The sequence below is a fragment of the Granulicella rosea genome, assembly GCF_900188085.1.
GTDB lineage: Bacteria > Acidobacteriota > Terriglobia > Terriglobales > Acidobacteriaceae > Edaphobacter > Edaphobacter rosea.
This window is the reverse complement of record NZ_FZOU01000004.1, coordinates 285,411-400,753: the sequence shown is the minus strand read 5'-3', so window position 1 is coordinate 400,753 and position 115,343 is coordinate 285,411. Positions and strand designations below refer to the sequence as shown.

The window sequence follows — 115,343 nt, the reverse complement described above, 5'->3', positions numbered from 1 at the left end:
GTTCCTTCGGTGTCCGTCTTCTTCTCGCGGTCCCGGAACTGGCACCCCGGACACGAGAGCTCCTGCGGAACGAACGAATGTCCTGGATCGAACGAGATACAGGCGTCTGTCACATCGTTGCTCCTGGACTGTATATCGACACGCGGGTTAGTGGAAGCGCCGCTCGCCTTCCAAGTCCTACTCCAACCCGGCTTAGAGACCGCACCGGCCTTGTGGCCGAGGCCTTGTTGCAGGCATCCCCTCGCCATACGATCCGGTTGTCGGCGATCTCGAAGAACGCGAATGTCTCCGCAGCGCTTGTCAGCCGCGTGTTTCAAAGACTGACCGCTCTTGGGTTGCTCCAAGAACATGGGGCGGGTCCGCGTCGCTTCTGGTCGCTTACTGACTTTGGCGGTCTGCTCGAACTGTGGAGCAAGGAAGAAAGAGAACCGGAGACCGTGACCAGCCTGTACGTCTGGAGTCGCTCCGTGAACGCGCTTTATGAGAAGCTGCCGAAGATCCACGATCTTAGGGCGCGTTGGGCTGTCGCCGGCACGGCCGCCGCGTATCTTTACGCGCCCGTCCTGACGGCGGCGCCATCTCCGATCGTCTACCTCGACGCTGCCGTTCCAGCCCAGGATCTCGCAAAGGTCCTGGGCGGGGAAGTCGTCGACAAGGGAGGAAATATCCAGGTCTGGCAGAGCAAAGGGAATCCAGCCCTTTATCGCATCCAAGCGTATGAACCGGCAGCGGGAGCGATTGTAACCGTGGGAGCGGGACGTGGCTCCCTGGAGCTCGTGTCGAAGCCAAGGGCCTATATTGAAACCATCCGAGCCGCGGGGCGCAGTCCCGAGGTAGCGAATGCTTTACGAGAACAGATGCTGAGGGATGGACATGACTGAACACGAACCGCGAAACCCCTACACTCCGGAAACGCTGCAGGCATGCGAAAAGGCCTTGCGTACGGTGCTCGCGCGCATTGGCGTGTGGGGTGGACGAGTCTATCTGATTGGAGGTCTCGTCCCGCAGTATCTGATCGGGAAGGCGCCCTCGGACATGAAAGAACACGTTGGGACAACCGACCTCGACATCGTCGTGGGCATAGCGCTTGAGAGCCAGGAGACGGAGTTCTACCGGACGCTGCAACGCCACCTCAAGGATGCCGGCTTCGAACCCACGAAGAATCCAGAGACCGGCCAGGAGCAGAGCTTCCAATGGGGTCGCAAGGTCGACGGCATCGATGTTCTCCTCGAGTTCTTCTGTCCGGTCGGAGACGGGACCCCTGGGAGCATTCTGCGAAATCCCGGGGAAGGGGTTGGGTCTAGGATCGGAGCGATCCGCACCACAGGCGCGGAGTTGGTGGCACTCGATTCCTTTCCCGTTAGCCTAAGCGGGGAAACGCTGGACGGTGGCGGCATTCGGGAGAATGTCGTCGCCCATGTCGCAAATCTCTTGCCTTTCATTGTGCTCAAAGCATTCGCGCTGGCGGGCCGCGTGAAGGACAAAGACAGCTACGACATTGTCTGGACTTTGAATGCATTCGCAGGTGGAATCGAGGGTGCAGCTCATGCCATGAAGACTAGCCCAGTTTGCGACCATGCCGACACGGTGCGTGCGATCGAGATTCTTCGCGAGCACTTCCGCACCCTTGGTCACAGCGGGCCGTCGCAGTATGCCAATTTCGAGTCATCTAGCAATTCAGAGGATGAACGCTTCGGACTCATGCGTTTCGCCCTTGGCACCGTCCAGGAGTTTTTGCGTTATTGGGATGCATGACGACAAGCTCTCCATTTCGAGCATGTCATGCTCGGCAAGAAGCATATGCCGCCAGGCTCTATGAACCTTCGTCCTCGCAGCAACCGTTCGCTTTACCCCACCTGGATTGATCATATCCCGGCAAGAGGCTGCAACAAGGGCACCTGCCCTTTGAGGATGCGCCTTTCAGCCTCGTCTATCGCGAACCAGCCAACACGATCTACTTCCGGGAATGCGATCTGACGACCCGAATCTGAGGGCCATTTCATTTGGCAAAGATTGCTTATGGCAGTCGACGGCTCGCAGTCTCCCTTAAATGCCCAAGCGGACACGATCTTACGTCCGCCCTGCTTGATCGAGCCAAGCTCAAGAAATGGCCCCATGGGCTCGAAGCCGGTCTCTTCTCTAAACTCGCGAATGGCAGCGTCGAGAGGCTGCTCCGACTCGTCTACCTTGCGACAGAGTTTCAATCCACGCTCCCGCAGGGGAGCGACACGAGACTGTTCATCACGTAGCTGTTCAGAGGCGGTTTCAATCCACGCTCCCGCAGGGGGAGCGACCGATGCAGCGATGCAGCAGGTCGCAGCCAGCTATGGTTTCAATCCACGCTCCCGCAGGGGGAGCGACCAGACTGTGCAGCCGCAGCCCCTGCGCGTCTCGAGTTTCAATCCACGCTCCCGCAGGGGGAGCGACTCCGGTGGTTTGCGCGGTGGAGTTCCATGTTCCGGCGTTTCAATCCACGCTCCCGCAGGGGGAGCGACGCGAGCTGATCGCTGATCGAGAAGACAAGGCGCTCGTTTCAATCCACGCTCCCGCAGGGGGAGCGACGTTCTTCGCGTATGGTGGATATCTGAAAGTCACTGTTTCAATCCACGCTCCCGCAGGGGGAGCGACGGGGTTACTTCGGGATCGTGCGCCTCTGAGAAGCCGTTTCAATCCACGCTCCCGCAGGGGGAGCGACCACCAGTCAACACCGGTCAACCCATACAGAAGCAGTTTCAATCCACGCTCCCGCAGGGGGAGCGACCACGAACCCCGGCGTAACCAGCCTGACCGCTGCGGAGTTTCAATCCACGCTCCCGCAGGGGGAGCGACAGACCGCGTTTCGTCCGCTTCGTACGGTATTCAGGTTTCAATCCACGCTCCCGCAGGGGGAGCGACATGTTGCCGCCCGAGACCATCGTCCCGCCGCCCTTGGGTTTCAATCCACGCTCCCGCAGGGGGAGCGACGATCGATCGCCTGTACGGCGGCGGCCAATACCCCGGTTTCAATCCACGCTCCCGCAGGGGGAGCGACGGCACGCAGCGCGCGAATGCGAAAGTTATAGGTCGTTTCAATCCACGCTCCCGCAGGGGGAGCGACCGCCATCGCCCGCGGACAGCGCATCATACGCCGCGCCGTTTCAATCCACGCTCCCGCAGGGGGAGCGACGGCATGTAATCACGCTCGGCCTTACTTGTCTAGGGTTTCAATCCACGCTCCCGCAGGGGGAGCGACCCCAGACCTCGTACAAGTTCATCGAGGACAAGGCGTTTCAATCCACGCTCCCGCAGGGGGAGCGACCTACCTGCGACACCTCAATAGCGTAACGCTTTTCGTTTCAATCCACGCTCCCGCAGGGGGAGCGACAGTCGCCGACGTCGACCAGGTCGCCCTTCTCGTAGTTTCAATCCACGCTCCCGCAGGGGGAGCGACCCACGCCGCTGTTGCTGCGGGTGGCGCCGGGAAGTTTCAATCCACGCTCCCGCAGGGGGAGCGACGTCCTTTGTTTGCAATGCCTACGTGCCGATTTCATGGTTTCAATCCACGCTCCCGCAGGGGGAGCGACACCGGCCTCACCGGCATTCTGCGCATGCCGCGCCAGTTTCAATCCACGCTCCCGCAGGGGGAGCGACGATCCATGCGCATGCCCAGGCACGCTGCTGTTGACGTTTCAATCCACGCTCCCGCAGGGGGAGCGACCGGCCTGACCTTCTACTTCTGGATCGAGCCGGCTGTTTCAATCCACGCTCCCGCAGGGGGAGCGACTCGGTCCCTCGGTCACGCGGCCGGGGAGCATCTCGTTTCAATCCACGCTCCCGCAGGGGGAGCGACGCGATCATCGTCGACGGACCCGACCAGGGCAAGACGTTTCAATCCACGCTCCCGCAGGGGGAGCGACGAAGCTCGTACAACTTCGTGAACCGCATGATTCAGTTTCAATCCACGCTCCCGCAGGGGGAGCGACTGAGCGTGGACATCGCCAATGCGGTGATGTTCAAGTTTCAATCCACGCTCCCGCAGGGGGAGCGACACCTACGTCGAGCGCGTAGTCCCGAGCAAGTAGGTTTCAATCCACGCTCCCGCAGGGGGAGCGACGAGTCTTGATTTACCGCTGCCGGGTAGTCCACAGATGTTTCAATCCACGCTCCCGCAGGGGGAGCGACAGCGACATACGCGGAGATTGAAATAACCAGGAAGAGTTTCAATCCACGCTCCCGCAGGGGGAGCGACGGGGGCCGCGCCCGCCCCACGGAGCGGGAGGCGGGTTTCAATCCACGCTCCCGCAGGGGGAGCGACGTAAGCTGTGGTCATGGGGTCCAAAAAGATGAAGTTTCAATCCACGCTCCCGCAGGGGGAGCGACGACCCTGCCGTAAACGGAGCGCGCTGTTGTATCGTAGTTTCAATCCACGCTCCCGCAGGGGGAGCGACTCGTAGGGCTGAAAGACAGCGTGGCCGACCTTGCGTTTCAATCCACGCTCCCGCAGGGGGAGCGACTCGATCTTTCGACCGGAGACGCCGGTCCTCATAGTTTCAATCCACGCTCCCGCAGGGGGAGCGACGGCTTATAGTATATGCCCTTGAAAGCAAAGGCATATACCGTAACTGAAACGCGGATAGTGGATGAATCTTTGCGTTCGGCGGATTTTTTCTGTCAATGGTGGGCCTAGGTCCTTCGCTGGCAGCGATTTACCCTTCGCGCGGATCTTCCAGCAGATACGTGTATGCTTTAGGTCCGCGCTTGGTCCGCTCAGAGGATGAGCGTTCCTTCAGGATCGTAGGCCGTCTTGGTTCCGATATGTTCGACCCGGCGTTTCCACTCCGCACCTAGAAAGTAAAAGCGGAGGCTATCCTGAGCAGGATCGGCCTCTTTCATCAACCGTGCGCGCAACGTAACCCACTGCGCCGGGTCTACCAGGCACTCAAAGACCGAGTTCTGAACACGTTGGCCAAAGTTCTCGCAGGCCCGAGCGACTCGCCGCAGCCGTCGTCTGCCGCCTTCATCGCGCGTGCTCACATCGTAGCTTACCAGTACGAGCATTTGCCCCTATCTCCAAAAGAACGCCGGATAAGCCTCCAGGCCACCGCGCAGATGCCGTGCCAGCAGCAGCGATTGTGTGTAGGGAATCAGGCCGATCGGTACTGCTTCCTGCAGAAACGGGTGCATGATCTCTTCCTGCTTACGCCTTTGCCAGGCGCCGATAAGCTCCTTGCGGGTATTATCGTCCATCTCGATGCCGCCTCCATCCACCTCTCGAAATCCGCTCGCCTCGACCTGCCTTCGATTGATCATCTTCAGCACCAGCCGGTCCGCGAGGTGTGGACGAAATTCTTCCATCAAGTCCAGCGCGAGGCTGGCCCGGCCCGGCCGGTCGGTATGCAGGAAGCCCACTGCGGGGTCCAACCCGACCGATTCCAGCGCAGACACCACGTCCTGGCGGAGCAATGCATACAGAAACGACAACATGGCGTTTACGCGATCAAGAGGTGGTCTTCGACTACGGCCGCCAAAGGAGAACGCCTTCTCACGTTCAGCGATCAACTCGTTGAAGACGGAAAAGTAGTCCTGCGCGGCAATGCCTTCGTAGCCTCGAGCCTCGTCGATCGTCGCCGACCGCGAGGCTGCCAGGCCCATCTGGCTCAGGTGATGGGCCTTGGTCCGCAGCAATCGTTTGCGCTCTTCGTCGGCAGCTTCCCGAGCGCCTCGCAATAAAACCAGCCGGCTATTCGCGATCTTGGCCACGACCATCGCGATCACGATCGGCAATGCCGAAACAGGCTCGTCGGCGGCGCGATACTGCCGCCGACGCAAAAGCACATTGCCGGAGACCGGTCCGCTCACTCTTGCCATAAAGCGGCCCTGCTCGGTCAGCATCGACACGCCCACGCCGCGCTCGCAACAAAGCCCAAGCACAAACGGGCTGCACGTCACGCGCCCATAGCAAAGCACGCTTTCGACGGTATGGATCGGTAGCCGCAAGCGCACCTCCTCCCCGATCTTGACCGAGATCGTCTCCCCATCGCGATGAAGGTACGCGCCTTGCGTGGTCACATGCAGTGTATTAAGCAGCTTGCGCATCGGCCTCCTTCAAAACGGATCGTTCCCAGGCTCAACGTCTTTACTGAATGTACCCAGATGGCGGCTTAACCATCCGCTCGCCTCGGTCTGCTCGCCGGTTGCCGCCGGCAGGCAAAGGTCGACGAGTGAACAACGTCGGCAATAAGGTCCGGGAACTGCTGCCGGGGTGGTGCAAGAGCGAAAAAACTCATGCATGGTGGCGGCCAGTGACGCCGTACGGGCGCGAAGCTCCGGGGTAAACACCACCTCCAGCCTGCGCCGCGGGTCGCCATAGAAAAACGCGCCCCGTGGCACCGGTTGAGCGAGCATCTCCTCCAGACAGATAGCCTGCGCGCAGAGCTGGACGGCGTCGCAGTCGTTCGGCTTGCGCTTGCCTCGCTTGTATTCCACCGGGTAAGGATCGGGCGACATCTCCACCAGGTCGGCGCGCCCATACAGACCGAGCCGCTCGGATCGGAGCCATAGCCCGCGCACACTGCGCACCTCGTGCCGCCGGCTCTGTCCGGGCAAGTCCACCTGCTCGTGCAGCAGCTTGCCTTCGGCTGTCAGACGATTCTCCTGCCAGCTCTGCTCCAGGTGAATCAGAGCCCACTGTCGTGGACAGAAGGCCAGATGCTGCAAGCCCGAGATGGCAAGGAGGTCGTCGTCGGAAGTCATGGAGTGGGCGCGGGCAGGCTAGACCCACTCCTCCACTGTGACACCCTCAGGCGCCGGTCCCGCAAGGGTAATGTCGTAGTCTGCTCGGGAACGCGGCGGACGCTGCTCGCTCTTTAACTCCGGCTTCAGCGTTGCGTCCACGAGCGAGAACAACTGGTCGGCACGGGCGTTCCCGGTCTTGCTCTCGTGCTTGAACGCGATGCAGCGCACCGGCGCCATCATCCCCCGCGCGGCCGAGCGATCCGTCTCGAACATGTTGTTCAGCGCATCCCTCAGCAGCGCCAGGTCGTCTTCGCCAAAGCCCGTCTTGCCGGCAAGCGTGGCGTTGATGAATCCATAGCAGCGATAAAGCCCATACGGCACGTTGAACTTGCGCCCGATCGTCCGCTCCTTCTCGACATCTTTTTCGTTGGTCACCGCACAGCGCGTGATGGCAAACTCCGCAGTAATCACGGGGTCGATGCTGCGAGAAAAAGTGAGTTGCAGCGGACCGCGCACCTGTCCCGCGTTCACCTCCGTCGTCATCACGGCGCCGAAGGTGCGAATGTCGAAGAAGTTGGCGCACATCCAATCGGTGACCCGTTTGGCATCGGCCTCGGCCTTCGGGAGTGCTTTTTTCTCCGACTTCAGTCCAACGGCGACATAGGCTTCATTGTGTTCAGAGTTCAACACCGCCTTCTCGCGGATGTAGATCCGGTGACCTGGGCCTTCGCTATGCGTCTCCGCCACATAGTTGCGAATCTTGCGCTTCAGACACACGTCCGTCACCAATCCCTGATTGGTCTCGGGGTCGATGCGCGGCAGATTGCCAGCATCCGGATCGCCATTCGGGTTGCCGTCCGTGACGTCGAAAAAGTAGACAAAATCGTAGCGATGCTCAAGGGGCGTGCTCATTCAGCGTCTCCTTCTACTTCCTCGTTCTTGTTGTTCTTGAATAGATCCTGGCGTTGGTGAAAGTACCCCAGCATGAACTTACCTTGCTGTTCCAAATTGAACAGGGTAGGCAGGCCTTGAACGTGCTGCGCCACCTCATCAAGCTTGCTTTCGAAAAAAATCTTGCTTCCAGGACTTAGCTTCGGTAGATGATGAGCGCTCAGCTTCATCAAGATCGGATAGACCATTCGCGGCGTCGTGCTTGCAGCGCTGAAGTATGTATCTCTGATTGTTCGATTTAGCTTTGCGTTGGGATTTTCCCTTCTTACCTTGGCGCTTTGAATTTGTTCGAGGATCGCGAACGTACGTCCCCAACGATAAGCGATGTCCGGGTTATTGACGTCAAGCACTGCTGTTACCTCCAAAGATTGATTGGCAAGACGAGCTGACCTGACAAGACAAGCCTTGATCGCCGCGACCCGCGCATACGCCACCGCGCCATCGGCACGGATACGCCGCAGCATCGTGCTCAGCAGCGTCTGCGGATACGCCGCGCCGGTCAGCACCGACCGTGCCAGATCGCCCGCCAGCAGCGGCGAAATCGCTTTCGTGTCGAACTCCATCCGCCCGCCCGGACCCTCCTTTGCGCGGCCCGTCGCGTTCACGATCCGTCGCACCGTCAGCGGGCGATCCTCACGCGAATCATCCAGCGCCAGGTCGCGCAGATGCTGCGCCAGCCGGCGCTCCAGCTCGACCGCCTCCGCCTCCACCCACAGCCGGACAGACAGCCGGGATGCATTGGGAGAGAGCCCAAGCAAAAAGAAGCGCGTGCCGTACTCATCCCGTTTCTTCTCCGCTGGCGCCGTGCCATCGCGCAGCGCCACCAGCAGCTGCCGCGCCTCCGCCAGGCGCTCAATATCCTCCTGTGACGTCTCCGCTTCGTCGGCAACGTACGCCTCCCCAAAGAGTGCGCTCATCGCATCTTCCAGAACCGTTCCCGCATGATCCGCCCAGAAGACGACCGTGCTGTCGCCCAGCGAGACGCGACGGCCCCGCTGGCTCAGCAGATGATTCAGCGCGTTCGCATAGCGAAACGTAGCGCCGACGCCAACCGGCGCGTTGAAGCTCTGCGTCTTCCCATGCGACTCAAACGAGCTGGCGTTGAACGAGACCAGCAGCGCGCCCGAGGACTGCGCGCCCGCCACGCCTTTGATCTTCGGATCGTGCAGCCGCGCAATCTCGTCCATCTCGCCCGATACCAGGCACATGCCTTGCTCTTTCGCCGTGCCGTTCGAAGCTCCGCCGCCGGGCTCCTTCGGAAAGAGATCATGTACATACTGCGCCTCGCCCGCCAGCTTGAAGACCCCGAAGTTGGTTGCGATCTCCGTCAGCAGCTCGGCATGCTCCCCCGCCTTCTCCGGCGTCCAGTTGCGGAGGAACGCACAGACCGCGCTGAAGGCCGGGTGATTCATCTCCGTCTCCAGCGCCAGGTGCCGGTCGCGGAATGCGGCGAAGGTCAGCTTCGCCCGCTCGGTCTTCCCCGGGTCCGCGCTCCAGCCCAGCAGATAGGCGGCGTTGTCCCAGAGGAAGCACGGGTTGATCCCCTGCCCAGGGGGCTTACTGCTACCGGGCACGATCATCGGCGTCGCGACCAGCGACTTCCCGGCGGTCTGCTGTAACGAGCGGAACGAGTTCAACTCTCCATCCGGCTCCAGCACCACACAAAAACTAATCTTCTGCATCGACGAGCCCGGCGGCGCAAGCTGCGCATCGCCGTCGCCGCTCTTCACCAGCCTGTCGTAGTGCTCCGCCAACCGTTGCAGGATCATGCCGAAGCCCCCGCCGCGGGCGGCCGTGTGTCGATGCGCCCATCGCGCATGGTGGCGCGAAAGAATCGCGCCTCCTTCTCCTTGCCGAAGTCGAGATCGTGCAGCATCCAGCCCAGATCGCGTTCTCCGGCCAGACTGCTATCGATCGCCGGCGCCTCGACCTCACCTTCGATCAACGCAAAGTGCGCCGCAAACTCCCGGCACCCGAGATAGGGCCGTGTGAAACAGGCGCCGTTACGCGCCCGCCGGTTGAACTGGTCCAGATGCTTGGCATGGTTGTCCGGCCCGCTCAGTATGTCGAAGTGCGCCTCAATCACATACGCCACATCGCGCAGCATCAGCGTCGCGCGCTGCTGGCGATTGTCGCCATCATCCACGCAGTACGAAAGCGCCCCCGAGCCGTCCTTCATCGCCTTCGCGACCGAACCGGCGCCGATCTTATCCTTCACCTCGTTGCGCCGGACGGAGACAAACTGGATCGGCTTCAGCACCGTGATGCTGTCGATCACCCACCGTATCTCCGGCTTCCAGTAAATCGCTTCAATCACGCCACGCGCGGCCGAAGGCGTCATCGCGTCGTAGCTCACGCGTTCCACCTTCATCTCGGGCCGCGTAAAGCACGCCCACTCTCCCCAGCAATGCAGCCGCACCCCAAACGCCACTCGAAGCTCCTAACCATCCCAGTACGTTTCGTCCAACCGCGTCGAGGTTGGATCGAGGCCCTTGTGCTCGTCGTACACGTAGCGATTCAGCAACAGATTCACCCCGGAGTCGTGCTCCATAGCAAAGCCCTGCTTCAACAGACCGTCCATCGCAGGCTTCCGCACGGAGACCAGATACGGCTGTAGCTCCCGTTGCGGAACGAAATAATCGCTATGAGACGCAAGTCTATCCCTTAGCTCTGTCGCCCGCGCATCGAAGGGCACCAACAAAGGTACGGTCTCGTCCCGAATCAGAACGAACAGCCGATCCATCTCGCGAAACTGCAGCAGAGGCCGTCCGCGATTCCAGTCGCAGTCCATGGTCTTCATCACCTTCTCCTTGTCCCACAGGCTCTTCTGCGACCAGTAATGCAGCCGAAAGTACGCCTCCACCGCGGCCGGAGTCAGCGGGTCCGGAAAGCGATTCCGCAGTTCGCGCGCGGTATCCGCCGCCATCCGCAGACTGCCTCGCGGTGGTGGCTGCTCCGCCTCGAAGACATAGGTGTACCCCAGCGCCTGCTTGCCCTCTCGATTGCATCGTCCGGCAGCCTGCGCAATGGAGTCGAAGCCCGTCTCCGCCCGGTAGACCGTGGGGAAGTCCACATCCACCCCAGCCTCCACCAGCTGCGTGCTCACCAGCCTGCAAGGCAGTTCAAGATGCAGGCGCTCACGCACCTCCGCCAGCACCGCCCGCCGGTGCGCGCCGCACATCCACGTGCTCAGGTGAAAACAACTCCCGGGCTCGGTCGCCGCCGCCAGCTGCGTAAAAAGCGTCTCCGCATGGCGCCTGGTATTCACGATGCACAGCGTGGAGGCCTGCTCTGCCATCAGCCCTACGAGCGCATCGTCCGCCACCTTGGCCAGCCGCCTCACCTTCACACGCCGCAACGCCTCGAACAACGAGAGCGCATCCGGCACGATCGGCCGCACGTTCTTCAGACCCAGCTCAAAATCCTCGCGCCACTCCAGCGCCGGCTGCGTCGCCGTACACAGCACCACCGAGCAGCCGTAGTTCAACACCAGCTCCCGCAGAGCCGCCAGGATCGGCTTCAGAAACTCCACCGGGATCGTCTGCGCCTCGTCCAGCACGATCACGCTGCGCGCCACACGATGCAGCTTGCGACTGGGCGTCGTGCGGCTGGTAAACAGACTCTCCAGCAACTGCACGTTCGTCGTCACGATCAGCGGCGCCTCCCAGTTCTCCGCCCCCATCTGGTTCGCGCGCGTATCGCGCTTCGGATCGAGGCTGGTATGGTGCTCCACCACGCCCGCATTCGCAAGCGAACCCAGCGCCTTTCGATAGACAGCCGCCGTCTGGTCGATGATGCTCGTGAAGGGTATCGCCACGATGACCCGGTCCATGCCATGAATCCCGGCATGCCCCAGCGCAAACGCCAGCGACGACAGGGTCTTGCCCCCACCCGTCGGCACGTTGAGCGAAAAGAATCCCGGCGGAAGCTCCACTGCGGCGCGACAGTGCGTCAGCACCCGTGCCCGCTGCCGGTTTACCTCCGTTGGCCTGGCCTCCTCCGCCATCCGCCCAAGGTGCGCATCGAGCTCGCTCGCAAGCTCTGGCAGCGACGGCCGCGCTGCGTTCGCGGCACGCTCCGCCGCGCGCTCCGGCTCGCAGAATGCCTCCGTGCACGTACGGTCGGCGTCGATCAGGCAGGAGAACAGCATCCGTGTAAAGAATGCCAGTTGAAACGGACCCTCTTTCTTTGACGCGAGCGAGAACGGCAGCTTCAACGCCGGCAACGGAACCTGTGGCGCGACCACCGCCGGAATCGTGCGCCGTTTCGGATCGAGACGTTGCTCCAGCGTCCCGCCCGCTCCTTCGCAATCCCAGTTCGGCAGCCGCCCATGATGGCCCGCAATGCCATACGCCAGCAACTGCCCGAACATCCCAGGATACGCCTCGGCGACAAACCGCGCGCCATAGGTCGAGTGATCGATCTTCTGCCCCGAACCACCACGCGAAGACTCCTCCCCCGCATCGTCGGAGCCATCACCGCACGCGCCCAGATACTCCTGAAATTCCCACGACCCCTTGCCCAGATCATGGCAGCTCCCCAGCATGGCGGCCCAGACCTCCGCGCGAAAACCTGCCGCATACTTTGCTGCCAGCTTCGCCACCTCATCCAAATGGCGTTCGAGTGGCTCCCACTCTGACCTATTTTTTCCCGCGAGGGTGTGGGCGAATGGCCCCGTCGATTTTAGTGGATTCACACATGGGCCTCCTTGAACAGCCTAGCTACAAATGACATCAGACGCCAAGTCGCAGACGCTCCGTATGTAGGAAGGATCCCGCAGTCGGAGGACACGTCTGATAGCCGAAATGCATTCGCAGGTATCCTGCCCAGATATGTCGCAGCTTGCGAGGTGATGCTCGGTTCAGCCCAAGGGGGTGGTCGGAAAGTGTTTTTGGGGTTCAAAGATAACGAGGCCGATCAGATTGGAAGAAGGGCACGCCGTCTTCGGGTCCGAGGACGGCGTGCGACAAGTGAGTTGAGTGGCGCGGACTGCGATCCTGCTCGTTCAAAGACCTACGCGAATGTAAGAATGACCAGAGCCGCACCGGCCTCATACACCGTGGTCGAAACCGCCGTACTGGTGTAGGTGGAGTTGGCGCACAGGATCTCGATGTTGAACTCCGCCAGCGCGCTGCCGAACTGCGTCATGCCCTGGCCCCCCTTCGCATGCGGCTTGTTCACGCGGAAGACCTTGTGCTTATCCGAGTAGAACGCGACCGGGCAGCCGTGAGCTTCGATATAGCCGTGCAGGGCGGCGAAGTAGGAGTCGGTGCTCTCGCTGGGTACAAAGCGCAGTTGCATCAGCTTGCTGGTCGCGTCATCGATGAAGACCAGCAGGGTGCAGGGTTCGCCGCGCTGCTCGAACCAGCGGTGGTCGCTGCCGTCGATCTGGATCAGCTCGCCCAAGTGCTCGCGTCGAAGCCGAGGCTGATGGAAGGTCTTCCGCTGAACCCGGGACAACCACACTCCGTCGGCGATCAGCCAACGCCGCAGCGTCTCCTTACCCACCCGAAGCTGATGCTTGTCGAACAGCATATCGGTTGCCAGCGTAGGTCCGAAGTCGGCATAGCGGGTCCTGACCAGTTCGACCGCATACTTCCGGATGCCTTCGTTCTTACTGCGGTTCGAGGTCCGACCGCGGGCCTGGTGGATCAGCCCGCCCCCGCCATCGGCTTCATAACGAGCCAACAGCCGGTAAGCCTGCCGCTCGCTGACCGCAAGAACCGCTGCCGCAGCAGCCACCGTCCGGCGCCCAGCCCGCACCTCACTCAACACTTCGATCCGCTTCAGATCGCGCTCGCTCATCGATATCCATCCCATCCCTTGCACCTGACACTTCTAATGGGCGGGAACATGACATTTCTTTGGTTCTGGCGCACATTTGGTGATGGTCTGTTGTGGCTTTGCGGGTGGATTGCGCGCCCGATTTTCAGCCCTGTTGGACGACGCGCAGGCGCAAGAGGTCGAAGCCGGCGCGACCGTACATCTGGCGTTTGATGAGCTTGAGTCGGTGCACTTGCCCTTCGACATGGCCCTGGCTCCACGGCAGTCTGAGCGCTTCGCGCACGGCGTCGATGTCCCTTTCCAAGCCCGCAGCGAAGCCGGCCAAGGCGGTGGCTTGTGCAGCTTCAAGCCATGCCGGCAGCGCCTCCAGGCTGCGCTCGCGGAAGATGCGAAAGAAGCTCGTGGCAAGCTCCGCGACGCGGCCGATCTCGGGTGCCTTCCGGTACACCTCTTGGAGCAGATCCTTCGCGGCGGGCGTGGCTTTCAGGATGAACCAGACGATCTGTCGCGGCGAGGCGCGCAGAGCCGGTCGTTGGGGTGGGCTTGCAGCTCTGGTCCGGTAGCTGCGGCGTTGCCGAAGCCAGTAGCGCACACCGTTCACCTGCCCTCGGAAGCCTCGTTCACGCAGCTCACGCCATAATGTCATAGAACTCCGGCAGCCTTCGCTCAGCCGTTGATCCAAATAGCTCGCATAGTCGTCGACCATGGACTCACGGACACGGGGCTTCGCTTCTGGATACAGCTCGGCGGTCCTGAACTTCTTCACGGTTCGATGATCGATGCCAAGCTGCCGTGCCAGTTCCTGGTCGGACTCGCCCGTCTTCAGAGACAGCTCCCGCACCTGTTCCCACCTCTCATACCGCCTCTGCCGGTTGGCTTGTTGAACCAGCAGCTCGCGCTGGCTCCATGGAGCAATGGGAGCTGGAATAGGGTCAGGTTCCCCTGGCCGGCAGGCCATTGCTGCCTGCGCGAACAGGTGATGGTGTGGTGCAAGCGCATGCCGCAAGGCTTCGCTCAGGTTGCGCAACAAGTGCCAGCGATCGGCGACTTGCACGGCTCGCGGAGCGGCTCTGCGTGCGGCTTCGGCGTAGATGCCGCCGCGGTCGCGGCTGACGATCTCTGTACCGGGATGCTGCTGAAGCCATGCAGCCACCGTGTTGGCGTCGCGATCGGGAAGCAGGTCGACCACCTTACGCGTCTCCAGATCGCACAGGATCGTTCCGTAGCGATGCCCCTTGCGCCAAGCCCAGTCGTCGATGCCCAGCACACGCGGGGCCTGACCGAGAGGTGCAGGCCGATGGTGATGAAGCTCTCGCAGCAGCGTCGACCGGCTCGCCAGCAGCCCCAGACGCTGGGCAAGCCTGGCCCCGGCCCGGCCGCCCAGGGCAAGCGTCAGCCAATGAAGTGCCTCTCCCGACCGGCAACTCTTACGGCCATAACGGACTACCGTACCCGGCAGCGGTTCCGTGAATACCTTACGCGGGCAAGCCGGCTCCACGCAGAAAAACCTCCGCGTCTGCAGGTGGATCAGGACTGGAACACCATCCCACGGCAGGTCGGCCAGGCGCCGGTTATACCGGCTATGTACCTTCTGAGAAGATGTCCCACACGCCGGACACATGGCCGAGGCACGGCACGTCTTCAACCGCATCTCGACGGCCCCGGCGACGCGGCCGAGGCTGACCAATCCGACTTCCGTAGTATCAGGGACCAGCGTTCCTTGACGCATAGGCGGGGAACGGAGATCTTCAGAGCTACCTCTGTCTTACGCCTCAAAACACCGCCTGGAAAGAATCACCAAATGTGCGGCAGAACCTATTTAGAAAAGCAGATCAAGTTACAGACACCTGCTTTTGTAAGTATCTGTAACTTATTTTTTCTATACTTTTTCCATAAGCTCTGTCGAGTCTGTATTTCGCACGCAGCAGGTGCCGCAAAACTCACATTCTAGAGCGGACTACCTTATGGTGCCGAGCAAGACCAAGCAGCAACAAAAGAAAAAGCAGATCCTTCGCTGCGCTCAGGATGACAGACAATTTGAGATGTGCTCAATACCTATAGGTAATTTGCTCTCTAAGTGTCTTATCGGGCGGAATCGGTAGGGAAGGTACTTAGCCATTCTCCCCTTCAACCGCCCAGGCAGGCTTAGGATCTGGCCGGGTATATCCTCGGGCGAGTTGCTCACGGCTGCGCTTCTCGATCTCATCGGGGTCCGCGCCAACCTCCTTCAGCATGCGCTGATGAAGTGTCTCGACCCGCGCTTTATGCTCGGGCAGATTCGCAAGGTTCGTGAACTCCTTCGGATCATGGGCAAGGTTATAAAGTTCGCGTTGTGCAGGATGGTCTTCGTCGATCACATTGTGATAAACGTACTTCCACTCACCGCTGCGAATCATGGTGTATCCCGACGCTGTGTTGTGCGCGTAATACTCGCTGACGGCCAGGTCTTTCCATGGAGTGTTGGGGCGATCCATCCAGTGCAACATGGACTCGCCGTTCCAATCGTTCGGTGAGCGAGTCCCCGCGAGTTCAACGATGGTCTGCACAAGGTCCAGATGGGACGACGCTCCACCGCGTCGCTGCTGCCCCTTCCAGCGCTTCGGCCAGGAGATGACGAGCGGAACCTTGCTCGCGGAGTCGTACATGCAGTTCTTCCACCACAGTCCGCGTTCGCCCATGTTTTCGCCATGGTCGGAGGAGTAGATGATGACGGTGTTCTCCGCGACCTCCGGATGCGCGCGCAGAGCGGCAAGCACGTGTCCAATCTGCTGATCGGCCCAGTCGACCAGGCCGTAGTAAAGCTCGCGTCCACTGCGAACCGTATCGTCGGGCACGCCTATCTCCTCGAAGCCAGCACGCTGCACTTTGTAATTGAGGGCAATGCGATCGAGGAAGCCCTCGGGGATTTCAGGCATGCCGACTTTGCCACGATACTTCGCCACATTCTCTTGCGGCACGATCAGCGGGAAGTGTGGTGCGAGGTACCCAACAAAAAGGAAGAAAGGCTTCTCATCGGCATCCTCACGCTTCGACAGAAAGTCTACTGCTCCCGCCGTGACACGTCGATCGTGCTCGACCGTGCTGCCGTGGTCGCCGGCATGAAACTCATCGAACCGCGGCGACAGTTTCGCTTGCTTCAGATGCGTTGGAGGAAGACGACGCCCGCGTCCCGTCTTGTAGGTCTTATTGAAATCTCCGCCGACTTCCGTAAAGCCATACCGTCTTGAATAATCGTAATGCTGCTTTCCGCAAAGGAAAGACTCATATCCAGCGGAGTTAAGCACGCGCGGCAGAGAGGCGATGTTTGCATCGGGCAGCTCACAGGTCAGTCCCCAGATGTCCACGCGCGATGCATATTTACCAGCAGTCAAAGAAAGACGAGAGGGCACGCAGAGCGGCGAGTTGCAGTAGTGCGCATCGAAGGTAATTCCCTGCTGCGCGAGAGAGTCGATATGCGGCGTCTGGACCAGCTTGTTCCCGTAGCATCCGGCGACGGTGGCGTTATGCTCATCGGACATGATCCAGAGGATGTTGGGCTTTTTCGCGGGCTTCGAGGGTGCCTTTGCCATGGCGCTCCGCTCCACGGCAAGTCCCAGCGCGCCGGCTGTTGCAGTAGCAACGAAGTTGCGCCGCGTGATCTTCTCTGTAAACTTCGGCATGTTCACCTTTCATTCCATGTGTGCATCATGGCATTCATCTCCGCAATGAGTTACAGCGATCGAGCGCAGCGAAAACCCAGGTTAGAGGTGGAGCTATCCGGCGTGTTGGAACTGCGGGCCGCGACACGATAACGGTTGCAGTAAGACTTGTGACAGAGGAACGAGCCGCCCTTCATGACGCGGGCCTTTCCTGTGAGCGCACCCTGCGGATCTTCCGCGATCTCCTCCGCAGGATCGGGTATTCCAAACCAGTCTGCACACCACTCCCAAGCATTGCCGGTGATGGAATAGATTCCGAAGTCGTTCGGCGGATAAGCTGTCACGGGCGACGTGCCGGCGTATCCGTCCTCGGCGGTATCCTCTTGAGGAAACTTGCCCTGCCAGATATTGCAGCGATGTAGCCCGCCGGGACGAAGCTGATCTCCCCAGGGATAAAGCTTCTGCACGAGTCCGCCGCGCGCTGCGTACTCCCACTCGGATTCGGTAGGTAACCGGTTACCTGACCAATCGCAATAAGCAAGTGCATCGTTCCAGGCTACGTGTACGACCGGATGATCGGATCTCTTCCTTACGTCGGAGCCTGGGCCTTCCGGCGCACTCCAGAGAGCACCTGGAACCTGGCACCACCACTCCGCTCCCGCGACCGTATCGGTCACAAGCGCGGCACGCTTTTTCTTCGGGATGTGATTCCAGAAGACGAACGACCAGCCATAGACCTCAGCCTCGGTCTTATAGCCTGTGGCTTGCACAAATGCTGCGAAATCCGCGTTGGTCACGGGATAGATATCGATCGCGAATGGCTTGAGACGAACTCGTCTTACAGGTCGCTCACCATCGGCCGCAAAGGCTTCTTCGTAGTCGGTGCCCATCAAGAACTCGCCTCCGGGCAGCGCGATCATACGGCTCGTGCCCGGAGCGGTCGATACACTGACTGGAAGAATCGAGGTTGTAAGCTTCGTCTCCGTGCCACGAATGCTTGTGGGAGTGCAGCAACTCTTGATTGTGGGCTCTAACTGTTCCATCGTTGTCTCCAGGAATGATTGCGGATGCACTGTGACGAACGACAGCCGTTGTATGTGGATAAAAAGCAAGAGAAACCGGGCTTAGGCTGCTTTCGACTAGGCGATGCGCGGTAGATCGTGGACACGCGCCTGGAGCGGGCGGCAGCAACAACCGATCTGGTGAAACTGGTTCATAGGCAGAGATTAGTCTCTCCTCCCATGTGCGTCAAGTCGAAGCAAGGGCTTAGGGGTGCTCTGATTAAGTCCTCAACCCATATCCCAAGGGGCTAAAGCCCCACTGATTCTGCGGGGCTTATTGTCCGGGCTAAAGCCCGGACCTATCTTAATCAGAGTTTCCCTAGGCGCGGCTTCTCAGTCAGACTGTCGCGCTCTACTGTTCGTGGATAACACCCATGCTTTCGTCGCCGCTTTTCTTCCGCAGATAAGGTGGTGTTCTGAGCTCTCCACTTCGCTCAGGGGGCGGCGTTTGAGGCATCGGCCAGGGCTGCACGCCGACGCGTTTCGCCCATGCATCCCACATGGCCTGCATGCTCTTCGCACGATCCGGCTGGGCCGCTGCCAGGTCATGCAGCTCCGTGCGGTCGGCCTCCATATCGAAGAGCTCCCATTGATCGGGGAACCTTGACACGAGCTTCCACTTGCCATCGCGCACGGCCTTGTTGCCTTCATGCTCCCAGTAGATAGGGCCGCGGGCGCGTTGCCGGCCATCGAACACGGGTAGGAGACTTTCGCCCACAAGGGCAGGGATCGGCCCGGCCGCTACCTGCTTGGGATAGGTCACTCCCGCAAGCTCGAGGAAGGTCGGCATGAGGTCTGTCTCATGGCCTACCGCGTCGACAGGCCTGGACTGCGGCTTGAGGTGCTTCGGCCAGCAGGCGATAAAGGGTGTGCTGATTCCACCTTCGTGAGCATAGTGCTTGTAGAGGCGGAAGGGCGTCGTAGAGCAGTTGCCCCAGGGAATGCCGATGCTCTGGAAGGTGCTCTCGCCGCCCGGCATGACACCTGGAACATTGCCCGCGCAGGTCATGCCGTTCTCGCAAGGCCCTGCCTCAGTCTCCGATGCAGCGGTATGCAGCGGGCCGCCTTCGGCATTTTTTACGGGCGTCGTGCGGTTGCCGCGCCCTATCTCTTCCGCATTGCCGCCATTGTCCGACATGAAGAGGATGAGGGTGTTCTCCGTGGCGCCAGCCTTCTCGACCGCATCGACGATGCGTCCAATGGCTTGATCGAGACGGTCGATCATGGCGGCGTAGACGGCCATGCGCCGCATCTCCCACTCCTTATCGTCGGCGTCGTCCCACGCCGGCACGCGCGGATCGCGCGGCGTCAGCTTCCACTTCTCAGGCAGGATGCCCAGGTCGAGCTGCTTGCGATGACGCTCTTCGCGAAGCTTGTCCCATCCACCTGCGTAACGCGTGGCATACTTCTGCACGTCTGCCTCCGGCGCCTGGATGGGCCAGTGCGGCGCGTTGAAGGCCGTATAGAGGAAGAACGGCTTCTTCTCCTTCGCCAACTCGTTCACATACGACACTGCATGATCGGCCCATAGGTCGGTGAGGTACTGGTCTTTCGGTGGTGGCGGCAGCGGGTCGTTGCCGCTCATCAGGTGGGGAGACTCATAGTAAACCGAAGCGCCGGCGATCATACCCCAGAACTTATCGAAGCCGCGCTGCAGGGGCCAGCTGCGTTTGCCTTCTTCGGTCTCAGGAGCGAGGTGCCACTTGCCGACGGCCGCGGTGTTGTAGCCGGCTGTCTTCAGTGCTTCCGCAATGGTAAGCGTGTTGGCTGCGAGGATGCCGTCGTACTCGATGAATGGGTAGCGATTGTGGTCCACCACCATGTTGCCCATATGCGCCTGATGCGAATAGAGCCCGGTCATGATCGATGCGCGTGAAGGGCAGCAGCGCGGGTTGTTATAGAACTGGCTGATCCGCATGCCGCGCGCGGCGAGGCGATCGAGGTTCGGCGTGGAGATCTCGGAGCCGAAACAGCCGATGTCCGAGAAGCCCAGATCGTCCGCAAGAATGAAGATGATATTGGGTTTGGAGCCCGCAGCGTGCGATGCTGGAGGAACAAATGCCGCACTCGCCTTCGCTGCCAGCGTCGATGCCGCTATGCCAGCGCCTAACTTCATGAAGTCCCGTCGGTTCGCCATGCTTCTCCTTGCCGTGCTACACACATAAGTCCTGATACTCACTGTCTCGTCGTGCTTCATACTAGCCACTAGAACTGGTGCAAGGGAAGTGGATCGGTACTCTGAATCATACGAGCGAGCAGGTGTTCCATCATGGCCATCTGCTCGCCTGCGTGTTGCGGCACATTCCAAAGGTTATCGAACTCACCCGGATCCTTCTGCAGATCGTAGAGCTCGCCGGTCGCAAGCGTCTGATAGTAGGTGCATTTGTATCTCTCCGTACGGACACAAGTCGCCATCGGGGTAGGATCGTACTTCGCCACCGCGTCGTAATACTCGATGTAGACGGAGTCGCGATGCTGCGTCTTCTTGCCGGTCAGAATCGGATAGAGCGAACGGCCCTGCATCCCGGGCGGAACAGGAACTCCTGCGGCCTCCAACAAAGTAGGCGCCAGATCGGTCAGCTCGACGAGAGCGTCGATCTTCTGGGTCTTCACATGACCGGGCCAGCGGATGATGAGGGGCACACGCGTCAGGCAGTCGTAGAAGTACGGGCCCTTCATGTAAATTCCATGGTCGCCCTGCATCTCGCCATGGTCGCTCTGATAGACGACGATGGTGTTGTCCGCCATGCCGAGCTCTTCGAGTGCGGCCATCATGCGGCCGACCTCGGTGTCGACCTGCTCGATCATCGCGTAGTACGCGGCCTTGATGAGAAGATGTTCTTCGTCGCTCGTCTTGACGAAGGACATGCCAGTGCCACCGTACGCACCCTGGTGATCGACCTGTTGATGCTTCGGCTTGTTTGCCAGCTCTCCCTCCCTGTAAGCGGGAGCGGGCATGTCACTTGCCTTATAGTGCGAGAGATATTCTTCCGTGGGATGGAAGGGTGCATGCGGCTGATAGATGTTGACGGACATGAGCCAGGGCTTGTCTTTGGGGTGTTCCCGCATGAACTTGATGGCTTCCTGAGCGCACCACGCCGTCTGCGTATACTTTGGATCGATCGGCACTCCCCAGGCAGGATGGCGACCCTTCGGCGGCTCCGGCCACACCACGTTCTGGGTCGCAAGCCAGTTCCGCCATTGGTTCTTACCGGGCCAGTTGTCGCTGAGATCATGACTCCACTCAAAGACCCGATAGCCGTCGTCCGTGCGTACCTCGACAATCCTGTGGTCGGCAGGCGATAGATGCAGCTTACCGACAAGGCCGCAGTCATAGCCGTAGTCGGCAAGAATGCGCGGTACGATTCGTTCGGAATCATGAATACGTTCAGCGTTCGAACGCAGGCCTGTCTCCCGCGGATATCGGCCGGTCAGAAAGCTGCCGCGCGAGGGGCCGCAGATAGGCGTCTGACAAAATGCATTGGTAAAGACGGTCGACTGACCGACAAGCTTATCCAGATTCGGCGTGCGAATCTTTGCATTGCCCAGAGCCGCGATCGTGTCGGCGCGCTGCTGATCCGCGCAGATCCATAAGATGTTCGGCATCGGACCATCAGACGTGCGTGGCGCCGGCTTATCCTTGCTCGGTGAAACATCCATGAGGGCATGTCCGCTCGTGGCGACGTTCGCGCCGGCAGCAAGGAGTGTGTTTCGGATGAGCTCGCGGCGATTCAATGGCTTCTCCCTGAGATAAGTCGACTTACTGGGTGCTCCGGCAATCGTTCGTTTAAGTGTGCCGCGCTACCGTCTGAAATTGCTGTTACTTCATCAGAAGATGATCTTCCCGGCGAACTGCAGAACACGCCCTGCATCCGCGCTCTGGAACGCGTTGATCGCCGTTGGGAAGACTGTCAGGTTATTTCGCACGCTGGTCAGGTGGGTATAGTTGAAGGCGTTGAACGCCTCCGCGCGGAACTGGAACGTGAGCTGTCTCGGCAGAGCGAACTCCTTGAACGCGGAGATATTGCTCTGCCAGTTATTCGGATTGGTGAGCGAGTCGCGCTGCTCGTTTCCATAGGGGCTCGTGCAGGCGACGGTCGCGGAGGCGCCGCAGGGCTGCTGGAACGACGCGGCGTTCAGGTAGCCCTTGTAGACCATATCCACGTGGCTGCGATAGTGCTTGTAAGGATCGCCGACGACATTGACGCGGTCGTTGGTCGTGCCGTCGCGATTGACGTCCACATTCGCCATCACCGTGAACGGGGAGCCGGACTGGAAGGTGCTGATATCGTTCAGTGCCCAGCCGCTGAGGACCTCCTTGCCAAAGAAGCCCCACAGATGCACGGCCGGCGTGTGATACGTACCGGAGAAGGCAAACCGGTTGCGCACGTCGACATCGGCGCGCCCGTAGTTCTTACGAATATCGGTCTGGTCGACGGTCGGCGTCGCATACGTGAGCACCTTGCCCCAGACATAGTTGGCATTGAAGTCGAACGTCTTCAGGTGTCCATTGATCTGAGTCTGCAGGCTGTTGTAGTGGCTGTTATTCGCCGGGAAGTACTGGTTGATCGCGCCGAACTGCAGCGGCTTACCCTGCGCATCGGTGTAGCCTCCCGCGGCGGTCGTCAGGAAGGTGCAGTTCGCGGCATTGACGATTCCACCCAGACGGTAAGGCTCATACGGCCTGCGGCAGTTGATTCCATTTGCGTTGGTTGTGTAGGGGTTTTCGGTCACGGGCGCACCGGGGAAGAACTTCGGCGAGTTGATGTCGAACTGGATGTACTGCTTCATGTAGTTCATTGCCACATAGCCGATGGTGAACGCAACCTTCTTGCCGACCTGCTGCTGGACCTGCGCATTCCACTCTTCCGCATATGGCGTGCTCTTTTCACCCGGACGATATGCCGAAAGCGATGTGTTCGTGTAGTACTTCGCGTTGCCTGGAGAGAACGTATAGGGAAAGGGCGAGCTTGCCCCAAGGCAGCTTCCACCGCTGTAGGTCCCGCCATACGGGCACTGCAGGCTGGTGACTCCATTCGTCTGTTGTGCAATGGTGTACGGCTCCTGCACCTGGCCGCCGATGGTACCTTCCTCCACCTGCTCATAGAAGATGCCGTATGCGGCGCGGAAGCTCGTGCGGCCGTTGCCGTACACGTCGTACGCCAGGCCGACACGCGGAGCGAACCGGTTATAGGCGGTCTGGAAGGAGCCATCCTTCACGCCTTTGTCTCCCACTACGAGAAGACCCAGCGGCGCATTCGGCGCAACGGTCGACTGCACGCCCTCCTGCACCTGGCTCTCGTTGTTATCGCCAAGCCACGGCTGAACCAGCTCCCAGCGGATGCCAAGGTTCAGGTTCAGGCGATTGGTTACCTGCCAGTCATCCTGCAGGAACAGCGCCGGGTCCTGGTTGCGGAAGCGGTGACGGACGCCGCTGTTTTGATTCAGCGTGGTCGCATATCCGATCATGAAATCCGCAAGCGGAAAGGTGGTCAGGCCGCTCGAGTTGAAGGTATAGTTTCCGTTCGAGTTTCCCTTACCGTCTTCGCTGTACTTGTCCGAGATCCATGCTCCGCCGAGCTTGATGGCATGACGGCCAAGCTGCAGCGTAGCGGTGTCGATCAAGCCGAACGAGATCTGGTTGACATCGCTGGGACCAGCGCCAGTCGGGCCCAGCGTAAAGTAGCCCGTGGCCGTATAGTACGTCGGCGAGGTGATGTTGCTGCCCTGCGGTTGGCCGCTGCCCAGGCTGGAGGCAAAGTTCGCGGTCCCCAGTTGGTTGCTGATGATGTAGCGGTTGGCGGTGTAGAAGCCGCGCATCGAGTTTACGGTTCGGCTGTTGAGTAGCCAGTCATCGGCCACAATCGCGTTCTGCTGGTTCTCCAGTTCGGTCATGCCGGAGTACTGCGGAACCGAGCCAGCAATGCCGATCCCGCCATTGCCGCCTGCCGCCGGATCCAGGCTCAGACCCTGTGAGCGGAAGTAAGTCGCATAGATCGTGTGCTTGCTGAATCCGCGCCAGTCGAGGCGGCCAAGACCTTCGTCGTTATTGACGTTCGCCAGCGACCGCTCCTGCGGTGTGCCGTTGTTCTGAAACACCGGAATGAATTGCAACAGACTCTTCGCAACCGGGTCGATCTTCGTGGGGCAGATAACCTTCGGGCCAAGCCCGCACTGGTACGCTGCGGGAAAGGCAGTGAAGGTCGCCGGAGCCCGCGTGTCCGCGCTGAAATCGCCGGTGCGTTCGGCAGCCGTCAAGGTCTGTTGCGAGTTCACCGTGGCGGTCTGGTGGACGACCAGGCGCTCGTACGAACCGAAGAAGAAGAACTTATCCCGAAACATGGGAACCGGACCGCCAAGGGTCGCACCGTACTGGTTCTGGCGCAGCAAGGGCGAGACCGTGTTGAAGAAACCCTTCGCATCGATGGCGTCGTTGCGCCAGTATTCAAATACCGTCCCGTGATACTTGTTCGTGCCGCGCTTCGAGATCATGTTGATGACCGCGCCCGGCGAGCGTCCGAACTCGGCATCAAAGTTCGAGGTGATCACGTGGAACTGGTCAAGCATATCGGGACTCGGCGCCTTGTTGCCGCCAGGGCCATAGAAGTTGGTGTCGTATGCGCCGTCGAGGTAGAAGCTGGACTGATCGGTCGGCAATCCGTTGACGCTGAGGGTGGTGCCTCCACGGGTGCTGGTGTATCCGTCGCCTCCGAAGTTCGACACGCCAGGCACCGTGACCAGCAGGGCGTAGGCGTTGTGGTCCTGCGTCGGCAGGTTCTCCACGCGCGCCTGGTCGATCGTGTTCGACACCTGCGCCTCACGCGTGTCGACCAGCGTCACACCGGCCTCGACAGACACGCTCTCGCTCGCACCACCGGCAGCCATCGCAACCGGTACATGGATATTGCTGTTGGCCTGCACGTTGACACCGGTCTCCGTCGCCGTCTTGAAACCGTCGACCGTCACCTTCACGCTATAGTCGCCGGGCAGCACCGTGGGGAACAGGTACTCGCCCTTGCGATTCGTCACTTTGGACTGCGATACACCCGTATGCACGTCCGTGATGACCACCTGCGCATTAGAGATGGCCGCGCCGGTTGCATCGGTGATGGCGCCATAAATGCTGCCGTCGGTTGTTTGAGCGTTCGCGAACGTTGCGGCAGCCACAAACAGGATCAAAGAGAAAAGGCGGAACAAGAACTTCGAGGGCTTCAACGGCGACTCCTGAACAAACGTGACTCAGCCTGCTTATGCGAAGGCCGGCCGCCTTGCTGCATTGCACATGCATCAAGGTGCGAAGTGGAAGAGAGTTCGGGGAGTCTGGAAGATAGAGCCGTACAGCTCTATTGCGTCAAAAGCAAACCCCAAATACAGACACCCTGCAGCGATTTCAGGAATCGCGCCTCAAAGTTGCCCGGCATCATCGCCGCGCAACAGGAATGAGGAAAGAAATTTATGCAGGGGAACACAGACGCCGCGTCGATAGCGGAACTAACAACAACAGCGACAACAACAACCAGCGGTCTGTGTGAGGGGGTTCACAACTTTAGGGTACGAAAGACTCATCCTCTTGTCAAAGTCCGCGCCGTACCTCGCCTGCTGCTCGTGGCAAGATACGGCCCTTCAATATCGACACTTTGGTATGTGAGACAGCTTGAAAACGGCTAAGCCCCTGGATAACTCGAAGAGCTCTTCAGCGCTGTCTCGTATGGAAAGGCGTCGCCAGTCGACTTGCTCCACGCGATCAGCGCGGCGTCGAACTTCTCGATGAGTTGCGTGGACTTCGGATCGGCGATGAGGTTCTTCATCTGGTAGGGGTCGGCTATGTTGTCATACAACACCCACCGGCCATCCAACTGCACGGCATACGTATGTGTCTTCGTGCGTAGCCCTCGATAGGTCGGCGTGTTCACCTCCTGCCGATTCGGTGGTCCTTGGTTGTTCATCAAGAAGACCATCTCGCTTTCCTTGAATGCGTGCCTGCCCAGCATGTGTGCGGAAAAATCACGTCCCGAGCAATGCTGAGGAGCAGCGATACCTGCCAGCCCACAGAGGGTTGGATAGATATCGATGGACGCGAACAGCGCATCTGAGGCGTGTGGCGTCTTCGCTTCAGGGTGGTGAAGGAAGAAAGGAACATGGCACGATTCTTCATGAGGCATCTGCTTGGCCATGTGCCCGTGCGAGCCCATCAGATCTCCGTGATCCGAGGTGTAGACGATGATGGTGTTGCCGGTCATGCCATGGTCGTCCAGCGTCTTCAGCAGGCGCGCAAACTCCTTGTCGATGGCTGTGATGCCGCCGTAGTAGCCCTGCTGAGCCTCGTGCAGCGTATCGAAGGATTGTAGAGCCGGCCATGCCTGCGCGGGGTGGTCCGCGGGGATAGGCAGACGGACGTTCGGGCGGGTAGTAAGCTTCAGCGCGCCGTAGCGATCGCGGTCCTCCGGAGGCGGGTTATAGGGCGGGTGCGGAGGATTCCAACTGACGACCAGGAGCCAGGGCTTGTCCTGTCCCTTCTGGCTGTCCAGGAACTCGATCGCCTGGTCGGTCATGCGCGTTGGTTGATAGCCGGGCAGGGTCTTGCGCTCACCGGTCTCCTGATCGAAGGTGATGCCATCGTAATGCTTGTTCGTATTCGCCCATGCGTGCCAGTCGTCGAATCCAAAGCGATAAGGACCCTTCGGGACGAACTGGTCTTCACCGCGATAGAGGTGCCACTTGCCTACGTATCCTGTGTGGTAGCCGGCCTTCTTGAAGGTCTCGCCAAGGCCCGGCACGATCGGCTGGAGCGTGCTCTCGTTGCCGATCACATTGGATTGGTTTGGGTAGAGTCCGCTCATCAGAATCGCGCGATGCGGCACGCACAAAGGGTAGTTCGAGATGCAACAATCCATCGACAGATTCTGCCGTCGAAAGCGGTCGAGCGTTGGCGCTTCCACCTGACTGAAGGGCTCCCCCGGCAGCGATGCTGCACGATGTTGGTCGCTGAAAACATACAGTACATTCCACTTCTTCGTGGTGGACGCTTGGGCCGGCGCCGCATGCGCCGCTGTTGCGGCCAGGGATACGACTGCACTCTGCTTGAGAAACTCACGACGATTCATCGTTCACTCCACTTTCGGGAAGCTTGTAAGTATGGAAGGGTCTTCATTTTAACGATCGCCCGGCAAAGGACGACGCCAGACGCACGGGCTCACTGGGAGAGATGCCATTGGGGTCGTTGACGACTGCACCGGACGGCGCCGCCACGGGGCCTTTCAGCAGAGGGTCCTGCGTGGCGGCCATCCAGCGTTGCAGCCGAGCGCGCATATCCTGCAAGGTTGCTCCATAGGTAGGGTCGGTTGCAAGATTCCGGTGCTCCGTCGGATCGAAGAGAAGGTCGTAGAGGCTCTCCTGTTCGACTGTCTGTGTCGCCCAGCCCGCCTCGAGCCACAGACTCTTGCTCAAGCCGTCGTCGCAGTTCGGAAGCACGGGCGTGGTCTTGTCTCCGAAGCGGCGAATGTACTTCCAGCGCGAGGTCCGCACGGCGCGCTGTGGCTCATACGCAGCGTGATAATTAACCTCGGCAAAGATCTCCTCGTGAATCTCGGAGACATTGCCTGCAAGTACCGGCAGGAAGGACTTGCCTTGCAGCCATGCAGGCGGCTGGATGCCCAGGTACTCGCACAGGGTTGGGAAGACATCGAGGTGAGAGATTAGCGCATCCTGCACGGCTCCCTTACCGATTCGCGGCCCACGCAGAATCAGCGAGACGCCCCAGCCATCATCGGTAAGATTGCACTTCATGCGCGGGAACGAGATGCCATGATCCGTTGTGCTGATGATCAGCGTATTCTCGCTGAGACCATTGCGGTCCAATGCATCGAGCACCGTCGCCACGCCTTTATCCAGCAGGCGCGCACTTGCGCGATAACGTGCAAAGTCTTTACGCGTCGCAGGCGCATCGGGTATGGGACGCGGTGGCGCTGTATAGTTGGCGGGATCGTCCGCGGTGGCTTCAGGATACTCACGATGCGTTTCGAAGAAGCCTACATCGAGGAAGAACGGCTGTTTCGGTCGGCTGTCCAGAAACTCCGCCGCAGCCGGCGCCGCCACGCTTGCGGTGGTGCCGAGATGGTTGGCCTGCGTCTGACTGCGCGGCACGATGATGTCGTAGCCGATCGTCTCCGGAGCTTTGGCCACATGCTGCACACCGGCAAGCACCGAGATGTAACCAGCGGCCTTCAGGGTATGGATGATGTGCTGCTTGTAGTCGTTGAGCGCGAAGCCACGATGCGCCAGGCCCAGCATTCCGTTGTTATGCGGATACAGACCGGTCAATAGCCCGGACCTGCTGGGCGAGCAGGTTGGTGCAACGCTGAAGGCGTTGCGGAAGAGTGTGCCTTCGTTCGCCAGACGCTGCAGGGCAGGTGTCGGTATGTTGTATCCGTACGGCTGCAGGTAGCGTCCTGAGTCGTGCGAGTGAATGTAAACGACGTTCGGATGAAACGGCTGCGCAGCGCTGGATGCGGCGAGAGCAGGCGTGAGCTGCGAGGCAACGCCCGCGGCTCCAGCACCCTTTAGAAACGTGCGACGCGATACCTCTGTACCTGCTCCGCTGTCTTCCGGCATTGCGCTCGCTCCTTCTGTGTCTCTATTCACTTGCCACGAGGAGCCTTGATTCGCTGGCGACAGGGGCAGCGAACCAGGCTTCTGCGTGCGTTACTTCAGCTCTACCGTTACCGTCTGAATGCTGCCGGTATAACGGTTGGGGCTGATGTAATCCTTGCTGACCGCGGAGCCGAGATCGCTGCCGATATCCAGCGTCTCCGTGGGTGAGGCGCCGAGGACGTTCGCGAAATCCGCCTCCTGCTGCAAATCATTCACCGTGAGCAGCACCTTGCCGGCGCGAATGCCACGCGGGCCAAGAATGGTGAGTGTGCCGGAGTTCGCCTTCGGCGCCTCGGGGATCACCTGCAGCTCGATGTGTGCCGCACCCGGCACCAACGGCGCTGTCGAGACGATGCGTCCGGCGCGCTTGCCGTAGGCGTTTACCTCATAGATCACGTGGTGATCCTTGACGTAGAGCGTGAACCCGCCGTAACGAGAGCCCTGGGCGATGATCACGCCATCGCCGCCGGTTGCAGGGACCTGCACATCGGCCGTGATCTGGTGTGGACGGCCGACGAGCTGCGGGCCGACACGGTTGGGCAGGCGCTCCACGCCATCGCGGAAGACGAACACCTTCCTTCCATTGAAGGATGATGGTTGTTGCGACAGCGTCGGGATCAGCGGAAAGACATGGTTGCGCTCGCCCTCCTGCTGGAAGAGTGCCTGAAGCTCCTTCAACTTCTCAGGATTCTTTGCAGCAAGATCGTGCGCCTGGCTATAGTCTTCGTTCAGGTTATAGAGTTCCCATGGGTGACGATCGAGATCGTTGTGCGCGCCGAGGGTGAAGGCGCCGCGCGGCTCCCAGGTGTAGGCGTATCGGTCGCCGGCCCACCAGCCGTCCTTGTAGATGGCGCGGTTGCCGCTCGTGGCAAAGTATTGCACATGGTGATGGCTTGGCTCGTCGGGATGATCGAAGGTGTAGAGAAAGCTGGAGCCTTCGAGCGGAATCTGCGGAACGCCTTCAAAGGTCGAAGGGAACTGGATGCCCGCGGCCTCGTAGATGGTTGGAGCCACATCGTTCACATGCTGGAACTGCGTCCTCAATCCGCCAGTATTCTTGATGCGCGCGGGCCATGAGACGACCAGTGGATCGCGTGTTCCGCCCAGGTGCGAGGCGTCCTGCTTCGTGCCCTGGAATGGAGCGCTCAGAGCCCAGGCCCAGGCTGCGGCGTAGTGATTCATGAAGACTTCGCTGCCCAGCTCATCGCTGACCGCGGCACGCTCGGCGATGCTTGCGTTCGCGCCCGTATCGCTGAGCAGGTCCGTGCCTTCGATACCGCCTTCCGCGCTGCCGCCGTTATCGCCGAAGATCTCGAGCACCAGCGTGTTATCGCTCTTACCTTCGTCGCGGATGGTCTGCAATACACGTCCCACCTCGTAGTCCGCCTGTTCGGCAAAGGCCGCATAGACCTCCGCCTGATGCGCCAGCAGCTTCTGCTCCGCTGCGGGCAGGGAGTCCCATGCGGGCAGACCTTCTGGACGTGGCGTAAGCTCGGCATTGGCGGGGATGACGCCTAACTTCTTCTGGCGTGCGAAGGTCTCCTCGCGCAACTTATCCCAACCCTGATCGAACTTACCTTTGTACTTATCGATCCACTGCTTTGAGACCTGCAGCGGAGTATGTACGGCCCCGGGTGCGAAGTAAAGAAAGAAAGGCTTGTCGGGTGCGATGCCATCGTGCGCGTGCAGCCAGTGCACCGCATCGCTGGCGATATCCGTGGTGAAGTTATATCCCTGTTCCGGTGTGGCCGGCGGTTCCACCTGAACCGTATCGCGGAAGAGACGTGGATAGTACTGGTTGTCGGCGCCCTGGATGAATCCGTAGAAGTGCTCGAAGCCGCGGTTGGTCGGCCAGCGGTCGAAAGGACCTGCGGAGGTAGTCTCCCACAGTGGCGTATTGTGCCATTTGCCGAAGGCTGCCGTGCTGTACCCGTTGGCCTTCAGAATCTCCGCCATAGACGCGGCGTTCTTGCCCCACTGTGCGTTGTATCCGGGATAACCTGAGGCTGCTTCAGCCACCGTGCCGAAGCCCACCTGATGATTGTTTCGGCCGGAGAGCAAGGCTGCTCGCGTAGGCGAGCAGAGCGAGTTCACATGAAACTCGTTGTAGCGAAGGCCGTTCTTCGAGAGAGCTTCGAAGTTCGGTGTATGAATCGCGCCGCCGAAGGTTGCGGTCGCGCTGAAGCCAACGTCGTCGATCAGGATAAGCACGACGTTGGGCGCGCCTTTGGTAGCCAGAGGGCCCGTGGGCCACTGTGGACCAGGCGCCGCGCCGGAACTCTGTGCGGCCGCTGGGGACTGTGCAAGGGCGGCAGCCGGTGGCAAAAGCAGAACGGCAGCGAGTGCGGAGATCATCGGTCGTTTCATGGTTCCTCTGGGAGATACTCGAAGGGCGGACTACGACGCTATGCGAGATGCCATGCACATGGAGCTGCAATGAAATGCCTATGGGCAGCATCATCCTGGCAAGCACGATCGTGTGTCAGGTTATGGCAGAGCGATAGGGAAGCGAGGCGTGGAACTTAGAGGCAGAGGCCACAACACAGCCCCGAGCAGCGTGGACAACACGCGCTACAGAGGCGATATTCCGGTTGGGTGGCAGAGCGCAGCATGAAGTTCCGAAGGGTTCCGAGGCAGAGGGATGTAAAACTTTCTCAAAGGTACAAATCGTTTGCCGATGTGTCAAGAAACGCGCCTTGGGCTTGACTTCTTTTCTGCTTCATGGCTCAATCAATCCAGCGATGCGAATTTCTTTTACATCCCAGGTCGACAACACGAACGCCTCAAGCGCGACTCCCCGTCGCTTTTGTTGTTAGTTACCTGCGCCATCCCCTTCCTGACAATCTATCTCTGATTTCGCAGTAAGCGTCACGGCTTTGTCCGTTTGTACGCTTGCTCGGCAGACGATCCGTCGCACGATCTTCCGTGCGCGATCGTCTCCTTTGTCCAAAGGACTTGCATGCACACGTATCTTCGAAGATTCAGGCCGGGATACTTTGGCCTTGTGGCCAGTACGGCTCTCCTGGGCGGACTCGCTCTTACCCACCTGATGCAGCCGCTGACCGTAGCCTACGCCGCTCCCCAGGCTGCTCCCGTCCCTGTCGCAAGCCCGGCCACCAGCGTCGAGCAGACAGCCTTCTTTGAGCAGAACATTCGTCCAGTGCTCACGAACTCCTGCTACGACTGCCACTCAACGCAGACTCGTGCTGCAGGCGGCCTGCGCGTGGACGATCGTGATGCCTTGTTGAAGGGCGGCCGCACCGGCCCAGCGATCGTGCTGGGCAAGCCGGAGGATAGCTTGCTGCTGCAGCGCATCCAGACCGATGATCTGAAGAAGCGTATGCCGAAGGGCGAGGACGACCCTCTACCCGCAAAGGATATTGCGAACCTTCGTACATGGATCCAGCAGGGTGCCTTCTGGCCTGAAGGCAAGCCTGTTGCAAGCGCGGCGCCGGAAGCGGCGAAGCCCGTCCGCACAAGCGCCGTGGCATATCCTCGGCCCGCGACGCCGGAGCAGCTTGCCTACTTCGAGAAGAACGTTCGGCCCATCCTCGTCAACCGCTGCTATAACTGCCACTCGGACGCCTTCAAGGAAGCAGGAGGTCTGCGTGTGGACGTCGGCATCAGCATCTTTAGTGGCGGCAACGAAGGCCCGGTGATCATCCCCGGCCATCCTGAAAAGAGCCTGCTGATCGAGCGCGTGAAGACTGCCGACACGAAGAAGCGTATGCCGCAGGAGAGCACGGAGTCGCTTCCTGCGGAAGAGGTCGCCATCCTCGAACGATGGATCAAAGACGGCGCCGCATGGCCGGATGAGACCGAGAAGCTGCCGCAGACTCCTGCGCGTCTGGCAGTTGCATATCCCAGGCTGCGCCAGAGCTTCTGGTCGTGGCAGGCGCTCACCGATCCGCAGCCGCCAGTGGTCGCGAACAACACCTGGTCGTTGACGAGCGTGGACCGGTTCCTGCTGGCGAAGATGCAGGAGAAGAAGCTTGCGCCGGTGAAGGATGCGGATGCGGTTACGTTGATCCGGCGCGTGAGCTATGACCTTACCGGCCTTCCGCCCACGCCCGCGGAGGTGAAGGCGTTCGAGCGCGATCACTCCGAGCAGGCGTATACGAAGCTGGTGGATCGCCTGCTGGCCTCGCAACAGTTTGGCGAGCGTTGGGGCCGGCATTGGCTCGACGTGGCGCGGTATGCAGAGTCTTCGGGGCCTTCGCGCAACATGCCTTACCCCAACGCATGGCGCTATCGCGACTACGTGATCGACGCTGTCAACCGCGATGTTCCTTACAATCGCTTCCTTCAGGAGCAGCTCGCCGGCGATCTCCTGCCCTCAGCCACGCCGGCAGAGCACGACCGCCTGCTGACGGCAACCGGCTTCCTCGCGCTCGGTCCGAAGGATGTGAACCAGCGCTTCAAGGCCCGCTTCAAGATGGACAACGTAGACGACCAGATCGATACGGTGGCGCGTTCCACCATGGCGCTCACGGTCTCGTGCGCGCGCTGCCACGATCATAAGTTCGATCCCATTCCGGCAACCGACTACTATGCGCTGGCAGGCATCTTTACCAGCACGGTGGATGCCTCCGGCCTGGGCAGCAGGATGGGTGGGGCGGGCCTGGACTACTACGAGCCGAAGCAGCTGGGCTATTTGCATGCAGCTGAGTTGGCGCCTGCCATCCCGCAGAAGCAGCTCGACGATCTGAAGGCAGCACGCGATGCGGCGAAGAAAGAACTCGACGCCGCTCGTGAGAAAGATGCGGCTGCGGCAAAGGCTAATCCTGCTCACGCTCCACTTAGCGATGTAGAGAAGCAAAAGCGTCTGGAGCTGCAGCGCAAGTTCGTACAGCTGCGGGAAGATTACCAACTCGCCGCCGACCTGGGCGAGCGTGGCTATGGCGTACACAGCGTGCGCGATGGAGTCGTGGCAGACACGACCGTACGTATCCGTGGCGTGGAAGAACGTCACGGGCCAGCGGTGCCGCGCGGCTTCCTCACGGTGGTGAATCTACCCGATACGCCCAGGATTCCCGCAGACCATAGCGGACGTCTGGAGCTTGCGCAGTGGATCACGCGAGCGGATAACCCGTTGACCTCGCGCGTCTACGTCAACCGGGTATGGGCGCATCTCTTCGGCGCTGGCATTGTGCTTAGCCTGGATAACTTCGGGACCACAGGCGATCAGCCTTCCAACCCAGAGCTGCTGGATTATCTTGCGCAGGACTTTGTCCGCAACGGGTGGTCGACCAAAAAGCTGGTGCGCGAGCTTGTGCTGACGCGCGCGTACAGGCTTGGCTCCGAGGTGCCGGCAGAGTACCGCGATATCGATCCGGCAGACCGCTATGTATGGCGTCATGCTCCCCGGCGGCTGGAGGCAGAGGAGGTCCGCGACAGCATACTTGCCTCTTCCGGTCAGCTCGACCTGAAGCAGCCGCAAGGCTCGCCCACCATGGCGCTGCGTATGATCGAGATCCGCGACGACGGCCCAGTGGTTGACTCCGTCCTCTCTGCCGCGGATCGCAGCCGCTATCGCAGCATCTATCTACCGTTGCTGCGCGACGAGATACCCCGTCCGCTGGCTGCCTTCGATCCCGTAACCCAGACATTGGTGACGGGCAAGCGCGATGAGACGACCGTGCCTACCCAGGCGCTCTTTATGCTGAACTCGCCGTTTGTGCGCCAGCAGTCGCGTCTGCTTGCGGATCGGCTTCTTGCAAACCGGCAGAGCAGCGATGCAGGGAGAATTCGTGAGGCGTACCAACGTGTGCTGGGCCATGCTCCCACGGCACAGGACACGGCTCGTGTGAATGCGTTCCTCGCCCGCTACAGCGCGACGTGGGGCAAGGCGCACCCTGCGTCTACTGCTCCGTCGCAGGCACACATCGCGTTGACCGGTACCACGAAGACTTCCATCACAGACGGAATCATTCGCGAAGATGGCCTCGCTCAGGATGACTCAGTCGAAACAGCGATCAAGGAGTCTGGCAATACGTTGCCGTTGCCACAAAGCGCGCGGGAGGCAGCATGGACGGCCTTCGTGCAATCGCTATATGGCTCTGCTGCCTTCCAGTTTGTTCGCTAACAAGAATGTTCGCCAACGATACATGTTCAAGGAGAGTTACATTATGCCGGAGTATAAGCCATTGATAACGACACGCCGCAATATACTGCGTGGCGCTGGAGCCGGGTTCGGACATCTTGCACTCGCGGGTCTGTTGGGCTCGTTGGCCAAGAAGGCATCCGCTTCGGAGCTCAACGCGCTCAACCCGCTCGCGCCAAAACGTCCGCCGCTACCGGTGAAGGCGAAGCGCATTATCTTCCTTTTCATGGAAGGCGCCATGTCCAGTGTGGATACCTTCGAGTACAAGCCCGAGCTCGAGAAACGTCACGGTAAATCAGGCCCTGGCGGCGGTACGATTACTGCATCGAAGTTCAAATTTAAACAGTATGGAAGCTCCGGTGCGTACTTCTCCGAGTTGCTGCCGAACATCGCCACGCATGCGGACGAGTTCTGCTTCCTGCGTGGGCTTTACACCGATACGCCCGCACATCCGCAAGCCGTCGTCCAGTTGCATACGGGCAGCGCCAATGCTTCGCTGACCCGCCCCAGCATGGGCTCGTGGCTGCTCTATGGGCTCGGCACGGAGAATCAGGACCTGCCGGGCTATGTGACGATCAATCCTCCGGTCGCCTTTGGCGGCGCCTCGAACTATGGCAGCGCGTTCCTGCCTGCGTACTACCAGGGCACGGCTATCAGCGATGCCGGCAACATGCCGAATATTCAACCCTCCACAACGAAGCAGCTGGAGCGTGAACAGATCGACCTGATCCAGGACCTCAACCGCGAAGTGGCTTCCTACGATGGAGCACCGGAGGCTGTGGATGGTGTGATCAAGTCATATGAGCTGGGCTTCCGCATGCAGGATAGTATCCCTGCATTGCTCGATATCTCGAAGGAGCCGCAGCATGTGCTCGATGCCTACGGCGTGAAGCCAGGACTCGAAGGCTCCTTTGCCCGCCAGTGCCTGATGGCGCGCAGGCTTAGTGAGGCAGGCGTGCGCTTTGTCGAGATTCGTCAACCCAACTGGGATCATCACACAAATCTGCATAACGGTCTTATCGAGCAGAGCCGCCGCGTCGACCAGCCGACGGCTGCGCTGCTTGCCGACCTGAAACAGCGCGGTCTGCTTGAAGACACACTGGTGCTCTTCGGCTCGGAGTTCGGACGTCTGCCGACCTCGCAGGGGAACGACGGCCGCGACCACAACATCACGGGCTATGCGATGTTCATGACTGGAGCCGGCGTAAAGAAAGGCTTCAGCTACGGCAACACGGACGAGCTCGGCATGGCCGCGGTCGAAGGCCGCATGCATATCAACGATCTGCACGCTACGCTGCTCGCCCTGATGGGAATCGACCATGAGCAACTCACATATCGGTATGCCGGCAGAGACTTCCGGTTGACCAATGTGGCGGGTGTCGTGCAGCGAGATGTCTTTGCATGATCTGCCTTATTCAAGCAGCCTCCCATCTTCATTGTTGCCGTCCACCTGTAGACCATCGCGCGATCTTCACACCCATCCAAATCAAACCTATCGGCTAGAAGGAGCTACACCATGTTGAAAAAGATTGTTGTCATCAGCGCTGTTAGTCTTATGCCATCTATTGCCTTTGCACAGCAGCCTGTTGCGCCTGCTCCTGCAAAGCAGTGGGCTACTGCGCAGGAACAGGAGCCCGCCTCCAAGGCTAAAAAGCTGACTCGCGAGGAGTTCGACTCGCTGGTCGCGCATCCGGATGAGGTGCAGCTTATCGACATCCGCACACCGGAGGAGATTGCAGCCAATGGAGGATTTCCGTCGTACCTAAACATCCAGCTCGCGGACCTGAAGGGCCGCATCGGTGAGGTATCGAAGGACAGGCTCATTATCACAATCTCCAGCAGCACAGCGCGTGCCGGAGTCGCGGCCGATCTGCTGGCTGCGAACGGTCTCATGGTAGCTGGAGCGATCGGCGCACAGAGCTATGTGGCCGAAGGCGGAACGCTACAAAAGAAAGCCACTGTCAACGCATCCAACGCAGGCAAGCGAACGTCTCAGACAGCGTCGATCGCAAGCAGTAAGTAATTAGAATTGGAATCACGAAAGATCGCCGGCCTACCCAAAGTAGGCCGGCGATCTTTCTTTGCCGATGATCTTACAGATGTCGTGGCCAAAGCGGATTGCCCGGAGCTCTGTGCGGCTGCCTGAAAAGTTGTCCTCCTTTCGACAGCGGAGGATCTGCTTCGGCTTTTGCTGGTGGTTGATCGTATTTATTGATGGCAGGTGATTGGCGCTGGGTTAGCAAAGGGTGCCTAACATTTGCGAACTCTCTCGAATATCAAGAAGGACGGCTCTTAAACAAATGCGCTCCGGCGGAGTATGCGCCGGAGCGTATTCAGTTAGTCGTCCGATTAGAAGGTATAGTGCGCCGCCAACTGGAGCGTTCTCGAGCCCGTGGTTGCACCCGACAGCGCGGTGATCTTGCCGAAGTTAGGACTGCCAAACTGAGTGTTGGGGTTTCCGAGATTCGCATGATTGAAGGCGTTGAGCGCCTCCAGGCGGAACTCGATGGCATGCTGCTCGTAAAAGTTGACCCTCTTGAGCAGTGTGAGATCCGTGTTCACCAGCCGCGGTCCGCGGCCAAAGGTGCGTGGCGCGTTGCCGAAGGTATAAGCTGCGTTCTGGCTGAAGGCTGCGGTATCGAACCACTGTGCGATCTTTGCCGTGCGCGAGCGGTTGGAGGAGAGGTCGTTCGGGTTACCGGTCAGGTTCGGCCGCACCCCGTCCGAGAAGCTGTTGGTATTGTTCGTGAGATCGATAGGGCTGAGCGCCGTCCCCGAGTGAATCTCGGTAAGACCGCTGATGGACCAGCCGCCCACGACCTGGTTAGCGACCGCATTGTTTAGATGCACCAGCTTTCCGCGGCCGAAGGGCAGCTCAAGCACACCGTTGGCGATCAGGCGATGCCGTACGTCGTTGCCCGAAAGTCCGAAGCGATTCTTAGGGTTGTAGTAGTCGGTGTAGGTATCGGTTCCAGGATACCCAGCTAACTCGCTGCGTGACTCTTCATTGTCGATGAACTTCGAGTAAGTGTAGTTGGCCTGATATTGAAAGCCATGGCTGAAGCGCTTTTGGACGCCGACGTTGACGCCGTTGTAACGCGACTGGCCGATATCGGGGTATAAGTTCTGCACGTTGCTGAACTGCGGGAAGGGACGGAGCGCTTGTGGCTTCAGCGTTGCCGTGCCGTTTGCCAGTGTGGCGAGGTTTGCCGGGCTAATCTGGTTGATGCTCTCGGCGAATGGGCTCGCAAGGTGATGACCATAGGTGCCCAGAAAGCCGATGTCGAGCAGTAGATTGCCCGCAAACTCATGTTGCACATTAAGACTCGCTTGATAGAGGTATCCGGTAAGTCGCCTGGGCGAGATGAACTGCGGTGCAATGTAAGGCGCCGGGGAGGTATAAGGCGCGGCGACGGCGCCGTAACCAGCCGTGAGTTGTGCGGTCGTGGGATAGGCGGCAAGACCTGTTCCGGCGGTGCCGTTGTTCTTCAGCAGGAAGGCAGGCGTACCTGCATTCGAGTTCGGCGAGTTGAGTGTCACAGAGTTCGAGAAACCCGTGCTCAGCACGATCGGCGTGGCCTGATCGTATTCGCCCGGGTAAAGGATGCCGAAGCCGCCACGCACGACCGAGTGCGCCACCGGAGTGTAAGCGAATCCGAAGCGAGGTCCAAAGAGGTGCGTGTCGAAGTTGTTCGCATACTTGCTCACGCCGTTAATACCGGAGAAGGTGATGACGCCGGGAGTATTCGAAACCGGATTGATCGCGTTCGTATCGAAGGAGTTCTGCCGGTTGTTTTCGAGATAGCGAGGAGAGTCGATGTCCCAGCGAATGCCATAGTTGAGTGTCAGTTTGTTGTTGACGTGCCAGTTATCCTGAGCGTAAAGACCCCAGCTCCACGCGGCGGAGTAGAGATACTCGGTCTCCGAACGGGTGGCCGTGTTCACGCGGCCGAGCAGAAGATTGGCAAGGCTGCCGGCAGGCGTTGCGCCCGCGCTCGCGATCTGCGCGGCTGCGACAGCTCCCTGCGGGGTGAATCCGAAGAGGCCTCCCGCCGAAGGAGAATATAGATCGCCATCCGCGGAGGTGCGGTAGTCGGCGCCGAATTTGAACTGGTGGTTGCCGTGCTGCCAGGAGACGTTGTCGGTGTACTCATTGCTGATGATCGGCGTTTGCAGACGCTGCTGTTGCCCCGTGCCACCGATGCCGGCAAAGCCTGACACCGTCACACCTGGGAAGAAGCCGGGATTCGTGCCGGGCAAAGCAAGCTGTGTCGCGGCCGCAGAGTTGACGCCGTGGTTGATCGAAAGGGCCTGCCGGTTGGTGAACGTGAAGCGAGCTTCGTTGACGAGCGACCCGGTAAAGATATGGTTCCAGGTCGCGGAGGGGTTGTAATAGAAGTTATGCGAAAGTACCCCGTAATTATCCGTTCCGGCAGTCGGATAGACATTTGCCGTATCCGTATGGTCGGGCTGCGCTAGGAAGCGGAAGTAGATGGAATCCTTCGTGCTGAAGGTATGATCCAGACGCACAACATAGTCGTTGATGACCGACTTTGCCTGGTCGTTATATGTGAAGTTATTTGTATTCGCGGCTACACCGGGAATGTTCGGCTGAGGATAGTATGAGACAAGTTGTTTGCCGTAAGGATCGAGCTCTGATGGCGGAAGAACATTCAATACGCCGTTGTACTGCGCCTGAACACCGGTGTTGGGGTCGATGATAGGAACCGCGAGAGCGGAGAAGTCGCCGCTGCGCTGAGCTGCGGTAGGCACAAGTAGATTCAGTACGGTGGTGCTGGTCTGCAGACGGCCTTCGTAGGTGAAGAAGAAGAACGTCTTGTCTCTCCGGATGGGACCACCGATGCTTCCGCCGAACAGCTTGTAAGACAGCGGAGGATTGGCAGTCGCGAACAGCGGCTTCGCCTGCAGCGAATCGCTGCGGTAGTACAGGTAGGCGCTGCCATGGAAGTTATTAGAGCCCGTCTTGGTGCTCATCTGAATGACACCGCCGCTCGAGCGGCCCTGATCGGCTGTGTAGTCGCTCACACTCAGCGTGAACTCCTGAAGAGCGTCGATCGGGAGATCGAACATCTGCGTTGGAACGCCTTGCAACAGGTTCTGTGTCGTGCCACCATCCACCGTGTAGTTGGCGTTGCCTCCGCGTCCGCCCGCGATGGCAAAGCTGGAGCCGGAGCCGGTGCCCATGCCGATCACAAACCCGTTCAAGCGCTGCAGCTGCGTCGCGCGGCGATCGAGTAGCGGGAGATTGACGATGGTCTTGTTTTCGATGACATCGGTGATCGCGGCGGAGGTCGTTTGCAAGAGCGCCTCATCGGTTTGCACGTCGATGTGTTCTTCCACCTGTCCTACCAACAGGCTGAAGTTCACGGAGGTCACGCCACCCGTAAAGATCTGGACTCCGGATTGAGTCGTTGTGCCGAATCCGTCCTTTTCAACTTTTACATCGTAGTGTCCCGGGAGGAGTACTGGGAAGGAGAAGAAGCCGGATCCATCGGATAGCGTGGTATGAGCATTGCCGGTCTCGGTACGAGTGACAGTCACCTTCGCACCCGAGACTTGTCCATGCTTCGCATCCTGCACAGAGCCTGAGATAGCCGCCGCGTTCTGTGCGTACATCTGTTGGACGCCCAGAACACTAAGTGCCGATGCTATGAATGAAACAGAGCGCACAAACACACCGCCGCGCCTGCTTATCGAGATAAGCTCCACAACTGCCTCCTGAAATATTCGGTTGTAAAAGTAAAAAGCCCACGAGACAATCTCGTGGGCCTATGCAGCGCAGACCGATAGGTCTACAGATCTGCTAGATAGGTAGGATGGTTCTTTCCACGGGATTGCTCGTATCTGCGAAGGGCAGACCGGAGCAACAACAACGCGGATCAGATTGAATTGAATAAACCATTTCGCTGATCTTATCAGAGGGTCTCTTGGTTCGCAATCTGTTCTGTGCAACTAGGCAGCTAGGTCCTCACGTATGACTTGGCTTCGCAAGCGTGATTGATGGGTCTCATGAGCGGGCATCTATCTGAGGAAAATCCGTGACATCTTCTATCGTTCCGGCCTTCTATCAGTGCAGGGCGCGCCTTACTCAGTCGTTGTCGGGTCGGCTTGGGACAGGCCAGTTCCAAACGGCGCGACCCGGAGCTCAAGCCGCGAGGTAAGACACCGATGTGGTCTGCCCGGCTTGCTTTGTACCAGTGACTAAGAGAGACACTGGAAAGAGGAGAGCAAGATGGCACGAGGAAAGCGTTACCAACCTGAGCAGGTGGTGAACCTGCTTCGACAGATCGAAGTGGCGGTAGCGAACGGCAAGACGACGGCGCAGGCGTGCAAGGAAGCGGAGATCGTGGAGCAGACGTATTTCCGCTGGCGCAAGGAGTACGGCGGGTTGCAGATCGACCAGGCGAAGCGGTTGAAGGAGCTTGAGCAGGAGAACGGGAAGCTGAAGCGTCTGGTGGCGAACCTGAGCCTGGATAACCTTGTGCTGAAGGAGATTGCCTCCGGAAACTTCTAAGCCCTGATCGACGGCGCAGCGCGGTGAGCCATGCCTGTGAGCATGGCGTAAGTGAGCGACATGCGTGCCATCTGTTGGGGCAGCCCAGGGGCACGCACCGCTACCGGCCGACACAGCGCGAAGACGAAGATCGTCTGACTCAGGCCATCGTTGTTCTTGCAGGCCAGTATGGACGTTACGGGTATCGCCGGATCACGGCGTTGCTGGTGCGTGCCGGCTGGAAGGTAGGCAAGGATCGGGTCGAACGCATCTGGCGTCGTGAAGGGCTGAAGGTACCGAAGAGGCAGAAGCCAAGAGGCCGGCTGTGGCTCAACGATGGATCGTGTGTGCGGCTCAGGCCGACGCATGCGGGCCACGTGTGGAGCTATGACTTCGTGAGCGCGCGAACCCATGACGGCCGTGGTGTGCGCCTCCTCAACCTGATCGACGAGTCGACGCGCGAGTGCCTGCTGATCCGCGCGGAACGGCGTTGGTCGAGTGCCAAAGTGATCGGAGCGCTGGCTGACGTCATGGTGTGGAAGGGAGTGCCAGAGCATCTTCGATCAGACAACGGGCCCGAGTTCGTGGCCAAAGACCTGCGCAAATGGCTCGCCGATACTGGCGCAAAGACCCTGTATATCGAACCCGGATCTCCGTGGGAGAACGGCTACTGCGAAAGCTTCAACTCCAAGCTGCGCGACGAGTTCCTCAACGGCGAGCTCTTCTACTCGATGAAAGAACTGCGCGTGCTGGCCGAGCGCTGGCGCGTCCACTACAACACCGTCAGACCACACTCCTCGCTCGGATACAGACCTCCAGCACCGGAGGCCTGGCTGACTTCAACCTCTTGGCAGCAAGGGGAGCCAGTCGCTTCGCTCCCTGCTCCCCTTGCTGCCATACCCTACATCGATCTGACCTCAGAGATCAATGCGCTACACTAACTCCTCACTGGTACAAAACATCGGGCAATCCAGGGGCGGACCCGTGGGTCTGCGTTTGGAAGGGCAATTATTGCTTCATGAACACGCTTGGCCGGAACCTCACCCTCTGGAAGACTAGGGACATTACCGACCCGCGCAACGCAGCGAAGAAAGTCGTTTGACCCCCCGCGCCGGACACCGCGTGGTCCCGGGACATCTGAGCTCCCGAACTCTATCGCTGGGGCGACAAGTGGTACATCTACTTTGCGGCTGATGCTGGCCAGAACTACGATCAGCGCCCCCTGAGCAACACAGATGCAGTCGTCCGGCAGAATCCAGATGGAATCTTAGACCCCTCACGTCTGATAATGTCTCCTCTGTCTCATTTGCGTTGTAGGAGCCCGAAAGAAATGGTTCTGGCGCACATTTGGTGATTCTTTCCAGACGGTGTTCTGAGGCGTAAGACAGAGGTAGCTCTGAAGATCTCCGTTCCCCGCCTATGCGTCAAGGAACGCTGGTCCCTGATATTGCGGAGGTTGAGTTGGTTCGCCTTGGCCGCGTCTTCGGGCGATCGAAATGCGGTTGAAGACATGCCGTGCCTCGGCCGTGTGTCGGCTTGTGGGACCTACTCTCAGAAGGTGCATAGCCGGTACATGCGGCGCTTAGCGGACCTCCCGTGGGATGATGTTCCAGTCGTGATCCACCTGCAGACGCGGAGGTTCTTCACTGTGGAGCCGGCTTGCCGGCGTAAGGTATTCACGGAACCGCTGCCGGGTACGGCAATCCGTTATGGCAGCAGGAGTTGCCGGTCGGGAGAGGCGCTTCGCTGGCTGACGCTTGCCCTGGTTGGTCGGGCCGGCGCGAGGCTTGCCCAGCGTTTGGGTCTGCTGGCGAGCCGGTCGACTCTGCTGCGTGAGCTTCATCACAGTCGGCCTGCACCTCCGCGCGTCCTGGGCATCGACGACTGGGCATGGCGCAAGGGGCATTGCTAAGGCACGATCCTGTGCGACCTTGAGACGCGTAGGGTGGTCGACCTGCTTCCCGATCGCGATGCCAATACGGTGGCTGCATGGCTTCGGCAGCATCCCGGCACGGAGATCATCAGTCGCGACCGCGGCGGCATCTACGCCGAAGCCGCGCGCAGAGCCGCTCCGCGAGCCGTGCAGGTTGCAGACCGCTGGCACCTGTTACGCAACCTGAGCGAAGTCTTGCGGCATGCGCTTGCACCGCACCATCGCCTGTTTTCGCAGGCGGCAAAGGCCTGCCGGCCAGGGGAACCTGACCTATCGGGACTGTTTCTAAAAACGGGCGCGTCCGATCAGGAACTGGCACGGCAGCTTGGCATCGATCACCGAACCGTGAAGAAGTTCAGGACCGCCGAGCTGTATCCAGAAGCGAAGCCCCGTGTCCGTGAGTCTATGGTCGACGACTATGCGAGCTACCTGGATCAACGACTGAGTGAAGGATGTCGGAGTTCGACGACACTATGGCGTGAGCTGCGCGAACGAAATTTCCGAGGGCAGGTGAACGGTGTGCGCTACTGGCTTCGGCAGCGCCGCAGCTACCGAACACGACCGGCTCTGCGCACCTCGCCGCGACAGATCGTCTGGCTCATCCTGAAAGCCACGCCCGCCGCGAAGGATCTGCTCGAAGAGATGTACCGGAAGTCACCCGAGATCGGCCGCGTCGCGAAGCTTGCCACGAGCTTCTTCGCATCTTCCGCGAGCGCAGCCTGGAGGCGCTGTCGGCATGGCTTGAACCTGCACAAGGCACCGCCCTGGCCGGCTTCGCTGCGGGCCTGGAAAGGGACATCGACGCCGTGCGCGAGGCTCTCAGACTGCCGTGGAGCCAGGGACACGTCGAGGGGCAGGTCCACCGGCTCAAGCTCATCAAACGCCAGATGTATGGCCGCGCTGGCTTCGACCTCTTGCGTCTGCGTGTCCTTCAGCGGGGATAAAAATTGGTCACCCCACACACCACGTGAAAACAACGGATCATCACCAAATGTGCGCCAGAACCGGTTAACTGCTACAGCATAACGTCCTTTATGTTGTAGTAAAGCTTCTTGTAGAGCGGTCGTGTTCCTGAGGAACGTTTCGAGGGGGCACCTTGGAAGTCGGCGAACGACCCCTTTCGTTCAACAGGACAGATCCCATCATTATCGGATGTTAAGTAGAATTAAGATTTAGCTGTCACTTAACAGATCAAACAATCATGTTGCGTCGATATAAGTCATACGGTCTAACCGACGTTACGTCTTGACAGTAACTATTTCATACAACCGCTCATTGAATGAGCCGAGGCTAGCGATGCGCCTTCAGTTCATTCAACGCCCATTTAACTCCAGATTCAGGCTCGCCCGAAAATTGCATAATTACGGCTTTATCCCAATGAAACACACCTTTCAGTCGTAGTCTTCTCCTAACCCAATCGTCAAAGCCATCGAAGTCTGCGCATTTATCGAGACGCGAAACACGGACACCATCCAAAAAGGCACGCAGACATCCCGGCTCTACACAGTGAAGAAAGAGGGCGGGGCGATCGGTGAGAGCACCGAGATAACCCCTAACAGGTATCGGGACATAGTCATCGGGCACAACGAATCCCTGCGGATTGCGCCATATTTCGGGATACGCGGCAAGAAATTCGCGTAAGTGTAGAAAATGGAGATCAAATGCTCGCTCTTCGTCAAAAATCGCCACTCGGAGTATCGACTCCATCCCTATGGCTGCAACGTCAAAGTCAGCTTGAAGATAGGCGACTACCTTTTCATGCAGTTCGGTCATAACGACTCAAGAGCGACTGGCCACAGACGTTCGTTGAGGCCGAGACGATTTATAAGGCATGGCTCAAGACCTATATTGCGGAGACTCGCAGACGCGGGGCCACGCCCGTGCTCGTCACGTCCATGGATCGCGCCGATCGTGTCACAGGCGCTCCCACGCCTGGCCTGGGTCTCTATCCGCAGGCAGTACGGGAGGTGGCAAAAGAGGATCGCGTCCGTCTCATCAAGACGGAATGCGATGAGTATTGTTCTGTATGAGTCGGCCGGTTCGGATGCTCCGCGCCTACTTGCCGATGGAACGCACTCCACTGCATACGGGGGTTACGAGTTCGCCAAGTGCATCGTGGATGGCATCGTCGATAGCCGCTTCGACCTGGCAAAGTTTATCGTTGCCGGCTTTGTGCGCTTCGATCCCAAACACCGGATAGCCTGCGTTCCCTGGATCTCGGCGCCATCTTCTGATCTGCGAGACGCGGTCATAAGTGAATCAGTCCGCGTTTGAGTCCTTCCACTACGGCCTGCGTTCTGTCCTCGACATTGAGCTTCGTCAGAACAACGCTCACATGAGTCTTTGCAGTGGTTTCGCGGATCTGTAGCAGATCGGCAATCTCCCGATTGCTCTTGCCGCGAAACATCAGCTTCAGCACCTCCTGTTCTCGTTGTGTCAGCACCGAGGCAGGCGTACGCGAGGACAACGTGTCGTTGACCACGCTTGGCAAGAACTTCTGTCCTGCCTGTACGCGTCTCACGGCATCGATCAGCGCACGTCGCGACATGCCTTTGACGATATAACCCATCGCTCCAGCGGCTAGCGCCTGGTGGATGTCTTCGTCCCCCTCGTAGGTCGTCAGGACAACGATGCGCACCTGCGGCGCTATGGCGACGATGCGACGGATTGCCGTGACGCCGCTGGCATCGGGCAGGCGAAGATCCATCAGGACGAGATCCGGGTTCTTCTCCTGAAAGACCCGCACGGCATCCTCGACGTTGCCGGCCTGCCCGATGACGGTCATATCCTCCTGCGAGTTGATCATCGCGGCCACGCCGAGGCGCATAAGGGGATGATCGTCCACGATGAGGACTCGGAGTTGATTTGCTGGGGCTTCGGCGAAAAGTATGTCGCTCTTCAGGTTAGACAAGGATCGCGCCTTTCAGCGAATGGATGGGCTTGAAGATCGCGCGCACGGTTGTTCCCTTGCCGGGCGCGGTCACCAATTCAAGAGTACCGCCGATACGCTTGAGACGTTCTCGCATGCCGAGAATGCCGTAATGTCCCGCATCGATGCAGGAGTCCAGATCGGCATCCAGGCCACAGCCAAAATCCACAATATCGAGGACGATCGATTCGCGACGAGCATGGATCGTCAACATCACCTCCGTGGAGCCGCTGTGCTGGATAGCGTTGTAGACCGATTCCCGCATCACCATGATAACCTCGTGCGCGACAGAGGCGGGCAGCAACATGGATCCGGCAGCATCGGTGCGTACCTGAATGGCTTTATGCTCGCTCATGGTCTGCCTGGCGAGGTCATGCATTGCGTCGATGAGATCGACGTCGGCCTCCGGGCCGTGGCGCATTGCCCAGACAGCCTGGCGCGCCTGGTTGATCGTGTCGACCGTAAGCTCGCGGGCGTGGTTCAGCAACTCGGCAGATTCGGTCCGAGGCGATTCGGCGCAGCCCTCAGCGGCCTCGAGCAGCGCGGAGATTCCGGTACAGCCTTGAATCACCGTGTCGTGCATCTCTCGTGCCAGACGCGCCCGCTCATCGAGCACGGCGTCGAATCGAAGACGCATCTGTCGCAGCCGAAGACGATACAGAAGCCAGCCAACGACGACGATGAAGAGCGCACAGCAGAGATAGAAGGTGCGGGTTTGATAGAAAAATGGAGCCTTGTCAAGTTGGAAGGAGTCCTGCGTGATCGATCCCGGCAGAGAAAGATCGATGATCTGTACGATCAAATGATAGGTTCCGGGTCTCAGATTGGTGTACGTGGCTACGGTGTCGGGACGTCCCTCGGTCCATTTGCTCTCGAAACCATCGAGCTTGTAGCGAAAACGGAGCGACTCCTGCGGACGCAGATAGACAGCGGAAAGACGGAAGCTGACGCGCAGCATCTCGGCCGGGATGCTGGTCTTGTGCCGCAGAGAGATAGCATGGCCATCGTCGCCGATCTGGAACACCATAACTCCTGGCGCCCATGCCGCGGGCCTCGACTTGGTCGGCTTCACCTGGGCAATGCCGCGATTCGATGGAAACCAGACCGTGTCGTCAGGCGCGAGATAGCCGGCGGGCTCGACGCCGCCATACATCTGAACGCCTTCCGAAGGGTTCACGTAAACGAGCGGTGTAAGGGCTACACGGGACGACGAGCGCACATCCATCTCATCCTCCGTCACGGAGAAGATCACGTTGGGCCCCGAGAGCCAGAACATCCCCTGCCTGTCCTGCAATATCTTGTAGATGCTGTTCGTGGGCAGGCCCTCGTCCGCGGTGAAGTGATCGATAGATCCTTCTCTCATGCGGTAGACGCCATGCTCCCGCGTGCCGAACCAAAGTGCACCCTGATGATCTTGCAGAATCGACCAAACCCTCTCCTTCGCAAGCGACTGAGTTGCGGTATTGCTCACGAACTGGCCGTTCTTCCATGCACTGAGTCCTCGGTCGGTTCCAATCCAGATCGTTCCGTCATGAGCTTCGAGCAGTGAACGCGTACTGGAATACACAAGTCCCGACGCCTCCGCCAGCCTGTGAACACCGGTCTCGTCCACCACGGAGACCCCATCCTCGGTGGCGATCCACATCTGCCCGCCACGTGTCTCCATGAAGCTTCGGATAGAGTTGCTCGTCAGTTGCGCGGGGGCTGTATAACTCCGGCTATCGCCGTCTGCGATGCGCCGTACGCCGCCGCCTTCAGTGCCCACCCAGAGTGCGCCGTCGTGGGCTCGATAGATAGTGCGCACATTCAGATTCGCAAAGCCCTTCGCGAACGGACGCACATTGCCGTCCTCAATCTCGAAGAGCTTCTGCGCTGCGACCCAGAGGTGGCCGGCGCTGTCGCCAGAGATCGTCTCGAAGCCGCGATCCTTCACCTCGGGAAGCGGAATAAAGGTGACTGGGCTGTTTTCCAGCCGCACGAGACCCGCATTCGTGCCAATCCACACCTGCTTGAAGTGGTCGCATACAAGGCTGAGGACGGTCTCGCTGGGAAGCAGTCCTGCGTCGAGGATTCGCGTGGATTGTCCGCGGCGAAGCTTCCACAGGCCATCGCCGACGGTGCCGGCCCAAAGCGTTCCATCCTCTGTCTCAAGCAGAGCCCGCACAATGGAATGAACCGCGGGAAAGCGTTCAAGCTGACCGTCGCGGAGATACGCGAGACCGCTGACCATCCCAAGCCACACTCCGTGATCGGCAGCGGGCAGCACGACCTGTATCCGGTCTTCGTGGCCGATGCCATGCAGTGGATGTAGTTGCACTTTGCCGTCGGACTCGATCGAGACAAGCCGCGATCCCCCGACCCAGATCCTGCCGTCATGATCCTCTGCGATCGATCTCACCGCCATCTCAGGGAAGGCCTCGCTTCCGTCGATCCTGTCCACGCGATCGCCGTTGCGCCGAAACAGTCCACGGTCCGTGCCGATCCAAAGCCGGTTATGCGAATCGAGGACAACCGCGCGAACGAAGCCGTTCGTCAACCCTTCCTTGACGGAGTACTCATGGGTCCGCCGGTTCATGAGGTGGATCAGCCCATTGCCCTCAGTGCCGATCCAAAGAGTGCTGTCCTTCATCGGGAAGAGCGCTGAAACGCTGTTTGTTTCGAGCGGCTTGGAAAGACCGATGTCATGCCAGCGAATCCTCAACCCGCCGGTCTTCGCCAGTCCACCCGTAGTGCCGATTATGATGGAGCCATCGACGCTCTCCGTAAGGACCTGTACGGTATTTTCAGGAAGCCCATCCGCGACTGTCCAGAGTGTACGGGCATAGGTCACGGTATGCGCCGGCTGCTGCGATAAACAATGCAACGTCGAGACAAGCCACAGCACCAGCACGCTCACGAAGCCGAGGCGTGCCCGTGGTGCTGGGCGTTCTTTCATCCTGTGTCTCATCCGGCGCGCACGCTCCTGGTTTTCAGGCCAACCCATTGTAACGGCTGATGTACGACATAGACAGTCAGGAAGATCGCAGGCATCTCCTCCGAATGGAGGAGATCAAGGATGCATGTGCAGTGATAGTCTCGTGTCTTGGAATCGCCTCTACAACATCGGCGTGAGCATCAAGCCATGCGCCACTCGTAAAAGAATAGCCAGGACTGTCCCGCCCGTAATTCGTCGTCTTCGAGGAGTCTGCTCTCTATGCTTCGCCGCGACCTCATGAAATTCGCACCGATGGCGCTTGCCACCGGCGTCGGCTATACCTCGATTGCGTCGGCAGGCGAGAATCCTATCGCTGCGAATCCTTCCGCCACCTTCAACGTGCGCGATTTCGGCGCAACCGGTGACGGCAAGACGGTGGACACGCCAGCCATCAATCGCGCGATTGAGGCTGTGGCTGGAGCTGGAGGCGGTACGCTCATCTTTCCGGCAGGCTCCTACATGTGCTTCACCATTCGCCTCCTCTCGCACGTCGATCTTTACCTTTCGCGAGGTTGCATCATCGTAGCCGCAGACTCGCCGAAGAAGGGTGAGGCCACCGGCTATCGTGGCGGCACATATGATCGAGCGGAGCGCGAAAGCCCGTGGATTCCCTACCAGGACTATGGACATAACCACTGGCGCAATTCTTTGTTTTATGCGGAAGGGCAGCACGACTTTGGCGTCTTTGGCCCGGGCCTCATCTTCGGCAAGGGACTCTCCAATGGCTCGCACGGCGGTCGCGGCGGCTTCGATGGATTCATTGCGGAACAGGCCGGGGTCGGCAATAAGACCTTTGGACTCAAGAACTGCCACCGTGTTCTGCTCCGCGACTTTGTCATTCTCAAAGGCGGGCACTTCGCCTTGCTGGCCACTGGCGTCGACAGTCTGACGATCGAAAATCTGTTGGTGGATACAGATCGAGATGGCTTGGACATCGACTGCTGCCGCAATGTGCGTGTCTCCAACTGCACCATCAACTCCCCGTGGGACGATGCGATCTGCCCGAAGTCCAGTTACGCCCTCGGCTACCAGAGGCCGACCGAGAATGTAACCATTGCGAACAACTATGTCACGGCTGGCTTTGAAATTGGCAGCGTTGCAAATGGTACTTGGAAGAGGTTTCCCGACGACACGGATGTCATCCGCGAAGGGCGCATCAAGTGCGGTACGGAATCGAACGGCGGATTCCGCAACATCACCATCACGGGCAATGTTATTGAGGCCTGCAAAGGGATTGCACTGGAAAGCTCGGATGGAGCTCTGATCGAGGATATCGCCATCACGGGCAATACCATGCGGGATATCATCGACGCACCGCTCTTCCTTTGCCTTAATCGCCGAGAACGCAACCCGAACGAGACCGCTCGTGCAGGCAGCCTGCGCCGCATCCTGATCTCGAACCTTGTATGCCACAACGCGGATGCGTCTACGTCTTCAATGATTACCGGGATTCCCACAAACTGCATCGAAGATATAAAAATAGCGAACTGTTACCTGGGCCATAAGGGCTTGCCCAAGGTCATGCGCGTCGGGTTCGGACAGAAGATCGCGCCGATGCCGGATTGGCGCACCATCCAGACGCCGGAGCGTGAAGATGGATATCCGGAGCCGTTGCAGTATGGTCCCACACCGGTGCATGGATTTCTCATCCGTCATCTGCGCAATCTGGAGATGTCTCATGTCGAGATCGCGCCGGCCAATGCAGACCCACGTCCGGCGTTCCGCTTGGAAGACGTGCATCGTGCCGACTTCTTTGCCATCACCGCCCCGCCGCAGGAAAACTTTTCTCTGCATAACGTCACGGACTTCCGGCTTGCGTGGTCGCGGGCGGCGAAAGATACGGCGATCGCGCACGCAGAGCATCAGACGCTGTAGCTCTGACGGCACGGCAGAACGAGGTAGATGCGTGCAGAATCAGGTATGGCGCGATACCCTCAGCCGTACTCCGGAGCTGGCCAATTCGCGATCCCCGCGGTTGATGGGCGTTCGCTGCTGCAACTCATATCGTCCTGTTGCATTCTGCTGGATGTATCCGCGTTCGACGCAGGTGCGAAGGATGCGGTAGAGCGTCGATCGGGAGGTAGATACCGTTCGCTCCAGCTCGCGAATCAGGATGCCTTCGGGTCTCGCTCTCACCGCCTCCAGAACATCGCAGGTCCTCATCAAAGCGGATACATGGTATCTTCCGCGATCTGTCGTGATGCCGCGGCTTGACGACGGGAGCAGCACGTTGTCTCGTGCAAATATCCCATAGATACCGGACTCGATCTCTCGCAGATACTCGCGTGCGACGCAGGTTCTGACGATCCGGTAAAGCGTGCTTTGCGGAATTCCGCTCTCCTGCTCCAACTCGCGCAGCCGCATCCCGCAGGACCTTCGATGCAGCATTTGCAACACGTCGAAGGTCATCAGCACCACTGGAATCGTGTCGTCCTGATGGTGCACCTCCTGCAGCTTCCGGGAAGGCTCGGGGATGGAGACACACGGGAGACGGTATTCTCCCGTCTCTGACAGCTCCGCATATCCGCGGAACACAAAGGTCTGGAGCACGCTGTAAGCGGTGGTCTTCGGAGCTCCGGTCGCCTCGATCAATTCGCGAAGACGCATCCCCTGCGAAGAGGCGTGAAGCGCCTCCAGCAAGTCGAACGCTGTCCTCAAGATCGGAATGATGGAATACTGCTGAGAAATGATCTTGGCTCTGGACGGATACGCTGCCCGAAGAAGGCCGGGTGTCTCCGATTGAATGAACTGTGTCTGTCCACTTGCCATCGTGTTTCACGACTCTTTCATTACAGCATCGGCTACTTTCAGGATAGCGAGAAGGGCGCAGCATGGACCGCCGCGCCCTGTCGAATCATGCGGTCTTCCCTGCCGTTTGCGCGTTAAGGCCTTACGCCGATCTTTGCGTTCTTGATCATCAGCGAGGTTGGCGTGACCACCGGCGCCGCGACGCCCACAAGGTAGGCGATCGTGCTGTTGCCCGTGTTCTCCAGCCAGACGTTACCTGAAAGATCGATGCGAGGCTGCGTAGGCTTGAGCCACGAATCTGCCGCACCGAAGCCGTAGAGCGCTGAAGATGAGCCGGACGGAGAGAGCGGAGTAATGACCGGCACGCTATTGGTGACCACTGCGGAGAACTCCGAGAGGCCGCCGGTGACAGTGGAAGAACCTGGATTATTCGCGACCCAGATATTTCCAGCTCCGTCGATGGCTACGCCTGCACCGCCGTATAAACCGCCCTGGCCTATGCCCGCGCCCGCAGCGAACTGAGTGACTGTCGGCGAGGTAACGGCGCCGGTCCCCGGAGCGACGATGTACTCCAGGTATCCGTTCGTGCCCCACATATTGTTATTCGCGTCGATCGTCCCGTTCAGGACGCAGGTTGTCGGCGTGGTCGCGCTAAGCGAGACCTGCGAAGCGGCGTATTGAGCCGTTGCGGTCGGATAGGTGCCACCCGCAGCGGCAAGCGTGCTATCCGAACGGAAGATCGAGCCGCAGGCGTTCAGAACTCCCCAGGCAAGTTGGTTCGAAGATTGGTCGATGCCGCCGGCAAGGAAGTAATTGCTTGACTGCCTTCCCATGCCCCCATAGAAGGTCGAGTAAGCGGGTGTGCCTGCTGCGAGCAGCTCGCTGAAGTAGTAACGGTTGGTGGTTGCACCCGAAACATAGTTCGGTATGTCATTGAAGTAAAGGTTGTTATTGCCGTCGATCATGATATCTCCGACGGAGGCTCCGACCACATAGCCAGAGGCAACGCCCGCAGGCGTGATCTGAACGAGCGGCGATTGCAATGAGCCCGCATTGGGCGCCCCGGTCCCGCCAGAATTGGCGCCGCTTGAAGTATAGAAGCCCGCATACCAGGCGTTGTTGGTGGTGTCGACCGCAATTGCGTTCGACTTGGCACCGCCCAGGTTCATCGTCGTCGCCCCGGTATAGGTGGAGAAGCCCCAGCCGCCGGAGATCGGCGTACTGGTCACAGGCGCGATGAGCATCTGCCCTGCGGGATTGTACTGCGTGACGTAGCCCGCGCTGCCGGATGCGCCCCCGCCCTGCGCATACCAGACGTTGCCGTTGGAGTCGAAGGCAAGCTGCGGATACTGGGTAAGGCTCACAGCTCCGCCGCTGCTCGCCCACTTCACCTGGATCGTGGCGTCGGTAGGTGTGGTTGCGGTGTACGGCTGAAACGGTGCGTCTGCGGAGATGTTTGTCCACAGCGAGGAAAGGTAGGTGGCCGAGGCAGTCGAATGCGGCCAGTAGGTGGTGACAGCAGCGCCGGAACTATCGGTTGACCCGCTATACAACTGCGGATTGGGCACGCTGAGCATGTTGTAGGCTGCCTGCACCGTGTCGACCGGGACGACCGCGCCGCCGCCCTTCATCAGCGTGGCGAAGGTCAGGACACCGCTCGATCCCGTGCAGAGCGATCCTGTGCTGTCGTTGATGCATAGCGCAAGGATATCCGCCAAGCCGTTGATCTTGCTGGCATCCGGCGTGATCGTGGTGGTGTAGGTGGTCCCGTTGAAGGTTGCGGTCGATGTGCTGACGGCGCTGCTGCCGCTCGTGATGTTGGCCAGGTTGCCGGCCTGGGTGAAGGCGTTCGCCATGCCGATGACGTTGCTGGCTGGCGCGCCGATCGTCCAGGGCACAGTGCCGGTGCCGATATACGGGGCCGTCGCCGAGGTGTTGATGCTCATGAACTGCTGGAGAGCCGTCACGGCCGCGATCGTTGTCACCTCGTTCAACTGCAGGAATAGTGCGCCGGTCGCGGCGCCGCACGGTGTGGGGAGAGCCACCATCTCTGCCGCGGAGCTGTTGTTGCCTCCGCCGGGGTTACCGCCCGTTGCGGTCAGGTACAGATACTGGCCCGTGCTGCATGGGGAAACGCCTTGCCCGTTATCCAGGCTGAAGAAACCGCTTGAGTCGGTTGTGGTCTGAGCGATCTTCGTAGAACCCGTGCCGTACGACCCGGTGGTTCCCGCCGCCCAGAGGACGACCGTGGCGCCGACCACCGGCTGCTGACCGCCATGCACGGTTCCGCCGAGACCGCTGGCAGCCGCATTACTGTGGATCGCCGACGCAACGGTTGCGGTGGAATGCATGCCGCATCCGCTAAGAAGCGCTGATACCGGCAGCAACGCGGCCAGCAGGTAAACCTTTTTGCCACGCAGAATATGGGCGTACATCATGTATCCTCCGATATTTCTTTCCGCATTGTCTTGGCGGATCTTCGAGTTAGCTCGTGCGTTAAGTCCGGGTCGTACCGACGTGTCCTGTGATCGCACAGGGAGCGGTCGCTGACGCGAAACAGCGTGCCAGACCACTTTGGGGGATAAGCCGAACGATTTTCGACGACACCGGAACTCTACGGCAGAACAACATCCTCTCGTATCCTCCGAATGGCAGAGGCCGAACGTAATTTTTATCCTGCATACTCATGCTGTCTTTGGACGACGACCTCGTGGCGGGCTATCTCGCCGAACCGTCGTCGCCCGACTTCTCGGAGGCCCTACCCCGTGACAAAGCGCCTGCTTCTCCTGCTGCTCGCCGCGAGCCTGTACTCTGCACCTGTCCGGGCTAATGTGCCTGGAGGAGATGGAGACCGCGCACCGGTCAAGCTGCACGTGCATGGAGAGATCTACGAGCTTACAAACGGTAACGTCTCGGTCGAGATTGACGGTCCGTCGGCGGGAGTCGAATCGTTCAAGTACCACGGCGCCGAACTTGTGAACAAGGACGGTAAGCATGGACATATGTACTGGTCCATGGATGGTGGCGCAGACTATCAGAACCCCTCGCACGCGAAGTGTTCCGTGCGCGTGCAAACTGCCGAGACGGTCGATGTCGGATGCAAGGTAACCTACGCAGGGTCGCAGCCGCATGCCTTCGACATCGACATCCATTACGTTCTGCGCCGCGGCGCAACCGGCCTCTATGTCTATGCGATCCTGAGCCATCCCGCGAGCTACCCTGCGACAGGAGTCGCAGAGTGGCGGATGGTTTGGGATACGCCAACCATTCACGACCATTTCCTGCTGGAAAAGATCTTTATCGACACCGCACGCAGCGGTCCTATCCCCACGCCCTACGACATCTCGCAGAAGACGCATACGCCGATCAAAGAAATATCCGTCTTTCACACGGGCCTCTTCAACGGAAAAATGGAAAGCAAGTATAGCTATAACGCGACGTACAACGAGATAGGCACCTTCGGATACGCCAGCGACGTCAACAAGCTCGGCGCATGGATTGTCATGGGCGGCTTCGAGTATTACAACGATGGCCCGCGAAAGAACGATCTGACGGCGGTCGAAGGCGAGATGACCCACCACTTCGGCCGCAACCACTATGGCGGCACTTCGATCAAGGTGGAACAGGGCGAGGAATGGGCAAAAATCTTTGGCCCTTTCCTCCTCTATGCCAATGCCGGTGCGCCGGCAGATCAGCTTTGGAAGGACGCGCAACTTCAGGCAGCCACCGAGCAGAAGGCATGGCCCTATGAGTGGATGGCTGGTGTACCCGAATACCCACTGGAGAACCAGCGTGGATCCGTCTCTGGAAAATTGTCGCTGAAAGATCCATTGAAACCGAAGCTGACGACGGCAGATGCTTGGATAGGACTCGCTCAGCCTCCGGAGGGGAAAGACTTTCAGAATGAAAGCAAGAACTACGAATACTGGGCACGAGTGAAGCCGGACGGAAGCTTCACAATCCCGCACGCCAGACCGGGAACCTACAAGTTATACGCGTTCGCGAATGGCGAGCCCGATGTCTACGAACACGACGATGTGAAGGTTACCGCCGGTACAGACACAGATGCCGGGGAGCTCCAGTGGGACATTGCACGCACCGGCTGGCTTGCCTGGGAGATAGGCGTCCCCGACCGTGACTCGCGGGAGTTTCGGCACGGAAACAACTACTTTCAGCCCTTTCTCTACAAGGGATTCACGGCGGAATTCTCCAACCCGCTCGTCTTCCACATTGGCAGTAGCCTGCCTGCACGCGACTGGAACTACGCGCAGTCCAACTACCAGCCGCCGCAAGGGTCGCCCGCACCTTGGCCATGGCAGATCGACTTCACACTACCGTCCGGTCTATCCAGGGATGGGTCGGCCGAGTTGACGGTCGCGCTCGCCGCGGCAAATAAGGCAATGCTGCGCGTCTCGGTAAACGGAACGAGCGAGGGGGAATGGACGCCAGAGAACAACAGCGGCAACGGCCTGTTGAGACAGGCGTCGCATATGAAGTACAGCCTGCATCGTTTCGCCATCCCGATGGCTGCTTTGCATGAAGGCAGGAACATGATCGAGTTACTCCAGACCAACTGGAAGGCGGACGACAACTACCTTTCGTACGACTATCTCTCCCTTGAGATACTTGGGAAAAAGCCATGAACCGTAGGAACCTATCGACCACCCGCCACTCGGCTCTGTATCTCTTCTCGTTCATCCTGATCGCGGTGTCTTCCGGTTGCGGTAAAGGATCGACAGCATCAGCTCCTCCCATGACCACGGCACCTGTTATCTCCATCAGCGCCGCCAGCCTTGCCTACAGCAATGTCCTGACCGGATCGACTGCCACGCAAGCCGTGACCATTGGCAACAGCGGAACCGCGCCCCTCAACTTTGCAGGCTTTACCATCGCGGGATCGGCCGCGTCCAGTTACTCCGTGAGTACGACATGTGGGACTCAACTGGCGGTCGGCTCTACGTGCGTCGTCTCAGTTGCCTTCACGCCCGTGCTTGCGGGCGCTTACGCTGCCACGCTGAATATCGCGGACAACGCCGGCATCTCGCCGCAAACCGTAGCGCTTAGCGGGACTGCTGTAACTCCTCCTCCGTCACTCGGCTTAAGCGCCCAGACTCTCAGCTTCACCCAGCCGGCCCAATCCACCAGTGTGGCGCAGACACTCACGCTGACCAACACCGGCGGCCAGACACTTACGATCGCAGGCATTGCCCTACCCTCCACGAGTCCCGCGAACTTCACCATCTCTTCCATGACCTGCGGCAGCTCCCTGGCTATCAACGCAAGCTGTACCGTATCGGTTGTCTTCACGCCTTTCCTCTCGACGTCCTATACGTCTTCGCTCACCATCAGCACGAACGCCAACGTGCCTGTGAAGGTCATCCCGATCAGTGGCACAGGCGCCGGAACGCTTTCGATCAACACCTCGAACGCCAACGACTGGGTCATCACGACGGGAGCAGTGAAGCTCGATTGGAACTCCACGACCGGTCGCATCTTCAGCGTGCATCTTACCGGTTATTCAGACGAACTCGTCGACACCACGACAACCCAATATGGACAACCCGACGGGCTCTACATGGACAACACCGGAACCGGCTCCGGAACGACGACCTCGGGCTACGTCCAGACCGGATCCTATATCGACTGGTGGATCACAACCCAGTCGAACTCCGCAAACGCCTTCACCTCTACAAAGCACTTCATCGTCAGCGCCAACGATACAGGCTTTCACGTCTTCTCCTCCGTCGCTCACAGCGCCTCGGACATTGCGGGAGGGCTAGGCCAATGGCAGTATGTCTTTCGCGTCAGCAAGACGCTCTTCACCGAGACCTACACCGTCAACGGCAGCTTGGGCAACATCGGCGTGCTCGACGTTCCACTCTACTCGCCCACTCTTCCGGGACTTGACGACCCCGGCCGCGCGGTGCAGGACGCAACGGTGGACCTTCATGGGCTTACCCTTCCCGCGGGCTTCAGGCGGCAGTTCTACACCAAGTACGATCACGCGGGCTACGAATATCTGCATCGCGAGCATGGCATCTACGGCTCACAGTATGGCGCCTGGTTGCTGGTTCCGCGCAGTGAGACGCTCTCCGGCGGACCCACGAAGCAGGATCTATTCTTCACGGGCAATCTCTTGATGATGGAGGCCTTCTCCGGACACCTCGACAACAACCTCAGCTACACTCCGCCCCAGGGCGTCGATTCGAGCCGGCTCTTCGGTCCCTATTATTTTCACTTCAATGCTCTCAGCAGCGCGAACCCCACCGGGGCATCCTTGTACGCAGAGGCCGCAAAATTCGAGCCGTACTTCGATCAACTCTACGACGCCGACAGCGCCCTGCAGGATGTGGGATACGCCGCCTCCACAGCCCGAGGTTCAGTCGCTGCGGCGATTCAGGGGGGAGGCTCAGCCACGCCCTATGCTGGGTGGACCGTACTCAGCGATCCGAACGAAAACTTCCAATACTCAAGCAACGGCTATCAGTATTGGGTGAACGACAACGCTGCAGGCAATCAACCCCTCGTCGGCGTTATCCCGGGAACCTATCGACTTTCCTCCTATGTGCTCGGGCAGTGGGGTGAGCTTCGGCTAGATGGAGTCCAGGTCGTTGCGAACGTCACGACCACGCCTGCAGGGCTGACCTTCACTCCCGAGAACTTCGGCACTGCGCCACCGGTCTGGACCATCGGCACGCCGGATCGCTCTGCCCATGAGTTTCTGCACGGTCACGACACAGATGGCAGCGACCTCAAAAACTACTGGGGCGCCTACAACTACTGGGCCGACTTTGCCAGCACCAAAGGACAGGAGATCTATTACGCGACCGCGGTCGGAAGCACACCTGCAACCAACGACCTCAACAAGATCAACTACACCTGGTGGCAGACATTCGATCCTGGCCTCTACGCTGGGGTGTACAACGCGGCTGATACCACCTCCGATGGATACCAGTATGCCCTTCCGTCGTATGTGTCGAACGTAACGGCTTCGGTGCCCGCAGTCATGATTCACTTCACCTCAACTGCTGCACAACTGGCGCAGGGCAGGTATGCCGTACTGTCGCTCGGGCTCGCCTCAGCCGAGGCAAGCGTCGTCGCCACTCTCAACGGCCACGCACTCACATGGCGGCTTCACAACGCAAGCGACGCAGGCATACGCAGCGGCCTTTCGGGGACATATCAATGGGTCGCGTTCCAGTGGGATGCATCGCAACTCAGCGCGGCCGGCGCGGACAATGTGCTGACACTTGGTGTGAGCCAGCCACAGGGCGTGCAGCCGGACGCGTTGCGCTTCGAGATCACCAGCACATCCGCAAGCCCTGCCGTCACCAACTGGCACGACTACGACTGGCTCTACGGCTCGCAATCCATAACCGCCGACGATTCAGCGGCCAACAACGGAAAATAAGGGCAATGCCGCATGTCGAACACGCGGTCTTGCCCTTTCAAAGCGGCCCAAGCTTTACTGGGTCATATCTGCGGTTCCGATCTTGCCGGTCTCCGCGTCGCGAACAACCACGCGATATCGAGTTGCTCCCTGCGCGTCGAGAGGAGACAATAGAAACAGAGCCTTCTGATCGCTCCCCTGCATCTGCCCTGCCGCTTCGGCTGAAAGCTCGTCGGAGCTGTGAGCGACTGCCTTTCCCTTGCGAGAGAACGCTACCAGCATCACAGTGATCTCCGCCCTCGACTTACCGGCAGAGGTCGTCATCCAACGCAACTCCGATGCCGGCACACCTAATTTAAAACCTTTGTCCGCCTTATCGAGCGTGACATTCAGGCCGTTATAAACGATCTGGCTGAGTGCGGCCTTTCCCATCTCCGCCTCCAGTTGTGCTTTCTGCTCGACGGGCTTCTTCGCGGCGATCTCCTTCGCCGGGTCCACGTCGGGCATGGCATAGTAGCCGTTGCGCGTGGTCGCTGTCAGGCCGGGCGTCGACAGTTTGATATGAATGCGGCGATACTTATCGGGGTCCAGACTAAGGTCCGTGGGTGTGTAGCTCAGGGTGTAGTAATGCGAACCCTGGGTAACCTGCTCCGATAACTCGGCATCGATGTCGTTGCGTGAGAAGAGTGCCGTGCCGCCGGTAGCGGGCGCAAGCGTCGAGAAGTTGATTTCATCCGCAAAGGGCTGGCCATTGTTCTGGCTTACGAAGTTGTCGAGATCGTCGGAGAGCGTTGGGAGACTCGTCAGGCTCGACTCGGGATCGATAGTGTAAAGGGTGATTCTCGCCTTCAGCAACGACTGCGTAAGAGACTTCATAGCATTCTGAATCTTCGTCTCGGAGTCCGCATCCAGTTTGGTCACGTCGACGCCCGGAAACCCTTTGCCGACCCAGATGACGGTCTTCCTGCCCGGTGTTCCGCGTGTCGCCTGCGTCATCTGAAGCAGCGACGCAAGGGACTGACTCAGACGCTCGAAGGCGATCTCGCTATTATTGCCGCCACGCATGATCTTCCAGGGAAAGTCCGGCTGATGCTTATGCAGCGCCGCTAGGATCGCGGCACGATCCTGGGTAAAGTCGCGGATCACCTCGAATGCGGTATTGGTTGCCGCCAGCAGCGTCGTTGGCTGCGCCAGGACGGGCCCCTGCGCATTGAGGTACTTCTCCATACGATTCCTTGCGTAGGCCATGTCCTCAAAGTTCGAATTCAGTTCATCCAGCACAAGCATGGTGACCGGTGCTCCCGCAACCTTCGGCAGGTCGGCCGTCGACTGTACCAACAGCTTTCCTGGCGAGGGCATGACATGAGCTTCGGGCCTTTCGAAACTGGTGATGCGCTGTGGCAAGAGATCCTCAAGAAGGGTGAAGTCTTCCTTCTTCAGGTTGTCGACCGTCCTGCCTTTGGCATCCGTCACGACGACGTCCAGCACGACCGTGCGAACGGTCGTACGCAGACGATAGGGCTCTTCGGTCGCGGGTTCGGTCTGCGCATACGCAATGCGGCCCGAGATCATCGGGCCGCATAGGAGACTGCATACGATGATGAAAAAAGGCGTGCGCATCGCAACCACGATGCCCCTGGAAGTGATGACCATGAAGATGAATGCCTCCGAATGTGTGAGTCACGAGGAGGGGCTGCCAGGGCTCCCTCCTCGTGCGACCTTACTGGAAGGTCATCTGAGTAGGAGTGACATGGTTGATGCCGCCCGTGCCGGTCGTTACGATGTTCACCGTGTAAGTTCCTGGCGGTGTGGCGATCGGCAGATGACTGCCGCACGCTGTCAGAGACGCTCCGAACATGCAGAGCAACACGATGCCGAGCAGACCCCGCATGCCGGCGCTCCGAAGCAGACGTCTGCCGCGACCGAAGCTCGCGAAGCCCAGCATCGATAACAGCGGTGTGAGAAACAACGCGCTGAACTGGATGAGCGCGTCCTTCCTTCTCAGCCCGGATACCTGGAAGCCGGCTTGTGCATTGACGGTCAAGGTCATCGTCTGGGGCGTGGTCGTGCCATCCAGCGTCACTGGGTTCGGCGCGATCTCGCAGTCTGCAAATACCGGGAGATTGGAGCACGATGCCTGCACGTAGCCGAAGTAAGAACTGGTGGTCACGATCGAAAGCGTAGCCTTTGTCGGCGTTCCCACCGTCACTACCAATGGGTTCGGGTTCATCGAGACCGTGTAGTCCCCGGGGTAAACTCCCGACGACGGCGCGACAAAGATCCGAAAGCTGCTCTGCGAAGAAGGAGAGTAATAGTTATCTCCCGAGTACGCTGCCGTGATCGTATAAATGGCGCCCGGAGCCGGGTTAGACCACGCATACGTCGCCGAGCCGGAGACAACCGACGATGTGCCGAGCAAGACGCCGTTCGCCGAGAAGGTAACACTGCCTCCCATGGTTGCAACGACTCCCGCCGGAGCCGTCGAAGCGATGTTGGCTGTCAACGTCGCCGACGCTCCCGAGGTCGCCACATACAGCACGATGACCGGATTGGAACTCACGGTCACGGAAGTCGCATTGCTCGTCACGACGGCTTTGATGGTGGAGCTCGTGCTCGCCTGGTTGTTGCTGTCTCCCTCGTAACTGGCCAGAATAAGGTCGGAGCCGGCAGGAAGTTTATAGGTCGTAAGCGTCGCGGTGCCGGTGCCGTCAAGCGTCGCGGTGCCGATGATGACCACGCCATTGCGGAAGACGACTGTTCCAGTCGGCTGCGACACAGCAGAGCTCACCACCGATTTCAAGACCACGTTGCTCCCAGCCGCAACGTTCGTCGACGAGAGACTAAGCGTCGTGCTGGTCGCCGCCTGCAATGTAGTAAACGAGGTAGAGGCGACGCTTGCATCGAAGTTGGCGTCGCCAGTGTAGCTGGCCGTCAGGCTATGCAGGCCCGCCGACGGATTGAGTGTCAGGGTAGCGGTGCTGCCCGTGAGAGCCACTATCTGCACCACGCCGTCGAGACTGAACAGCACCGAGCCCGTCGGTGTGCCGGAACCGGCTGTGACCACGGCTGTTGCCGTAACCTTCGTGCCGTAGCTGTAACCTACGGTCGGCTGCACCGGCACAACCGAAAGCGTGATGCTCGTCGGTGTGTACGTGCCCACAGTGACTGTCATCGGGGCAGAGGTTCCGCTGGCATACACGGTGTCGCCGGGGTAGGTGAAGGTGATCGTATGTGCGCCCACGGCGAGAGTCGATACCGAGATAGCTGCGACACCGCTCTGAAGCGTACCCGCGCCCAGGACGGTCGCGCCGTCGAGGAACGTGATCTTGCCGGTAGGAAGAGGAAGCCCCGTAACGCCTCCGGCAGACGCGATCAGGGTAAGTGTTTGTCCAGCAGTGATGTCTTTTGCGCTGCTTGAAAGCGTGAGCGTGGCAGCCGCGCCGGCGACCGTCACGGTAGTCGTAACCGGGGTGACGACGGGCGCATAGCTGCTGTCGCCCGCGTAAGTCGCGCCCAGGATATGAGCGCCCGCGCTCAACCCGCTGCTTAGCACGAAACTCGCGCTGCCGGAGGACAGCTCCTGCGTCTGTGTCAGCGCGCCATCAACCAGCAGCGTCACCGCACCTGTGGCAGCCGAGGCAGCACTTACTTTGACGGTGATTGCCTGCGTGGGCTGAGGCGCGCTCGGCGAAGCCGAAATTGCAAGGCCCGCGGATTGTGTGGGAGACGTACCCGACAGAGTTGCAGTCAACTTCGCCTGTGGCGTATACCGCAATTGGGTCGGAAGCTGCAATACCTCAGTGCGAACTCCCGGCAGGGCTGTGCTGCTGAGCTGAACTCCGAGGTAGCAGTTGAGACCCGGCATCGGCGCGTCGAGAAACGTGCACGACGGAATATAGCTGGGCTCGCCTGTGACGTTTGCATTCAACAGAAAGTCGTCGACATCCCCAAGATTGACGAGCCCGGCGTTATACGCAGGGGTCTGGTTGCCTGTGTTGGAAATTGTGAGCGCGGCGCCTGTGTTGGAGGCATTCACAGTCGCACCGGCAAAAAACGCTGAAGGCGCTGAACGCGAGATCGTATTGAAGTTCCAGCCAGCGGACGGTGCGGTGGAGATATTCGGAAAGGTCACGATGTTGCCATACTGATCGATCGCCAGACTGAAATTCTTATTCCCGCCAACCTTCTGCTGATGGCCCGTGGAGAGCACCCCACCTTCATTCGGAATACGAAGGTTTGTGGTCTGGCCGTTATCCGTCACATAAAGACTGCCCGACGCGTCGAAAGCAAGACCCCAGGGCGAGTTATAACCGGTGCCCACCGTGTAGGGCGCCGCGCCGGTGGCGGGAGCGTACCAGACCGTGTCCCCGGTCGAACTGGAGTCCGTCTCCGCCAAATTGCCAAACAAATCGACCGCTACGCCTGTGTTGCTTGCTGCGATGCTGGTCAGAATCTGCGTAGATACGCCGGCCGGACTGATCTTGTACAGCTTCTTGTTCCCTGCGTCTCCCAGAAAAATGAAACCGGCGACGTCGACCGCGATGGTTCTAGGCTTGCTGAACCCCTTCGCTAATGTAACCATGTCGGCGACATTCCATGTACCGTTCTCGTAGGGGACCATCACGACCGTGCCCGCGCTGACCGCCGGCATCAACAGATCGCCGGCCCCATTGATAGCGACGTCGTCCATGGAAGCTGCCGGATTCACGATGACCGGCTGAGAACCATCGATCGGAAACTCGATGATGTGATCGGAGAGGCTGTCCGCGATGAACAAATTGCCGGCCGCATCGAAGCGGCCGCCATGCGGCTGATCGAGCGGAGTGGGATAGGGATTCGTCACGGTCTGATTTGGATAAAGAGGCGTGGTAGCCGTGGCGGGAGCAACACTGGCCGTGGTAGCCGTGGCAGGATCGAAGGTCAACATAGGACCCAGGCCGCCGCCACCTACAAAGGTTCGCGCGAGGACCTTGTTACTTGCATCGTAGAAGACGATAGCCCCATATCTCGGCCCTGGAAACTGTGGCGTGAAGGTGACGTCTATCGTACAGGAGTTGCCTGCGCTGTACGCGGTTCCCGCCTTGCAACTGCCGCTTCCGGCGTCCAGATAATCGAGCCCGGTCAAGCCTGTCGTAACCACCTTGATCGTCGCCGGCGTAAGCGCGCTGGTAAAAGTGATGTTGACCGGAAGGACCGCGCTGGTCTGGTTCACCTGCACAAGACCGAAGTAAGCTGCACCGATAGAAAGATGCTGCACGCTGCTTCCACCGGCGACATACAGGCTGCCCCGCGTATCGACGGCGATGCTTGTCGGCGCGCTAAGGGTGAAAGGCAGTGTTGTCTGGCCTGTGTTTGCCAGACCGGCGCTATAAACGATCTCTTTGATGACTCCGTTGTTGGTATCCGCGATATAGAGGTTTCCCGCCGGATCGACGGCCACGCCGCTCGGCGCGTTGAGACCCGTGCCAAGCTTCACCGAAGTGCCTCCCGCCGGCAGGTAGACGATCGCATTCGCGCCGGAGTCGGCGACATAGACGCCGCCACGCGTATCGACCGCAATCTGCTTCGGCGCCACCAGGCCGCTCAGCAATACAGTCTGCGCCGTCGCAGTGATCTTCACGACCTGCTTGTTGGTCGCGTCCACGGCATAGATGTTCCCCGAAAGGTCGACCGCTACGCCTGTGATGTTGCCCAGGCCAGTACCGAGCGACACCGGCGTGTTCGCGTTCAACGCACCGTTGGCATACGCATACTTGTAGACTACGCCCGCAGCGCCGGAGGCAGCATAAACGTTCGAGCTGCTATCGACGGCAACTTGGCTGCCGCCGTTGAGACTGGCACTCACCAGCGTCGTATTGGACCCGTTTGCGCCCGGAAGCTCCTGCACAAGGCCGTTCGCCGAGTCGGTGTAATAAAGATTACCGAACTGATCGACGGCGACACCGGTTGCGTTGCCAAGTCCACTCGCAACACTCACCTGCGAAGACGCCGTCGTCTGTGCCGATGCCACGTTTACCGTGCACACGCATGCGAGAATCAGGGACGCTAAAGCTGTAATTTTCTTCCACACCATGATCATCAACTCCAAAACTCTTGTTGCAGATTTCGCTCGACGGATATGCTCTGGCAGTTAGAAGTTCAGGATGAGACCAGCTTGCATATTCCGCGGAGCGTTTGCGGCTCGCACCGCCAACGATTCGCTATCGGTCGTCGCCGAGGTCGCGGTCGCACCCGTCGCCGTGTAGAAATCCGGCGCGTCGACATTGAGGTATACGCCATTGAAATTCGGGTGATTCAGTGCATTGAACGCGGAGATACTCAGCGTCAACCGGTAGCGTTCCGTCACGTTGAACGTCTTTCGTGTCGAAATATCGAAGGTCCATAGATTGGGTCCGACGATGATGCCCTTAGGCGTCGTTCCATTCTGGCCGACTGCAGGGTCCGAGAAGTTGACGATGTGACCCGGATTGACGATATCGACCCAGCGTTTCGCGGTATGCGGATAGACGATCGGGTAGCCGGCGTAATTCGCACGTCCTGTCACGCCCAACGCGTCTGTGCCGCTGGGCGTGTTGTAGGTGCCGCCCTGCCAGCGCCATGTGCCAGACAGCATCCACCCGCCGAGGCTTTCGCGCGCAATCACATTCCAGCGCGCAAGCCTTGGCGTGCTCACGATATACGTCGAGCTGAAGATATTTCTCCGGTCGAAGGTCGCATTGCTGTACTTATAGCTCTTGGAGTAAATGTAGGTCGTGTCCTGATCGGAGTCCGCGCTGGCCGTGGTCAGAGCCTTGGACCAGGTATAGGCAAAAGTGAAGCGGCCTTTTCCGATACGGCGGTTCAGGTTGGCCTGCAAGCCGTTGTAGTTGCTATCCGCATCGGTACGGTACTGAAATATGGAACTATATCCCTTGTATCGACGAAGCGAGTTCAGGCTGACCGACTGGTTGATCTGGAAGGCCGCGTCTTCGGCCTTGAGATCCACTGCGTTCAGATCCGGCGCGCGAAGCAGGAAGCGCCCCTGATTGCCGACATAGTTGATCTGCAGGAACATACCCGCTTGCAGCTGCTGCTGGATACCCACGTTATATTGCAGCGTATAAGAGCGCTGCTGGTGGGGATCGAGCGTGTACAAGGTTCCAATCACATTGCTTGTTCCCTGTGCCAAAGTGCCCGCAAGATTATCCATGTTTCCGTTTTGCAGCGAGACGCTCTGTACATAGGGCGGCGCATTCAGCGAGCTATACGACACGTTGCCTTGGGGTATGTCGAAGAAGACGCCACCGCCGCCGCGTATGGCGGTCTGCCCGTTACCGAAGAGATCATACGCAAATCCGAGTCGCGGCATGAACACTTGTTGAGAGCTATAGAAACCAGCCTTCCCAAAGGTCGGAACATTGAGAACCGCGGCCGACGCAGCGCCCGGTACACGGAACTGCTGATTCTTTGGAACGCCGTCGCCTGCGCGTCGCAAGCCGTTATACGGGTTGCCGGAGCCGCTGATCACCTGCCCCGTCGAGGTCACCGTCACAGCCTGGGACGGGTCATACAGCTCGGGAAAGAATGCCGCCGTGTTCTGCTGCTGCGAAACCCATGGCGTCATCCATTCGTAACGCAGTCCCAGGTTGAGCGAAAGCTTCGGAAGCGCGCGCCAGACATCGTCGACGAAGCCGGATCCCTGCCACAGCCGGAAGAATCCATACGGATCGATCGAGGTCTCCGTATAGCTGGAGAAGCGGCCGAGCATCGCATCCGCTACGTTATAGCCGGTGGAGTTGACCGACGAAGTTCCGGGCTGGAAACTGGCGCTGCCGCTGAAGTTCGCATCCCCGTTCTTGTCTTTACGCAGTCTGCCGAAGAACAAGCCGACCTTCAAAGTATGGGTACCCGCGACGGTCGTGTAAATATCCTGAAGCTGAAGATACGTTGTATGCGCGCGGTTCAGCACGAGAGGGCTGATCGTATCCATACCGTAGATCGCGATCTGTGGAACACCCAACTTGTATCCGGGGCTCTGGTAGACCGGCTGAAACGTGTAACCGTACGTCGCCTTCTCCCAAGTGGCTCCGAAAGGGGCCTGATCCGTATGCGTCCAGACTGCCGCCGCGCTGATCTCGTTGAACGAATTGCGGAAGGCATAGGTATGCGAGATCACGAGATTGTTGGCGGGGCTCATCTCGTGGTACGGCGTGGTAGGCATCACGCCGCTCGATATTGGATTGGTCGTCGTGTGGGTATCGTTCACCCACCGCGCAAACATGTTCTGACGCTTGCCCAGCACGTAATCCACTCGCGCAACATATTCGTGGTTGCGATAGGGATTGGGAAGTTCGAAGATTACATCACCATTCGGGCTGCAGCTGGAGCTAGTGCAGGCTCCACCGGTGTAGGAGGCAGCCTGCGCAATGATCTGGTTGATCTCGTTCACGTAAGCGTGGCCGAACGGAGTGATGAGAGGCGAGATGTTGCAGTAGTCCGACCGCGTCTTATCCGTGGTGTTGATGCCCGTCACATTACGCAAAGAGCAGCCGCCGGTGCTGCTCGCAAAGCCACCCATCAGTTCGTACTGCAATGGCAGCGTCACAGTCGTTGGGCTTGTGTTCCGCGCAATGATCTTCCACTCCGCGCCGATAAAAGCGAAGAGCTTCTCCTTCATGATTGGACCGCCGAGCGCTCCGCCGAAGTCGTTGAAGCGCAGGTGCTGATGCACGGTCGAATAGCTTCCATCCGCATTCTGTCTGCGCGAGAAATAGTTCACCGCGTCGACAATATTGTTGCGGAGATGCTCAAACAGCGAGCCGTGAATCGAGTTGGTGCCAGAGCGAGTGACCACGTTCACAGTCGGGCCGGCCGCCTGTCCAAACTGTGCCGAGAACGACGACGTATGCGCCTTCACGTGATCGATGAACTGCGTGCCGATGTTGTTAAACTGTGTCGAATTCGTGCCGATGTCCTTGTTCAGCATGCCATCGATGTACAGGCCGTTCGCGGTAGCACGTACGCCGTTCAGGACGATGTTGGTCGTGGCGCCGCCTGTGATGTTCGCCATCGCATCGCCGCTGTCCATCTGAACCGATCCGGGCAAGGTCCCCAGCAGGTCGAGGTAGTTATTCCCATTCAACGCGAGGTCGCGCACCGTTTCGCCGTCGATGACATGGGATACCTCGCCGGTTTGTGTATTCACCGTCTCCGACACCCTGCCGGTCACGATCATCTGCTCAGTCTGCCCCGCCTGCAGCTTGAAATCGGCGGTCACCGAGCTTTGGTCGTCGAGCTCAAAACCCTCCTGGGTGACCGAAGCGAAACCGGGGACATCGACCGTGACGTTGTAGTGGCCGGTCTTTAGATTAGCGAAGGTATATTCCCCGACCTTGTTTGCACTTACGACCGTGGTGGTGTTGCTTTCCACTCGAAGTGCGGTAATCTTCGCCCCGGGGATCCGCGCGCCGGTCGCATCCGTAACATTTCCTACGATCCGGCCTACATCCGCCTGGCCCATCGCATACGGCGCGCATAACACGAAACAGCCGAGGCAGACGAGCAGGCAGAGAAGCTGCCAGCCGCGAGGGAGCAATGATGGGCCGTTGAGCTTACGAGAATTCATTACGAGGTGCACTCCTTTGGTAAAGCGTCTCCACATGGATCGGCTCATCTTCAATCCGCCGCGCGGAACCTGGCTGCTTCATCAAAGACCCTTGAGAAAAACCGGAGATTCTGGCTGCCGGCTTCTACTCCGTTCCGCACTAAGACGTCTTTGTGTCGACAGCGGAACTCTAAGGGAGCGGTGTAGCCACAGGTATCCGCCGAAAGGAGGAGGCCTCTCAAGATTTGTAATCTACAACCCGCGCCGGATCACCATGTACTCCAGCAGCTTGGTCTGCATCGCCAGCCTCGCGGTTCCTTATCTCTCGAACGCCACGACCGCGTTCGTGATGATCGGCGTTGCCGTCATGGCGGACAACTTCCTCTCCGCGAACATGTACGGCGCGATCACGGACCTATTTCCTGAATCGGCTGTCGGTCGAGCTACAGGGCTCTCTGGTGTCGCCGGTGGCCTGAGCGGTCTGCTCTTCCCTCTGCTCACCGGAGCATTGATCGACCGGATATTTTACACACCGGTTTTTGTGCTGGTGGCCTTCATGCCACTGCTTGGGACGATCTCGCTGTTTGCGCTCGGAAAAGACTATCGCCGTAGGCAGGTGTCCTGATGTCCCCACAGCTTGCCATCGCGATACAGCCGCCGCCACTAAGATCTGGTTCGCGTTCACGCCATACTTCAACGCGACCCGCGCCACGATGCCACTTTTACATCCTCAGATGTGGATTACCACAACATAACGTCCTTTATGTTGTGGTAAACGAAGCGGATGCTCCTTAGCGTTCGGGCAAGGTTCGAGATCCGGCCGGCCCTTCATCAGCAGACAGCCGCGCTACATCGTTCGCGAGACATATCGCAACATTATCGGACTATTTCCCGTTACTGGACTATTTATGGTTGCGGAGGAATTGTTATCACAAGCGACAGTTCCTCATGGGCTTCCCGGCAGGAGGTCTGTGCTACAATTCGATCTATGAAGTTTACCGGCCAGATGACCGCATGTTGTACCGCCTGTATCGGGCGGTGCGCGCGTGTCTCTAGGTATTGGTCGATGGACGAACTAGACAACATCTCTTAGTTCGGCTCCATCTCGATAGACACAAGCGACCCACCGCCAGAAGTTCAATGGCAGTGGGTTTTTCGTGCTTAACTAAACCGGAGAGGATGAGGGCCATGGCAGTACACGAGATCGAAGCAGAGGAACTGAAGCAGCGTCTGGATAAGGGAGAAAACCTTCTCGTGTTGGACGTCCGCGACGAGTACGAGTATGAGATTACGAACATTGGCGGGCATCTTATCCCGCTTGCCGAGCTGCCGAAGCGCATGATGGAACTCAGCATGAGCCAAGAGATTGTGGCTGTCTGCAAGATGGGTCCGCGTGGGGTCAAGGCTGTGGAGTACCTGCAGCAGCATGGTTTCACGCACGTCTCCAACCTGCATGGTGGCCTTCGCGCGTGGTCCGACCGGGTGGACCGGACGGTTCGCCGGTATTAGTCTTGATCTTCAACGCCGGAAGGCATAGATTCACACCGTATGCCTTGGTGCGCAAGCGGATATAAACGCTCGCGTCATAGTCTCTCACTGGCTTTCCAATCTGCGCATTCGGCGCACCTTGAACGATAAAGGAGTCTCTCCGTGGCTGACCGCGCATCTCTCGGTGAACAAGCAGCATATCAACTTGCCAACGTAACAAAGACTGCTCCGATCTACGGTGCCACTACGCCGCGCTGGCTGGTTCGGCTGTTGGATTGGAAGCCGCTGGAATCCGGTGTCTTTCGCCGGAATCGCGTCGCCGAAGACAAGCCCATCGATGTGCTCTGTGGGCATTCCGATGAGTCTGAGATTCCTGCCACCTACGCCGAGTACGAAGAGACTCCGAGGGAGTACCGGCTGAGCGGCATCAACGCGCTGGTGAACGTCGACACGCGCGTCAGCGATCTCTACAGCAAACCGTACGATCAGGTTCGCGAGCAGTTGCGCGTCGTCATCGAGAGCGTGAAGGAGCGGCAGGAGAACGAGCTCCTCAACAATGCAGACTACGGCCTGCTGCACAATGTGCCGGATTCGCAGAAGATCTCCACCCGTAAGGGCTCGCCGACTCCAGACGACCTGGACCAACTGCTGACCAAAGTTTGGAAGGAGCCGTCGCTCTTCCTTGCCCACCCCGCCGCTATTGCAGCTTTCGGCCGCGAGTGCACGCGGCGCGGCGTACCGCCTCCGACGGTGACGCTCTTCGGCAGCCCTTTCCTGACCTGGCGCGGCGTTCCCCTCATTCCGACCGACAAGCTTCGCGTCTCCGCCAAGACGCAGAAGACGTCGATCATGCTGCTGCGCGTCGGCGAGCGCAAGCAGGGCGTCATTGGGCTCTTCCAGCCCGGCCTTGCCGGCGAACAGAGCCCTGGCCTTTCGGTACGCTTCACTGGCATCGACAACCGCGGGCTCGCTTCCTACCTGATCTCTCTCTACTGCGCGGCCTCCGTGCTGACAAACGATGCCATCGCAACGTTAGAGAACGTCGAGGTCGGAAACTACTATGACTACCAGTGATCCGAGCCAGCTTATCCTGACGCAGGACGCCGCGCCAAACGCGGGAGTGGCTGTACCCTCGTTCCCGGGTTCGCTTCCTGCCGGCCTCCCCGACCCACTCGTGATCGCGCGCATGGCCAATGAGCTGTTCTCCGCATTGCCGGACTCTCTCAGCCTGCCGTCGCAGCCCGGACCGGTGGATCTGCCGCAGAACTTTTCGCCTCCCGATTCACCGCCAGCGACCGTACCCGCAGCACGCCCCGAGATTTCACTGCCCTCCGACGGGCACTTCCCCGGTATCCCTGCCAGCGTCGGTCCGGCGACCGTAGCGCCAGTATCGACACAGGTCCAGGCGGCTCCGCCAGCCGTTCCCGGAGCCATTGCCAGCACCGCCTCCGAAGGTGCGAGCGAAGCTCCCGTCTTCTCTTTTCTACAGGATGCTCGTCCGATCTTCAGCGACCGCCAGACCCCCGCATTGAGCGGTCCCTACCCAGCCGCCAGGCCGCTACCGGAGTTCTCCGCTCCAGCAGCCCCGGGTGAGCTCCCACTCGACTTCGTCAACGCCTCCTCGGCGCAGGCCGCATCGCCTCCCACGCCCGCTCCTCCAGCCTCATTCGGAGCTGCGAGCCCAATTCCAGTGCCCCAGTTTTCTTTCCTGGAAGAGCTGAGGCCGCTGACTTCCTTTCCGCCTTCGATCCCCGGTCCCGTCCCGGCAGCGCCAAAAAACGATGCGCCGGACTACACGTTACCCTTCGACCTCCAGATCGCGAACGACTACGGTCGCGCGCCCGAAATCGCACAGCTCACCGGCCATGGCTCCTTCGGCTTCTTCGATCACATGCGCCCACTCGATCCACCGGCACCACAACAGCCTCGGGAGCCGCTTGGGATCGAGCAGGACGTGCCGCGCGATCTGAACCTGTCGTCGTATCCATTCGATGCCGAGACGGTGAAGCGCGACTTCCCTATCCTGCGCGAGCGGGTGCACGGCAGGCCGCTGGTGTGGCTGGATAACGCCGCCACCACGCAGAAGCCGCAGAGTGTCATCGACCGACTGTCATACTTCTACGAACACGAAAACTCCAACGTGCACCGCGCTGCGCACGAGCTTGCCGCGCGCGCGACCGACGCCTACGAGTCCGCCCGCGAGAAGGTCCGCCGCTTCGTGAATGCGCCGTCGACCGATGAGATCGTCTTCGTCCGCGGCACGACAGAGGGGATCAACCTTATCGCGCAGACTTGGGGACGGCGCAACATTCAAAAGGACGATGAGATCGTCATCACCTGGCTCGAACATCACGCCAACATCGTTCCGTGGCAGATGCTATGCGCCGAGAAGGGCGCGAAGCTCCGCGTGGCCCCGGTCGACGACACGGGACAAATCATCCTCGAAGAATACGAGAAGCTGCTCTGTTCGAAGACGCGCCTGGTCTCGATCACCCAGGTTTCGAATGCGCTGGGCACGGTCACTCCCGCGCAAAAGATGATCGAGATGGCCCATCGCTACGGTGCTACGGTGCTGCTTGACGGCGCACAGTCGGTGTCGCATATGCGCGCCGATGTGCAGGCTCTGGACTGCGACTTCTTCGTCTTCTCCGGGCACAAAGTTTTTGGCCCGACCGGCATCGGCGTCGTCTACGGCAAGGCCGAGATACTGGAGCACATGCCGCCATGGCAGGGTGGCGGCAACATGATCCAGGACGTGACCTTCGAGAAGACGGTGTATCACGGGCCTCCCCAGCGCTTTGAAGCAGGCACTGGGAATATTGCCGATGCCGTGGGCCTTGGCGCGGCGATCGACTATCTGGACCGCGTCGGCATGCACAATGTGTCGCGTCACGAGCATGCACTTCTGGTCTATGCCACCGACGAATTGTCGCGCGTCCCAGGGCTGCGCATCATCGGCACCGCGAAGGAGAAGGCCGGTGTGCTCTCGTTCACACTCGAGGGTTTTCGCACGGAACAGGTTGGCGAACACCTCAATCGCAACGGCATAGCGGTGCGGTCTGGCCACCACTGCGCACAGCCGATTTTGCGACGCTTTGGGATTGAGACCTCTGTCCGTGCGTCGCTGGCCCTTTACAACACCTTCGAGGACATCGACCGCCTTATCGAGGCAGTCTGGAACCTGCGTCTCGGACGAACGGCGATTGCCTGAGAAGGAGCATCGTCTCTTCGCTTCGCAGCTCAGTTCGATCAACTGCCTCTGTGTCGCGCGAGCTGACTGCTCGCGCTTCTAAGGTCCGCGAGGTTAAGTCTCATCCTTGAGAGGCCGCGTACTGCGCAAGAGACGGATCAACTGCTGGATAGGTCCTTGCGGGTCGGGTTCTTCATGGAGAACGATGCTCAAGGGGCGTAATGTCTGGGGCCTATCGATTCAACGACGAGAGCCCCGTTCCCGCGTCAGGCACCAAGGGGCTCTCGGATGTCTCGAATGCTCCATAGCCAACTAAGCTATGGGGCACAACAAGAACGAGCAACAACGAGAGATAGAAGCAGGTCCTTCGCTGCGCTCAAGATGACCGGTTTCTTATGAAGATGTTATGTGCCAAGATGCTATCCGCTCTAGTGAGCCTTGGTGGGAGAAGAAGCAACGACGATTTTGCCGCGAGGCTGCGGGGTCAGCACATCCTCGGTGGCGATGGGGCAGGGCTTGATTGTGCACTTGAGTTCGTTGGTCGGCGTCGTCTTTGTGTAGTTGTGGTTGAAGTCGGCATCCCCTGGCACCGTATAGACGATGACACGGCGACCAAGCGCATACTCGTCCGTTGTGGGGATAATGCGCGTTGCGTCGGCCTTCAGCCACTGCGTGAGGTAGGCCTTGGTATTGACCGCGCGATAGGCGGCCACATCGCTGAAACGGACATCGAGCCCCGTGGCGTCCTCGCGCATACGCTCCACGCCGTGCTCCGCCTCGGCATGGTCGTAGAGAGGATGCGCTATGCCGACGAGCACGACCTTGATGCCTGGCGTGTCCTTCAGCTTCTGAGCGGTCTGTTCCAGGCATGGCAACGCCTGGTCTTCGACGCGCGCGGGACGCCGGGCATCCTTGTCGAATTCGACGGAGCAGAGCTTCTCTACTCCGGGCGCAAGAGGAAGCTGTTGCGCGTGTAGATGAGCGGCCGCACCGGCGGTGAGCAGGGCCATTGCTGGCAGAAATGAGTTAAGTCTAAGCATCGGTCGTCTTTCCTGTTGTTCCATAGCTTTGGCTGGTCAACGGCTGGTGCTGCCCAGCCGTTGACCGGGGTTTGGATTACTTTGCGTTGAACTCGGCTGGAATGAGCGGCAAATTCGGAACGTCGTTGCCGCCGGGGATGAGCCCTTCCTGGCAAGCCTCTTCCCAGAGCTCGAACTTCGCCTGCGATTCCGGGGTGATGTCCTCGTTCGGCACACCGCCATCGCCGCCGAAGTATCCACGCTTCTCATCGACAGCGAAGGTCCAAGGACGCGTGTAGACGGATGGATCGTCGAAGGTTGCCTCGTAGCGCAGCGTATCTCGCCCGGTGAACTTGAAGCGCTCCGTATAGTGCACCTTATCGCTCGAGAAGTCTCCCGCACGGCTGAGGCGGCCTTTGGCGTTGTTGCTGGTGGTGTCGACGACGAGGGTGTTTCCCTCCCAGTGTCCGCGCGAGTCGCCCATCCACAGCTTCAGACCGTTGCCGATGTGCGGACGGTTGTCGAGATAGATGATGCGATACACCTCGGCGCCCGCGAAGAGAAGGATTACATAGCCTGGATACTGCTGAATCTTGACGTCGTGCCAGGTGAACTGGCGCACCGCGCCCAGCGGCCAGCAACGCTGCTGAGGATCGATATCGCCATAACGCGTGAACTCGTAGTAGTGAGCGAAGAGATCCTGCTGATGAGCGAGGGCTTCGGGCGTATAGGGGATGTCGTAGTTCGGCGTATCGATGATGCGGCTCGGTGCATTGCGTGCAACCCTTGGGGCTCGGGCCGGTGCTGTTGTCGGCGCGGCGTTGTCGGTATAAGCGACTGCAGGAGCTCCCGCGGCGCCCTGTCCGCCTGCGGCACGCTGGCGGCCTCCGCCCCGAGGTCCGTCGGGCTGCGCATGTACGATGGTGGGCGGATTGCCGTTGCCGCGCTGACCGGGGGCCTTGCCGGTGTTGGGATCGACCGATGGCGGGCCGCCGGCGTTGGCGGTTCCAGCGGCAGGTCTGGGGCCAGGAGGCGGCACACAGTTTACGTCGCCGTTGGTGGGATTGGTAAGGCAACCCATGCCGTAGTAGACCGCCGTCCATGTCCCTTGCACGTTCGGCTGACCGTCGCTCAGCGTCTCGAACTTGAAGGGTTTATCCGCCGGCGCCGATTTCGCGGGCGTCTGCGCGAAGGCAGGCATGCAGACCGCAGCCAGCGTCAGCGCCATTGCTTGATACTTATATCTCGTGTTCACTTGGAACTCTCCTGTCGCATTGCGTTGCAATTGAAAGCCACTGGCTACGGGTAATACTTCTCGTAGGGGAAGGCGTAGCAGACGTAGTCCAGAAGCTGGAAGTTCTTCTCCGTGCGCCGATAGAGGGTGATGTCGATGTGCCAGGGCTTGGAATAGACCTTGGGATCGTCGATCTCCACCTTGTAGTCGATGTGGTCGGCGTCGATGAGCTTGTAGCGCTCAACCACATGAAGCTCGGGGCTGATGTAGTCGCCTGCATGATCGAGCCAGATGTCGTTCAGAAAGTCGATGGAATCTACAACGAGCGTGTCGCCCTCCCACTTCGCACGCGAATCGCCGAGGTACCAGTTGATGTGTCCGGGCGGGTGCGGCGTTCCATTGGTGTAGAGGAAGCGATGCGCCTCCGCGTACTCATAGAGCACGGTGATCTTGTCGCCCTTGGGCAACTGGAAGATCTGGAAGGGCAGGTTGCGCGCATAGGTGATGCGCGGCACGCCCGGCAGATTGCACTTCGTCGTTACGGGATCGAGGCTGTTGCGCTGGGCATAGTTTTGATCGCGCTGCTTCTGCACCTCGGGCAGATAAGGAATCGTGTGCTCTTCGACGACGCTTTGCGCGCCGGGAGCGTACTTGTCGGCGACGTGATCCTGCAGGTCGACGTCGGCGCCGCCAATGGCCTGCCAGATGCCGTTGAAGTTGGGCTTGCCATCGGCGAGCCGCGGGATCGCCGCGGCGCGTGCAGCGGCTGCCGGCTTTGCCGATTGCCCTGAAGCGGAGGCAACCAGCAAAGCGCCGGCAAGGAGAGTAAGGCAGTGGGTCCTGCTGAAGATCATGACTTCCCTTTCGTTATTTGTCGCTGAAAACTACTGATTGCCTGGGTCGCCGGGCGCGCCGGTGCCGAGCGAGCCAGTGAAGAGGCTACGACCGTCGGGCAGCTTGACCGAGGTGCCGTTGATGATCTTCGCGCCGTTCTTGGCGAGGTAGCCGTTGACGGTCAGCTCGATACCCAGAGGAAAATCCGTCTCGCGCAGGCCGCGGCGCAGGAGCGCGTTGGGACCGCCGAACTCGACCGCCCAGTTGGTGGAGGTCTTATCGGGGTTCTGCACCTCGACGTAGATCCAGCCATGGGGGTTGACCCATGAGAGCTTGGTGAGCTTGCCGTGCAGGGTGATGGGCTTGCTCGCGTCGTACTCCGCGGCAAAGGAATGATGAGCAAACGCCGGCACAGCGGATAGGGTGACGATGCCGAGCGCAAGAACCGCGCCAATCAGTAGTTTCTTCATACGTTGTCTCCTTGGTGCTTCCGTGAGGTTGAGTTCTGGAACAACACTTGAGTTAGGCCGTCGGAACTCGGTGTAGCAGTTCCTGGCGAAGATAGCCGACATCTTGTCCTTTACACATAACCGATGACGCGTCCGGCAAAGCCTACAGAGAACCACAGCAGCAGCGAAGCTACTGCGCCGGCCTTTAGCAGCCTGCCCGTTCCCTCACGCTCGGGGAGGCCTCGAGCGACTCCGACTTGAAGTGCAAAGTGAACGATGAGCGCAATGACGAAGAACGCCATCTTCGCCTGAAATGCGGGGTTATGGTAGTAGCGCATCGTTCCGCCCGCATACATCAACAGACCGGAGAGGAACATGCCGATCACGCCGCCAACGGTGACAGGTAGAAGCTCGCGAGCAACCGCAGACACGGACTGAGTCTTGAAGCCCAGGTTGAGAAAGCGCAGATCGACGAGCAGAATGGCGCCGCCGAAAACGGCAAGGAACAAGAGATGCACGATCTCGATAGCCGGAAAGGCATACGACGAGTCGCGGATGTAAACGCCTAAGTGAGTCCGGCCCAACCAGTGACTTAGCAGTAACAACATAATTCTTGCCCCCTTCGGGCGAATTGCGGCATTGAGCATTCGGTATTAGGTGTTGACATAAGCGATTAAACGGCCCGCGACAATAATGCTTGCCCAGAGAACAAGAGAACTGACTGCCGCGAGCCTCGCTCGTAAAGGGGTTACGTTGGCGACATCCCATGTGTTGACCTTGCGGAAGATCGTCAGATGAAAGATCAGCGGGTTGATGCCAACGAGAAGCAAGAGCAGCATCTTGATGCGAAATGCCCAGTTGAAGTAGTTCGTCTGGGACTCTGCAATCGACAAAAGGAGTCCGGTAACGAACATGATGGCGAAGCCGATCCAAGTCCACGGAAGCACCTGGCGGGCGATGCGCGACACGGGCTCTTTCTTCATGATCCAACCCAACAGCCTCAGATCGAGAATGGCTACCGTGCCTACAACTCCCCCGATCCCAAGGGTGTGAATGGTCTCGAGAAAGGGAAAGAGATAAGCCGACTGCCGTATCGATGTGGAGAGGTGCGTCGTATAAACCCACTCGCAAAAATGTTGTAGTGCAGGCATCGGCTCATCCTTCCCTTGGTCTGAGGTGTGTTCTAAAACAGCAGCTTGATCCCGAGCTGATTCTGACGCGGGTTGCCTGTGATCGTGGTGATTGTGCCAAGCGTCGTTGGGGACTGAACGTTCAACGCCGGGGATCCATAATGGGGGCTGTTGGTTACGTTGAACGATTCGAGACGGAGTTGAGCCTGGAAGCGTTCATGGAAGACGAGCGTCTTGTGGATGCCCGCGTCGAGGTTGAGAATCCCCGGACCCGTGATGGCGTTCCGCGGCGCATTGCCGTAGGTACCCGAGGCTTGCACGGCAAAGGCGCTGGTGTTGAACCATTGCCCCGGAGTACGTGTCGCGACGCCGCTCGCATTGACTGCAGCTTTGGGATCGCCCACGAGGTTCGGCCGGTCCGCGGTGCCTCCGCTGTTGGAGGGATTCTTCGACTCCGTCAGATTGAGCGGCTGTCCAGAGCTGGCCGTAACGATCGGGCTGATACTCCATCCGCCAAAGGCGCCGTCCAACCAGCGATTCCATCCGCTGCCAACCAACTGGCCGCGTCCGAAGGGCAATGGATAGACCGCACTGCCGACGAAATGATGGCGCATGTCCGTATTCATCACCGCCCGCTCAACTGCGATGTTGGTTGGATCCTGAAAGTCCGCTACATCGCCAATTCCGATCGTCTTCGCGTACGCATACGACGCAATGAAAGTGACCCCCTTCGCATAGCGCTTCTCCGCCTTTGCCTGGAGCGCGTTGTACTGGCTCCAACCCTCTTTCCAGACACGGCTGACCGTGCCCAGTCCGATCGTCGGATTCCCTGCAACACCTGGGATCGTGGTTGTCTTATAGAGCCTGTTCGCGTTGATGCCGGCGGCGGGCAGTAGCGCGGTTGCAGTTGCTGGCGCCGGGTTGCCATCGACCTGCCACCAGTTATGGTCGAACTTATTGCCGTAGTAACCAACCTCCGCAACGATGCCGTAGGGCAATGCTCGCTGCACATTGAGGTTCCACGATTGATCGGTGGGAATCACCGCGTGGCGATCGAAGGAGACGAGCGATACGCCGGTTGCTCCATTCGCATTCGACAAGGAGAGAGCGTTCGCAGCGAAGCCATTTTGAAGGTACTGAAACTGCGTGGGAACATAGGAGCTTGGCGAGGTGGCCAGACGCAACTGATTGACGGGGGGATTGTTCTCCATCGACTGCATGCCGCCAATGGTGATGGCGTTGGAGTAGAAGATCCCGTAACCTCCGCGCAATACGGTCTTGCTATTCGGCCGACTGAAGGCAAAGCCGACGCGCGGCGCAACGTTCGTATAGCTGACGTTCTGTAGAGCACGTTGCGCGCGGCTATTGCCGTACTGTCCGGCATAGACCAGCTGTGGGTTCGCAGGGTTGCTGTCCTCATCGAAGTTGGCGATGGAGTTGAACTTGCTTACCGCCGGCGGGCTGAGCTCATAACGGATGCCGAGATTCAGCGTCAGGCTATGGCTGACCTTCCAGTCGTCCTGCACATAGAAGTGACTGTAGGGAGAGCGGAAGTTGAGAATGGACGGGCTGGAAAGCTGCTTCTTATCGGTGAGTCCGAGAAGAAAGTCCGCGAAGCGCTGATCGTTTCCAGGCGTCGCGGTGGGCGATTTGGAGGTGTATTGCCCATTGAAGTCGAAGATGCCGCTGGTGAGCTGAGAGCTGTTGAAGTTGGTCTGTAGCCAATACTCCTGCCAGCCGAACTGCAGCGTGTGCGCACCCTTGGTCCAGATGATGGCTGCGGCTACTTCGCGGTTCTCGCTGTTATCGGAGTTGGGAACATTGCTGGTGCCGATGGTCGCAAAGCTCGTCATCGTGATCTCGGTAAAACCTGGCGCTGTTGCAGCCACGCCTGGTATCCCGACGCCGGTCAGGCTCTGATTCGGAAAGTTCTGCACCCACTTGATGCTGTTCCACCCGGCCCGCACCGAACCAAGCACGTTGGGCGAAAACTGCGTGTTATAGCCGACGACAAAGGCCTGGGCATTGACTGTCTGGGCTCCGCTGCCGGCGTAGTACTGTCCGTTCAAAGGCGGCAGCGAAGCGGAGATCGCGCCCTGATTCTGTTCGGAGCTGTAGCGTCCGAAGATGCTTTGCTTGGCGGTCAGAACTGCATCGGCACGCAGATCCCAGCGATAGTTATTGGTGCTGCCGTTCTTGTTGTAGAAGTAGTTGTTGCCGCCGGCATATACGCCAAGCGGCTCCGGGTAATACTGAAGCAGACTCTTCGCAATGGGATCGATGCGGCCCGTAGGGATCTGATTGCCCGAGAAGGCCGTCGTACGCGTTACGGTCGAGCCTGAGACGGTGTAGCCTGCCGTCGGATCGTAGATCGCCGAAGAGAACAGGCCGCTCTTCTGCGCATCGGTCGGGACGAGCGTATAGGCAGTCGTGGCGGAGCGCAGACGAAAGAACTCTGCATCTCCAAAGAAGAAGGCGCGATCCTTCTTGATCGGTCCGCCGATCGTGCCTCCAAAGTCGTTGTACTTGAAGGGCAGCTTGGTCGCGGACAAGTCTGGAAGCGCGTCCACCGCGTCGTTGCGAATGAACTCGAAGCCGCTGCCATGAATCGTATTCGAACCCGACTTGAGATTCACGCTGACGACGCCCGACGACGACCGTCCGTACTCTGCCGAGTAACTCGTTGTCACGACTTTGAATTCACTGATGGCGTCGACCGAAGGTTTGATGACCTCCTTCTGCCCATCGTGGCTGGTGAGGATCTGCTGGTTGTATTGTCGATGCCGTCGAGCAGAAATGCGGCCTGCGCGCTTGCCTGTCCACCAATGCTGATGCCACCGCTCGAGTTTCCCGGAGTTGTACCAGCCGAGAGCGTTGCGAGTTGCAGATAGTCGCGACCATTGCTGCCGCCGTTGAGTGGGAGTTCCTGAATCTGTTGTGTGGTGATGACGGTCCCCACGGTGGAATCCGAGCGCTGCAGCAGCTCTTCCGTCGTGGCCTTCACCTCGACCGTCTCGCTCACATCTCCAGGCGTGAGCGCAGCGTTGATCTGGCGCACGGAGCCAATGTCGAGATGGACGCCGTTCTCAACATAGTGGCGGAAGCCGGGGCTCTGAATGCCGACCGTATATTCGCCGATCTTCAAGGGCGGCGTGCGGTATTCCCCCAGACCATTGGTCCTGGATGTCGTGGTCACGCCGGTGGCGACGTTGCGGATCACGACGGTGGCGCCATCGATGGCGCGCTGGGTCGAATCGGTCACTGTTCCAGTAACGATTGCGTCCGTCGCAACCTGGGCGTGTGCGCTAGCGGCGAACAACACAACCGCGGACGCGGATAGAATATGCTTTCTCGACATCGAACCTCTCGTGACACCCTTTGTGAACAGGGCTTGCTGTGGGATTACTGCGTTTGACCCACATTCTTCCTGGAAAATTGAGCGTGGCTTTCCTGGGTCGGCACGCTGTCGCCTGCGCCGCCATCACTTACCTGGCGACACAAGCAACGCGATACCGTACTGGAATATACGCTGCTGCTTATGGGTGAACTAACTGCGACTTACTTCAACAAGTCTGCAATCTTTGTAATTCCTGCAACGGCACAAGCCTCATCCTTCTCTCCGCCTGGGGCACCACTTACTCCGATTGCGCCGATGACGTCGTTCCCTGCCTTGATCGGCACGCCGCCCTGCGCACCGACAGTACCCTCGATGACCGGCGGCGGTGTCGTGGCCGCAGCCCAGGCCTTTGCCGTCTCGCCTGAGGTGCGTTTGAAGGTCAGCGCCGTATAAGCCTTGCGGCGGCTGTGTTCAAGCGTGTGGGGACCGGTTCCATCCCCACGTACCTGAAACTTGACCAGACCGCTGCTATCGAGGATCGTCAGACTCACCTTGTAGCCATCGGCATGGCACTTATCGAGCGTTCCATGAGCGATCGCAAGAGCCGCTTCTACCGATAACGATTTCTGAGTGACGAGGGTCTGCGCTTCGCATATGCCGGCGAAGCTCAGAGCAAACAATGCAGCGGCGAGATAAGTGAGAGCGATCTTGTTCATTGTCTTAGTGAGCTGCCGCTTCAGCGGGGTGTGCGCCTGCGGCTGCGGGAGCGGGCGGAGGAACGGGAATCTTCACGGCAAGCTTGCCGCCGTCGAGCTGGTAGGTATCCGCACCGACTGCGCCAAGCACCTTGAAGCCGGCATCTTCCAGCTGATCTCCTGCGGCGCCCGCGCGGGCGGCATGGTTGGAGACGGTGATGATGCCGCGATCCCTGGGAATCTCGTTGAGATGCTGCTTGAGATCCTTGATCTGGATGCTCAGGTAGACAGGAAATCCGCCGATGGTCGACACTTCATCCGGCCGACGCACGTCCACCAGAAGCACCTTCTCGGGATGTGCGAGGTAGGCATCGAATTCAGCGTTGGTCAGTGTTTTCGTGCGGGCCGGCTTGCGAGCGTTGGCTCCCGCAGCGGGCTTTGCTGCCTCCTGGGCAAAGGCGGCGGTGGACAGCATGGCGATGACGACGAGCTTCTTCAGCATTTCGGCTGTTCCTCTCACGGTTGAAAGATGACGTGGGTAGTTGCGCAGATATGAGGCTGCCGAAGAGGTTGCAGCCGGCCTGTCTTTGCGGAGATAAGCGCAGACAAGCCGAGCATACGACTTCGAGTCGAGGGCTCATGTTCCGATGTAAGTTCGGGAGATTTTCAGCTTGATCGCTGGAAAAAGCCCGCCTCTTCAAGATCGAGTGGCGGGCTTTTACTTATGTTGCAGATCGGAAATCGCAGCAGAAGCTAGTAAGTCGCACACACCATCGGACACCATGAACGCGAGATGTTCAGGGTGCAACAACAATTGGTGTGAGGCTGTGTGTGCATGAAACTAACCGTAATGAGGTTGATATCTTTTGTCAAGCGAGGTTGAGAAAAAATTACATGCCGCCTTGCCGAGTTATCGGCCTGTGCTACTCTACGTTCATGAAGCTTGCCCGCCAGATGAACGCTTGTTGTACCGCTTGTAGGAGCGGTGCGTGTGTGTCTTCCGGTATGAGGCGATGTAAGAGCTAGATAGCCATTCGTTCGCTTCCGCCTCTGGAAGGCCACCCGACCCACCGCCCGAAGTTCAATGGCTGGTGGGTTTTCTGCGTGATGGACCAACGGTGCGCAAGTTCGAAGCATTCCTCATCCCGTGACCAAAGTGCGATGCTGTTTCGCCGCGGTGCCGCGATCTCACTCACTCTCAACTCAAAAGGAGAATCCTTTGAAGAATCTGCTGGCTACTCTATGGCTCGTTTCGATGACGAGCATTGTTTTCGCTCAAGCTCCGCCCAACCCACAGACTCCTCGTCCAGCATCCATCGACCTTGCAACCGCCCGAAGATTGGTGGCCGCGGCGGAGCAGACTGCCAAGGCCGCCAATGCCAAGGTCGGCATCGCAGTCGTCGATGCGAATGGCGATCTTGTGCTGCTGGAGCGTCTCGATGGATCCACCGGCCGCGGAGTGATCAGCGCCGAGGGCAAGGCGCGGGCGGCCATCCTCTTCGGGCTGCCGACAAAGCAGGTGGAGGACATCGTTGCATCGGGAAAGCCTGTGACGGCCAATGTGACCTTGATCGCGGCGGGCTCGCACGAGATTACGATTCACCAGGGTGGATTCCCAATCATCAAGGACGGTAAAGTCATAGGCGGCATCGGCGTGGGCGGATCGGCCTCATCGGAAGATGAGCGCTTTGCCAAAGCGGGACTGGACGCGCTCGAAGCAAAGTAAGCTTGCTTCTGCTAGCGTGGCGATACGGACGATGAGCGATTGCAAGTCCATGTACGGCGCCTGCGTGACGCAGCCAAGCCTTTCATGCCGCGTCCTTGGGCGAGTGGCCTGGCTTGTCCCATGGCGTTGTCGGACTCGTTAGCAAATCGACCAAGCCGCGCCTGCATTGCTAAGCAGCCGTCGTTCCACGCGTTATCATCAGCCGGAGAAGAAATGTTCAGAGGTCTATCGAGCGGAATCGCAGCCATCACTGGATTGCGCTCGGCCTTTCTCTTTTTCGTATTTCTTTTTCTTGTCGTCGGATGGATGTGTGCCGCAACCGGCGGAAGCATCTCCGGCACGGTGCTCGATCAGACTGGGGCCGCTGTCTCCGGCGCGACGATCGCGCTGGTGAACACCGGCCAGAAGACGACCTTCCACGCGCTCTCGAACAGCAAGGGGTTTTACTCCTTCCCCAATCTTCCTGTCGGTCATTACGATCTGACGACCGCTGCGACAGGCTTCTCTCCTCAGCGGAACAAAGGCCTCGTCGTCGACACCGACTCCGCCATTCAGGTCGACATCCAACTTACGGTGGGGTCCGATGCACAGACGGTTACGGTCGAAGCCGCCTCGGACAACATCCACGTCGAAACCTCCGCCACGCACCTCGGTGAGGTGGTCTCGGCCGCGCAGATGACGGCGCTTCCCCTCAACGGCCGCAGCTATACCGATCTGCTCGCTATCCAGCCGGGTGTTGCCCCCATCTCGACGCTGCTGCCCAGCTCCGTCATCATGGCCGGTGTCACGGGCGGCATCAATCCTTCGGGAGACGCTAACTCGGGCAACCTCTCCATCAACGGGCAACGAGAGTCCGCCGAAGGCTTCATGGTCAACGGGATCGATGTGCAGGAGCACATGAACGGTGGCACCAACATCGTGCCCAACCTTGACTCCATCGAGGAGTTCCGTGTCCTGACAAACAACTTCGACCCCGAGTATGGCAACTACAACGGCGGCATCGTCACGGTCGTCAGCAAGTCCGGCAACGATCGGTTCCATGGCAGCGCCTTCGAGTTCTTCCGCAACACCGCGCTCGACGCCCGGGGCTACTTCGACCCCACGCGCTCCGCCTACAACCAGAATCAGTTCGGCGGTGCCATCGGCGGCCCCATTGTGAAGGACAAGGTCTTCTTCTTCACCGACTACCAGGGCACACGCACCACGCAGGGCATCTCGACCGGCAACATCTCCGTACCGACTCTCGCACAGCGCAGCGGCACCTTCGACGACCTCACCGGCTCCGTCAGCGGACCTTATCTTGCATCGCTCCTCACGCAGGAACTAGGCTACGCTGTAACCTCCGGAGAGCCATACTCCCAGGTCTTTCCAAACGGCACCATTCCTCAGAGCGCATGGTCGGCTCCAGGCAAGACCCTGCTCAGCTACATCCCGTACCCAAATATCTCTGCAGGTCAGTTCTCTACCTCGGCCAATGCGCAGACCGTCCGCGACGACAAAGGATCGGTACGGCTCGATGGCAACACTCGCATCGGCCAGCTTTCGGGATACTACTTCGTCGACGACTATCGCCTCGACAACCCCTATCCCGGCTCGGTCGCTGGTGCCAGCATCCCCGGCTTCGACGCGCTATACATCGGACGCGCGCAACTCCTTTCCGTGGGCGTCACCAACGTCATCCGCTCCAGCACAGTCAACGAGTTTCACCTCGGCCTGCTACGCAACAACAACATCATCGGGCAGCCTCGTGAAGGTCTCGGCGTGAGCCGCGCTTCGCAGGGCTTTGCCTCCAGCTCGGATGGAGGAATCTACGTGCAGGCGCCGCAGTTCGAAGGCGTCGAGAACGTGACTTTTCCCTCGTTTGTCATGGGCGTGCCGATCACCAACGAGACCCAGATCAACAACACCTACTATGTGAGCGACGGACTCTCGCGCGTCTTCGGTTCGCATACCCTCAAGCTTGGCGGGCAGTTCCATATCGACCAGGTCAACGAGCATCCGAATGCCACCTTCAATGGCACCTTCAACATCAACGGTACCGAGACCGGCAACCCTTATGCCGATCTGCTGCTCGGTACGCCGAGCAACTTTACCCAGTCCTCCGGCCAGCCCTTTTACCTGCGCAACCGCTACCTTGGCCTGTACGCGCAGGATAGCTGGCGCGCGCGCAGCGATCTCGTCGTCAACATCGGCGTGCGCTGGGACCGCATCATGCCATGGTGGGAGAAGTACAACCAGATCCAGACCTACATCCCCGGCCAGCAGTCGGTCCTCTATCCCGGCGCGCCCCTGGGCTTCGTCGTCGCGGGCGACCCCGGCGTCCCCAGCACCATCGCCCCGACCGGCAACAGGAACTTCGCGCCGCGCCTCGGACTTGCCTACTCGCCGAAGTTCCAGACAGGCTTCCTGAGCAAGCTCTTCGGTACCGGCGGACAGAGCAGCATCCGTGCAAGCTACGGGCTCTTCTACACCGCAATTCCAGGCCTGGCCACCGGCATCATGTACGCCGTTCCGCCCTTTGGCTACAACTACCTGAGCCCCGGCCCGCCGCTGCTCGATCGCCCCTTTATCACCGCTGCGACAGGTCTGAACAACGGCCAGCGCTTTCCCTTTCCGTTCCCGTCGCACAGCATATCCCGGTCGAATCCGGACAACGCCGTAGACTGGAGCAACTTCACGCCCATCTCTGCCGACCCGCTCTTCGATCACGCGGCGCGCGCACCGTACATCGACAACTACATGCTCTCGATCCAGCGACAGATCTCGAACCAAACGCTCCTCACCGTAAGCTACGTCGGCAACCAGGGACACCACATCTTCACGCTCGTATCCGCCAACCCCGGCAATCAGGCGCTCTGCCTCAGCCTTCCAGGTTGCGGGCCCTTCGGCGAAGATTCGCCCTACACCGACGCCTCCGGTAAGTCGTATTAGGGTACGCGCGTAGGCCAAGGACCTCTCTTCGGAGAGAACACCGCCGACAGGTCCATCGCCAACTCAAACTACAACGCACTCGAGACAACGCTGCACTGTACCGCCCACGGTTCGCAGTTATCGCTCAGCTACACCTTTGCGAAGTCCATCGACCAGGGTTCGAACCTCGGCGAGCAGTTCGATCCGTTGGACGCGCGTCACACCCGCACCATCTCTGCCTGGGATATGAAGCACTCCTTCATCGGCACCTATCAGATCGCGCTGCCCTTTGCTGCTTTCTTTCACAGGAATAACCGGCTTATCGGCGGCTGGACTCTATCTGGAACGGCTCGCTTCGCCACCGGCTTTCCAGTCACCCTGTACGATAACTCCGATAACTCACTGCTGGGCACGCTCGGCAACGGCGCCAACAACTATCTTCTCGATACACCGCGATACCTCGGCGGCCTACTGAAGATCAACACGAATGGTCGCAGCCGCGAGCCTGCCTTCGATATCTCACAGTTCAACAAAGAGGCGGAAGGCCAACTTGGCAACGCCAGGCGGCGCATGTTCTACGGACCCGGTATCGACAACTTCGATATGACCTTCAAGAAGACCCTGCGCCTTACGGAGAGCAAATCGATCGACCTTCGCGTTGAGGCCTTCAACGTCTTCAACCACGCTCAGTTCTATGGTCCCGCATCGGTGGATGGCCAGATCGAGGATCCTGAGTTTGGAGCTATCGACCACGCGGCGGATCCTCGCCTTATTCAATTAGCGGCAAAGTTCACCTTCTAAGACGATCTTATGGCTTGATTCGATGCTGCCGTGAAATAGAGAGAAAACAGTCGTAACTCGATCTATCCTTGACATACTACGCAAAGGTCGATAAGTTCTAATTATGCGCATGCAATTTACAGGTTGTTGTTGCCCCTCCACTCTTGGATAGTGTGGCGGCCAGCCTGTTTACGGCACTCTTCGATTCATCGCGCCCCGTTGCTGTGATCCTGCATATCCTCCAACAAACCAACTGAAACTCCTAGCGACTGCGTCCCGCAGTAAGAATTCGCACTGTCTTTGTGCGCTTCTTATGTGGTGGCCACGTTCGAAAAGGAGTCCGATGGCGTGTTCTTTCTGAATACCGAATCCCTGTCTTTCGGGATAACGCAGATACGCGCCTGTAACTATCCCTAAGCCATGCACTTATAAGACGCAGCTATTGTGAATGGGCTGTGCAAAGCTTCATAGCGAAAAACAATGCCCCGCGTGGCCGACTTACACAGCCGCACCGCGTTACACGGTGGCTACGCAGTCAAGACGAACTTCGCCTCGGCACAAACAATTCCAGGAGACCATCATGTTTGCTCTACGTTCTTCGAGTTCATGCAGCGGAAAAAGGATGCGCCTCTTCCCGCTGCCCGCATTGTTCGCCGTTCTAACGACCACTACGGTTCTTGCACAGGTTGATAACGGAATTATTACCGGCGTGGTGAAGGATAGTTCCGGCGCCGCGATCGACAAGGCGCAGGTGACCCTGCGCAATACGGCGACTGGGTTAACGACCACCACCTCGACCAACGGAAGCGGCATTTATGTTTCTCCACCCCTGAGCCCCGCCGAGTACGATATCAGGGTCGAGGCCCCCGGCTTCAAAGGTGAGCTCGAGCATGTCAAGCTGGACGTCGGACAGCGGGTCACGGAAAATGCCACCCTGACCATTGGAGCCGCTTCTGACACGGTTGAAGTGGAAGGGACAACCCAACAGCTCAATACCGAGAGCGCGACGATCTCCGATGTCCGCACCGAACAGCAGGTCCACGATCTTCCTCTCAACGGTCGCAACTTCGCCGAGCTGCTGGGTCTGAGTGCGGGCGTCATTCCGGCAAGTCCCCAGGCTACAACGGTCACTATCAGCGAGTCGCGTCAGCAGGCCGACTTCTCCACCAACGGACTCGGTTCGACCGACAACCGCTTTCTCTTCGACGGCATCGCCGACAATCAGAATCACAGCGGGAATGGCGCCATCATCTTCCCGCCGATCGATGCCCTGGAAGAGTTCCGTGAAGAAAATGTCGATGCCGATGCACGTTACGGGCGCACAGACGCTGGCACCGTTAACGTAATCTATAAATCCGGAACCAGCCATTACCACGGAGAGGTCTTCGACTTCTTGCGCAATTCCGTGCTCGATGCCAAGAACTACTTCGATACCGGCGCCAAGCCCGGTTTCCGCTTGAACACTTTTGGCGGAACCTTCGGCGGTCCGCTCTGGCCGTCGGCCCATCCGAGGACATTCTTCTTCGCCGACTACAACGGTCAGCGCGAAAGCCAGGGCCTGACCTATGTGAACACCGTGCCAAAATGGGGACCGCAGGGCGTCGGCGACTTCTCCCTCTACTCAACAAAAGTGGTCGATCCACAAACCGGGGTCCAATTCCCGGGAAATGTCATCCCGCTTTCGTATATTAGCGGCTCTGGCGCTTATCTTCCTACCGGAGGCAGCGCTCTGCAAGGTCAGTTTGCGAGTCAGGGCTACAATTCGCAGGTCGCGCAAAATGTCTTCGGACTGTATACAAACTATGGCGTGACCGCGACGCCCAACCTGCCGGGCACGGCGAATGGCACAGCGAACAATTATCTGTATAACCCTTCGCGCATCGATAACTCCAACGCCTTCGACGTGAAGGTGAACCGTCAATTCAGCGATGCTGACAGCGGCTTTGTTCGTTTCAGCTACGAGCTCGACAACATCGTTCAACCCGGAAACCTTCCCAATCCTTTAGAGGGTGGAAGCACCTTCGGATTTGAGCACGAGCCGGCCTATCAGACAGTCTTCAGTGAAACTCACGTCTTTTCACCGCGCCTGCTGAACACCCTCCACTTCGGCTGGTCCCGCCTCTTCATCACGACGAAAAACTTTGATGCGCCGCTGAATCTGCCGACCGCCCTTGGCATTCCCGGAATCATCGTTCCCGACGATTTACTCCATACCAACGGTTTGCCGATCTTTCAGTTGAGCGGAGGCACCAGCACGATCGGCGATCCGAGCAACGTCCCCGACCAGCTTGGCACCAACAACTATGAGGAGACCGACTCTGTCACTTTGACTCGCGGCAAGCACTCCCTCGAGTTTGGTACGGATATCTACCGGATGCAGTACAACGTGTACATGGATAACGACGAGCACGGTCTTTACTCCTTCACCGGGAACTACACCGCCGCGACCGTGAACGGCTCGAAGGTGGCCGGCCTGGGACTGGCCGATCTGCTGATCGGCGCTCCCGCCTCGGGAATTTATTCCCACGAGGCCGGAACCCGCGGAGCACGCCAGCTTGACCTGGGCTTCTACGCGCAGGACAACTACAAGGTGAGCAATCGTCTTACCCTCAATCTCGGCCTGCGCTATGACAACTTCCTCGGCTGGCCCTGGACGGAGGTGAGAAATCGCATGTACCAGTTCCTTCCCTCCCTGTCGACGACGCAGGTCTTTCAAGTAGGCACCAACGGCATTCCAAGAAGCGGTGCCAACGGCAGTAATACCAACTTCCAACCCCGCATCGGCTTCGCTTACAGCCTGACTCCGAAGACCGTCGTCCACGCCGGATATGGCATCTACTTCGGAGCACCCTCCGTGATCGATACCGCAACCCTGCTTCAGAATGCGCCAGCGATCGATTACTACTCGTTCACCAATCCGGGATTTGGTGCCTCGGGCTTCACATGGCTGTCGAACGGCTTTGTGCACGCTACAGCTACCGATCCTGCCAATCTGCCGAAGGGATCGCCTCTGAACGCTCTCGATCCCAACTCCAGAAATCCGTACACCGAGCAGTATCACGCCAGCGTGCAGCAGCAGATCGGATCCGCCAGCACGGTCACAGTCTCGTATGTTGGAAACGTCGCGCGGAACCAGCTAGGAACCTACGCCATCAACCAGCCCACGCCGGGAACTTCGGCGACGACCCTGCAGGCTCGCCGGCCCTATACCTATTTCGGAAATATCAGCCAGCAGCGAAGCAGTCAATACTCGAACTACAACAGCCTGCAGATCACGGCGGACCGTCGCACGAAGACTTTGAACTTTCAGTTCTCTTACACCTATAGCCACGCTTTGAGTGCAGGAGTGAATCAGAACTACTACAACCCGGCACCCGACTACGGGAATTCGGCTTACGACATTCCCAACCGGTTCGTTGGCAGCGTCACCTATGCGCTGCCGTTCCAGGGTTCAGGCTGGTATCGCCCAGCGGTCCGGGGATGGCAGTTGAACGCCATCCTGAGCTACTCCGACGGCCTACCCTTCTCCGTGTCCGCAGGTTCCAACACGCTCTACAACGGCACCACGTCGCGGGCCAACCTTCTTCCCGGCAACGGCAATGGATCGCTGCCAAGCAACCAGCGTTCCGTGACACAGTGGTTCAACACGGCGGCGTTCGCCAACCCCGGCGCACAACAGTGGGGAAACTCCGGCCCCAATATTCTGCAGGGTCCAGGTACCAAAAATGTCGATTTTTCGGTATTCAAGAATATTAAGTTGACCGAATCGAGAGGCGTGCTGCAGTTGCGTAGCGAGTTCTTCAACCTCTTCAACACTCCGCAGTTCAACAATCCAAACTCCACCGTCGGAGGCGGCTTTGGAACCATCACCTCTGCGGGTTCTCCGGTAACACTGCAGCGTATCTCACGCGAGATTCAACTCGCGGCGAAGGTCACATTCTAAAGTCAGGGCCGGCTGTAGAGTGGCAGCGCATCGACGCGGTGCCACTCTACAGCCGATTATCCCTGGACACCCTTCACCCGTCCGAGATACCTGTCATCCTTTTCGCAACGGAGGACCTGATTTCAGACCGCCTCAGGCAATATCACGCTTTCGCTGAAGCGCTCCATCGCTTCCAGCTGCGGGCTGAACCGCAGAAGCAGAAGATTACTCCAGCTTCTTTGAACCTGCCAATCTGATCCTGAATCTGGGCTGGCGTTCCAATCAGCCCCGACCGCAGCCCACGGTTCGAGACCGAGTTCTCCTGGATCGACATCGTCTGCTCCAACTGAGTTCCTTGCAGCCACTGCTGATAGTTCTCATAACCTTTGGCATTCTGTTTGACATCGGTAATGCGCTCGAGCTCCCGTTAGACTTCGCCCTCAGTGCTCCGAGTGAAGGCATAACCGGACAACCCAAACTGCATCGGCGTGAGACCTTAACGGTCTCGACGCTCCCGCATGTCGGCGATCTTCGTGGCGACGTGATCGGGTGAATCTCCGTGCGTTTGCGAGTCTTTGATCATGTTGTACATCTGGCAGTTCGCTTCCACAGCCTTTTGTCGCTGTTCGATCTTTGTCTTGGTCTCCGGTGACGAGATGAAGACGCTATCAGCAAGATTCTTTTAGGGGGCCTCTGATTGACTCCGGCCTCGTTAAGGGCAGGGCTTCAGCCGTGCCGTATGGACTGTGTAACTCCCGCGTTTATTCTTCGTCCTTCTGTTGGACGCGCTACGAACTCTTGCGACCGGGAGACAGCATACTGCCGCAGCAGATAGATCAACTGCTGTACAGGTCCTTGCGGTTCAGGCCCTTCATGGAGAACGATGCTAAGGGGGCGCAGGATCGGTCCGCCTTCGATGGGCACGGTGCGGACGCTGTTCAGCTTCAATGCCTTCTCCAAGGCTAAGTAAGAGACAAATCCAACGCCCGCGCCTGCTTCGACCGCGGCCAGTATTCCCTCGGTCGAATTCATGGCGACCGAGTTGCGCAGTTGTCGACGGAGACCATGCTTATCGAAGAAATCCTCGATGTAACGTCGCATACCCGCTCCCGGTTCGCGCAGAAGGAGATTCTCTTCGGCGAGTTCGGCTGCCGAGATGGTCCGCCTCCCGGTCCACCGATGCTGGACCGGCACAATCAGAGAGAGCTCGTCCTGGCCGAACGGCTCTATCTTGAGATCGGGCCGTAGCCCCGGAGCCTCGATGATTCCCAGGCTTATTCGATAGGTGGAGATCGCATCCAACACTTCACTCGTGCTGCCCGCGTGGATATGGATGCGCAGCTTCGGCCAGGAAGCGAGGAGACTTGGCAGCAGTCTCGGCAGCAGGTAGACCGCAAGGGTATGCGACGCGCCAAGTCCGATCTCGAACTCCTCCTGCGAGCCGATCGCGGATAGTGCCGCGGCTGCCTCGTTGTTCAGGATCTCCATCCGGCGTGCATAGCTCAGCAGCACCTCTCCTGCCTTTGTCAGAGCCACGCCACGTCCGACGCGATTGAACAAGGCAATACCAATGCCCTGCTCGAGCGACTGGATCTGTGCTGTGACTGCAGGCTGTGTCAGATGCAGCTGTTGCGCGGCCTTGCGATAGTTGAGCAATTCAGCGACAACGCGGAAGGTTCTTATGCGTGCGATATCCATAGCGAAAGCAACCTCGACTTACAAGAAGGGCAGAAAAACAAAGATGCCCGGCTGGACTTCGCCGGGCATCGAACACTTGATTTAACATCCGCTATTGTGGCGGACATATCCCTGGGCGACCCGGGATCGTGTTGGAAGGGGATCGCTTCAGGCGAACACCGGCGACTCCTGTTGCGTTATCACAACAACAGATCATAGGTGCGTTCGCGCTGAGTGGCATGAATAAAGCTTATGTTGCGTGGTGCAACGCGTCAAGAGCAGGTCCGACCAATTTGCAGGCAGCGGACGGGCAGTCACAGGCGCTCGCAGCCCGATCAAATGGGTGACGAGCGCCTGCGTATCCGCTACTGGAAGGTCATCTGTACCGCGTAAGCATGACTGATGCTGCCCGACCCCGTCGCCGTCACGTTGACCGTGTAGGTGCCCTTCGCGGTCGCAATGGGCGGACGAGAGGAGCATCCGGTCAGGGTCTGCAGTGCCGAAAGACTTAGCAAGAGAAGAGCGAACAGCCGAATGCCACCCAGGGCGGAGAACGAGCTCTTGTTCTTGCGCCGGTAGCCGACGGACAGTATCAGCAGTAAGGGGCCTGCCAGGGGAAAGCACATCCGGCTTAGACCGCCCGCAGTGCTCAGCTTCGATGTCGTCGTAGGTGTCGTGGAGTAGATTTTCATCTGAACCGTGGCCGCGGTGTTGGAGCCGTTGAGGAAGAGCTGGTCCGTCGGAAAGGTGCAGGCCGTGTTCTGCGGAAGGCCGGTGCATCCGAGCTGGACATAGCCGAAGTAGTTGCCCGACGGGGTGATGGTCACGGGCAGCGAGGCCGCAGAGCCGGTGACGATGGAGAGCGTGTTGGAGGCAGCCGCAACGGCGTAGTCGCCTGTCCAGCCGGAGGCAGGCGCAATGTAGATGGGGTAGTTTGCTGTCGTCGCCGAGGCACTGTAGTAGCTGTCTCCTACATAGGAGCCGGTCAGTTGATGGATTCCGCTGGCGAGTCCGCTGACCGTGAAGGTTCCGACGCCGGTTGCGGATAGCGAGGTTGCGGCATAGGAGACGCCATCGAGGTACAGCGTGGCGTTGCCGGAAGGCACCTTGGAGGAACCGGCTGGTGTCGTGTAGCCAACCGTGACGGTGATGGTCTCGGTGGTGCCAGGGTAGACGACCTGCGGCGAGCTGAAGACCGTCGAGGTCGTCGGGTTGATGGCAATCGCGACGGAAGTAACGGGCGAGGCGCTTGCGGTGAAGTCGGTGCCTCCCGCATAGGCTGCATACAGTCCGTTGCTGCCGGCGGGCAGGGTGCTGAGCGTCAGGCTTGCTGTGCCGCCCGAAAGGGAGACGCTGCCGAGGTTTGCGACTCCGTCATAGAACGTTACGCTCCCGGTGGCCGTGACAGTATTGCCCGTGACGGTTGCGGTCAGCGTGATGGGAACGCCGGCGTAGCTAGCCAGGGTGGAGACATTGAGCGACGTCTGAGTGGTCGAGGGGACCGTGCTGAATGACCTACTCTGCACACTGCCGCCGAAGTTCGCGTTGCCAGCGTAAGCAGCCGTCAGGATGTGGCTGCCTGGCGCGGAGGTGAAGCTGAAGGTTGCCACCTCAGCACTCAACGTCACCGGCTGGCTGATTCCATCCAGGGTGAAGGTTACAGGGCCGGTTGGCGTTGCTGTCCCGGCAAGTGCGCTCAGTGAGGCTGTGGCGACCACCGTCTGGCCGTACGAGTATCCGGCTGTTGGGACGGTGGGGTTGAGACTCAGCGCCAGGCTGGTTTGCACATAGCTGCCCACGACGATGGAGACGCTGCCCGTCGTGGTGGCCGAAGAATAGATGCCATCGCCGCCGTATGTAAAGGTCACGGTGTGAGTGCCTGCCGTGAGAGACGAGATGGTGAAGACGGCAGACCCGGAGGAGAGGGTCGCACTTCCCAGGTTCGCGCTCCCTTCATAGAAGGTGAGGGTGCCCGTCGGCGTTGCCAGCCCGGACTGCGTCGCCACGCTTCCGGTAAAGGGCACGACCTGGCCGACTGCTGCCTGGGCGATCGGTGAGGAGATGGTAAGCAAGGGTGTTGCCTTGGCGACCGTCACGCTGAGCGTCACGGCCGTAGTGGACTCAATGGGGGCATAGACGGCATTGCCCGCGTACGTGGCGGAGAGCGTATGCGATCCAGCAGTTAGCCCGGAAGGAAGATTGAACAGCACAGCACCGGCGGCCAGCTTCGCCGCGCTCGCTGCCGCTCCATCCACATAGAGCGTGACGGTTCCTGTTGCGTCCGACGCGGCTGAGGCAGCCACGGAGACGGCTTGCGTCGGGTAGATGTTTCCCGTGGGCGAACGGATCGCAAGCGCCAGCTTGGATGCCGTCGTGGGAGCGGTTCCGGAGGAAGTACCGGTCAAGGTCAGGGTGCTCCTGGTCGTCGCCTGCGAGGGTACGGTCACAGTCGCTGTTCGCGTTGCGCCAGGGGAGGTAGGGATGAAGTTCGTGGCGAAGTAGCAGCTGAGGCCGGGCTGAACCGGCGAGGTAAAGTCGCACGGAGAGATCGTCGGCGTCGTGACCAGCGAGGCGTTCAGCGGGAAGTCATCCGCATCGCCGTATTCCAGGATGCCGCTCGATTGGGTGTAGACCGGAGCCTGGTTGCCGGAGTTTACGATCGACACCGCAAGCGAAGAGGCCGCACCGCCCACGGCCGTGGCGGAGAATGTTGCGGAGTTAGCCGCACGAGGAATGAGAAAGTAGGCCACGGTGCTGCTGCCGGATGCGCGCTCGACGGACACGATGTTTCCCGCCGGATCGATGCTGAATCCGAAGCTCGGTCTCCCGCTGTTCAACTTCACCATGTCGCCGCCGGTGATTCTGCCGTACTCGTTCGGAATGCGATAGATGATCGAGGTGGCGGGGTCGGTGGCGCTGGCGCCGTAGTCCGACATGAAGAGACTGCCCGAGGCGTCGAAGGCAGCGGCCCAGGGATAGGAGGCGTTGATTCCGAGAGCGTACGGAGCCTTTCCGGTCGCAGGCATGTACCAGGCGTCTTTAGCGGTGTAATCAGTGGCTCCGAGGTTGCCGAAGAGATCGACCGCTACGCTGAAGCACTGGCCCAAGATGCCTGGATGTAGCTGGGCGGCGGTCGCCGTGCTGCCCGATAGCGTGAAGCGATTGACGTATGTGTTCGCGCTGCCCGTGAGGTTGTAGTTGCAGGACCACATGTTGCCTGCGACGTCGGTGTTGATGGTTCTGGCCGGCGTGGCCGCGACCGTAATCGCGTCCGCCGTGCTCCAGGTTCCATTCTCGTACGGGTAGAGGATCGTCGCGGCGGTGGTCACGGCGATCAGATCGCCTGCGCCATTGATGGCGACGTCCTGAATGCCGGACGACGCGACGGCGATCGTGACTGCGCCGCTGTTGGACTTCTGTACGATCTGGCCGTTGCCGGTATCGGCGAAGAAGAGATTGCCGAAGGGATCGAACTTTGCCCCGCGCGGCGTCTTGGTGGAGATGGTGGAGGAGAGCACGCCGCTCTGGGTCGTCGCTGCTCCACCGGTCTCATAGGCGATCACCGGCCCCAGTCCGCCACCGCCAAGAAATACGCGCAGTTGAACCTTGTTGCTTGCGTCGTAGAAGACGATGGCTCCGGGCCGCGCACCGGGATAGATCGGTGCAAAGGTGACATTCACCGTGCAGCTGTTTCCGGCCACGTAGGTTGTGCCGCCCGCGCAGGTGCTGCCGCCTGCGTCCTGATAGTCCTGTCCTGTCTTACCCGCGGTGACCACCTTGATGGATGCCGTCGCGGCGGGGAGGCTGGAGGTGAAGGTCAGATTGACGGGAATGGTGATGGATCCGGAGTTGGCCTGCAGTAGCCCGAGATAGATCGCGCCGGTAGAGAGCCGGTAGACGCCGCTGCCGTTTGCAATGTAGACCGCGTTCCGTGTGTCGACCGAGATGCCGGTGGGAGAGGCGATCCCTGCGCTCAGCACGGTCTGGCTGCCGGTATCGGGAGCCAGGGTCGTCGTGCTGTAGGGCACGGTGACGACCCGACCGTTGCCCGTGTCAGCGATATACACGTTATTGGCGGTATCGACCGCAACGCCATACGGAGCACTCAATCCGCTGCCGACCATGGAGGCCGTCGTGCTGCCGCTGGGCAGGTAGATGACGGCATTGGCACCCGGATCGGCGACGTAGACGTTGCCTGCCTGGTCCACCGCGACCTGGGTGGGGCTGGTGAGTCCTTTGACGATCGTGGACTGCACATAGGAGGTACCGCTGAGTGTCTCCTTCACCAACTGGCGATTGCCGTTGTCGACGATGTAGATGTTGCCGCTCACATCGACGGCGACGCCGGTCACCTTGCCGAGACCCGTACCCAGTGTGACAGGCGCGTTCAGGTTAAACTTTCCCTGCGAGGTTACATATTCGTATGCGACGCTTGCGTTACCGTTCGCGACCCAGAGGTTTCCCGACGCGTCGACCGCCAATTGCTCGGGAGCGCTGAGCGCGGAGACCACCGTCGATGCACTACCGTTCCCGCCGGTGTACTTGTATAAGGTTGAAGCGCCCTTGTCGCTCACATACAGATTGCCATAGGGGTCGGCCGCTACACTTGCGGCGTTGCTGTAGGTACCGGTAAGCGCACTCTGCGCGCTTGCAGTTGCTTGGCCAACGGCCCGGCTTGTGTCGATCCATCCCAGCAGCGTCGCGATGGAGAGCAGGGTCGCTCGTATTGCGAAGGTCTTCTTCACGGTCATAGTCTCCGGTGTTCCAGTCGATTTCAGTAGGTCGTCTTCATCGCAGCAGCGAGCTTAGAAATTCAGCCGAAGACCGGCTTGAAGATTTCTGGGTCTGCCTGAGGAGGTGATTGCGATCGACTTGTAATCCAGCGTGTTGGTCGTGTTGGGAACGTAGTAGTTGGTTCCCGAGTTAACGTTGACCGAGGGCGAGCCGAACTGCGGATGATTCGTCAGGTTGAACGCATCCAGATTGACAGTCAGCTTGTAGCGATCGCGAATGGAGAAGTTCTTCCGCGCTGAAAGATCCACGTTGAAGAGAGCGGGACCGAGGATGATTCCCTTTGGGCTGTTGCCGACCTGTCCCTGGTCCGGCGCTTCGAAGTTGATGACGTCGCCGGTGTTGATCGTGTTCCACCACTGCGCGGCGCTGTGCCCGTACTGAACCGGGTAGCCATGATAGACGGCTCGGTTGACCACGCCGTAGGGGTCGTTTCCGTAGGGCGTCTGGCGGATGCCGGATTGATAACGCACCGCACCGGTGAAGAGCCAGTTGCCGATCGCGCCGTCGATTGCGCGCCAGCCACGGTGGATCGTGGGCGCGGTGAGGCTAAAGGTGGAGGTGACCACCTGACGCCTGTCGTAGGTCGCGTACGAGTAGCTGTAGGTCTTGGAATAAGCCGCGTAGAGCGGCACCTCGTTATCCGAGCTCGCAGTCGTCAGGGCCTTCGAGAAGGTATAGGCAGCGGAGAAGCGTGCCTTGCCGAAGCGGCGATTCGCAGAGACCTGCAGACCGTTATAGTTCGAGTCGGCGTCCGAGCGATACATGTAGATGGAGCTATAGCCCTTGTACGGCCGCACCGAGTTGATGTTCATGTTCGGGTTGCTCTGGTAAGCAAGATGCTCCGCCGCTGGGTCTACTCCGTTGATGTCCGGGTTGTGGAGCAGATGACGAGCCTGATTGCCGATGTAATTTACCTCGAAGAAGATGGCCTTCGAGAGCTGCTTCTGCACCCCGAGGTTGTACTGATAGACATAGGCGCGTTGAATGTCCGGGTTCGTCGCGTAGATAGCGCCGAACGGGCGTGTTCCCTGCTGCGCGGAGATGGACGAAAGCTTGTCCATGTTGCCGTTGTCGATGGTCGAACTGGGCAGATAAGGCGGTGAGTTCAAAGCCGAGTAGGCGATGCTGCCCTGCGGCATGTCGTAGAAGAGGCCGGCACCGCCACGTATCGCGAGCGTTCCGCGACCGGTTGGATCGTAGGCGAAGCTGAGGCGTGGCGCGAAGGCGCGCTGCGACTTGTAGAAGCCGCGTTTGCCGATAGTGGGCACGTTGAGCACGGCCGTATCGTTTGCAGTTGGAACCTCGGCCAGATAACGAGACGAGACGCCGTTGCCGGCACGTCGCAGACCGTTGTAGAGATTGCCGGAGTTGGCGACGATCGTGCCGTCGGCATTGACGGTGACTGCTGCCGCGGGATCGTAGAACTGCGGATAGAACGAGGCGATATTGTCGTAGACCGTTGTCCATGGCGTCGTCCATTCGTAGCGCAAGCCAGCATCGATCGACAGACCGCGCGAGGCACGCCATACGTCGTCGACGAAAGCAGATGCCTGCGACATACGGAACAGGCCATAGGTGTTGTAGGCCGATTCGGTGTACTCCTGAAAGTTGCCGAGCAACGCGTCGGCCAGCGGATCGCCCGTCGTGTAAGTGCTCGATACGGTCGTGAAACTGGCAGCGCCGTAAGCGTTGGGCTGGCCGTTCTGATCGCGACGGTTACGACCGTACAGACCTCCGAACTTCAAGGAGTGTCTGCCTTGGACCAGGCTATAGAGGTCCTTCACCTGAAGGTAAGTCGTGTGAGCCTTCACGAGAAAGCTGTCCGACTTATATGCCGTATAACCGGCCACGGAGACGCTCGGGATACCCAGCTTGGGCCCGTAGCCCGTAAACAGATCCTCATAGGCAAGGCCGTAGAAGCTCTTCTGCCAGTCGTCGCCCGCAGGGGTCTGACGGACGACCGTCCACAGCCCCGCGACCGCGATTTCATTGGTCGAATTCGGAGAGACGACATGCGTATACGAGACCAGCGCATTGTTCGCCGGTACGTGTTCGAAGTAGGACGAGGTCGGCAGCGATCCACTTCCCAGTGGATTGGTTCGGTTGTGCGTATCTTCGATGAAACGTGCGTAGAGAATATCCCGCGGGCTGATGGTCCAGTCGACGCGCGCAACCTCTTCATGATTGGTATACGGCTGAGCAAGCTCGAAGATGCTGTTGCTTGCAGCCGTGCAGCCATCCGCGCCGCAGTTGGTCCCGGCGTATGAGGTTGCCTTGGAGATGATGCGCTGATAGATCTGCTGGATTCCCTTTCCAAAGGGCGTAATCAGGTTCGAGATATCGCAGGTCGTGGTGTTGATGGCGATCTGGAGTGCGGGAACGTTCTTCAGTCCGCAGGTGTTTCTGGTCGTGGTGAAGTTGCCCTGTACTGCCGCCAATACAGGCAGTGACACGGTTGTGGGCAAGGATGTCTGCGCGATGGTCTTCCACTCGGTGCCGACGAAGAAGAAGAGCTTGTCGTGCAGGATGGGAAATCCTACGGCGCCCCCAAAGTCGTTGAACCGCAGGTGATTCGGAATAGCCTGAAAGGTCGTCGCGTTGCGAGAGAAGTACGAGGCCGCATCGAGATAGTTGTTGCGGAGTAGCTCGAAGGCCGAGCCATGGACACGATTCGTTCCAGACCGCGTGACGACGTTGATGGTGGGCCCGCCAGAGTCTCCCCACTGCGCGCTGAAGGACGATGTCTGTACGCTCACATGCTCGATGAAGTCGATGCCTACGTTGTTGAACTGCGTGCCGTTGGTGCTGATGTCCTTGTTGATGGTGCCGTCGATGTAGAGACCGTTCGCGGTGGCGCGCATACCGTTGAGAACGGTCGAGGTCGTCGTACCGCTGGTGATCTCATCCATGGCGTTCGTGGGATCGGGTGTGACGGAGCCTGGCAACGTCGCAAGCAGATCGAGGTAATTTCTGCCGTTTAGCGCCAGGTCGCGCACGGTTTCTCCATCGATGATGTGCTCCACCTGACCGGACTGCGTGTTCACCATCTCACCGACTTCCGAGGTGACGATCACCTGATCCGAGGCCCCGCCAGGATGCAGCGAAAAGTTCACGCTGAAGGCGCTTCCGTCGTTCAGTTCGTACCCCTGCCTGGTCTCCGGAGCAAAGCCATCGACCTGCACCGAGAGGGAGTAGTGCCCCGTCTGCAGGCTGGGAAAGATATACTCACCCTGGCCGTTTGCCTTGACTGTGACGGTGGCGTTGGACTCTACGCGCGTTGCGGTAAGCACGGCCTGCGGAATCGCAGCGCCTTGCGCATCGGTGACCACGCCGCTGATGCTTCCGGTATCCGCCTGGGCAAAAGCCGGGGACGCACCGGGAAGGAAAAGAAAAAGCAGAAGAAAGAAACGGAAGAAGTACTGCGCCAGGCAATGCCGTTCACGCAGTCTCAAAGTGCCATCAGTCATGGTGCGCGCCACCTAACAAAGAGCTATGTATGCTCATGGATTTCTTGCGACAGAGAGCTTCTCTTCTGCCTGAGTTCGCGAGTGAGAGTCGACGCAGTCAGCATCGACTCACCAGCAAAATGTGTGGGGGTATCGGTCGGTTCGTAACGAGAACGCAGACGAGATGACTAGAGCTTCAACTATCGACAGACGCGACAGGAACAACAAGCGGAGAGGCTTGTCGGACAACATAGCGCGTACGAAAGTGTGCTCAGAAGCATATGACTTCAAGCTAACACAAGGCGCACACGAGATTCGATCACAAATATTGATTGCCAATCAGACGCAGGGCCGTCCACTGTCGATGACGGACGGCTGCTTGTGAACAAAGCCTTGTAAGCAAGCTGGTAACAAGCTACTTCGTAGGCGGCAAGGAACGGTTGCGAGGATCACGTACGACGCGGACGGCCGCCTCGTGTGGGAGTTGGTCCTTGCAGAGTTCAAGCACCTCGATACATTGCAGGGAGGTCTGGGATGCTTCATTGGTCGACATTCGCGCATCCTCTTGCACAGGCTGCAGTACATCCGAGCCCGTCACCAACACCGGGTTTGCGATGCCTCCGCCCTGCGAGAGCAGCATCTCGATCGCGCGCTTTGCGTAGGCGACGTTCCCGGTTCTGGCGTAAACATACGCCGCGAGTCGCGGCCCACTCTGTCCCGGCGGCACATACTGTGCGTCCGCGCCTTCGTTGTGCGTGGTCCGGTCTTTCTCCCAGACTTCGGATGGTGCGATGCCAAGTCGGCAGAGCTTAAGCCATGCCTCCTCGAAGTCCTTGCGCCCGAGCAGCGGGACAAGCTCGAACATCACCTCTCCCCCGCCCTGGATGGTCGCCAGGTTATAGTTCGCGGGCACCAGCGCATGGCTCTGCGGATTCGGAATAGCCGTCAGCTTACCGGTCGTGTCGTCGAAGCCCACGGTTGCGGCGAGTGCTTTGGCATTGGCCTCGGGCTTGCCGGTCTCGAGGCCGAAGGGCATGGTCAGGATCGAGTCGATGCCTGCAAGAATCTTTTCCTGCCAGCGCTTGTCGCCCGTGCGCTCCCACTCGGTCATCCAGTTGCCTGCAAGGGCAAACCAGTCGGGGCCGATGCGGATGCGTACGGGCGGCTCGTCCGGCTGCTTCGGCTCAACTTCACGCATAGGGTCGAAGTTCGCCATGCTGACCCCGGAGTGTGTGGCGGCCTCGCGCAGCAGATCGCCCGTGCGTTCGTCGGTGGTGAGGTAGTAGAAGGGCCGCCAATGCGCGGCCTGGCTGATGCGCGCCTCCTTGGCTCCATCGCCCCATTTGACGACGTTGTGACGCGAGCCGAGACCCCGCATAGGGCCGAGGTGATACGTGTCGGTCTCGCTGGTGTTGCGAGCATGAGCCTCGGCCAGCCGGAAGAGGTCGGCACGCCCGGTACGCAGAAAGCTGTACCAGAGCCAAAGCGGCGCACCGAGTTCCGTGTTATCCCACGCATGGCCGCCCCAGTCGTAGTGCCAGACGTGACGCGCGGCAGAGTAGGAGTGGATGAAGTCGCCATACTGCCAGAAACCGTACCAGCGACGCTCCTCTACCTGCCGCTCGTAGTAGGCGAGCACGGAGTCGAGACCGTCCTCAATGGATTTCTTAAAAGGTGTCGAGCGGTCGGGCAGACTCCACACGCCGAAGACATCCGCAGAGTGCAGATACTCCGGCGAGGCAGCAAAGATCGGCTGTTGTGCGCCTGCAGTGGCCATGGCGACGGTCTCGGCTTTGGTCACGAAGGCAGAGGCGGCGAAGACGCTGAGCTCGCTCGTGCGCGCAACGCCGTAGGCGGTGGAGAGGCCTGGCTGCGCATCCTCGTAAGCCGCGGGCAGACCGTGCCCGTGCGTGTCGTAGAAGCGCATGTCCATCTCAGGCGCTTCGGGCGACCACAGCCACGCGATCAATCTCGCGGACTCACTCGCGGCGTTTTGTATCTCAAGTCCTGCAGGAAAGGACTGCCAGAAGTTGCGTATGCTCACCGCGAGTCCGCCGCCAAGATCGCCCACGCTGGCGAGACCCGCGGCGCGAGTGCCGGAGGCCGAGTGGATCCAGGTGCTCTCCGCGCCGGTGCGCTTGACGATGGTGAATCCGTCCGGGTTTGGCTGGCTGAGTTTGAAGTCGTTCCAGATTGCGTTCTGCGCGAAGACCGGTGGCGGGCTGAAGGGCTGGCCGGACTCCTGGGCCGCATTGCCGCCACCGGGCTGCAGCGGCTCGGACCACAGACCACCCTGATGGCCTACGAAGCGGACGGTCCGGTTCAGGGGTTGATCGCGCATCGGCGCATCGATCTCGAATCCAAGGCCTCGGATGAAGTCCTTCTCCTGGTCCCCATCGAAGACGATCGTGTGGACCAGTCGAATGGAGGTCTGGCCGGTGTAGAAGTAAAGCCGCACAGTAAAAGGTAGCCACTCCCGGTGCGAACTGACGCCACGATGAACGCCTTCGATCCGAACCACGGCGCGCACGGGACCGGTCTGCTCGACAGTGAGCTGTTTCAGCTCGGAGACGAAGCGCTCGCGCTCAGGAGAGTCCTCCGGGCGATTGGCAGTTCCGCTTTGCAGAATGCAGACAAGCCGCCCGGCACGGCCTATCTCCTTGCCGCCGATACGGATCGCTTCGATCAGGTTCGCGCCGGCGAGCGGGAGGTCGCACTGCATCGCGCCTGTGTCGACGTGCACCATTGTGCCTTCTTTTCTGGCGATCGGCTTGCCGGTGACGGGCGTCGGTGCGCCCGGGATCAACTTCGCCGAGCTAGCAAAGCCAGCGGGAAGTGCCGTTGCGAAGCCGGTCCACTTGACCGAGCCGTCAGGCCAGTAAGCGAGCGGCCAGCTCTGCAGAGGTAGGTTGCCCGCGGGCGACTCCAGCCGAAAGCCCTCGCTGCGAGAGACGGAGCCACGAGCCCACGGAACGCCCCAGCTAACGCCTGCGGGCTGGGTGGGCTCCTTATCGAGGAGCCGGAGGTCTACTGCTGTCACAGCGGGGACGGCAGAGGTCGCGCCCTGAGCGTGGAGGCTACGGGCCGTAAGCGGGAGGGTCGAGATCGCGACGCCGGCGAATGCAGCGTCTTTCAGGAAGTCGCGGCGAGTTGTCTGGCTCAAGGTTCGGCTCCGGGCGGTCTGGGTTGCAGTCCGTATCGTCCGCTCATTATGGCCCCTCGGTACGGGCTTGTGAAGTGCGTTTCGGTCGTCGGGGCCGACCGTATGCTCGAAGTCGTACACGCGGCTGCTATTCTTTCGGTCACAACGCCTATGGCAATCACTTGGATGAAGCGCTCACTATCACACGGAATTCTTGCTCTCGCAGTAGCCACCTTGGGGGTTGCCGGATGGTCGCAAAGCATACCGCCGGACAGTCGCCTGCACCGCGGCAAACTGCTCTACAAGGATGACTTCAAGCATGGGCTCAGTTCGTGGCGAATCGAAATGGAAAAGCCCGGCTTCGTCACAGCGAAGCGGGGCACGCTCGATATAGACGTACCAGAGGGAGTGACTGTTTGGCTGCGGCAGCCGCTTGATGGGCCGGTAATGATCCAGTATGAGGCGACCGTCGTCTCCGCCGGCGGTCCGAATGACCGAGTCAGCGATCTGAATAGCTTCTGGATGGCCACCGACCCAAGATCGCCGGCGGACCTCTTCGCTCAGCCGCGAACCGGTGCATTTGCGCAATACAACTCGCTTCGGATGTATTACGTCGGCCTCGGGGGCAACGCCAACACCACCACCCGTTTCCGGCGCTATATCGGCGCCGCGACCGACAGGCCGCTGCTGCCGGAGAACGATCTGTCCGTCGCGCGCGATCCCTCCAAAGGCATCTTCGCGAACAAGCCGCAGCTCATTACTCTCATCGCGTCCGGAACCTTGATTCAATACTGGCGCGATGACAAAAAGATCTTTGAGATGACCGATGCCGAGCCCTACACGCATGGATGGTTCGGCCTTCGAACTACCAGGAACCACATGCGTGTGCGCCATCTTCGCGTGATCCGGCTGAATGAAAGGTAGCTGAAGAAGGGACTGTACTTTGTGCGGCATCCGTCTAAAGAGATCGCCCACGAGAAGGCATCTTCTCGTGGCGCGCTATTCTTTGTCGTGATGCCAGCCAAAAGATTACTGGCCTTCACCGCCGGAGCCCGCAGCCGCGGAGGCAACATTGCTCGTCGCCTTTTCCGCCAGAAGTTGCTCGATCTTCGCGGTGAACTCCGCCTGGAGCTGGCGGTTGAACTCACCGCTCGCAGGAGAGGCGAAGCCGGAGTGAATGCCCTTGACCAGCCCATCCTTGCCGACGAAGATCGTCGCCGGCCAGGTGTTCAGGTTCACTGCCTGCGGAATCTTCTCCCACATCTCGGCGGGCGCACCTGCAATCAGGTAGTCGTACTTCACTCCGTACTGCTTCACGAAGGCGCGTTCCCGCTCCAGGCTTCCCTGCTGCTCGGGCTCCTCGAAGTCCAGCGCCACGATGGCCAGACCCTTGTCGCGATACTTCTTGTCCAGCTCGACAAGGTACTGTGCTTCATCATGGCAGTTCGGGCACCAGGTGCCGGTCACGATCGCGAAGACGACCTTGTTCTTGAAGCGCGGATCCTCGCTCGAGACCAGCTTTCCATTCACATCCGGAAAGTTGAACGCAAACTTCTCCTTCGGGTCGCGCACGGTCGTGTGCGTCTCGTAGTTCTCCGGCTCGGGCAGCCCCTTGGCCCGTGCAACTTCAGTACGATAAGCAACCAGCTTCGGTGTATAGCGGCTGTCGGAAGGGTCCTCCGTATATTGTTTGGCGCTGGCCGTACCGCTGCCCTGCGCTGCAACCGGGCTTGCAGCGCGGCCTGCGTTCTGCACGACCTCCAGGCCGCCATCCTTCGTTGGAACAAGCTGGATGTTGCCCGGGCGCGAGCCGTCGAAGTGGCTTAGCAGCCACTTGCCCTCTTTGTAAGTGCCGCTATAGGCGCCGGTGTCTCCATCCACACGCAAAATAGAGGCTGCGACCTCGGCGCCGCGCTGTTCAACGATGAGACGAAATGCCTTCTCGCCTTTGGAGGAAGGCGTGGGAAGCGCAATCTCCCACGAGCCTGCGATACTGGGAGCATTCGCAGCGACGTCGTTCGCATCGACGTGCCGCGTTGCCTGGAAGCCGTACTCAGCATTCGCGGAACGAGACTGCGTCGCGACGTTGCCTTCCAGCGCCGTCACGCGGTAACCAAGCACAACGTCCTTCATGTTGTAGTAAATGAGAGTGATAGCCCTTTGCGTTTGGGCGAGGCCCGCGATCCCGCCGGCCTCGTATCAGCAAACGGACGTGCTCGTTCACGGAACATATCGCAATATTATCGGACCGAGGGATTAGTAAAGCCGCACGCTAGGTTACCGTCCTTCTTGTAGGAGCTCTTGGTTGCCAGCGAGAGTGTGGTGAGGCTGCGATCGTTGTTGGTGCGAACCTCTGCGTCGTTGCCGAGGAAGCCGATGAGGGTGACTTTGTTTGAGTACATGGTGTTGATCTCCGTTTCGTTGAATTCCCGTATCCTGCTCGGGTCACACTCGGCGAAGCCAAGCGAGTGGGCCCGGCTCCCAAGCGCCAAGGAGTGCTTTCCTGGTGGGGCCCGGAAGAAGTTTGAGCGGCGTCTGATGCCGCGGCTTTCAAACTTGTTCTGGGAGGTCCCGAGACCCCGCAGGGGCGGCGTAGCCGAAGCAGAACGACGCCGAGCCGCAGGGCGCCGGTCTGGCCCCGAAGCGTGACCCCGAGTAGAGGACGGGATACGGAACGGAAGGCTCCCCCATGTAGCCAAGTCAACCTTCGCGTCTCGGCTGCGAGAGTTCGCCCGGATCGCAACCTCTATTCGACCGGCAACCGCTCCGTTCAAGGACGGCTTCGAGCATGCCCCGTTGCGCTTCGGAAAGCCTAGGGACGGCACGCTGGGCGCTTTCAGGGACAGGTAAGGCTGTGCAGCCGTTATTGGCAGCAGGAAAGGACATCGGAGTGACCTCGGATTCGGGTTCGATTCTCTAGCGGTAAGGTTGCGGCTCAGGCATCGGAAGCACGATAGATCTCCTCCGAGAGGAAGCTCTGCTCCTGGTGGCTGTATCCGGAGACGGTAATCAGCTCGCGGACGCGGCGGCGGCCGGTGATGTCGCGCTCGCAGTACAGAACGAAATCGATCGCCTGAGCGGTCTCGGAACGCATGAACCCATGATTCAGATTCGGTCGAGCACTCAGGGCGAGATTGGAGAGGCGGTTCAGAGCGTCCAGTGCCGACTTGGCATGAATCGTCGACAGCGTTCCGCCGTGCACGTATTCATCGCTTGCAGGAGGTCGTAGCCGCACTCATTGCGAATCTCGCCCATGATGATCCGGTCGGGACGATGCCGCAATGCGGCAGCCAGAAGCTCACTCGGCGTGACGGCGATCTGGCCTGGAATCGCATCCACCGCCTCCCAGCGAACGGAATTGGGATGCGACACCTTGAGCTCCGCCGGCTGCTCGATAATCAGCAGCCGCTCATTCTGCGGAACGTGGTCGAGCAGCCCTATGAGCAAGGTGGTCTTGAACGTCCCCATCAGCGTCTGAGCCCCGGAGAAGTCCATCGTTCCTTGCGCGTGCGCCACGCCCGCAAACGACATCGCGACAAGAGTCGGCGCAATGAGCCGCATTGCCCGCATCAACTGTTGGGAGGAGAACTGCATCAGCCGTGCCTTGCGCTGGCTGATGGTACGAGGAACAGCGAATGAACTTCTGTGTGACATCGGCACCTCCATCGACTGAATTCAGTCGGGATATGTCGAGATCATGAAACAGGCTCTTCCAGCCGTCCAATACTTCCTATGGATCGCCCGATAACTCCGACCTATCACCTGCCCTCAAAGGAGCCTGTTCCGGCATCGAAAACTGCGGCTATACGGGAGCTTTTGAGGGGCCATTCGGCAACGAATCCAGGACAGGAATCGAGCCTCCAAGGAACGCTTCCTGTCTTCGTGGAAAGATCTCAGACGACTGGGTGCTCTGCAGCTTCTTGAATCTGCGTATCAGGAGCGGAACCGTCTTCGGTCGCCACTGCCTGTGATAGATCACCGCCGTGTCGACGGTCCAATCGACCCCGGCGATGGGCCGTGTTGTCAGGGCGTCATCGAGAGGGGTGCCTTCCCGAACCAGAGCGAATCCATAGCCTTCCCTGACGAGCATCTGCATCTCGGAGGGGTGCGATGCACGTGAATACGCCTCGACCAGGACACCCGCTTCGGCGAGCAGTTCGAGGAGTCGATGGTGAGCATCGGGGTGACGCTGCGGGTGATACAGGATGGCGAGATTGTCTTGCAGGTCCGAGGGCTGCAGCGCGGCTTTGCTGGCAAGCGGATGATCTTTTCGCAGGCAGACCACAAGGCGGTCGCGACGCAGCTCTTCGACATGAATTCGAGGATCTTTGAGGGGCAATGTGACCACGGCAGCGTCGACCTGGCTGGCCAAAACCTCTTCGACAAGTTGGGCCCTGTCGCCATGGGTCGGCCGAACAGCGGCCATCGGCAGGATCGTTCTGTGCATGGAGCAGAAGGAGCGGAACAGTTCCCCATCGACGAGGGGTGTGGAACCCAGGCGGATGGTGGAGATCTCGCCTCGTTCGATGGCGATGAGCGCATCGATCACCTCATGCCGCATCTCCAGCAGCGACTGTGCCAGCTGGATGAAGGCCTCCCCGGTTTGCGTCGCCCGTATGCGGCCATCCCGCGTCTTGCGGAAAAGTTTGATCGAAGCGTTCTCCTGGAATCGACGTGCCTGCACGCTGAGGTTCGGTTGCGACGTGTGCAGCTCTTCGGCTGCCGCGCGAAACCCTTGTTTCTCCAAAATGGCAAGCAAATAGCGGAAGTGACGAAACTCGGCCCAGTCATGCATCACGAAGCTCCCCAAGAACAGCAGCACACACCACGCGTCCCGGACTGACGATCGTCCTTATGAGAAATCTTCGCGACAAAATCCTTCCGCGACAACAACATTCCGGCATTTGGCCAAATTCACTTTTCGCGAAAAGTCGCGCTACGGCAGTGTTTCGTCGGACCCGATACCTCTGAGCGATCACCCAATAAATACAAAGTATTGGACAGGGGGCCGAGAGCGAAGTCAGGCTTATCAACAGACCGGCGAGTTTCGAAAGGCTACTTTAGTCAACTTGGAGGTTTTTTGCAATGCAATCGTACTGTTCACGCCCCTGTTCGGAACATATGCTGTCAAGAGACTGCAGCGCGCTCAGTTTGAATACAAGGACTCAAGCTATGAACCAACGAACTAGCTTGTCTATGTTCTTTCTTACAGGTTAACTACAGGCTTCCTTTAAGCAAGCCGTTTGTCGCTACCGTTTCAGCGGAGATTCCGCTCCGTTTCAGCGTGGAGGCTCTACTGTTTCGGCGTGGATGCGCTTCCGATGCAGCGTGGAGAGCGAAAAACGCTGAGATCTGGATCTACCGTTTCAGCGTGGAACGCTCTTCGGCTGAAAACGTGCAGCGGCAGACTGGATTCTGCTCATGTTTCAACGAGTAGTCGGCATTTGGGAGGCTTCCGCTACCGTTTCAGCGTACTTTTGAAATTCATCGTGCCGCTACCGTTTCAGCGTGTCGTGGCGATCTTTTGCCGCGACCGTTTCAGCGTGCCGTCGAACTGACGCTTTCCTGCTACCATTTCAGCGTCGAACGACCCTCTCCGTGATGGCGAGCTGCTACCGTTTCAGCGTCGTCGGATACCTGGAGACGCCGTGTGGATAGAGTCTCTGCTACCGTTTCAGCGTGCTCACGCGGGATACATGCCCACGACACGCTGAAACGGTAGCAGAGCTGAGTTTGCCAGCTTTTCTGCTACCGTTTCAGCGTATGCTGCGCAGGCCCTCACTTCGCGATACGCCGCCGCTTGACGATACTTGCTTCGATCGCCAGAAACTCCTGGGCTTCTCCACCGGTGCGCTCTGGAATCGCCAGCGGCGCCGGGTGGATGTGCATGCCGCTCTCGGAGAGATCGACCTTCATCTGCGGGTACACGAGCCGGATCTTTTTCACGGTGGCGATCACCTTTTGGCGGAAATTTCGCAATTCCTTGTACTCGGAACCCATCTGCCGGTGCAGGCCGTCCCATGGGATCGTCTTTGTATCTCCGTCTTTCCGCGCGCTATAGGTCTTGTGGCAGATCAGCGAGTAGAGATCGAGCGACAGGGGCGAATTCCGGAGAGCGCGCAAGGCACGCAGGTCGAGCGGGATCGGGCTGGAGGTGATGGCGCTGAAGAATTTGTCGCTCAGCTCGATGTAGCTTTCAAACAACGAGTTTTGCGATCCTTTATCGAAGTTCCACCAGAGCACGGCCTCCGGGCCGATTTGCATGTCGAGCCACGCATCGCCCGTCTTACCATCGCGCTTATAGGTCTGCTTGAAGCTGATAGTTGCCCTCAGCATGCGCTCAATCTGATCTTTCAGGCGACGGGAATCGCTGCGTACGCCGCCGTTCGAAGGATTGAGACCCAGCTTGCGCATGAAGTCCGGGTAGCTGGTTCCGAGGTAGAGCCTCCGCTTCTTGGTGCGCGCTGCCTCGGTGACCATCCAGTACAGAAAAAGTCGCGGGATGGTGCCGTATGGGTATTTGTGGGAGGCACTCTCCTCATCGTAGAGCGGACGGATCGACAGGGTCAGGTTCCCGTTGGTGCGGCTCCAGATCGGTACATTGCCGGGGTCTGAGTGGGGGAAGGTGCACTGGATGAGCTGCCGGGCGAGGAACGCCCTCTCATAGGAGTCGGGCGACTGCTGCATGTCGGTTGCAGCTTCTAGCAGGCGCATCGCCACCGGCGACAGGCCCCCCACCTCGTCCATGGCGGATGCGGAGATGGCAAAGGCTAGCTCGTCCTCCTCGTTCGGCGTCATGGACTGGCCTCGGTCTTCGAAGACGTGCGGATGATGCTCCGGCGCGTTCGCTGGGACCGCGGCGTCGATTGAGATCACACCCTTGCGCGCCGTCGTGCGAGGCGCCCGCTTCGCTGCCTTCTTCGCTGTCGCCATCTCTACCCGCTCCTGGGTGCCGGTCTATTCGCAAGGAATGTCGAGACGTTTCATCATCTCTTCGATTCCCTCCCAATAGGCCAGTCGATTTTCTTCGCAGAATCCAATGAACGCCGCGGCCACGCGCTCCGGTAGACGAGTCGTGATGGGAATCGTCGGACCAGTCTGGCGCTTGCGTCTATAAACGGGAGGCCGGCTCGTCGAGGGCGCAGACGCTTCCCTGCTGGTAAATCCGTGAGAGTCCGCAATGGCATCGATGCGGTCCATGACGGGAAGGGGCGGCGCAACCTCGGCCGGCCGGATCGCGCGCAGCTTGTCGGCGGTGGAACGCACCGCCGCACCGCCAAATCCAAAGTTGTCCTCAGGCATGGGCTGCCTCCTTCTTCTTTTCCGAACCTCTCGGCTCGGCGTTCTGTGTCAGGATATCGACCAGCTCGTCGGCAAAGTTTTGTGCGTTTTCGAGCGCCTCGGTGAGGCCGTTCACCTGTAACGGATCGAGTTCGTGCAACGCGAGCCGGCGCACGAAGATCGCCTTATATGCCTGCCGCTCGTGCAGGCGGTTGCGCATGACGGGCAGCTTTGCGCTCTTCAGCGAATCAATGATTTCGCGCTCGATGCGTGTGGTGATGATCGGACTGGTTCGTGTCATCACGATGCGGTAAGGAATCTGGCGTCCGGCAAGCGTCTCCTCTTCCTCGTGGATGAGCGCGATGGCGCGGCTTGCCTGACGAGCGTCGACACCGCTCGCCTGCAATGGCACCAGGACGAGATCAGCCTGTGTGATAGCGCGCGAGACCAGACGGTTGGCCGTGCCCTCGAGGTCGACGAACACGAACTGGTTCCTGGTGCTCTCCTCGCGGATGGTCCGCACGATGGTGCTTTCGGTGGCGTCACCGATCACGCGGATCTTCGAGGCGGAGGCGCCCGCACGCCATTCCACAATAGGCCGGTTCGGATCGGCATCGATGACGGTAACGGAGGCACCCAGTTTGCTGAGAGTCTGCGCGAGAACAAGGGTGGTGGTGCTCTTTCCGGCCCCTCCCTTGGGATTGGCGGCGACGATGACGGGCATATGGCCTCCTGTACATCAATAGTATGCCATTACTGGCTTTCGCTGCACGTTAGAAGCTTTTGCAATTAATCAAAAGCTTATGCAAGCTTGTGCAATCATGTAAAAGCTTGCGCAAGCTTTTTTCAAAATCCTCAATCTTGCACAATCCGGCAATCGCGACCGGGCCGCTATCCTGGGGTAAACCTCGCGTATGAAACATGCCAGGAGATGTCCTTGGCATCCCGAAAGCTGTCCATGTGAAAGGTAAAGCCCTCAGAATGAGGTGAATCTTCCAATCTTGCCGGCAACGGGATGACTGCGCGTATACGCAAGAATGGTGTGGCATAGGATAGCGTGTACTTCGGGACACAACGTCCCAAAATCAAGGTGAGGGACCTCGTGTCTACTTAAGAGTTAAGGTCCGCACGGAAAATGGGAGCCAGTCATTGGCTCCCGCCCCAAGGCTATGCGGCTACTTGCTTCTTTGGTGCGCTCTTCTTGGAGGTTGCTTTGATTGTTGTCGGCCCCTTCGCTGCTTTGCCGGCTGCCTTCTTCGGGGAGTTGGAAGGAAGGCGGTTGCGGCTTCCGTGAGGGAATCTGCCTCGCCTTCGCGTGGGATCGGTTTGCTTCCGGTAAGGACGAGACGCAGCGCGAAGCCTGTCAGCTTGTCGTCGGGTAGTCCGTCGACAACGCCAAGCAGAATCTCCTCTGCGCTCTTGTCATTGTCTTCGCCTTCTGGGGCGAAATGCTCGGCGACATCGTCCACGAAGGTGTACGGGTCGAGGTTCACAAGGGTCCGCAAGAAGACCCTCAGTTGTGCTGCGGTGAACGTGGCTGGGGCCGCGTCGAGAATGCGGTCGAAGGTCGCCGCACGTGCTTTCAGCAGCTTCTCCGTCCGGGCGCGTTCCGCCTCCCATTGCTGTTGGCGGAGCTCATCCTCCCGCTTCTGTTCCTCGGCCAGTCGTTCCTGCTCCTGTTCATACTCTCTCTGTTGCCGTTCATACTCCTGCTGACGTTGTGCGGCTTCCTCCTCCGTCTCGGCCTCGGGAGCGGGTGCGAGCTTTGGAGCGGGTTTCGCGGCCTGGGCCGAAGCCGCGCGTGGGTCGTGTACCGGGCAGTGGTTGTCCGTGCAGACGGTGATGATGGTGCCTACGCGCTTGCCGTATACGATGATGGCCGACTTGGCCGACTCGCACGGCGGTGCCGGCTCGGCGTCGCGGTTGTCCACCACGTTCTCGATCTCGCGAAAGACGCCACGCTGCACTGCACCGGGTCGCTGCTCCTTCGCATTTCTCCAGCCGTTCTCGATCTGGACCAACTCAGGATGGGCGGCAACCTCGCGGTCGATGTGCGCCATTACCTTGCTCTGATAGCAAGCTCCGTCGAGGCATTATGTGGAATCAGGGCAACTGGCAAGTGTTTTCCGCTGGCTCGCCACCGCCGCACTCCCCGCGTGAGACGAATAATAGGACATAGTCGTTATTGGAGCTTTTCGGGACCTAGTTTAGGTGTTGCGTTTAGCTCTGGCCATTATGGCGAGTACAAGGGCCAGAACCGTCGCGGGAAGGATGAGCAACATGACTAAAGCAGCAGGACCATGAATGTTTGTTCCTCCAATTGGTGAGCCGAACAGAAGCACAATCCAAGGACCAATCAAGATAAGACCTGCCGTGAGACCGCGTCGCGGTGCTCCAGGCTGGGCGCTCCAGCCAATGAATCCTACGAAAGACAACACAGTTCCAACAAGTAATGCTAACGTGAAGAGATCGAAATGATCGCTGATGAACTCAAATCGAAAATGGGTGGCGACGTCGATATATCCGGCCAAGATGCCAACTGCGATCAGAGCTGCTCCTGACAGGGAGACAGTCTTCCAAACGGCCAATGAATGAGATCGCGAGGGCATGGACAAATTCTATCGTTACGTCGCACTGCTGCCTGGGGCTACTCTGAAAGAAGTGATCTGAACCAGATCGCTGCCGATCTGTCGTTGCGTTGGGCCTGCGGGCGTGGGTACGTCTGCGAGCCTCAGCAAGAGTTTTTCGTAAGCTGCGACGCCGTCCTCCACGGCGGCTTCTTCCGCTTCTCCCAATGGAATCTCCTGAAGCAGATGTAGCAGATTCGCCTTGCCTTCGAGCAGAAGTGCTGCGGTCGCTTGCTTCGGCATGTAGAAGTCGCACTTGGCACAAGCCATGCGATGCGGGCACTGCTCAAAGAAGTCATAGGTGCAGTAGCCGTGTCCGAGGTCATAGAACTTCCAAGGTTCCGTTGAGGCGATTCCGGCACGAACGGCGTCCTGATCGATCAGTACCTCGATCGCACGCAGGTTGCGTGCAAAGTATCCAGCATCAGCGTAGGACTTGGCCATCTTCAGAGGCGTAATCTTCGCATAATGCTGAGTGGCTGACGGACTTGAGTGCCCGAGCCACTCCTGCAGTTCAAATAGGGTCATCGGCTCCTTCGCGTTGAAGAGCTGCGAAGCGATGGTGGAACGTGCGCGATGCGTAGTGATGTTGCCGCGCACATCGGCTAGCGGCACGCCGGCCTTGGCGCAGAGCGCGGGGATGAGGGTGTTGTTCAGATAAGACTTGCCAACGCCTGTGAGCCGGACCAT

General features: G+C 59.4%; 66 protein-coding genes, 6 pseudogenes and 1 CRISPR repeat array (2 of these 73 cut by a window edge). Of the genes and pseudogenes, 20 read left to right on the top strand and 52 right to left on the bottom strand.

What is annotated here, in order from left to right; all coding sequences use genetic code 11:
• Together CHB87_RS13490 and CHB87_RS13485 are read left to right on the top strand one after the other, a co-directional pair.
• A protein-coding gene (locus tag CHB87_RS13490) for a hypothetical protein (protein WP_089408959.1) crosses the window boundary here: on the top strand, positions 1–881 show its 3' portion. Its footprint begins 202 nt before the window's first position; only the last 881 of its 1,083 coding nucleotides appear in the window; its start codon lies off the left edge, out of view; the stop codon is at positions 879–881.
• Complete coding sequence (locus CHB87_RS13485) at positions 874–1,755, top strand: hypothetical protein (protein WP_142988352.1); 882 nt, start codon at positions 874–876, stop codon at positions 1,753–1,755. The genes CHB87_RS13490 and CHB87_RS13485 overlap by 8 nt, the downstream gene beginning before the upstream one ends.
• 110 nt (positions 1,756–1,865) lie before the next feature.
• On the opposite strand, the gene CHB87_RS13480 is transcribed toward CHB87_RS13485, so the two are convergent.
• From CHB87_RS13480 to CHB87_RS13395, 18 genes and pseudogenes are all read right to left on the bottom strand, one after another.
• Entirely contained in the window at positions 1,866–2,204 is a 339-nt protein-coding gene (locus CHB87_RS13480) for an NUDIX domain-containing protein (protein WP_425432481.1), read from the bottom strand.
• Between the two features lie 58 nt (positions 2,205–2,262).
• Positions 2,263–4,558: direct repeats of the CRISPR family, unit length 32 nt; unit sequence GTTTCAATCCACGCTCCCGCAGGGGGAGCGAC.
• 188 nt (positions 4,559–4,746) lie between these two features.
• Positions 4,747–5,037 carry a CRISPR-associated endonuclease Cas2 gene (gene cas2 / locus CHB87_RS13475; RefSeq protein ID WP_089408957.1) on the bottom strand — a complete coding sequence of 97 codons (291 nt, stop codon included), beginning with the start codon at positions 5,035–5,037 and terminating at the stop codon, positions 4,747–4,749.
• A 6-nt stretch (positions 5,038–5,043) separates the two neighbouring features.
• Entirely contained in the window at positions 5,044–6,075 is a 1,032-nt protein-coding gene (gene cas1c / locus CHB87_RS13470) for a type I-C CRISPR-associated endonuclease Cas1c (RefSeq protein WP_089408956.1), read from the bottom strand.
• Positions 6,076–6,084: 9 nt separating this feature from the next.
• The gene (cas4, locus tag CHB87_RS13465; RefSeq protein WP_089408955.1) at positions 6,085–6,732 is read right to left on the bottom strand and encodes a CRISPR-associated protein Cas4; all 648 of its coding nucleotides are present in this window, start codon (positions 6,730–6,732) and stop codon (positions 6,085–6,087) included.
• 18 nt (positions 6,733–6,750) lie between these two features.
• A complete protein-coding gene (gene cas7c, locus CHB87_RS13460) occupies positions 6,751–7,626 on the bottom strand; it encodes a type I-C CRISPR-associated protein Cas7/Csd2 (protein WP_089408954.1) in 876 nt (291 codons plus the stop codon).
• Complete coding sequence (gene cas8c / locus CHB87_RS13455) at positions 7,623–9,434, bottom strand: type I-C CRISPR-associated protein Cas8c/Csd1 (RefSeq protein ID WP_089408953.1); 1,812 nt, start codon at positions 9,432–9,434, stop codon at positions 7,623–7,625. The genes cas7c and cas8c overlap by 4 nt, the downstream gene beginning before the upstream one ends.
• Entirely contained in the window at positions 9,431–10,096 is a 666-nt protein-coding gene (gene cas5c / locus CHB87_RS13450) for a type I-C CRISPR-associated protein Cas5c (RefSeq protein ID WP_089408952.1), read from the bottom strand. Before cas5c ends, cas8c begins: the two co-directional genes overlap by 4 nt.
• Positions 10,097–10,105: 9 nt before the next feature.
• Entirely contained in the window at positions 10,106–12,361 is a 2,256-nt protein-coding gene (locus CHB87_RS13445; RefSeq protein ID WP_089408951.1) for a CRISPR-associated endonuclease Cas3'', read from the bottom strand.
• Positions 12,362–12,750: 389 nt separating this feature from the next.
• Positions 12,751–13,485, bottom strand: a pseudogene (locus CHB87_RS13440) (ISNCY family transposase); the annotation flags it as partial.
• 109 nt (positions 13,486–13,594) lie between these two features.
• On the bottom strand, positions 13,595–15,178 hold the full coding sequence (locus CHB87_RS13435) for an ISL3 family transposase (protein WP_425432480.1): 1,584 nt from the start codon (positions 15,176–15,178) through the stop codon (positions 13,595–13,597).
• Positions 15,179–15,560: 382 nt separating this feature from the next.
• A complete protein-coding gene (locus CHB87_RS13430) occupies positions 15,561–17,033 on the bottom strand; it encodes a sulfatase-like hydrolase/transferase (RefSeq protein ID WP_176441759.1) in 1,473 nt (490 codons plus the stop codon).
• 125 nt (positions 17,034–17,158) lie between these two features.
• The gene (locus tag CHB87_RS13425) at positions 17,159–18,130 is read right to left on the bottom strand and encodes a formylglycine-generating enzyme family protein (protein ID WP_089408949.1); all 972 of its coding nucleotides are present in this window, start codon (positions 18,128–18,130) and stop codon (positions 17,159–17,161) included.
• A 370-nt stretch (positions 18,131–18,500) separates the two neighbouring features.
• Positions 18,501–20,285 (bottom strand): arylsulfatase, encoded by a 1,785-nt coding sequence (locus CHB87_RS13420; RefSeq protein ID WP_176441758.1) that lies wholly within the window; start codon positions 20,283–20,285, stop codon positions 18,501–18,503.
• A 68-nt stretch (positions 20,286–20,353) separates the two neighbouring features.
• Positions 20,354–21,754 carry a sulfatase family protein gene (locus CHB87_RS13415; protein WP_176441757.1) on the bottom strand — a complete coding sequence of 467 codons (1,401 nt, stop codon included), beginning with the start codon at positions 21,752–21,754 and terminating at the stop codon, positions 20,354–20,356.
• Between the two features lie 222 nt (positions 21,755–21,976).
• Complete coding sequence (locus CHB87_RS13410; RefSeq protein ID WP_176441756.1) at positions 21,977–25,315, bottom strand: TonB-dependent receptor; 3,339 nt, start codon at positions 25,313–25,315, stop codon at positions 21,977–21,979.
• A gap of 497 nt (positions 25,316–25,812) precedes the next feature.
• Positions 25,813–27,252, bottom strand: a complete 1,440-nt coding sequence (locus CHB87_RS13405) for a sulfatase family protein (protein ID WP_089408945.1) — start codon at positions 27,250–27,252, stop codon at positions 25,813–25,815.
• A 43-nt stretch (positions 27,253–27,295) separates the two neighbouring features.
• On the bottom strand, positions 27,296–28,759 hold the full coding sequence (locus tag CHB87_RS13400; RefSeq protein WP_089408944.1) for a sulfatase-like hydrolase/transferase: 1,464 nt from the start codon (positions 28,757–28,759) through the stop codon (positions 27,296–27,298).
• A gap of 90 nt (positions 28,760–28,849) precedes the next feature.
• The gene (locus tag CHB87_RS13395; RefSeq protein ID WP_089408943.1) at positions 28,850–31,165 is read right to left on the bottom strand and encodes an arylsulfatase; all 2,316 of its coding nucleotides are present in this window, start codon (positions 31,163–31,165) and stop codon (positions 28,850–28,852) included.
• Positions 31,166–31,802: 637 nt separating this feature from the next.
• Here CHB87_RS13395 and CHB87_RS13390 point away from each other — a divergent pair.
• From CHB87_RS13390 to CHB87_RS13380, 3 genes are all read left to right on the top strand, one after another.
• Complete coding sequence (locus tag CHB87_RS13390) at positions 31,803–34,883, top strand: DUF1549 domain-containing protein (protein WP_245817982.1); 3,081 nt, start codon at positions 31,803–31,805, stop codon at positions 34,881–34,883.
• Between the two features lie 43 nt (positions 34,884–34,926).
• On the top strand, positions 34,927–36,306 hold the full coding sequence (locus CHB87_RS13385; protein WP_089409092.1) for a DUF1501 domain-containing protein: 1,380 nt from the start codon (positions 34,927–34,929) through the stop codon (positions 36,304–36,306).
• Positions 36,307–36,417: 111 nt separating this feature from the next.
• A complete protein-coding gene (locus CHB87_RS13380) occupies positions 36,418–36,924 on the top strand; it encodes a rhodanese-like domain-containing protein (protein ID WP_089408941.1) in 507 nt (168 codons plus the stop codon).
• Positions 36,925–37,250: 326 nt separating this feature from the next.
• Here the strand turns inward: CHB87_RS13380 and CHB87_RS13375 are convergent, their stop codons facing one another.
• Entirely contained in the window at positions 37,251–40,538 is a 3,288-nt protein-coding gene (locus tag CHB87_RS13375) for a TonB-dependent receptor (RefSeq protein WP_089408940.1), read from the bottom strand.
• A gap of 616 nt (positions 40,539–41,154) precedes the next feature.
• Between CHB87_RS13375 and CHB87_RS13370 the strand changes: the two genes are divergently transcribed.
• The 3 genes and pseudogenes from CHB87_RS13370 to CHB87_RS22620 form a co-directional block, all read left to right on the top strand.
• Positions 41,155–42,356, top strand: a protein-coding gene (locus tag CHB87_RS13370; RefSeq protein ID WP_089408939.1) for an IS3 family transposase whose coding sequence is annotated in 2 segments (ribosomal slippage) — positions 41,155–41,428 and positions 41,428–42,356 — 1,203 coding nt in all. Because the reading frame shifts where the segments join, the coding sequence is not laid out codon by codon here.
• 1,004 nt (positions 42,357–43,360) lie between these two features.
• Positions 43,361–43,516: pseudogene (locus CHB87_RS22625) on the top strand (ISL3-like element ISMex26 family transposase); the annotation flags it as partial.
• A gap of 545 nt (positions 43,517–44,061) precedes the next feature.
• Positions 44,062–44,292 (top strand): annotated as a pseudogene (locus CHB87_RS22620) (ISL3 family transposase); the annotation flags it as partial.
• 346 nt (positions 44,293–44,638) lie between these two features.
• On the opposite strand, the gene CHB87_RS21970 reads toward CHB87_RS22620, so the two are convergent.
• The 3 genes from CHB87_RS21970 to CHB87_RS13355 form a co-directional block, all read right to left on the bottom strand.
• Positions 44,639–45,121, bottom strand: a complete 483-nt coding sequence (locus CHB87_RS21970; RefSeq protein ID WP_142988351.1) for a hypothetical protein — start codon at positions 45,119–45,121, stop codon at positions 44,639–44,641.
• A gap of 475 nt (positions 45,122–45,596) precedes the next feature.
• Positions 45,597–46,259, bottom strand: coding sequence for a response regulator transcription factor (locus tag CHB87_RS13360; RefSeq protein ID WP_245817981.1), 663 nt, complete (start codon positions 46,257–46,259; stop codon positions 45,597–45,599).
• Positions 46,252–48,255: a sensor histidine kinase gene (locus tag CHB87_RS13355; protein WP_245817980.1), complete on the bottom strand. Its 2,004-nt coding sequence runs from the start codon at positions 48,253–48,255 to the stop codon at positions 46,252–46,254. Before CHB87_RS13355 ends, CHB87_RS13360 begins: the two co-directional genes overlap by 8 nt.
• Before the next feature lie 102 nt (positions 48,256–48,357).
• On the opposite strand from CHB87_RS13355, the gene CHB87_RS22615 reads away from it, so the two are divergent.
• Positions 48,358–48,588: a hypothetical protein gene (locus tag CHB87_RS22615; RefSeq protein ID WP_245817979.1), complete on the top strand. Its 231-nt coding sequence runs from the start codon at positions 48,358–48,360 to the stop codon at positions 48,586–48,588.
• 42 nt (positions 48,589–48,630) lie between these two features.
• Here CHB87_RS22615 and CHB87_RS22920 read toward each other — a convergent pair.
• Positions 48,631–48,852 (bottom strand): annotated as a pseudogene (locus tag CHB87_RS22920) (two-component regulator propeller domain-containing protein); the annotation flags it as partial.
• A gap of 618 nt (positions 48,853–49,470) precedes the next feature.
• Between CHB87_RS22920 and CHB87_RS13350 the strand changes: the two are divergent.
• A complete protein-coding gene (locus CHB87_RS13350; RefSeq protein ID WP_089408936.1) occupies positions 49,471–51,126 on the top strand; it encodes a rhamnogalacturonidase in 1,656 nt (551 codons plus the stop codon).
• Positions 51,127–51,165: 39 nt separating this feature from the next.
• Here the strand turns inward: CHB87_RS13350 and CHB87_RS13345 are convergent, their stop codons facing one another.
• Together CHB87_RS13345 and CHB87_RS13340 are read right to left on the bottom strand one after the other, a co-directional pair.
• Complete coding sequence (locus CHB87_RS13345; protein ID WP_089408935.1) at positions 51,166–52,020, bottom strand: helix-turn-helix domain-containing protein; 855 nt, start codon at positions 52,018–52,020, stop codon at positions 51,166–51,168.
• Between the two features lie 113 nt (positions 52,021–52,133).
• Entirely contained in the window at positions 52,134–54,350 is a 2,217-nt protein-coding gene (locus tag CHB87_RS13340; RefSeq protein ID WP_142988350.1) for a hypothetical protein, read from the bottom strand.
• A gap of 414 nt (positions 54,351–54,764) precedes the next feature.
• Between CHB87_RS13340 and CHB87_RS13335 the strand changes: the two genes are divergently transcribed.
• Positions 54,765–56,642: a polysaccharide lyase family protein gene (locus CHB87_RS13335; RefSeq protein WP_176441754.1), complete on the top strand. Its 1,878-nt coding sequence runs from the start codon at positions 54,765–54,767 to the stop codon at positions 56,640–56,642.
• A 110-nt stretch (positions 56,643–56,752) separates the two neighbouring features.
• On the top strand, positions 56,753–59,410 hold the full coding sequence (locus tag CHB87_RS13330) for a choice-of-anchor D domain-containing protein (RefSeq protein ID WP_176441753.1): 2,658 nt from the start codon (positions 56,753–56,755) through the stop codon (positions 59,408–59,410).
• A gap of 54 nt (positions 59,411–59,464) precedes the next feature.
• Here CHB87_RS13330 and CHB87_RS13325 read toward each other — a convergent pair whose 3' ends face one another.
• The 3 genes from CHB87_RS13325 to CHB87_RS13315 form a co-directional block, all read right to left on the bottom strand.
• The gene (locus CHB87_RS13325) at positions 59,465–61,042 is read right to left on the bottom strand and encodes a VWA domain-containing protein (protein ID WP_089408931.1); all 1,578 of its coding nucleotides are present in this window, start codon (positions 61,040–61,042) and stop codon (positions 59,465–59,467) included.
• 67 nt (positions 61,043–61,109) lie between these two features.
• A complete protein-coding gene (locus CHB87_RS13320; protein WP_176441752.1) occupies positions 61,110–65,399 on the bottom strand; it encodes an Ig-like domain repeat protein in 4,290 nt (1,429 codons plus the stop codon).
• A 120-nt stretch (positions 65,400–65,519) separates the two neighbouring features.
• The gene (locus CHB87_RS13315) at positions 65,520–68,993 is read right to left on the bottom strand and encodes a TonB-dependent receptor (RefSeq protein ID WP_176441751.1); all 3,474 of its coding nucleotides are present in this window, start codon (positions 68,991–68,993) and stop codon (positions 65,520–65,522) included.
• A 34-nt stretch (positions 68,994–69,027) separates the two neighbouring features.
• Between CHB87_RS13315 and CHB87_RS22775 the strand changes: the two genes are divergently transcribed.
• From CHB87_RS22775 to CHB87_RS13295, 4 genes are all read left to right on the top strand, one after another.
• Complete coding sequence (locus CHB87_RS22775) at positions 69,028–69,597, top strand: MFS transporter (RefSeq protein ID WP_142988347.1); 570 nt, start codon at positions 69,028–69,030, stop codon at positions 69,595–69,597.
• A 563-nt stretch (positions 69,598–70,160) separates the two neighbouring features.
• Positions 70,161–70,481 carry a rhodanese-like domain-containing protein gene (locus CHB87_RS13305; RefSeq protein ID WP_176441750.1) on the top strand — a complete coding sequence of 107 codons (321 nt, stop codon included), beginning with the start codon at positions 70,161–70,163 and terminating at the stop codon, positions 70,479–70,481.
• A gap of 141 nt (positions 70,482–70,622) precedes the next feature.
• Entirely contained in the window at positions 70,623–71,534 is a 912-nt protein-coding gene (locus CHB87_RS13300) for a family 2A encapsulin nanocompartment shell protein (RefSeq protein ID WP_089408926.1), read from the top strand.
• Entirely contained in the window at positions 71,521–73,671 is a 2,151-nt protein-coding gene (locus CHB87_RS13295; RefSeq protein ID WP_089408925.1) for a family 2A encapsulin nanocompartment cargo protein cysteine desulfurase, read from the top strand. The genes CHB87_RS13300 and CHB87_RS13295 overlap by 14 nt, the downstream gene beginning before the upstream one ends.
• 407 nt (positions 73,672–74,078) lie before the next feature.
• Here CHB87_RS13295 and CHB87_RS13290 read toward each other — a convergent pair whose 3' ends face one another.
• The 10 genes from CHB87_RS13290 to CHB87_RS13245 form a co-directional block, all read right to left on the bottom strand.
• Positions 74,079–74,690, bottom strand: a complete 612-nt coding sequence (locus tag CHB87_RS13290) for a hypothetical protein (RefSeq protein ID WP_142988346.1) — start codon at positions 74,688–74,690, stop codon at positions 74,079–74,081.
• A gap of 76 nt (positions 74,691–74,766) precedes the next feature.
• Positions 74,767–75,924, bottom strand: a complete 1,158-nt coding sequence (locus tag CHB87_RS13285; RefSeq protein WP_142988345.1) for a hypothetical protein — start codon at positions 75,922–75,924, stop codon at positions 74,767–74,769.
• A 44-nt stretch (positions 75,925–75,968) separates the two neighbouring features.
• The gene (locus CHB87_RS13280; protein ID WP_217897055.1) at positions 75,969–76,757 is read right to left on the bottom strand and encodes a hypothetical protein; all 789 of its coding nucleotides are present in this window, start codon (positions 76,755–76,757) and stop codon (positions 75,969–75,971) included.
• 30 nt (positions 76,758–76,787) lie between these two features.
• Positions 76,788–77,207, bottom strand: coding sequence for a DUF6152 family protein (locus CHB87_RS13275; RefSeq protein WP_089408922.1), 420 nt, complete (start codon positions 77,205–77,207; stop codon positions 76,788–76,790).
• Between the two features lie 110 nt (positions 77,208–77,317).
• A complete protein-coding gene (locus CHB87_RS13270) occupies positions 77,318–77,833 on the bottom strand; it encodes a DUF6644 family protein (RefSeq protein WP_142988344.1) in 516 nt (171 codons plus the stop codon).
• Positions 77,834–77,839: 6 nt separating this feature from the next.
• Complete coding sequence (locus CHB87_RS13265; RefSeq protein ID WP_089408920.1) at positions 77,840–78,337, bottom strand: DUF6644 family protein; 498 nt, start codon at positions 78,335–78,337, stop codon at positions 77,840–77,842.
• Positions 78,338–78,369: 32 nt separating this feature from the next.
• A complete protein-coding gene (locus CHB87_RS13260; protein WP_089408919.1) occupies positions 78,370–81,006 on the bottom strand; it encodes an outer membrane beta-barrel protein in 2,637 nt (878 codons plus the stop codon).
• Positions 81,003–81,578 carry a carboxypeptidase-like regulatory domain-containing protein gene (locus tag CHB87_RS13255; RefSeq protein WP_176441749.1) on the bottom strand — a complete coding sequence of 192 codons (576 nt, stop codon included), beginning with the start codon at positions 81,576–81,578 and terminating at the stop codon, positions 81,003–81,005. Before CHB87_RS13255 ends, CHB87_RS13260 begins: the two co-directional genes overlap by 4 nt.
• A gap of 296 nt (positions 81,579–81,874) precedes the next feature.
• Entirely contained in the window at positions 81,875–82,369 is a 495-nt protein-coding gene (locus CHB87_RS13250; protein WP_089408917.1) for a GlcG/HbpS family heme-binding protein, read from the bottom strand.
• Positions 82,370–82,373: 4 nt separating this feature from the next.
• The gene (locus CHB87_RS13245; RefSeq protein ID WP_089408916.1) at positions 82,374–82,850 is read right to left on the bottom strand and encodes a rhodanese-like domain-containing protein; all 477 of its coding nucleotides are present in this window, start codon (positions 82,848–82,850) and stop codon (positions 82,374–82,376) included.
• Between the two features lie 717 nt (positions 82,851–83,567).
• Here CHB87_RS13245 and CHB87_RS13240 point away from each other — a divergent pair.
• The 3 genes and pseudogenes from CHB87_RS13240 to CHB87_RS13230 all read left to right on the top strand — a co-directional run bounded on the left by CHB87_RS13240 (position 83,568) and on the right by CHB87_RS13230 (position 91,707).
• Positions 83,568–84,074: a GlcG/HbpS family heme-binding protein gene (locus CHB87_RS13240; protein ID WP_142988343.1), complete on the top strand. Its 507-nt coding sequence runs from the start codon at positions 83,568–83,570 to the stop codon at positions 84,072–84,074.
• Between the two features lie 84 nt (positions 84,075–84,158).
• Positions 84,159–87,785 (top strand): annotated as a pseudogene (locus CHB87_RS13235) (TonB-dependent receptor).
• 601 nt (positions 87,786–88,386) lie between these two features.
• A complete protein-coding gene (locus tag CHB87_RS13230) occupies positions 88,387–91,707 on the top strand; it encodes a TonB-dependent receptor domain-containing protein (RefSeq protein WP_176441748.1) in 3,321 nt (1,106 codons plus the stop codon).
• Positions 91,708–92,412: 705 nt separating this feature from the next.
• Here the strand turns inward: CHB87_RS13230 and CHB87_RS13220 are convergent.
• The 4 genes from CHB87_RS13220 to CHB87_RS13205 form a co-directional block, all read right to left on the bottom strand.
• Positions 92,413–93,384 (bottom strand): LysR family transcriptional regulator, encoded by a 972-nt coding sequence (locus CHB87_RS13220; protein ID WP_089408913.1) that lies wholly within the window; start codon positions 93,382–93,384, stop codon positions 92,413–92,415.
• A 344-nt stretch (positions 93,385–93,728) separates the two neighbouring features.
• A complete protein-coding gene (locus CHB87_RS13215) occupies positions 93,729–98,114 on the bottom strand; it encodes an Ig-like domain repeat protein (RefSeq protein WP_089408912.1) in 4,386 nt (1,461 codons plus the stop codon).
• A 54-nt stretch (positions 98,115–98,168) separates the two neighbouring features.
• Positions 98,169–101,624 (bottom strand): outer membrane beta-barrel protein, encoded by a 3,456-nt coding sequence (locus CHB87_RS13210; protein WP_089408911.1) that lies wholly within the window; start codon positions 101,622–101,624, stop codon positions 98,169–98,171.
• Positions 101,625–102,018: 394 nt separating this feature from the next.
• The gene (locus CHB87_RS13205) at positions 102,019–104,766 is read right to left on the bottom strand and encodes an exo-rhamnogalacturonan lyase family protein (protein ID WP_089408910.1); all 2,748 of its coding nucleotides are present in this window, start codon (positions 104,764–104,766) and stop codon (positions 102,019–102,021) included.
• A 102-nt stretch (positions 104,767–104,868) separates the two neighbouring features.
• Here CHB87_RS13205 and CHB87_RS13200 point away from each other — a divergent pair, with 102 nt between their 5' ends.
• On the top strand, positions 104,869–105,669 hold the full coding sequence (locus CHB87_RS13200; protein WP_217897054.1) for a DUF6250 domain-containing protein: 801 nt from the start codon (positions 104,869–104,871) through the stop codon (positions 105,667–105,669).
• Between the two features lie 105 nt (positions 105,670–105,774).
• On the opposite strand, the gene CHB87_RS13195 is transcribed toward CHB87_RS13200, so the two are convergent.
• The 10 genes and pseudogenes from CHB87_RS13195 to CHB87_RS13155 all read right to left on the bottom strand — a co-directional run.
• The gene (locus CHB87_RS13195; RefSeq protein WP_089408909.1) at positions 105,775–106,878 is read right to left on the bottom strand and encodes a TlpA family protein disulfide reductase; all 1,104 of its coding nucleotides are present in this window, start codon (positions 106,876–106,878) and stop codon (positions 105,775–105,777) included.
• Between the two features lie 107 nt (positions 106,879–106,985).
• Positions 106,986–107,147, bottom strand: a complete 162-nt coding sequence (locus CHB87_RS13190; protein ID WP_245817976.1) for a single-stranded DNA-binding protein — start codon at positions 107,145–107,147, stop codon at positions 106,986–106,988.
• Positions 107,148–107,680: 533 nt separating this feature from the next.
• Positions 107,681–108,210, bottom strand: a pseudogene (locus tag CHB87_RS22815) (CpaF/VirB11 family protein); the annotation flags it as partial.
• A gap of 337 nt (positions 108,211–108,547) precedes the next feature.
• A complete protein-coding gene (locus CHB87_RS13180; protein WP_089409089.1) occupies positions 108,548–109,540 on the bottom strand; it encodes a LysR family transcriptional regulator in 993 nt (330 codons plus the stop codon).
• A gap of 983 nt (positions 109,541–110,523) precedes the next feature.
• Complete coding sequence (locus CHB87_RS13175) at positions 110,524–111,543, bottom strand: replication protein RepA (protein ID WP_089409088.1); 1,020 nt, start codon at positions 111,541–111,543, stop codon at positions 110,524–110,526.
• Between the two features lie 159 nt (positions 111,544–111,702).
• The gene (locus CHB87_RS13170; protein WP_089408908.1) at positions 111,703–112,047 is read right to left on the bottom strand and encodes a hypothetical protein; all 345 of its coding nucleotides are present in this window, start codon (positions 112,045–112,047) and stop codon (positions 111,703–111,705) included.
• On the bottom strand, positions 112,040–112,750 hold the full coding sequence (locus CHB87_RS13165) for a ParA family protein (protein WP_089408907.1): 711 nt from the start codon (positions 112,748–112,750) through the stop codon (positions 112,040–112,042). Before CHB87_RS13165 ends, CHB87_RS13170 begins: the two co-directional genes overlap by 8 nt.
• Positions 112,751–113,201: 451 nt before the next feature.
• A complete protein-coding gene (locus tag CHB87_RS13160; protein ID WP_089408906.1) occupies positions 113,202–114,086 on the bottom strand; it encodes a hypothetical protein in 885 nt (294 codons plus the stop codon).
• Positions 114,087–114,233: 147 nt separating this feature from the next.
• A complete protein-coding gene (locus CHB87_RS21960; RefSeq protein WP_142988341.1) occupies positions 114,234–114,635 on the bottom strand; it encodes a hypothetical protein in 402 nt (133 codons plus the stop codon).
• A gap of 15 nt (positions 114,636–114,650) precedes the next feature.
• Positions 114,651–115,343: the 3' portion of a tyrosine-type recombinase/integrase gene (locus CHB87_RS13155; RefSeq protein ID WP_176441747.1), read on the bottom strand. It continues 300 nt past the right edge of the window; 693 of the gene's 993 nt are visible here — the last part of the coding sequence; its start codon lies off the right edge, out of view; the stop codon is at positions 114,651–114,653.

Excerpts from the sequence above, each read along its gene's own strand:
- CHB87_RS13380 (WP_089408941.1), top strand. The coding sequence starts at position 36,418 with ATGTTGAAAAAGATTGTTGTCATCAGCGCTGTTAGTCTTATGCCATCT.
- CHB87_RS13405 (WP_089408945.1), bottom strand. The coding sequence starts at position 27,252 with ATGAATCGTCGTGAGTTTCTCAAGCAGAGTGCAGTCGTATCCCTGGCC.
- CHB87_RS13435 (WP_425432480.1), bottom strand. The coding sequence starts at position 15,178 with ATGCGTCAAGGAACGCTGGTCCCTGATACTACGGAAGTCGGATTGGTC.
- CHB87_RS13195 (WP_089408909.1), bottom strand. The coding sequence starts at position 106,878 with ATGAAGGACGTTGTGCTTGGTTACCGCGTGACGGCGCTGGAAGGCAAC.
- CHB87_RS13330 (WP_176441753.1), top strand. The coding sequence starts at position 56,753 with ATGACCACGGCACCTGTTATCTCCATCAGCGCCGCCAGCCTTGCCTAC.
- CHB87_RS13415 (WP_176441757.1), bottom strand. The coding sequence starts at position 21,754 with ATGCCGAACATCTTATGGATCTGCGCGGATCAGCAGCGCGCCGACACG.
- cas7c (WP_089408954.1), bottom strand. The coding sequence starts at position 7,626 with ATGAGCACGCCCCTTGAGCATCGCTACGATTTTGTCTACTTTTTCGAC.
- CHB87_RS13425 (WP_089408949.1), bottom strand. The coding sequence starts at position 18,130 with ATGGAACAGTTAGAGCCCACAATCAAGAGTTGCTGCACTCCCACAAGC.
- CHB87_RS13160 (WP_089408906.1), bottom strand. The coding sequence starts at position 114,086 with ATGGCGCACATCGACCGCGAGGTTGCCGCCCATCCTGAGTTGGTCCAG.
- CHB87_RS13180 (WP_089409089.1), bottom strand. The coding sequence starts at position 109,540 with ATGCATGACTGGGCCGAGTTTCGTCACTTCCGCTATTTGCTTGCCATT.
- CHB87_RS21960 (WP_142988341.1), bottom strand. The coding sequence starts at position 114,635 with ATGCCCTCGCGATCTCATTCATTGGCCGTTTGGAAGACTGTCTCCCTG.
- CHB87_RS13210 (WP_089408911.1), bottom strand. The coding sequence starts at position 101,624 with ATGACTGATGGCACTTTGAGACTGCGTGAACGGCATTGCCTGGCGCAG.
- CHB87_RS13165 (WP_089408907.1), bottom strand. The coding sequence starts at position 112,750 with ATGCCCGTCATCGTCGCCGCCAATCCCAAGGGAGGGGCCGGAAAGAGC.
- CHB87_RS22775 (WP_142988347.1), top strand. The coding sequence starts at position 69,028 with ATGGATCGGCTCATCTTCAATCCGCCGCGCGGAACCTGGCTGCTTCAT.
- CHB87_RS13170 (WP_089408908.1), bottom strand. The coding sequence starts at position 112,047 with ATGCCTGAGGACAACTTTGGATTTGGCGGTGCGGCGGTGCGTTCCACC.
- cas2 (WP_089408957.1), bottom strand. The coding sequence starts at position 5,037 with ATGCTCGTACTGGTAAGCTACGATGTGAGCACGCGCGATGAAGGCGGC.
- CHB87_RS13385 (WP_089409092.1), top strand. The coding sequence starts at position 34,927 with ATGCCGGAGTATAAGCCATTGATAACGACACGCCGCAATATACTGCGT.
- CHB87_RS13350 (WP_089408936.1), top strand. The coding sequence starts at position 49,471 with ATGCTTCGCCGCGACCTCATGAAATTCGCACCGATGGCGCTTGCCACC.
- CHB87_RS13245 (WP_089408916.1), bottom strand. The coding sequence starts at position 82,850 with ATGCTGAAGAAGCTCGTCGTCATCGCCATGCTGTCCACCGCCGCCTTT.
- CHB87_RS13395 (WP_089408943.1), bottom strand. The coding sequence starts at position 31,165 with ATGAAACGACCGATGATCTCCGCACTCGCTGCCGTTCTGCTTTTGCCA.
- CHB87_RS13215 (WP_089408912.1), bottom strand. The coding sequence starts at position 98,114 with ATGACCGTGAAGAAGACCTTCGCAATACGAGCGACCCTGCTCTCCATC.
- CHB87_RS13280 (WP_217897055.1), bottom strand. The coding sequence starts at position 76,757 with ATGATCTTCAGCAGGACCCACTGCCTTACTCTCCTTGCCGGCGCTTTG.
- CHB87_RS13305 (WP_176441750.1), top strand. The coding sequence starts at position 70,161 with ATGGCAGTACACGAGATCGAAGCAGAGGAACTGAAGCAGCGTCTGGAT.
- cas1c (WP_089408956.1), bottom strand. The coding sequence starts at position 6,075 with ATGCGCAAGCTGCTTAATACACTGCATGTGACCACGCAAGGCGCGTAC.
- CHB87_RS13275 (WP_089408922.1), bottom strand. The coding sequence starts at position 77,207 with ATGAAGAAACTACTGATTGGCGCGGTTCTTGCGCTCGGCATCGTCACC.
- cas8c (WP_089408953.1), bottom strand. The coding sequence starts at position 9,434 with ATGATCCTGCAACGGTTGGCGGAGCACTACGACAGGCTGGTGAAGAGC.
- CHB87_RS13220 (WP_089408913.1), bottom strand. The coding sequence starts at position 93,384 with ATGGATATCGCACGCATAAGAACCTTCCGCGTTGTCGCTGAATTGCTC.
- CHB87_RS13190 (WP_245817976.1), bottom strand. The coding sequence starts at position 107,147 with ATGTACTCAAACAAAGTCACCCTCATCGGCTTCCTCGGCAACGACGCA.
- CHB87_RS13295 (WP_089408925.1), top strand. The coding sequence starts at position 71,521 with ATGACTACCAGTGATCCGAGCCAGCTTATCCTGACGCAGGACGCCGCG.
- CHB87_RS13420 (WP_176441758.1), bottom strand. The coding sequence starts at position 20,285 with ATGGCGAACCGACGGGACTTCATGAAGTTAGGCGCTGGCATAGCGGCA.
- CHB87_RS13315 (WP_176441751.1), bottom strand. The coding sequence starts at position 68,993 with ATGAATTCTCGTAAGCTCAACGGCCCATCATTGCTCCCTCGCGGCTGG.
- CHB87_RS13270 (WP_142988344.1), bottom strand. The coding sequence starts at position 77,833 with ATGCTCAATGCCGCAATTCGCCCGAAGGGGGCAAGAATTATGTTGTTA.
- CHB87_RS21970 (WP_142988351.1), bottom strand. The coding sequence starts at position 45,121 with ATGACCGAACTGCATGAAAAGGTAGTCGCCTATCTTCAAGCTGACTTT.
- CHB87_RS13325 (WP_089408931.1), bottom strand. The coding sequence starts at position 61,042 with ATGGTCATCACTTCCAGGGGCATCGTGGTTGCGATGCGCACGCCTTTT.
- CHB87_RS13175 (WP_089409088.1), bottom strand. The coding sequence starts at position 111,543 with ATGACGCCGAACGAGGAGGACGAGCTAGCCTTTGCCATCTCCGCATCC.
- CHB87_RS13200 (WP_217897054.1), top strand. The coding sequence starts at position 104,869 with ATGCTCGAAGTCGTACACGCGGCTGCTATTCTTTCGGTCACAACGCCT.
- CHB87_RS13265 (WP_089408920.1), bottom strand. The coding sequence starts at position 78,337 with ATGCCTGCACTACAACATTTTTGCGAGTGGGTTTATACGACGCACCTC.
- CHB87_RS13400 (WP_089408944.1), bottom strand. The coding sequence starts at position 28,759 with ATGCCGGAAGACAGCGGAGCAGGTACAGAGGTATCGCGTCGCACGTTT.
- CHB87_RS13345 (WP_089408935.1), bottom strand. The coding sequence starts at position 52,020 with ATGGCAAGTGGACAGACACAGTTCATTCAATCGGAGACACCCGGCCTT.
- CHB87_RS13290 (WP_142988346.1), bottom strand. The coding sequence starts at position 74,690 with ATGCTTAGACTTAACTCATTTCTGCCAGCAATGGCCCTGCTCACCGCC.
- CHB87_RS13485 (WP_142988352.1), top strand. The coding sequence starts at position 874 with ATGACTGAACACGAACCGCGAAACCCCTACACTCCGGAAACGCTGCAG.
- CHB87_RS13340 (WP_142988350.1), bottom strand. The coding sequence starts at position 54,350 with ATGCATTCCACCGCAACCGTTGCGTCGGCGATCCACAGTAATGCGGCT.
- cas4 (WP_089408955.1), bottom strand. The coding sequence starts at position 6,732 with ATGACTTCCGACGACGACCTCCTTGCCATCTCGGGCTTGCAGCATCTG.
- CHB87_RS13250 (WP_089408917.1), bottom strand. The coding sequence starts at position 82,369 with ATGAACAAGATCGCTCTCACTTATCTCGCCGCTGCATTGTTTGCTCTG.
- CHB87_RS13230 (WP_176441748.1), top strand. The coding sequence starts at position 88,387 with ATGCGCCTCTTCCCGCTGCCCGCATTGTTCGCCGTTCTAACGACCACT.
- CHB87_RS13375 (WP_089408940.1), bottom strand. The coding sequence starts at position 40,538 with ATGTACGCACAGAACGCGGCGGCTATCTCAGGCTCTGTGCAGGATGCG.